Source organism: Candidatus Kinetoplastibacterium crithidii, assembly GCA_027557655.1.
In the GTDB taxonomy this organism is placed as follows: domain Bacteria; phylum Pseudomonadota; class Gammaproteobacteria; order Burkholderiales; family Burkholderiaceae_B; genus Kinetoplastidibacterium; species Kinetoplastidibacterium crithidii_C.
Genome location: CP064915.1, coordinates 461,374 through 576,716 on the forward strand (window position 1 = coordinate 461,374; position 115,343 = coordinate 576,716).

Below are 115,343 nucleotides of genomic sequence, written 5' to 3' on the forward strand. Positions count from 1 at the left end.
TAGCTAAAGAAATAGGAAATACAGGATTAAGATTAACTATTTTCCTATCCCTTATCATTGCAATCCTTATTTTTTCAAATAAAGAGAATATAATAAATATATATACTAATGATGGTTTAATAAAACATACTATCCTGAATCTCATTATGATAGTATTGCCATTATTTCATATATTTGATTCTATTCAATGCTTCAATTCGTACCTATTAAGAGCTTATAAAATAAGCACTATACCATTTATTACTCAAATAATATCTTTGGGAGTTATAGGGTTAGGTGGAGGATGGTATTTTGGTTTTGGAAAAGGAATTGGTTATTTTGAACATATTCATAAAATTATTGCACCAGAATCATATATTTCAGTAAGTAGTTTATGGATACTATCAACAATTGGAATGATTGTATCATCATTTTTTCTATATATTATATATATTAGAATTACAAACAAATATGCTAATAAAAAAAATTAACTTTTTAAATAAAAAAATTTTTTTTATAAAATTTTAACTCTTCTATAGACTCGTAAATATCGGCTAACGCCTCATGTTTATTCTGTTTAATAAATTTATATTTTGAATTAGGATACCATCTATGAATAACTTCTTTTATAGAACTAACATCTAAATTACGATAATGAAAAAAATTTTCTAAATTAGGCATATATAATTTCATAAAACTACGATCTTGATGCACAGTATTACCGCATAAAGGAGATGTATTTGCAACTACATATTTTTTTAGAAAATCCAATATAATTATTTCAGCATCATTCTCATTTAATTCAGATTTCTTAACCTTTTCAACTAAACCACTTCTGTTATGAATAGAAGTATTCCATTTATCCATATAATCTAGTATGTCGCTATTCTGCTTTATAACCAATACCGGACCTTCAGAAATTATATCTAAATTATGATCAGTAATTAAAACTGCAATTTCTAGTATACGTTCTTTAGATATATCTAAACCACTCATTTCCATATCAACCCAAACCAATCTATCATCTTTTAAATTTTTCATATATCATCTATGTAATTAGTTGTAATTTTATATTAAAATACTTACTCTAATAGTAAGTTTACTATAAAAATAAACAAAATATTAATATATGGAAAATAACATTATTGGTCGAGTTGTTGAGTTTCATAAACAGTATTACATAGTAGAATCAGATAATTGTTTGTATAAGTGTTATTTAAAAGGCAAAAAAAATGATGCAACAATCGGTGACTGGGTAAAAATAATTCAAGAATCATATGATCAAAACCGCATAGTAAATATCTTAGAAAGAAAAAATATTTTTTATCGTTCTGATAAAAATAAGATAAAAAAATTAGCAGCAAATATAGATCATGTCATTATTATAGTTGCCACTAAACCGGAATTTTCTGTAGAAACTATAGCTAACATAATATTAGAATCATTTAGATCAAAAATAGAAGTAACGATAATTTTAAATAAAGATGATTTAAAAGAAAACCTATCAAAAAGTATAGCAAAAATTAATGATATCAAACCAGAAGAAACAAAATTAATTACCTTAAGTGCAAAATGCTTAAATAATCAGGATGTAAATAATAAACTAAGTCCTATTCTAAATAACAGAACTACATTATTAGTTGGACAAAGCGGTATGGGTAAATCCACTATCATTAATAGATTAGTAGCATCTGCAAATGCAGCTACAAATGAATACTCTAGATACCTAGGGACAGGAAAACATACTACAAGTTATACAAAATTATACAAGTTAGCTATTGAAAATAGCTTCATTATAGATTCTCCTGGAATTCAAGAATTTTCAATTAGACATATTCAGTTAAAAGAAATTGATAAAGGATTCCCTGAATTTAAAGATTTCATTCATGAATGTCAATTTTATAACTGCACACATTGTCATGAACCATTTTGCGGAATAATACAAGCAGTAATAGACGATAAAATAAGAAAAACAAGATATTCTTTATATAAAAAAATTATTAAAGAATATCAAGAAAACAAAAAAAACTCATAATACTATTTTTTCTTAAATACTAACTTTTCTTTAATTCTGGCTGAACGTCCAAATCTAGATCTAAGATAGTATAATTTAGCTCTTCGAACACTACCTAATCTTTTTACCTCTATAGCTTCTATTTGAGGAGAATAAAATTGGAAAGTTCTTTCAACAGCCTCACCTGAAGAAATTTTTCTCACAATGAAAGAAGAATTAAGACCTTTGCTTCTTTTAGCTATTACAACACCTTCATATATCTGAATCCTTTTGCGTGATCCTTCTACTACGTTGACACTAACAGAAACAGTATCTCCAGGAAAAAAATCAAAATTTTTCTTAGGATTACTTAAACGAGAAATTTCTTCTTTTTCTAAAACGGCAATTAAATTCATAAATACTCCAAAATCATCATTTATTCTATTTTTATAAAATATATTTTTAGCCTAGAATTAGAGGATGATATTATTAAATAATAAAAGATTATAATTTACTTTATTCAATAAATCCAGTGTCATTATAGTAATTTTATTAACTTTGGCACAATATCAAAAAGATTCCCTACTATTCCATAGTCAGAAAATTGAAAAATAGGTGCATCCCTATCATTATTTATTGATATGATCACGCCAGCATTACAAATACCAGCAATATGTTGTGCCGCACCTGATATCCCTATAGCAAAGTACAACTTCGGTGAAATACTTTTGCCAGTTTGACCTATCTGCAAATCATTAGAAATATAACCTGCGTCAACAGCAGCACGAGATCCACCAATGGCAGCTCCTAATTTATCAGCTAAACCACCTATTAAATTATCAAAATTTTCCTTGCTACCTAATGCACGACCACCAGCTACTACGATATTTGCTTTCAATAAATCAGGACGACTTGTAAAATTTATTTTTTCATCTATTAAAATAGATAACCCAAGATTATCTATTGGAGTAACATTCTCTACTAGAATATTAGAATTTACAGTATAACAATTTTTAGTAGCAAAAAATGATACTTTTATTGTCAGAATTTTCGTATTTTCATTACATAAAATAGTTTCTATAAAATTTCCTGTGTATATAAAACGCTTGAAAACATCCTTTGAAATAATATCGGAAATTTCAGATATCGGAGCAACATCTAAAATACCTGCTAACCTGGGAGCGACACTTTTTGAAAATGAAGAATTAGAGAAAATAATATAAGAATAATTGCTAGCCAATTTAGAAATTTGCAAAGCATGATTCTCTGCTAAAAAATCTCCGAAATGAAATGCATCAACTACCAATATCTTAGTTATATGATTAGATATTTTAGAGGCTTCTCTTACAACATTTTCTAAGTTATATCCAATTATCAATATATGTATCTCTTCTTTTAGACCTAATCTTAGAGCAGCTTCTAGAAGATTTAGAATTGAACTATTAAGAGAATAATTATTATGATCAGGAACTATTAATATCATATTAATTCATTTTTAAGTTTATCTATTAAAATATCTATATCACTGAAAAATAAAGTTTTTTTATTTTTTTTAGCTTCTTCTATATTTAAAACAACTATTCTTGATGTGATTTCATTTGAAATTTCTTCTAAATCGATTAATTCAATCTTTTTCTTTTTTGATTTAATTAAATTTTGTAAAGAAATATACCTAGGTTCATTAAGATTAAGGTCTGCTGTAATAACAGTTGGTAATTTTACAGAAACTAATTTTGAGCCAAAATCAACTTCAGTATTTACTAATAATCTATTATCTATAAAATCTATACAACTAGCAAATGTTGCTTGAGACCAATTTAATAATCCAGCTAGTATTTGCCCAGTTTGACAAGAATCCTTATCTATAGACTGCTTGCCTAAAAATACAATTTGAGGTTTTTCTTTCTGAACTATTTTTTTTATAATTTTAGCAACAGGTAATGGTTCTAAATCAATATTCGAATAAACAAAAATTGCCCTATCAGCTCCCATTGCTAATGCATTTTGTAAAATTGCTTTACAATTAAAACCACAAGAAATCACAATAATTTCAGAAATAATACCTTTTTCTTTTAATTGAATTGCTGCCTCCAATGCAATTTCATCAAAAGGATTAGCAGAAATTTTCACATTATCTGTTTTAATACCTAGATTATCATCCCTAATTTGAACGGTAATATTATGATCTATAACACTTTTTATAGCTACTAAAACCTTCATTAATAGAATCCCAAACTATTTTAACTATATATTAGCCAAAGCACGAATATGTAAAACTACACTTCTACTTAGAGAAGACAAATTATATCCACCTTCCAATATGCTAACTATGCGTCCATTTGAATATTGTTCAGACAAATCAACAATAACATTAGTTATCCAGGCATAATCATATTCTGTCAAACAAATTTGACTCATATCATCTTCTTTATGAGCATCAAAACCAGCAGAAATTAATATAATTTCAGGTTTATGTTTGTGTATAGCTGGAACCCAATGGTTATTAACAAGATCTTTAATTCTATTGATTCTTGTATAAGCATTTATTGGAATATTACACATATTATTTTTTTTTAAAGAATCTTTTCCCAAATAAGGATAAAATGGATGTTGAAAAAAACTACACATTAAAACACGATCATCATCATAAAATATTTCTTCAGTACCATTACCGTGATGAGCATCAAAATCAATGATTGCTAATCTACGTATATTATACTTATCAAAAGCATATTTAGCTGCTATAGCAACATTATTAAAAAAACAAGATCCCATAGCATTATTACGACTCGCATGATGCCCAGGAGGTCTGATAGCACAAAAAGCATTTTTTATGTTATCACTAAATATAGTATCTATAGCAAATAGACCAGAACCAGCTGCATATAATGCAGATTTAAATGTATAAGAATTCATTATAGTATCATTATCTATATAATAATATTCCCCATTAGCTGGAATATTATTATATAGATAATCCCAATAAGTAGAAGAATGAACTCTCAATATATCTTTCTTTAAAGCTTTAAAAGAATAACCATGTTTTACAACAGACATTAAACCACTCGCTAACATTTGATCAGAGATAGAATGTATTCTCTCAGGAGAATCAGGATGAAAATAACCCATTTCATGCTTTAAACTACTAGGATGAGTAACATACATAGTCTTCATAAAAGCCTATAGTTATAAATCAAGATTTCTAGACAAATTATATTATCTTATCAAATCTACAAAAATATTTAGAACTAATATTGATAAATTTTTGTTGATTTTATTAGAAATAAAACATATAAATAATTTACATAAAAATAAAAACATAGAATATTATTATAAATAATTCTATGTTTTTATTAAGAATATCATTTTATACAGAATTATATTATTTTGATAACTTAATTCTATCTTTCAATTCTTTTCCAGCTTTAAAAATTGGCACTTTTCTTTCTTCTAATAGAACAAAACTTCCAGACTTTGGATTACGAGCCATTCTAGAAGGTCTTATTACAATTGAAAAACTTCCAAATCCACGTACTTCTATTCTTTTACCTAACTTCATTGCATCTTCTAGCGAAGAAAGAATTGTTTTTACTACATGTTCAACATCCTTCAATGATAAATCAGGATATTTAGCTAATAAATTATCAATTAAATCTAATCTAGTCACATTAATTAACCATCATTACGCTGTTGATCTAATTTTTCCTTTAGTAAAGCACCAAGATTTGTTGTTCCTGAAGAAGCACTAGCATCAGACATGCGTTGTATTGTATCTACTGTCTCCACAACATCACGAGCCTTAACGGATAATTGAATTGACCTAGCCTTCTTATCTATATTTAGAATCATAGCATCAATCTTATTACCAACTTTAAGTATACTAGTAGCATCCTCAACTTTACCAGAAGATATTTCTGATGATCTTAGATAAGCATCAACTTCTTGAGCTAATGTAACTACAGCACCTTTAGGTTCTACTGATTTTATAACACCAGAAACAACTGAACCTTTATCATGAGCAGCTACAAAATCTTGGAAAGGATCATTTACTAATTGTTTTACTCCTAAAGAAATTCTTTCTTTAGATGTATCTATTCCTAGAACGACAGCTTCAATTTCGTCACCTTTTTTCAAGGATCGAACTATTTCTTCGCCACTATCTGTCCAAGATAAATCTGACAAATGAACCAATCCATCAATTCCTCCAGGAAGGCCAACAAATATACCAAAATCAGTAATTGATTTAATAGCTCCTTTAACCTTATCACCTTTTTTAAAGTTAATAGCAAATTCTTCCCATGGATTAACAAGACATTGCTTCATTCCCAAAGAAATACGACGACGCTCCTCATCTATTTCAAGAACCATTATCTCGACTTCATCACCTAAAGTTACGACTTTGCGAGGATCAACATTTTTATTAGTCCAATCCATCTCTGAAACATGAACTAAACCTTCAATACCAGATTCCACTTCAACAAATGCACCATAATCAGTTAGATTAGTAACCTTTCCAAATAACCTAGTACCTTGTGGATAACGTCGAGATAAATCAACCCATGGATCCTCTCCTAGTTGTTTAACACCAAGAGAAACTCTGTTTTTTTCTTGATCAAATTTTAAAACTTTAGCTTCTATTTCCTGACAAACTTGTAGAACTTCAGATGGATGTCTAACACGACGCCAAGCCATATCTGTTATATGCAATAGACCATCTACACCACCTAGATCTATAAAAGCTCCATAATCTGTAATATTTTTTACTACCCCTTTTACTACAGCGCCTTCATATAAATTTTCTAATAACTTTTGACGCTCTTCCCCTACACTAGCTTCAAGAACCTGTCTTCTAGATAAGACTACATTATTTCTTTTCCTGTCAAGCTTAATAACTTTAAACTCCATAGTTTTACCTTCATATGGAGTAGTATCTTTTACAGGACGTAAATCTACTAATGATCCAGGAAGAAAAGCACGAATACCATTAGTCATCACAGTAAGACCACCTTTAACCTTACCTGTAATCGTTCCAGTAATTAATTCCCCACTTTCTAGAGCTTGTTCTAATTTCAGCCATGCTGATAATCTTTTTGCCCTATCTCGAGATAAAATAGTATCACCATAACCATTTTCTAAAGAATCGATAGCTACTGATACAAAATCTCCTGTATTTACTTCTATATTGCCTTGATCATCTAAAAATTCTTCTAAAGGTATTAATGCTTCTGATTTTAGTCCAGCATTCACAACTACAAAGTTATGATCTATTCTTACAACTTCAGCACTAATTACTTCACCAGACTTCATGTCTTGTTTTTTTAAACTTTCTGCAAATAACTCAGCAAAACTCTCTCCGCTACTAGCGTTTGATGAAAATAATGACATAGGAGTATTAAACCATTCGGTACAAAGACCATAAAAATACACACCAAAAATTGGTGGAGTTAAAAAACTACTAATATTTTACATAAAAATATTAGTAGAGCCTATTCTTCCATAAATCTAATATTATACTTACTGTCTCATCATTTGTAAGATAGGAAGAATCTAATAAATGAGCATCAGAAGCAGGTATTAAAGGGGATGCTACACGTTTAGTATCCCTTAAATCTCTATCTATTATAGCACTTCTAAGGTTGCTAATGTTAACAGAGACTTTACTAGTTATCAACTGTTTATAGCGTCTCTCTACTCTTACATCAATATTTGCAGTTAAAAAAATTTTTAAACTAGCGAAAGGAAAAACTACTGTACCCATATCTCTACCATCAGCTACTAAACCAGGCTCTTGAATACAGAGACGCTGCACATATAACAAAGAATCACGAATATTACTATTCTCTGAAATAATAGAAGCTACTTTACCAACATCTTCATTTCTAATTTTCTCAGTAATATTTAAATTATTAACATATATATTGTTACCATGGAAGGAAAATATTAATGTTTTTAACAAATTCAAAATTGAATTAATATCATTATATGAAATACTATTTTCAATAATAAAAAAAGCTAAAGATCTATATATAGCACCAGAATCTAAAATTGACCAACCTCCTAATCTTTTTGCTAAAGAAGATGCTATAGTTCCTTTACCAGCAGCGGTAGGGCCATCAATTGTAATAACTGGAATATTATATTTTATATACACAAATATTATCTTTTTTGTATTAACATCTTGTTATATACATCAAAGTATTCTGGAAATGTCTTATTAACACAAGAAGGGTCCATAATTCTAACATTGGTTTTACCAAAAGCTGTCAAAGAAAAACACATGGCCATTCTATGATCATCCCAAGTATTTATAACAACTTGTGACGGCCATTTATCCATATCAATTGGATCAATAGATAACCAGTCATCACCAGATTCTACCTTAACACCAAATTTACTCAACTCAACTTGCATAGCATTTATTCTATCTGTTTCTTTCACGCGCCAACTACCTATGTTACGCAAAAAACATTTACCATCAGCATATAATGCTAATACAGCAGCAGTCATAGCAGCATCAGGTATCATATTAAAATCGACATCAAAAGATTTTAATTTTTCCCCATTACATACTAAAATACCACTGGATTCAATAGAATTTTCAAAAAATTTAATATTAGCTCCTATAGATGATAGAAACTTTGTAAACTCTATATCACCTTGAATACTATTACTTCCTACACCACCTATAATAATAGGCCCTCCAGCAATAGCTCCCAGAGCTAGGAAATAAGAAGCAGCAGAAGCATCACCCTCAACAGATATTTTCCCAGGAGTAACATAAGAATTCTCACGATGTATAAAAAAACTATCGTTTGATATTCTATTAACAATAACTCCAAATTTTTCCATTAAGTTCAAAGTTATATCTATATATGGTTTTGAAATTAATTCTCCATCCAAATGAATTGTAAGGTTAGTTTTATTTTTATTTGTAAATACAGGAGCTGCTAATAACAAAGCAGTCAAAAATTGACTAGATACAGAGCCTTTTATAAAAACACTATCCTTATTAGATTTTATAAAAGGATTAACTATTAAAGGGGGATATCCTTCTTTACCATAATATTCAATATTACACCCTAATTGACTTAAAGCATTCACTAAATCTCTAATTGGACGTTCATGCATTCTTGGAACACCATGCAGTTTATAATATCCATCCATAAAAGAAAGGACAGCTAGCAATGGACGCAATGCAGTACCAGCATTACCTAAAAACAAATCAAAGGTTCCACTATTAAAACTACCGTTGCTTATTAATTCTATATTATTTATATCTTTATTTAAGATGATAGAGCCTAATTTGGAGAGAGCATCTATCATAACTTTGGTATCATCAGAATTTAATAAACCATAAATTTCTGTAACTCCTTTGGATAAAGCTGCTAATAACAATACTCTATTAGATATACTTTTTGAACCTGGCAAAATAAAACTACCCTTGGCTTTACAATATTTATCTAAATCTAAATAAGATATTTTTTGATCCATATATTTATTCCTTAAACCATTTGCGGCGAACAACAGAGGCTGTTTCTAGGATTGAATACAATAACTTTCTATCTTTCGTATCTAAGGCTTTTCTAGCCGTTAAAATTAAAGAAAGCACCTTATCTAACTCTATTTCTATGAATTTCTTGTTAGAAAAAAATATATCACACCACATGTCTGGAGAACTAGCAGATATTCTACTGAAATCTCTAAATCCAGAACCAGCCAATGATAATCTTCTATCACAATTTTCAGAAGATGCTACCTGAGACATATACATGTAAGATAGGAAATGAGGCAAATGACTAACAGAAGCAAAAATACTATCATGTTCTTCTGGATTCATATACATAATATTTGCACCACAAGATAACCAAAAATTATTAACGATATCTAAATCTCTTTTCCTATTTTCTATCAATGGAGTAATAATAATATTCTGTCGCTTAAAAAGCTCTGCAATAGCAGCATCTGGACCTGTTTTCTCAATTCCTGCTATAGGATGACCTGGAATAAATTGACCAATACAAACACCTAATACATCGTAAGCTGCACTAATTATACCCATTTTTGTACTGCCAACATCTGTTATTATTGCATCTGGTAATAAATGAGGTTTTATTTTCAATAATAAATCTTTTACATGACCAACTGGTACAGCTAACATTATGAAGTTAGATTTTGAAACAGCAAACTCTATACTAGCATAATCATCTATAATATTTAATTCTTTAGCACGTATCAAAGACTCGTTATTATTATCAACACCAATGATATGACCATTATAACCAGCTCTCTTCAAAGCCAAAGCAAAAGAAGAACCTATTAAACCAACACCAATAATAGATAATACTGATATATTGCAATTTTCAAAGAAAATATTATTTTTATTACTCATATCTTCTTAAGAATATCCTCTAGTGCATTTAAAAACAAAGTATTTTCTACTTTCTTACCAATACTAACTCTAAGCCACTCTGACAAACCGTAATTATCAACTGGACGAACAATAATTCCTCTTTTTAACAATTCAAAATTTATATTTCTAGCATCCCCTACTTTAACCAATATAAAATTGCCAAAACTAGGAATATATTCTAGATTTAAAGAATCGAACGACCTATACAAATGATATTTTTCTTCCTTATTTAGAATACAACTTTTATGTAAAAAATCTTGATCTTCTAAGGCTGTAATAGCTGCTAATTGAGCTAATGAATTTACATTGAATGGTTGTCTAACTCTATTTATAAAATCAGCTACATCTGGATGAGAGACTGAAAAACCAACACGTAATCCAGCAAGGCCATAAGCTTTTGAAAAAGTTCTTATTACTATCAAATTTGGATATTTTTCTATTAGAGAAAAACTATCAAATCTATCAATTTCATCTAAATATTCAGTATAAGCTTCATCTAAAACAACTAAGACTTTGGTATTATATTTTTTATACACATGGTCTAAGAAATCAATAATATCATTCTTAGGTATAAATGTACCGGTTGGATTATTTGGGTTAGCAATAAATATTAATCTAGTGTCATCATCTATTGCGTTATAAAATTTTTTTAAATCATACTGATATTCAATAGATGGTATTTGTATATGTCTAGCACCTCTAGCTTGAGTAGCTATCTTATAAACAGCAAATGAATACTCAGAATATATCGCAGAAGATCTATTATCCAAAAAAGCCAATGAAATGAGTTCTAATATATCATTTGAACCATTGCCCAAAACAATATTCTCTATTGAAATTGAATATTTCTCTGATAAAGCATATTTTAGATCAAAACCATTAGCATCTGGATATCTAGATATAGTCCTAAAGGAGTCATTTATAATATTTATAACACTATCAGAAACACCAAGAGGATTCTCATTAGAAGCAAGTTTTACAATGCTTTTTGGGTCTATATTAAACTCTCTAGCTAATTCCTCTATTGGTTTACCCGCCTGATAAGGATTAATTTTCTTTATATAATCTGGCAAAAAAAATCTATTTTCAATAACCATAATTTACTCACTGTGCTGGATAAGAACCTAATATTTTAAAAAATGCTACTTGTGATTTTATTAACTTTAAAGCATTGGAAACATTTTCATCATGCTGATGACCTTCTATATCTATATAAAAATAATATTCCCATTGGCCAGTACGAGCTGGCCTAGACTCAAAGCGAGTCATGGAAACATGATTAGTAGCAAATGGCTTTATCATTTCATAAACAGCACAAGAACGATTTGGAACAGCCAGAATCAAACTAGTTTTATCTTTACCGCTAGGCATTGACTCTGAATTACCTATAGCAACAAAACGAGTGCGATTATTAATGTCATCCTGTATCTTAGAATAAACAGCCTTTAAACCCCAAGAATCTGCCGCTATCATTCCAGCTATGGCAGCACAATTAGGATTAAATGAAGCATGACGAGCAGCTTCAGAATTACTAGAAGCTGGAAGTCTTTCTATATTAGGAAAATTTTTATTTAACCAAATTTGACATTGAGCTAATGCTTGAGGATGTGCCATTATTTTATTAATACCATCCATTGTTCCATCCTTAGTAAGCAAACAATGCTCTATTATTAATGAACGCTCTCCCAATATTTTTACATTAGTATTAAGAAAAAGATCTAGGCTTCTATTAACAGCTCCTTCAAGAGAATTTTCAATAGGAACAATACCAATATCAGCTTTACCATTTTCTACTGAATAGAAAACTTCATCAAAAGAAGCACATGACAGTTTATCTACTGAGTGTCCTAAATGCTCAAATGCTGCTTGCTCAGAAAATGAACCTGATGGTCCTAGATAAGCAACTCTTGTACGACGTTCTAAATCACGACAAGCTGACATGATCTCTTTCCAAATGTAATATATAGCATCTTTTTGAAAAGGACCGTAATTTTTATTTTGTAAAGTCTCTATAATTTGAGCCTCTCTTTCTGGCTTAAAAACTGTTGAATTAGAATTTGTATTATTTTTAATATCACCTACTTTAATAACTACTTCAGCACGTTTGTTTAATAATTCCAAAATCTGCTCATCAATATCATCTATTAAATTACGTAAAGGCAGCAAACTTGATTTTAACAATAATTCATCATCCATAATGACACTCAAAATCTCTCATATATTTGATCAAAGATAAAACACCGGACATCGACATAGCATTATAGATAGAAGCTCTTAATCCACCTACAGTTCTATGTCCATTTAAATTTATTAGACCTATTTTTTTAGCCTCAGATAAGAAAATACTAGTCAAAGAACTATCTTTTATCATAAAAGTAATATTGACCCTTGATCTTACGCCTCTTTCTACTTCATTATTATAAAAATCAGTAGAATCTAGATAATCATAAAAAACTGAAGACTTCATTCTATTCTCTTCAGCAATAACAGTTAAGCCACCCTTTTTCTTTAGCCATTTAAACATTAGACTAGCTACATAAATTTGAAATATAGGTGGAGTAGTATACAAAGAATTTGCTTCAAAAATATTAGTGTAATTAAAAGATGATGGACATAATGGCAAAAATTTTCCTAATAAATCTTTTCTAATTACAACAACCGTAAGACCAGCCACACCAATATTTTTTTGTGCACAAGCAAATACTAATCCAGTTCTTTCTATAGATAATGGCCTTGTCAAAAAATTAGAAGAGGCATCGACAACCAAAACAGAATCAACAGACATATCTGCCAAAATAGGCCAGTCAATAAACTCAATGCCATCAATAGTTTCATTGCTACACAAATGAACATAAGAAGATTCTTTTCTTAATCTCCAATTTTCTAAAAGAGGCATCCATCTACGAGGCTTATATTTAAAATTATTGTGATTTAAAACAGAATTATTATCTACTGCTATACGCACATTACCATATTTTTTTGCTTCAAGATAAGAGGTATAAGACCAATGACCTGAAACTATAAAGTCAGCATTTCTATTATGACATCTACCCATAAGATTCATAGGAACAAAGGAATTAGCACCATGACCTCCAGCATGTGTAAAAATTATTGCATAATCATGACTAAGATTTAATAAATCACGTAAATCAGATTCTGCTTCGTAACAAATATTAGAAAAATCATCACTTCTATGACTCATCTCCAATATAGAAAACCCAGTATCATTCCAACTAATTAGATCATGAGAAATCTGTTCTAATACACTTTTAGGCAAAACTGCAGGACCAGATGAAAAATTCCAAATTTGATCCACTCTCACACGAACTCCTAACTACTGATAAGCAAAAAAATATAAAAATTAATATAGGAGAGTTAATCTAGTACTTTTATATGATCAAGAACAACTTCATCATCAGACTCAATAACTTTTCTAACTTTTGATAAATAACTACCCTTAGTAACATTTATCAATGTAACACCTTGTGTAACCCTACCCATATTCCTAATTTCAGAAACTCTAGTTCTAACTAAAACACCAGCAGTAGTAATTAACATTATTTGATCATTTGGATTTACTAAAACAGCACCTATAACCTTACCATTACGTTTACTATTTTGTATCGCAATCATGCCTTTTGTACTTCTATTATGCACAGTATAGTGCTTAATAGAAGTTCTTTTTCCAAATCCATTCTCTGTAGCTATTAGAACACTCTTATCTTCATTATTAGATACTAATAACGATACTACCTGTTGGTTCTTTCCTAGAATCATACCACGTACACCACGAGCACCTCTTCCCATAGAACGAACATCTTTTTCATTAAATCTTACAGCTTTTCCTGAATCTGAAAAAAGCATAATATCATAATCACCATTTGTTAGTTCCGCTCCAATCAAATAATCTCCATCATTCAAACTTACAGCTATAATCCCATTCTTTCTTGGATTAGAAAAATCAGATAATGGTGTTTTTTTAACAGTACCTTTAGCTGTTGCCATAAATACGTATAGATTTTCACTAAAATCTTTTACTGGCAAAATAACTGTAATCTTTTCTTTGCTAGATAATGGAAATAAATTAATTACTGGTTTTCCTTTAGATCCTCTACTACCTTGAGGAGTCTCCCAAACTTTTATCCAATAAACTCTGCCCAAGTCAGAGAAAAATAGTAAATAATCGTGAGAATTTGCTATAAATAAATGTTCAATCCAGTCATCATCTTTAATAGAAGTTGCTTGCTTACCATAACCTCCTCTCTTTTGAGCATGATACTCAGACAAAGGTTGACTCTTTAAATAACCATTGTAGGACAAAGTAACAACCATATCAGTTGACACAATTAAATCTTCTGTTGCTAATTCAGTCGTATTAGGTTCTATATGAGATTTTCTTGGGTCCTTTGTCTCACTAGAAAACTCATCTTTTATTAAGTTTAACTCATCCTTAATAATATCACTTATTCTTTCATGATTAGATAGGATATCTAATAAATCAGATATTATTGACATTATTTCTCTATATTCATCAAAAACCCTATCTTGTTCTAAACCAGTTAATCGTTGTAAACGCATATTTAATATTTCTTGTGCCTGCCATTCACTCAATCTATATAAATTAGATTCGACTATTCCAAAATTGTTACCAATATTAGCTGGTTTATAATTTTCTTTGGCAACTCCACTATTTTCAAATTTACTAATCATCGCCCCTACTAGATCAGATGGCCAATCCTTATCCATTAAATTTTGACGAGCAATTAAAGGACTAGCTGCATTTTTAATTATTAATATAAACTCATCTATATTAGCCAAAGCGACTGCTAATCCTTCCAAAATATGAGCACGATTCTTAGCCTTATTTAATCTAAAAATGGTCCTCCTAGTAACCACTTCTCGACGATGTTCTAGGAAATAACTAATAATTTGCTTCAGATTTAACAATCTAGGCTGACCATGTACTAAAGCAACTAAATTCATACCTAACGTATCTTGCAATTGCGTATTCTTATATAAATTATTTAGAATAATTTCAGGAGACTCTCCCCTCTTAAGTTCTATAACTAAACGCATCCCATCTTTATCTGACTCATCCCTTATATCAGATATACCTTCGATTCTTTTAGAGTTTACTAATTCAGCAATTCTCTCTTGAAGAGTTTTCTTATTAACTTGATATGGTATTTCATCAACAATAATTGCAGATTTATGCTCTCTACCATATTCTTCAAAATGAGTTTTGGCCCTCATTATAACTTTACCACGACCTGTTCTATATCCATCTCTAACACCAGAAAGACCATATATTATCCCTCCAGTTGGAAAATCAGGAGCAGGAATAAAATCAATCAATTCATCTATAGAACAATCAGGATTATCTAGGCAAAACAAACATCCTGAAATAACTTCTCTAAGATTATGTGGTGGAATATTAGTAGCCATACCAACAGCAATACCTGAGCCACCATTGATTAATAAATTAGGTAATTTAGTAGGTAAAACCAACGGTTCTTTTTCACTACCATCATAATTAAGACCAAAATCAACTGTCTCACTATCAATATCAGCTAGTAATTCATGAGAAATTTTTGCTAATCTTATTTCTGTATAACGCATTGCGGCAGCACTATCGCCATCTACAGATCCAAAATTACCCTGACCATCTACAAGCACATACCTCATAGAAAAATCTTGTGCCATTCTTACAATAGTATCATATACAGATTGATCTCCATGTGGATGATATTTACCAATAACATCACCAACAATACGAGCTGACTTCTTATAAGCACGATTCCAATCATTGTTAAGTTCGTGCATGGCAAAAAGAACTCTTCTATGAACAGGCTTTAATCCATCGCGAACATCAGGCAAAGCACGACCAACAATGACACTCATAGCATAGTCTAGATAACTACGACGCATTTCTTCTTCCAAAGATATTGGAAGCATTTCCATAGCAAAAGAATTCATATTTACGATCACACTATTTAAAAATAATCTCTAATTCACACAACAAAAAACACAATTTCCATTATAGAAGTATATGTTCTACCATTTAACTTAAGATACAAAACACAATATTATTTACAATAAACTAACTATATTTACATAATGAACAATTCAAGATAATGTCCATCTAAAACAACATTACACTTATTATTTTATAAATAATTAGATTAACATATCAAATCATCTTATGATTACCTAAAAGATTAATATATTAACATTTAATTTACATTAAATATCAATTAATGCTGTAAAATTAAGACTATGATACGTGTGTCTTATCCTTCAATTATAAAAGAGGAGAAATATGAAGAAATCACTTAAAATGGCTTTAATCATTGCTTGTGCTGCAATTGCCACTTCCGGCAATGCTGTTACTAATGAAAAAAATTGTTGGACTGATTCATTTGGCAATCCAATTAAGAATGGAACTAATGAATTGCATTGGAAAAATAGTATTACTAGTAATAATCTAAAAAATAAAGTTGATAATGCTAGTTTAGAAAAAAAAATTAGTTTAAATAAAAATACTTTTTTCGATTTCGATAGTTATATTTTAAAGTCAGAAAGCATCAACCTTCTTGATACAATTATAGAAGATTTAAAAAATATCGATATAGATAAAGTTATTATTTCTGGTTTTACAGATGCTAAAGGAAATGCTAATTATAATAATAAGCTTTCCGAAAATCGTGCAGAATCAGTTAAAAACTATCTAATTCATAATGGAATAAAATCTAGTTTTATATCTATAAAAGCTAATGGATCAAAGGACCCTATAGCCGATAACAATAGTGAAGAAGGAAGAGCAAAGAATAGACGAGCAGAGATTAAGGTGTTTAGCAAAAACTAATATCATAATATAAAATGCTAGTAATATATTGGGTAACCCAATATATTACTAGCACAGCAAGGACATAAAACATAATATGTAGGATATTTATTCTAGTTATATGTTATTATATATAAAAAATTTTATTAATCATTCTGAATTTGTTTTATAAAGGGGCCGACAAGGTTTCGACATTAGTTGGAAAATAGATTGCAGCATGTCGAGCACCAGTAAGCTCGGTAATCCACTGGAAAAAAATATAAACGCCAACGATACGCGTTTCAAGCTAGCAGCTTAGTTCTCTAGCCGCTGCACTAATCTTTCCTTGGGTTAGGTAATGTGAGTTTTTTCTTAAGTGAAATTACTTCATTGCTGCAGTGTCATTTACAAGGAATCAGTTTATGATACTTTCACATATTGTAAACTTAATTCTAGTGAATCGTCTAATTATGGCCTGTTAGTTGGCATATTTTTAGACTAAAAAAAGTAAACTGACTACACATGTAGAAGCGACTATGGAAAACTGATGGACGGGGGTTCGATTCCCCCCGGCTCCACCATAGTTTTTTAACATTCAAACCATTTCATAAGACTTATAATCTTAATCATATCTTCAGGCAGATGACAGTTAAATTGACAAAAACTACCTTTAATATCAATAAAATTTAATAACATTGAATGCAACATATGCCTATTACCTTCAACCACATAATTACTGTTATAAATAGAATCTCCAAGTATAGGATTCCCAATACTAGATAAATGAACTCTAATTTGATGGGTTCTACCTGTTTCTAATTTGCATATAACTTGCGTTATACTTTGCCCACTTGGTGTAATACCTTTTAAAATTGGTTTAAAATGAGTTACGGCTTCTTTAGGTGCTATAATATTTTTAACCCCCATTTTTATAGGATTATTAGTATCCCTACCTATAGGTTTATTTATAGTGCCAGCTACAGATATATGACCATGCACTATTGCAAAATATTCCCTAGAAACATTTCTTAACTGTAATTGTCTTACAAGATATAACTGAGACTCTATTGTACGTGCAACAATCATAACTCCAGATGTATTTTTATCTAATCTATGAACAATACCTGCACGTGGTATATAAAATAACTCAGGATACTTATATAATAAGCCATTTAACAAAGTTCCTTTCCAATTTCCAGAACCTGGATGTGTTACTAATCCTGCTGGTTTATTGATGATAATCCAATCAGGACTTTCATCAATAACCTCAAAACTAATATTTTCTGGACTAAAAGATAAAGATTCTAATGTTGGCTGTATCCAAACAGTGATTACATCACCAGACTGAACGTTATGACGTATTTTTACTAACTTTCCATTTACTAAAACATGATTATTTTTAATCCATTGTTTGATACGTTCTCTAGAATACTCTGGCATCAAAAATGCTAATATTTTATCTAACCTATCACTAATACCTTCAGGAACAATTATACTTTTTGCTAAAGACTCATTAAAACAATTAGAATTATATTTATCAAACATAGGAATAGATCGTATAATACAAAGAATAATATTTTAACTTAATAAACAATACATACTCCATGTCTTATATATTTTTAAAAAAACTGAATCACTTTGTTAGATATACAATTTTGTTATTAACTATAATTATCTCAGTTGATGCATATGCACACAAGATAACCTGCATAAATAACAATATATACCCAGAAGATGAAATTAGCAGACAATTATACGCTCAAACAATCAAGGAAATCGATAATAAAAATTGGATAAAATCAAAAGAATTAATCCATAAAATTATCACAATAAGACCATTTGGAGAAGTTTATAAACAATCATTAATAAATTTAATATATATAAAATGGAAAAATGGTGAAATAGAAGAAGCCTTAGATGATATAGAACAATTCCAGAAAAAATATCCTGAGCATAACAATATTGATTATATACTTTATCTTAAAGGATTAATCAACTTCTCTCCTAAAAAATCATTTATTCCTTTTTTTAATACAGATCTCTTTCTGGAAAAAGATGTAAAAAAAATGCAAAAAGCCTATGAAAGTTATGATGAATTAATAAAGAATTTTCCAAATAGTGAGTATATTGAAGAAGCAAAAAAATTACTTAAATATACTAAAAATTCCATAGCAAAAAATGAATTAAATATCACAGAATATTATTTTAAGAAAGGGGCTTACTTAGCATCAATTAATCGCGCCAATAATCTTATAATGAAATTCAAAGAATCTCCTTATAGTTATAAGGCAAAACAAATACTGGAACAATCTTATAAAGAATTAAATATAAAGATATGTACAAATAACTAAATAATGTCTTACTTATTCAATAAATTTCTTCAATTCTTGAATATCAAAATCTAAATTATAATTCTCTAGTATAGGAAAATATTCAGATTCATTCATTCTTTCACTCTTGATTTTTTGCAAAAACATTTTAATATCTTTTATTAAAAAGCCTACATTATTAGCATCAGAAAAAGAACCTCTTGACTTTAGGATATCTTTTCCGGATGAAGATATTAAACGAAACTTAAAATGTCCTTTATTATCACGATAACAAACAAAGCGAGAATCTTTATTACTGCTATTATTAGAATAAACATTTTTGTTATTAACAAATCTTTTTTTATTACTGCAGATATCCACATTTAAATCACGTAATCCAACTATATCTCGTATATCTTTGATAACACTTTTAGAAAAAAAACGTGCTTTTTGAGCTCCTGATTGAAGAATATTCTCTATTAAATCTGGCTTAGAAATAAGCTTATTGTATCTTTCACGCATAGGCAATAATTCACTTTCTATTTTCTCATATAGAATATTCTTTGCTTCACCCCAAGACATACCATTATTCAGACTTAATTTGTAAGCTTCTGATTCTTCTTCTGTAGCAAATGCTCTAAAAAGAATATATAGATGAGAATCTTCTGCATTCTTAGGATCACCAGATTTGCTAGAGTCAGTTACTATACGCATAATAGAAGAACGTAAATTTTTAGCTCCTCCTTCGAATAAAGGTATAGTATTATTATAACTTTTAGACATCTTGCGGCCATCTAAACCAGGTAAAGTAGCAACATTATCTACTATAAATGCTTCAGGTAAGATAAAAAAATTAACATTATATATATGGTTAAATTTTTGAGCTATATCTCTAGCCATTTCTAAATGTTGTATCTGATCTTTCCCTACTGGAACTTTATTTGCTTTAAACATCAAAATATCTGCAGCCATCAAAATAGGATAAGAAAATAAACCCATACTGACGCCATCATCTGCATCTAAAGATTTTGACAAGTTTTGACTAACTAAAGCCTTATAAGCATGTGCCCTATTCATTAAACCTTTAGCAGTACTACATGTAAGTATCCAACATAACTCTAATATTTCAGGAATATCTGATTGTCTATAAAAAACAACTCTATCAACATCCAAACCAGCTGCTAACCAAGTAGCTGCTATTTCTAACCTAGAACGATATAATCTGATTGGATCAGAACACTTTATTAATGCATGATAATCTGCTAGAAAAAAAAATGCATGTGTATCTGAATAAAGACTAGCCTGTATAGCTGGACGAATAGCACCAGCATAATTACCGAGATGAGGAGTACCAGAAGTAGTAATACCAGTAACAATACAGGTTTTCATGAAATATATAATATAAAATTTAAATAAATACTTAAAAGAAAGCAAAACAAAAACCATAATATGATTGAATTAATTCAATCATATTATGGAATATTAATACTAGTAATTTAAAGAACGCTTATCAACTGCTAAAGCAGCTTCCTTCATTGACTCAGAAAGCGTTGGATGTGCATGACAAATACGAGCGATATCCTCTGCTGCACCTTTAAACTCCATAATCGTCACAGCTTCCGAAATTAACTCAGAAGCCATAGGTCCTATAATATGAACACCTAACACCTCATCTGTTGAGGCATCAGCTATAATTTTTACAAAACCAGTTGTATCTCCTAATGCTCTTGCTCTACCATTAGCTAAAAAAGGAAAACTACCAACTTTATACTTACGATCTTCCTGTTTTAACTGTTGTTCGTTTTTTCCAACCCAAGCAATTTCTGGTGAAGTATATATAACAGAAGGAATGGTATTAAAATTAACGTGACCATGTTGTCCAACTATACGTTCAGCAACAGCTACTCCTTCCTCTTCAGCTTTATGCGCTAACATAGGGCCTCTTACAACATCACCTATAGCCCAAATATTTGATAAATTTGTTTTACAATTATCATCAACTACTATAAAACCACGTTCATCTATATTCAAACCAACTGCTGAAGCATTCAACCCATCAGTACGAGGAATACGTCCTATAGAAATAATAATTTTATCTACTAATAAGTCTTTTACTAAAGCATCTTTATCTTTATATTTGATGGATACAGACTTACCAAGATTTTTAACCTCAATAATTTCAACACCAACTCTAATATCCAGGCCTTGTTTTGTAAATACCTTTAAAGCTTCTTTTGATATTTGAGAATCAGCTGCCATTAGAAAATCAGGCATAGCTTCAAGTATAGTGACATCAGAACCAAGTCTACGCCATACACTTCCCATTTCAAGACCTATAACACCAGCACCTATAACACCTAATTTTTTAGGAACATTTTCAATGTTTAATGCACCATCATTAGACAGAACTGTTTTTTCATCAAATTTCAAACCAGGATACTCTCTGGCAGATGAACCAGTAGCAACTATTACATTTTTTGCTAATAATTCTTCATTCGATGAAGATACTTTTATCAGTACATGATCTTTATTTTTCTCTACGAAAGAAGCAAGACCATTAAAAAAAGAAACCTTATTTTTTTTAAAAAGATATAAAATCCCTTCATTGTTTTGCTTAACTACTGAATTTTTACGGGAAATAAGTTTTTTTAGATTAAGTGATAAATTAGAAACTGCTATACCATGTTCATCAAAATGATGGTTTGCAAGATCAAAATGTTCTGAAGATTGCAACAATGCTTTAGATGGAATACAACCAACATTAGTACATGTCCCACCTGGAGCTGGAGAACCATCCGTATTTTTCCATTCATCTATACAAGCTACATTCAATCCAAGCTGAGAAGCACGAATCGCTGCTATATATCCACCTGGACCGGCACCTATCACTACAAGATCAAATTGTTTTGACATATTTTTACTATATAAATAGATTCATAAATTCTAGATATTACATTTAATAATATCTAGGTCATAAATAAGAGTATCCAATAATATAATGAACACTCTTATTTTTAGAAAACAAAATATTTTATAAATCCAATAAAAGACTTTGTGGATCTTCTAATGCATCTTTAATTGCTACTAAACCCAATACAGCTTCACGACCATCAATAATTCTATGATCATAAGATAATGCTAGATAATTCATAGGACGAATAACTATCTGACCATTTTCAACAACAGCACGTTCCTTAGTAGCATGTATTCCAAGAATAGCAGATTGAGGAGGGTTAATTATCGGAGTAGACAACATTGACCCAAAAACTCCACCATTTGATATAGAAAATGTCCCACCTGTCATTTCTTCTATACTTAATTTGCCATCTGCTGCTCTTTTACCAAAATCAGCAATAGATTTTTCTATATCTGATATAGATAATTGATCTGCATTTCTAAGTATTGGGACGACAAGACCTCTTGGACTACCAACAGCAATACCAATATCAAAATAACCATGATATATAATGTCTTTTCCATCGATAGAAGCATTAATTAATGGAAATTTCTTGAGTGCGGCAACAGCAGCTTTTACAAAAAAAGACATGAAACCTAATTTTACACCATGTTCTTTTTCAAACTTATCTTTATATTTACGTCTTATATCGATAACAGACTGCATATTAACTTCATTAAAAGTAGTTAATATAGCATTTTCTTGTTGAGACTGTATTAACCTTTCAGCAATCCTTGCTCTTAAACGACTCATAGGAACACGCTGTTCTGGTCTTCCATCAATAGAAAATGTTTTTGGCTGTGTATTATCTATTGTAGGCTTAGCAACAGCAGATAAAGGTTTTGTAGATAAAACATCAGATTTTGTTACTCTACCATCCCTTCCAGAACCAGGTATTGATGATATGTCTAAACCTTTTTCAGATAATATTTTTGAAGCTGCAGGTGAAGCTACATTTTTCATATCCTTAATATTATGGTTAGAAGTTTCATTCAATGATTCAGTAGAATTTGAAATGTTTTTAGAGACATCCTCAGATGCTGCTTTAGCAGCAGTGTCTATTTTTGCAATCAATTCGCCAGAAACAACAGTACTACTATCTCCTCTAACTATTTCTATCAGCACACCAGAAGATGGAGCTGGAACTTCTAAAACAACTTTATCAGTTTCAATTTCTATTAAAATCTCATCTGACTCTACAAAAGAACCTACACTCTTTTTCCAAGACATCATAGTAGCTTCTGAAATAGACTCAGACAACTGAGGAACAACAACATCAATAATAGCCATAATGGTAAATCCCGTAATTCATTAACAATTATAAAAATATCATTTAGCAAGTATAACCTTAAATTTTTGAGCAAAAGCCTGATCAATTAAATTCTTTTGTTGTTCTTGATGCTTAGCTAAATAACCCACTGCAGGAGATGCAGACGCATTACGTCCAGCATAACCAAGTTTTTGACCCTCTTTCATATTTTCATATAAATGATGTTGAATATAATACCAAGGACCTTGATTTTGTGGTTCATCTTGTACCCATATGATTTCAGATACATTAGGATATTTCTGTAGTTCAGCCTCAAAAGATTTATGAGCGAAAGGATATAATTGCTCAATTCTAACTATAGCAACATTATCCAATGATCTTTCTTTACGAGAATTTACTAGATCATAATATACCTTACCAGAACAGGCTAATAATCTTTTCACTGATTTTGCATTAATACTAGAATCAACTTCTGGAATTACCATTTTGAAAGATCCTTCAGATAAATCCTTTAATGGTGAACTTGCATCTTTATTACGCAACAAAGATTTAGGAGTAAAAATCACTAAAGGCTTACGGAAAGGACGGATCATCTGTCTACGCAACAAGTGAAATATTTGTGATGCAGCAGTAGGCTGAACAACCTGCATATTATTATCAGAACATAATTGCAAAAATCTTTCAATTCTTCCAGAAGAATGCTCAGGACCCTGACCTTCATATCCATGAGGTAACATCATAGTCAAACCAGAATGACGACCCCATTTGGCTTCACCAGATGATATAAATTGATCTATAACTACTTGAGCTCCATTGACAAAATCACCAAATTGAGCTTCCCATATTGTAAGAGTATTAGGCTCTGAACAAGAATAACCATATTCAAATCCCAATACAGCTTCCTCAGAGAGCACAGAATCTATGACAACAAAAGGAGCTTGAGAATCAGAAATATTTTTAAGAGGAACATATACTCCATCATCCCATTTTTCTCTATTTTGATCATGTAAAACAGCATGTCTATGTGTAAATGTACCACGACCAGAATCTTGACCAGTAATTCTTATAGCATAACCAGAATTTAGCAAAGTAGCAAAAGCTAAATGCTCAGCCATCCCATAATCCAAATTAATCTCTCCATGAGACATTTTACGACGATCGTTTAACAGTTTGGCAACTAATGGATGTGCATTAAAACCATCAGGAACTTTAGTTATCAATTCACCTATACGATTCAATTCAGAAATAGGAACAGCAGTATCTGCATGATCTGTCCATTTGGAATTTAAAAATGGTGCCCAATCTATAGCATATTTACTTTTATGATCCGTTAATATTGGCTCAATGGTACGTTGTCCGTCTTCCATAACCTGACGATATTCTTTTACAAAACTATCAGCTTCTTCAGAAGTTAAAACTTTTTGATCGACCAACTTATCAGCATACAACTTACGTGTTCCTGGATGTTGTTTAATGCGACTATACATCAAAGGTTGGGTTAAAGCAGGAGTATCTTGCTCATTATGACCAAGCTTACGGAAACAAACAATATCAATAACAACATCACGACCAAATTTCATTCTATAATCAACAGCCAATTTGCTCGCAAACACAACCGCTTCAGGATCATCTCCATTAACATGAAATACTGGAGCTTCAATCATTTTAACAACATCTGTACAGTATATCGTTGACCTAGCATCTCTAGGATCAGATGTCGTAAAACCTATTTGATTATTTATAACAATATGTATTGTACCACCAGTACCATATCCTCTAGTTAAAGCTAGATTCAATGTTTCCATAACAACGCCTTGACCAGCAAAAGCAGAATCACCATGAACAAGAACAGGAAGAACTTGTTGTTTTCCTTTATGATCTTCTCTTCTCTCTTGCCTAGCTCTAGCACTACCCTCAACAACTGGATTAACAATTTCTAAATGCGATGGATTAAAGGCTAGGGACAAATGGACAGGACCACTTCGCGTTGCTAGATCACTAGAAAAACCATTATGGTATTTAACATCACCATCACTAAGAAATTGTGAATGTTTACCTTCAAATTCTGCAAACAAATCAGCAGGCATTTTACCCATGATATTTACCAGCATGTTTAAACGGCCTCTATGAGCCATGCCGACTATAACTTCCTGAATTCCAAGATCAGCAGCATGATTAACAACTTCATCCATAGAAGCTATAAAACTTTCTCCTCCTTCAAGAGAAAAACGTTTCTGCCCAACATATTTTGTATGCAAAAATCTCTCTAAACCTTCAGCCTCAGTTAATTGTTGTAATATATGACGCTTTCCATCAACACCTAGATTAATATCTACTCCTTGAGTTGATTCCATACGCTCCTGTACCCATCTTTTTATTACAGGATTAGATATATGCATAAACTCAACGCCTATAGAGCGGCAATAGGTGTTTCTCAAGGATTTTAAGATTTCCCTCAAAGTCATAGTACTAGATTTTGAAAAATAAGTACTACTTGAAGAGTAGGCCTGATCAAGATCAGATTCTATAAATCCATAAAAAGCTGGATCTAACTCCGGAATATCAGGACGCTCTTTTCTTTTCAGAGGATCTAAATCAGCCCAATGAACTCCTAAGGATCTATAAGCAGCAATTATAGATTGTACAAACACTTGCTTTGAGGCAACTGATAAATCTGTAGAATTAGAACTATTATTAACAAAAGAATTTGTTTTAGCTCTGTAAGCAAAAGACTCTACTATAGGGGCATGAGCTTGATCTACAGTTTTCTCGCTACCATCTGTAGCTGGTGAATTCTGCAAATGATCAAAATACTCTCGCCAATGTTCAGCTACAGCAGCTGGGTTATCAAGATAAATCTCGTATAACTCTTCTACATATGGCGCATTACCGCCAAATAAATATGATGTGGACAACGATTCTTTATTAGAAGACATAATTTAGCTTCACCTTTTCGAGCATTTCACTCGACACGATGCAGGGATAAAACCTTCCGCGACACGGACTTCCCGTTCAGCGGATAGCAATGGGCAGAAGGCATGTAAATTTTAAAAGCCACTAAGGCTAAAATAACTAGCACATTAATTATAACTCATTAGTTATAACTTTATAACTACTTATTACAACAATTATTGTACACAAAAAAATGCTTAAATATCAGGAATTCAGCATTATAGGTATACTGATTAACATCATAAAACAACAAAAAACATAAAACTTATTAATAATGAATTATCAAATGACGCATCATAAATAAACAATTATAATTTTATAGTATAAGAAATGACTTTATAGCATAAGAAAACATTGTTAATATAATTGTAATTAAACAAACAAATAAAATTACTTAATTTTTAAAAGTTCTTATGAAGAAAGAATTTCTTATGAAGAAAGAATATTTATGAGATAATAAAATTTTTCGTAAAACTAAATATTAATCAAATATGTTAGCATTTATAGTCGGCTATAATTATAAAATTATAAATTAAGAGATTAATTTTTAATCAAATATTGGTAACAGTTTGTATAAAATACTAATTTGCTATTTATATAGTATCGTCAAGCTGTCTAAGAACTTTATTATAAAACTTTCAACAAAGTGTAAAAAATATGGATGAAAATTTAAATCAAAGAGCATTAGAATATCATGCTTTTCCTACTCCAGGAAAAATATCTGTCACTCCTACTAAAACATTAGCTAATCAAGATGATTTATCTTTAGCCTACTCTCCCGGAGTAGCTGCTGCTTGTATGGCGATTTTTAACTCTGGAGACAGTGCTGCTTCAATGTATACCTCCAGATCTAACTTAGTCGGAGTAATTACAAATGGCACAGCAGTTTTAGGTCTAGGTAATATAGGGCCTTTGGCATCAAAACCAGTAATGGAAGGCAAAGGATGTTTATTTAAGAAATTTGCTGGAATTGATGTTTTTGATATTGAACTAGCAGAAAATGATCCAGACAAACTTGTAGATATAATATCAGCCTTAGAACCCACATTAGGTGGTGTTAATCTCGAAGATATAAAAGCACCAGAATGTTTTTATATTGAGAAGAAACTCAGAGAAAAAATGAAAATACCAGTTTTCCATGATGATCAACATGGTACTGCAATAATATCATCTGCTGCTATTCTAAATGGCCTTAAGGTAGTAAACAAAAAAATAGAGGATGTTAAAATAGCTTGTTCTGGAGCTGGTGCTGCTGCTATTTCATGTCTAGACCTTTTAGTAAGGTTAGGAGCAAAAATTGAAAATATCTATGTAGTAGATTCTCGTGGAGTTATATGGGAAGGCAGAGATGAAAACATGGAAATTAATAAGCGTAGGTATGCTAAAAAAACTTCCTCAAGAACTCTAGCCGATGTTGTAAAAAATGCAGACGTATTCTTAGGCTGCTCTGCAGCAAAAGTTTTAACTCCTGAAATGGTTAAAACTATGGCTAATAAACCTCTTATTTTGGCTTTAGCAAACCCAGAACCAGAAATATTACCAACGCTAGCTAAAGAAGTTAGACCAGATTGCATAATAGCCACAGGAAGGTCAGATTATCCTAACCAAGTAAATAATGTTTTATGTTTCCCCTTCATCTTTAGAGGAGCCCTGGATTGCGGAGCCTCACAAATTACAGAAGAAATGAAGATGGCTACTGTTAGGGCTATAGCTGATTTAGCGCAAGCAGAACAAAATGATGAAGTAGCTTCTGCCTATTCTGGTCAAAATCTGTCTTTCGGTCCAGAATATATAATACCTAAACCGTTTGACCCTAGATTAATAGTACATATAGCACCAGCTGTTGCAAAAGCAGCTCAAGAATCAGGTGTTGCTAAAAGACCTATAAAAAATTTAGAAGCTTATAAACAAAAATTAGCATCTTACGTTTATCATTCTGGTCAACTAATGCTTCCTTTATTTGAACAAGCACAAAAAGATCTTAAGAGAGTAATTTATGCTGATGGTGAAAATGAAAGAGTATTAAGAGCGGTACAAACGATAATAGATGAAAAATTAGCATATCCTATACTAATAGGTAGGTCATCAGTAATAGAAATGCGAATAAAAAAATTGGGTTTGCGAATCAATATAAATAATGATTTAGAAATAGTTAATCCAGAAGATGATATTAGATTTAAAGATCTATGGACTAGTTATTATAAATTAAAATGTAGAGATGGAGTAACTCCAGATATTGCTAAATCTATGATCAGAAAACATAATACTCTTATAGGAGCTATGCTTCTCAAAAGAGGTGATGCTGATGCAATGCTATGTGGAGTTACAACAAAGTACAATAATCAATTAAAATACATAGATGAAGTAATCGGAAAAGAATCAAATAATACATATGCAGCCCTGAATATATTAATGTTACCAAATCAAACATTATTTATTGCAGATACTCAAGTTAATGAGGACCCTAATTCTCAAGAAATTGCTAATATAGCTATACAAGCTGTACAAAAAATGCTCAATTTTGGTTTCACTCCTAAAGTAGCATTATTGTCTCATTCTAATTTTGGTAGCCAAATCAGCAAATCCTCACAAAAAATGTCAGAGGCATTAAAAATAATAAGAAGATTAGAACCAGAATTAGAAGTAGAAGGAGAAATGCATGCTGATTCTGCTTTATCTGAAAAAATAAGAAATATTTCTTATCCAGATAACAACCTTAAGGGTGTTGCAAATCTTTTAATAATGCCTAATTTAGATGCAGGAAATATTGCTCATAACTTACTCAAAATGACCGGCAGTAACGGTATAACTGTTGGTCCTATATTATTAGGATCATCTAGACCAGTCCACATTTTGACGAATAGTTCAACCGTAAGAAGAATAATCAATATGACAGTTTTAGCTGTGATTGATGCTCAAAAAGAAAAAAATAAAACATAATTTTTCTATTATTAGGCTATGCATAAAATATAGAGATCCTTTTTTATGCATAGCCCATTTCTTTTTATATAAATAATTTAATTTAGGATAAAATATATTTATGCCATTATTTATTATTATTCACATGACAATAACAATATCATGGTTTGCAGGATTATTTTATCTGCCTCGTATATTTGTAAATATAGCACAACAAGATGAAGATAATATTAAACATTGCCTTATAGGAATGGCTAAACGTTTATATAATTTTATGTATTTTTTAAGTATTGGAGTAATAATTTCTGGAATAATACTATATATATCCAAAAATCCTATAGAACAAAATATTGAGGATCATCATAAATGGATGTATCTAAAGCTTATAATTGTATTTATGGCTTTTGTATATCAACAAATATGTAACAAAATGATCGAAAATTTTGAAAAAGGTTCAAATAAAAAAAGTCATAATTTTTATAGAGTGTTTAATGAAATACCATTAATTTTTTTAATTGCAATATTAACTTTAGTGACTATAAAACCATTCTAAATATAACAAGATATTAAAAGAAGTCAAAAATGTTAGGTACACATAACAGTAATAATTTTCAAAATAAGAAACAATATAATAATTTTTCTGATGGAAAAGTTTTTACTGTTTTTGCTGTATGTACGTATGGTCTAGAAGAAAAACTATTAGAAGAATTGAAAACAATTGGTTTCCAGAATATTGCAATTGAAAAGTCAGGATGCACCTTTGAAAGTAATTTGCGAGGTATACAATATGCTAACTTATATACAAGGATATCATCTAGAATTTTACTTCAAATTGAAAAAAATATAATTTATGCAGAGAAAGATATATTAGATATTTCCACCAAAATTAAATGGGATGAATGGTTTGACTTAAAAAGAACAATAAAAATAAAAACTATTGGATATAATACCAAATTTCAAAGTATTCAATATTGTAATCTGTTGATAAAAGATGGCATATGCGATTATTTCAGAAAAGTATATAATGCCAGGCCAAACATAGACAAACAGAATCCTGATATACAAATATATGCATATATAAGACAAAATACATTTACCTTATATATAGATTCCTCTGGAGAATCTCTATTTAAAAGAGGTTGGAGATTGGATAAAGGAACAGCTCCAATAAAGGAAAATTTAGCAGCTGGATTACTGGCACTATCAGGATGGACTCCACAATATCCTTTACTAGATCCTTTTTGTGGTAGTGGCACTATAATCATAGAAGCAGCATATATAGCCTGCTCTATTCCTCCTGGTATATCGAGAAAATTTGCTTTCGAAAAATTAAATTTCTATAATAATTCTAATTGGATTGATATCTTAAAAGAAGCAAAAGATAATATAAAAAGAAATATTCAAGTAGAATTAATTGGTTGTGACATAGATAAAACAGTCATAGAATATGCTAAGATCAATTTAGATAGATCAGGAATAAATAATAATAATAATATAAAATTTATACAAGAAGATGCTTGTAATATCAAAATATCAACTCATAATGAGGGATTTATAGTAACGAATCCTCCTTATGGAGAAAGAACTGATAATGAAGATATATGGTATTCTTGGTCTCATAATTTAAAAGAAAACTTCTTTAACTGGGACCTTAATATAATTTCTAATGATATGTCACTACCCAGCAAAATGCGTTTAAAACCTAAAAGAAAAATTCCTATTTTTAATGGAAAATTAGAATGTAGGTTATTTAAATTTGAAATAGTAAAAAATAGCTATAGAACAGCAAAATAGCAATAAGGTCAACTCTTATCATATAAATATTGAGTTGACCTTACTTTATTATTGATATTAGCTTATATTATAAAAAGCATCTCTACCAGGATAAATCGCAACACTAGATAGTTCTTCATTTATACGCAATAACTGATTATATTTAGCCATTCTATCAGATCTTGATAATGAACCAGTTTTAATCTGCATTGCATTTGAAGCTACAGCTATATCAGCAATCGTAGAATCTTCTGTTTCTCCGGATCTATGAGAAATGACTGACGTATATCCAGCTTTTTTTGCCATATCTATAGCTGCAAAAGTTTCAGTCAAGGTTCCTATCTGATTAATCTTAATCAGAATAGAATTTGCAATTCCCTTTTTTATTCCTTCTCTTAAAATTTTAGTATTAGTAACAAACAAATCATCTCCAACTAATTGAATATTCCTACCCAATTGATTTGTTAATATTTCCCAACCATCCCAATCATTTTCAGACATCCCATCCTCAATAGAAATAATAGGATATTTATCACATAAATTACCAAGGAAATCAGCAAATTCTTTAGAATTTAGAGAAATATTATTTTCTCCATAAAGACTATATTTCCCATTACGATAGAATTCAGAACTAGCACAATCTAAACCCAAACATACTTGTGTTCCTGGCTCATATCCTGCTTCACTAATTGCTTTTAATATTAATTTAATAGCTTCTTCATTATTACTAACATTAGGAGCAAAACCTCCTTCATCTCCAACTGCGATAGACATGCCATTTGCAATAATAATTTTCTTTAAAGTATGAAAAATTTCAGCACCCCAACGTAATGCATCCTGAAAACTACTAGCTCCAATCGGCAGTATCATAAATTCCTGCAAATCTAAATTATTATTGGCATGAGCTCCTCCATTAATAACATTCATCATTGGAACAGGCATACTCATTAGACCACTACCCCCAAGATAACGATATAGTGGAAGACCAGATTCGTCAGATGCTGCACGAGCGATAGCAATACTAACCGCTAAAATAGCATTAGCTCCTAATCTACTTTTATCTTCTGTTCCATCTAAATCTATCATTATTTTATCTATGAAAGATTGTTCATAAGCATCTAAACCTATTATCGCTTCGCTGATATCAGAATTTATATGCTCTATAGCTTTAAGAACTCCTTTACCCATATATCTATTTACATCATTATCTCTAAGTTCTATAGCCTCACGTGTCCCTGTAGATGCTCCAGAAGGCACAGATGCTCTACCAATAGCACCACTTTCTAAAATTACATCACATTCAACTGTAGGATTTCCACGGGAATCAAGAATCTCTCTGCTAACAATATCAATAATTGCACTCATAATACTTATTCCTAAACAATAATATAAAAATACTAAAAAACATCAAAGATCTATTAATAATAAGAATATAAATTATTAAATAAAATTGCAATTTGATCTATTTTTCTATATGCATAAATATATGCATTTGCAATAACACTAAAATACCTGACAAAAAAATAACATTATCTCTAATATTCAAATTAAAGAAAATTTAGTCTTAAAATAGTAATATATAATTCACAATAAAAAACGATTATTTCTCAATGTTTTTCATCCTAATTGCGGCATTTATAAAGCCAATAAATAAAGGATGTCCGTCTCTTGGGTTAGAATTAAATTCTGGATGAAATTGAACCCCAACAAACCAACAATGACTAGGCAGTTCTATAATTTCTTGTAATTTATCTTTAATAGTTTCCCCACTAAAGATTAAACCATTTTCTTCTAAAACTTCTATATAAGAATTATTTACCTCATATCTATGACGATGACGTTCATAAGCATCCGAACCATAAATATCAAATGCTATAGTATTCGGTCTTATTGAAATATGTTGTAATCCTTTACGCATAGTTCCCCCTAAATCAGACAAAGAATTACGTATTTCAGTGCTACCTTCACCATTAACCCACTCTTCAACTAAAGCTACTACAGGATATTGAGTATTTTTATCAAACTCTGTACTATTAGCACCTGATAAATTTGCAATATTGCGAGCATATTCTATTACAGCAACTTGCATGCCAAGACATATTCCTAAGAAAGGAATATTATTCTCTCTTGCATACTTGGTTGCTAAAATTTTACCCTCTATTCCTCTCTTACCAAAACCTCCAGGAATTAATATAGCATCTAAATTATCTAAAGCACCTATTCCATTATTTTCTAAATCTTCAGAATCAATATACCTTATTATTATTTTAGAGTTAGTATGTATTCCAGCATGTGCTATTGCTTCTATAAGAGATTTATACGACTCTGTAAAATCAACGTACTTCCCAACTAAACCAAGCGTAATATTATGCTCTAGGTTTTCTATAGTACTAATTAATTTTTTCCAAATAGTTAAATCAGCTACATTTGGTCTTAAAGATAAGACATCACAAATTATACTATCAACTCCTTGTTCATGTAACATTAATGGTATTTTATAAATAGAATCTACATTCCAAACAGAAATTACTGACTCCATAGAAACATTCGAAAACATTGAAATTTTTGCTCTTTCTTCTTCAGGTATAATTCTATCAGCCCTACATAGAAGTAAGTCAGGATGTATACCAATTTCTCTTAACTTCTGAACAGAATGTTGTGTTGGCTTAGTTTTAAGTTCTCCAGCAGGAAATACAGAAGGAACTAATGTAAGATGAACAAATGCAGAATTGTGCTTGCCCATAAGCAAACTCATTTGCCTTACAGATTCTAAAAATGGTAAGGATTCTATATCTCCAACTGTACCACCAATTTCAATAATAGCAATATCTGCCTTTCCATTAAAACTAGATTCAACTCCTTTAATAATAAACTCTTGTATTTCATTTGTAATATGAGGAATTACTTGGACCGTTTTACCTAAATAATCACCACGACGTTCCTTTTTCAAAACTGATTCGTATATTCTACCAGTAGTAAAATTATTTAGTTTTGTCATTCTTGTTGATATAAAACGTTCATAATGTCCTAAATCCAAATCAGTTTCTGCTCCATCTTCAGTAACAAAAACCTCACCATGTTGAAATGGACTCATAGTACCAGGATCAACATTTATATAAGGATCTAATTTCAGCATGGTGACATTCAAACCGCGAGATTCCAAAATAGCAGCTAGAGAAGCTGCTGCTATTCCTTTACCAAGTGAAGATACTACTCCCCCTGTTATAAAAACGTATTTAGTCATTATGTTCCCAATAGACACACGATATGCTTATAAAATTACAAAATAAAAAATAAAGCATATAATTAAAATTAACATTATACACTAGAGACTACGATCAATAACAACCAAGATAATATTAATGATACATAAAACAATAATATTAGGATAAAATGGAATGCACGAACAAACAAATATAAACTATTAGCAATAATATATTTTCTGGAGAAAATGCATATAATGTCAGAAAATGATACCATAAATTATGATGTGTTAATTGTTGGAGGCGGACCTGCAGGTATAGCTACAGCCATACACTTAAAACAATTATCTAAAAAAAAAAATAAAAAACTCAATATTTGTATAATAGAAAAATCACCTGAATTAGGTTCTCATATTATATCAGGGGCTATTGTAGATATAAGATCTTTAAAAGAATTATTGCCAGATGATAATATAGAAAATAATGATATTCTAGACCCAGTTTTAAATGAAAGTTTTTTTTATTTAACTAAAAACCGAAGTTTTAAAATATCAAACATACTTATACCAAAATGCCTAATAAACACAAATTGCTATCTAGTAAGATTAGGATATCTAGTAAAATGGCTAGGGAAAAAAGCAGAAGAATTAGATGTTGATATTTTTACAGGATTTACAGCAAAAAATATTTTATATAACAAAAATGAAGAAGTATGTGGGATAAAAACTGGTGATTTTGGAATAAATAAATATGGTCAAAAAAGCAATACTTTCCAAGAAGGCTTAAAAATACAAGCAAAATATACAATATTAGCAGAAGGATCAAGAGGACATTTAGGAAAAGAAATAATAAAAAAATTTAAATTAGATAATTTAAAAAACTCACAAACATACTCAATAGGCATAAAAGAACACTGGCAAATAGAGAGTCAAGACTATTCTCAAGGAAATGTAATACATACTATAGGATGGCCATTAAATAAAAAAGCTTCTGGAGGAGCTTTTTTATATTTTCTAAAAAAAAATATAGTCTCAATAGGAATGGTCATAGACTTGGATTATAAGAATACATGGTTTTCTCCCTTTGAAGAATTCCAAAACTATAAATCACATAAACTAATTTCTAATATATTAAAGAGCGGAAAGAGACTATCCTATGGTGCCAGAAGCATAACAAATGGTGGCCTACTTTCATTACCTAAAACATCGTTTCCTGGAGGGCTATTAGTAGGATGTGAGGCTGGGTTCTTAAATTCATCGAAATTAAAAGGAGTACATACTGCCATAAAAAGTGGAATGCTAGCTGCAGAAACAATAATGGATAATTATTTATCATCAGAACCATCAATCAATAATGATCTTATACGATATGATTATTTCTTTAAAAAATCATGGTTATACAAAGAATTATATTTATCTAGAAATTTTAAACTATGGAATAAAAAGCCAAAATTGATAGGATGTATAATGAATTTTATAGAACAAAAGATTTTGAAAGAAAAATTCAAATTTGATCTTAAAAATCATAAAGAAGATCATATGTGCCTTAATGATAAAAAATATAGCAAGTATATAAAATACCCTAAAGCTGACAATATATTAATATTTGATAAAGAAAGTTCGGTACAATTATCAAATACATATCATCAAAAAAACCAACCAGTACATTTGAAAATAATTGATATAAATATTCCAATAAAAACTAATTTAATAAAATACGGAGCACCAGAAGTTAGATATTGTCCAGCAGGAGTATATAAATTTGAAAAAGATAACAATAACAAATTTAATTTTGTGATAGAGGCAGAAAACTGCATACATTGTAAAACTTGTGATATCAAAGATCCAAATCAAAATATAATCTGGACTCCACCTCAAGGAGGTGAAGGTCCAATATATGATGGCATGTAAATATTAAATTATAATACTGTTGATAAATTTTTTAATACATGGATATTTTCTAAAGTAGATATATCCTGTGTTATCTGCTCTCCATTAGCTGTCAAACGTAATAATCTCCTCATTATTTTACCAGAACGAGTTTTTGGTAAATTATCACCAAATCTAATATCTTTTGGTTTGGCTATAGGACCTATTTCTTTGGCTACCCAATCTCGCAATTGTTTTGCTATCCTTATTGCCTCTTCTCCTTCAGGTTGTTTATCTTTTAATACAACAAAAGCCACTACTGCTTCTCCTGTTGTTATATCAGGACGCCCTACTACTGCTGCCTCAGACACTAACTCATGAGATACTAAAGCTGACTCAATTTCCATTGTTCCAAGACGATGACCTGATACATTTAAAACATCATCAATACGGCCTAAAATCCAAAAATAATTATCATTATCTTTTTGAGCTCCATCTCCAGCTAAATAATAACCTTTTAATTCTTCTGGGAAATAACTAGATTTAAATCTTTCTGGATCATTCCATATGTTTCTTATCATACCAGGCCATGGTCTTTTTATTACTAAAAATCCACCTTTACCAGGTAATACATCTTCACCTGTTTCATCTACTACTGAAGCAGATATACCTGGTAAAGGCAATGTGCAGGATCCTGGCTTTAATGGAGTAACACCAGGTATCGGTGTTATCATATGGCCACCTGTCTCAGTTTGCCACCAAGTATCAACGATAGAACATTTTTCTCTACCAACATTTTTATAGTACCACAACCAAGTTTCCGGATTAATAGCCTCTCCAACTGAACCTATTATACGCAAACTGCTTAAATCAAAATTCTTAGGATGAATTTCTTCATCACTAGAAGATGATTTTATTAATGATCTTATAGCAGTAGGAGCCGTATAAAATATGCTAACTTTATGATCAGATATCATCTTCCAAAATCTTCCAGAATCAGGATAAGTTGGAATACCTTCAAAGATAACTTGAGTCATACCTAAAGCTAAGGGAGCATACGATATATAAGTATGTCCAGTAATCCAGCCAATATCTGCAGTACACCAAAATATATCACTACCACTAGCATTAAAAGTCCAATTCATGCTCATTTTAGACCAAAGCAAATAACCAGCTGATGAATGCTGTACTCCTTTAGGTTTTCCTGTAGAACCTGATGTATATAAAATAAACAAAGGATGTTCTGAATTAACAAAAGTAGGCTCACAATAATCTAACTGCTCATCCTCAACATCAGACATCCATAAATCACGATCTATATTCCAACTAATACTATTGCCTGCACGTTTATAAACAATAATATTTCTTATGCCCTCACATCCACCCATCTCAATTGCATCATCTACTGTAACTTTCAGTGGTATAAATTTTCCACCACGTCTTTGACTATCAGCTGTTATAACTAATGAAGCACCAATATCAATAATTCTTTCATGAAGACTTTTAGAAGAAAACCCGCCAAAAACAACTGAAATTATTATGCCTAATCTCGCACATGCTTGCATAGCCACAACCACTTCTATAGACATAGGCATATATATGATGCACCTATCCCCAATACTATATCCCAATTTTTTAAGACCATTAGCAAATTTACAAACACGCCGAAACAACTCTATATAGCTGATCTTTTCTACTTTTCCATCATCTGACTCAAAAATAATAGCTGTTTTATTTTTATTTTCATCGATTAAATTAATATCAAGACAATTAAATGAGACATTTATTTCACCATCTGGAAACCATTTATAATGAGGTGCTTCTGACTCATCTAAAACATTTGTAAATAACTTATGCCAAGTTAGAAAATCTAAAGCATATTTTTTCCAAAACGACTTATAGTCATTTTCTGATTCTAAACACAAGGATTTATAAGAATCTAAATCTTTAATAAAAAAATGATTTTTTTTAATATTATCATGTTTAGGATCAAAAACCCTGTCCTCAATCAAAACAGATTCTATATGATTAGACATAACAATGTCTCCAATTATTAATTATGGCAATATTCAATATAATCCTCCATTTATGATATTAAAAAAATTAATATGAATGTTATAACGACAATAATCCAGCTCTGGCTATATCAACATCCTCATCTGATTTTGCCCCAGAAACTCCTATGCCTCCAACAACATTGCCATCTATAATAATTGGTAAGCCACCTTCTAGCATACCCTCTAAATTAGGAGCAGAAAGAAATGAATAACGACCATTATTTATAATATCTTCATATATTTTAGACTCACGTCTAGCAAGAGATGAGGTTTTTGCCTTTGCTGAAGCAATATAAGATGATATTGTTGGCGCATCATCCATTCTAGACATTCCAAGCAAATGACCTCCATCATCGACAACAGCAATTGTAACTTTCCAATTGTTTTTAACAGCGTAATCTTCTGCTGCAGATATAATTTTTTTTACATCACAACTACTTAAAATAACTTTAGTTTTCATAAAAACTCCCGATATAATGTTAAAGTTTTAATTATTAAGATAATAAAAGAAATTGTCATCAACCCATAACATGTAAAAATAGAATATTTTGCTAATAACTAATTATCTCGATTTCCTTTACCATAGCAAATTTCATTTATATAATATACATTTATTCTACTATTCTAGTTTTGATAGACTACACTATTTTGAATGTTTCTAGCATAAGAATAATAATTAAGAAAATATTCCTCTTAATTATTTGTATTAATATATCTTCTTGTTGTATACAAGAAAATCCAAGGAAGAAATGCTATCTTCCAAAAAAGATTGTTTTGCCAACTAGTGATAAAAAAAATATTATATTTGCAAAAGAAGCATTAAAACAATTAAATAAAAAATATGTTTATGGTGGATCATTGCCTCAAAAAGGTTTTGACTGTAGTGGTTTAGTATATTACTGTGCAAAAAAATCATTAAATCTAGATTTACCAAGAACCACTAAGAAACTAATTAAGGTTGGAAAATCAATCTCTAAGAAAAAAATACGAACTGGAGACTTAGTGTTTTTCAAAACAAACTACAATCAATTACATGTTGGTATTTATGTAAAAGATGATATTTTTATACACGCCCCAAGAACTGGCAAAAAAATCAAATTTGATTATATAAATAGCGAATATTGGTCAAAAAAATACATAACATCCCGTAGAATATGTTATTGAAAATTTAACTTACAATAGTATTATAGATTTTACCAATACTAAATATAAAAAACAAATCATAATATGAGGCAGAATTAAACCAGACAAAACCCCAATAACATTTCATAAAATTAGCAGTTGAAACAAACGAACAAAATTTAAATATATTAGTGTTAATAATACAAATAAAAAATTAATAGATTTTTATTACTATTGTTTATTTTACCTAATATGATAGCTAAAATTGACAAATTTAATGCAACCATAGGTATAAAAATACGACCTACTACTATATAAGACTAAGATAAATTACTATTTTCAAAAAAAGTTTTTATAGAAACGTCTTCAAATTATTTATGGAACAACTAGAAATAGTATTAATTTTATAAAACTCATCTAAACAAACTTTATATTCATCAAAATTTGAAAATATTATTTCAGAAGAATGACTCCCAATATTTATAATTTTTACATCCTTCATAATAAAAAAAATTATTACAATCTAACAATTTATCTATCTTTAAATATTTTGCAATCATTAAAATAAATCCATACTTATTAATCTTGCAAAAACATTACTGAATTTATTATTTTTATTTAAATTACCAGCAAAAAACATTGTATTATTAGCATAAATAAAATTACCAAAAGATAACTTGTATAAATTAGAATTTTCTAAATAATGATTTTGAACATGTTCTATATTCCTATAAACAATTGATGATAAAAATAATGAAAGAATCATCATTATCGGTAATGCAGTTATAATATTTATAAAGAAAATATAATATTGATCGATGAATCAATTATTATATTTAATTATACGTATTATAATTATAGAAAACCAACTAACAATTAAAATTGATAAAGTAACTATAAAATTTTTATTTATTTCATGAAAAAATGATTTTTTAAAAATTGATATTTTCTAAAAATAAAAAAGATATGTTAAATTTGTTTAATTACTATAATCTAGAGAAACATAATATGGAAATTTATATAGAAAATAAAACTACAGATATATCAAATATAGACACGGAATCATTAGGTATAGGTATATATAAAAATAATATTCTAACTTCATCTGCAAAAGAAATAAATGAAAAAAGCAATGGTTTCCTAAAACAAATATTAGATAATTTCAATGCAACACTAGGAAGTAGCATCGTTTTATACAACATACCAAATATTAAAGCAAAAAGCATTGTAATTATAGGTCTTGGCAACAATGATAAGTATTCATTAGAAGAACATAATATAGCTGAAGAGTCATTAGTTAAGACATGTATTAAGTATCAAATAAAAGAATGCTACTCAACCATTGCGTTAGAAGCTGACGCGAAAGACAGTATATTATTTATTAAAAACTCCATAATAACAGCAAAAGGATATAACTATAGATACACATCTACAATAAGAAATATTGAAAAAACTGTTGAGTTAAAAAAAATTGTATTTATGATAGATAGTAACCTAAAAGATATAGATAGGTGTCTCTTAGAAGGCACTTCAATATCTGAGGGAATATATTTAGCAAAACAACTAGGAAATCTACCTAGTAATATATGTACACCAACTTATTTAGCAAATGAAGCGAAAAAATTAGAGCAAGAATTCTCATCTATAAAAACTAATATATTAGATATTGAAGACATTAGTAAAATAGGCATGAAATCTTTTATGTCTGTTGCCAAAGGCTCTCTTGAACCATTGAAATTTATAGAGATTACATATCAATCCAATAAAACTAAAGAGCAACCAATTATAATTATAGGAAAAGGAATAACGTTCGATTCTGGAGGAATATCTCTTAAGCCTTCATCCTCAATGGAAGAAATGAAATATGATATGTGTGGAGCAGCTGCAGTTCTAGGCATAATGAAAGCAATTGCAAGACTAAAAATCAATCATAATATTATCGGATTAATACCAGCTTGTGAAAACATGCCTAGTGGAAGTGCTAATAAACCTGGTGATGTAATAGAAAGCATGTCTGGTAAAACAATAGAAATAATAAATACAGATGCAGAAGGAAGACTAGTGTTATGTGATGCACTGACTTATGCAAAAAAATATGATCCTTGTCTAGTAATAGATATGGCAACTTTAACAGGGGCCTGTGTTGTATCACTGGGGAGCGTTAGAACAGCTTTATTCTCCAATGATAAAGAAACTACAGATCTAATATTTTCATCTAGCAAAAAAGTTTTAGACTATGTATGGGAAATGCCATTAGATAATGCATACAAAGAACAATTAAAATCAGATTTTGCAGATATAAAAAATACTGGCGGTTATTCTGCTGGATGTGTAACTGCTGCCTGTTTTTTATCAGAATTTGTCGACAAATATAAGTGGGTTCATCTTGATATAGCAGGTACAGCTTGGGATAAAGCTAACAAAAAAGGGGCTACTGGAAGACCAGTTGCCTTGATTACTCAATTTTTATTAGATAAAACAAATGCAAATTGATTTTGTATTTGATATCAATAATAAATTATTATCTACTTGTCATATAATCAAAGAAATTTATATGACAAGTAGTATTATAGTATTTTGTGAAGATAAAGAAACAGCGCATACAATAGATAAATTACTATGGTCTTTTGATGATATATCATTTATACCCCACTGCATAAGCGATAACTGTAATAAAAATAATACAAAATTAATCATTACTACTAAAGATTTATTTGAATTAAAATGTATTGACAAAACCAACAAAAATTATTTATCATACATAGTGAATTTATCTAACAATTATCCACAACACTATGATCAATTTGATCATCTTATAGAAATAGTATCAAAAGATGAAGATGATCGTGCAAAAGCACGACTTAAGTGGAAATTCTATAAAAAGAATGGCCATATTGTAAAGGGAAAACCTTTTAAGATTCCTACTTAAAATAAATTAAAATAATAAACAGATTCAATTAAGATAATAACATTACAATTTTAAAAAAAATTCTACAAATAAATGACTACTACCAATTAGGAGTTGCATATGAATAATTATCAATACTCTAAATTTGATAATAACGGTAGCGTAGCTACAAAGAACAATATAATAAAGCACAATAAAGTCCTGAAGAACACTTATTTGCTACTAGCTATATCTCTAATACCTACTGTTTTAGGATCTATGTTCGGAATGCTTTCTGGACTAAATTATGGAATGCTATCTAGTCCTGGATTGTCTACTTTGATATTTTTTATAGGCTCTTTTACTCTCATGTCCTGCATAGAAAAAAATAAAAATAATTCTACTGGGATATTATTTCTACTATTATTTACTTTCTTTATGGGAATAATGCTTTCAAGACTATTAGGAGTAGTAATAGGAATGCATAATGGCTCAAAAATAGTAGCGATGGCATTCGGAGGAACTGCTGCAATATTCTGCTTTATGACTTTTATTGCACATACTGTAAAAAGAGATTTGTCCAGTTTAGAAAGATTTATGACTATAGGTGCAATAGTACTGCTGTTATCTATAATTGCAAATATTTTTCTACAGATGAGTGCTATGACATTAACAATATGTATGCTCTCAATTATAGTTTTCTCTTCTTTTATGCTAATTGATATCCACAGAATCATAAATAATGGAGAAACAAATTATATATCTGCAACCTTAGCCTTATATCTGGATATATATAATGTATTCAGTAACTTGTTAGTCATAATAGGTTTTTTCAATAATAATAATAAAGAATAAAACAAGTAATAGAGCCCACAAACAATTTTTTGTTTAAGATAATAGTGGGCTCTATTTTAAAGAAAACATTTTAGATCTTTTAAAATTTTTCTACTATACAAAGTTCTTCCATATAAATAAGTTTCTATACGATCTGATATAGATTGATTGATAAAAGAATTTTCTAAAAGATTAGAAAAATCAGGTTCTTTTTGATCAAAACCATAACCTGTTTCCTTAAGTAAAATCCATTCAAAATGCCTTAATATACTAGAAATATAACTATTATTTTTTTCATGATTATCACAGAATTTTAATAGCGAATCATGATATGCATCAAATAGAATAGGATGAGAATCTTCTTTGGGTAAAAAAGATAAAATTAACTCATTTAAATACCATGCTAATATTAAAAACTTCCCAGGCAAAGAAATTATTCCATTTAAGTCTGCCTTTACCAAAGTTTTTACCTCAGATTTTCCAGTCCATCTTAATAATAATGGAGTAAACTTAGACAAAACAGGTCTAAGCTGGGAATAAGGTCTTTTAGCTCCTTTGGCTACCATATTTATACAGCCATATTCACGAGAAAAAACCTTAATTATTAAAGATGTTTCCTTCCAAGAAATACTATGCAGTATATAGCCAATATCTTCCTTTATACGAAGATTTTTTTTATTCATAACCAAAACTTATTAAAGAATTCTTATCATTTAACCATTTTTTTTTAACTTTTATATAAACATCTAAATAAACTTTTCTATCTAAAAATTTTTCAATATCTAATCTTGCTGCAGTTGCAATTATTTTTAAATTTTCACCACGATGACCAATTAAAATAGCTCTATGATTAGTACTAGCAACTATTACACACATACTTAAATATAAAGTATTAAGTCTTTCTTCCCATTTTTCCACTAGAGTTGTACATTCATATGGAACTTCATTACCAACAAATCTAAATATTTTTTCTCTTAAAATTTCAGAAATAAAAAATGAGGTAGATCTATCAGTTAAATAGTCATCATCAAATATTTTTTCTTGTAATGGCAAATGAGAAGCGATTTCATTTAATAAAGCATCTATATTATGCTTTTTTAAAGCACTAACAGGAACAATACCACTATAAGAATAAATATTTGTTAATTTTGATATAAATGGTAGTAATTCACTCTTATTTTTAAGCAAATCAACTTTATTAAGTATCAGAATCACTTTTTTCGATTTAGGTATTATATCCAATAACCTACTATCTTCTTCTAACCACCTAACAGAATCAATAACATGGATAATAAGATCTACTTCTAATAGTTCTTGAGAAACTATTTTATTCATCATTCTATTTAATGGATTTAAATATTTCAACTGAAATCCTGGAGTATCTACAAATATAAATTGTGCATCATCTCTAGTTAGAACTCCTTTTATTCTATGTCGAGTAGTTTGTGCTTTCTTAGAAACTATAGAAAGCTTATGACCTAACAGAACATTACTTAGAGTTGATTTACCAACATTTGGACGACCAATTATACCTATAAATCCTGCACGGTAACTATTTAATTTATTGTTCATTTTTAACTAATAATTTTTCTTATTTTTTGAGCAAAAAAGATTTGATTTCATTACTATATCTAGTGCCATTCTCGCTGCCAATTGTTCTGCTGAACGTCTAGTATCACCAAATGATTTTGTTCTAATATTTAAATCTGAAATGATGCAATCTATCTCAAATATTTGATTATGGGCTAACCCATCAGTATTAACAATTACATAAGAAGGTAATGATATATGTTTAGATTGCAAAAATTCTTGTAGCAAACTTTTAGGATCTTTACCCATATTGCTTAAATCTAAATTTTCTATAAAATCAAGATATTGATATTCTATAATATTTTTACATATATCAAATCCTGAATCTTGAAAAATAGCTCCAAATATAGCTTCTATAGAATCTGCTAATATAGAAGGACGCCTAGATCCACCACTCTTTATTTCTCCATCACCCAACTTTATATACTGAGATATATTTAATTTATTAGCAATTTTTATCAGAGAATTTTGTTGAACTAAACTAGCTCTTAATCTCGATAAAACTCCTTCATCTATATTAATAAATTTATTAAATAATATAATAGTTATTGAAGCATTTAATATCGAATCACCGAGAAATTCTAGTCTTTCATTATGGTTAGAACTGTAACTACGATGTGTCAATGCTAATTCCAATAAAGATATATCATTGAAATAATATCGAAGATTCCTTTCTAAATTAGATAATGTCATGCTAGTTTAAAAAACCTATTCTTGTAATATCCTTGAAATTCATCCATATAAAAAATGCCTTGCCAACTATATTTTTTTCTGGAACAAATCCCCAATAACGACTATCAAAACTATTATCTCGATTATCACCCATCACAAAATAATGACCATTCGGAACAATACAAGTTAATCCATTATCATAATAATCACAATTATGATAATGTGGATAATGCCAAGAAGGTTTTAACAAATTAAAAACATTATCTTGCAATGCAATATAATGATAGTCTTGTTTTATAAATTCTTTGTATATGCTAGTCAATAAATTAGAATTTTGATCATAAAAAGAGTCTTCTCTTAAATTTACAATTGTTTGATCATTAATAGTCAATTTTTTATTATGATAATCAACTTTATCTCCAGGAATACCAATAACACGTTTTATATAATCTAATTTATGCAACCAGGGATCACGAAATACAATTATGTCTCCTCTGGAAGGATCGGAGATAGGTATTATCTTATAATCTATAATAGGTATCTTAATACCATATATAAATTTATTCACAAATATAAAATCACCTGATCTTAACGTTGGTAACATAGATGCAGACGGAATTCTAAAAGGCTCGAAACAAAATGATCTTAATAAAAAAACAATTAAGATCATTGGGAAAAGAGCAATAGAAAATTCTATCCATAATGGTACTTTTTTATAAACTTGATTAGTATTACGTTTAGCACTAAAAACAAAAATTTCTAACAAATAAATAAAACCTGTCAATACTAATAAAGAGAACAGAATAATAGAAAAATAACGACTCATTTGCAAAATTATCTATCTTCAACTTTTAGAATAGCTAAAAAAGCTTCCTGAGGAATTTCTATACTTCCAATATTTTTCATCCTTTTTTTACCTGTTTTTTGTTTTTCTAATAACTTTTTCTTGCGACTAATATCACCACCATAACATTTAGCTAGAACATTCTTTCTTAAAGCTTTTACATTTTCACGAGCAATAACCTCTGATCCTATTGCAGCTTGTATAGCAACATCATACATTTGTCTTGGAATAATCTCTCTCATTTTAGAAACAATTTCTCTTGCTCTATATCTTGCAACAGATCTATGAACTATCATTGATAAAGCATCTATATAATCTCCATTAATAATAATATCAACCTTAACAACATCAGCTGCTCTATAAGCCAATAACTCATAATCCATAGACGCATAACCTCGAGAAATAGATTTTAATCGATCAAAAAAATCTAGAACTATTTCTGCAAGAGGTATTTCATAAATCAAATTAACTTGACGTCCATGATAAGACATATCAATCTGAATACCTCTCTTAACATTACAAAGAGTCATTACTGCGCCAACATAGTCTTGAGGTAAAAATAAACTTACCTTAACAATAGGCTCACGAATTTCACTAATTGAATTTAATGCAGGGATTTTAGATGGAGTATCTATCAATTCTATACTACCGTCCTTTCTTTGGACTTCATATATTACAGAAGGAGCTGTAGTAATAATATTCATACTAAATTCTCTTTCTAATCTTTCTTGCACTATTTCCATATGTAATAGCCCCAAGAAACCACATCTGAATCCAAAACCTAAGGCTTGTGATACTTCTGGTTCAAAAACTAAAGAAGCATCATTCAACTTTAATTTCTCTAAAGAAATACGCAAGAACTCATACTCAGAACTTTCAACTGGATATAAACCTGCAAATACCTGTGGCTGAACAATTTTAAATCCTGGCAAAGAATTAGTAGCCTGATTATCAAATGCTGTAATAGTATCACCAACTTGAGCATGTTTTAGATCTTTTATACCAGCAATTACAAAACCAACCTCACCTGCAGATAAAGACTCTCTATATTCTGACTTAGGAGTGAAGATCCCTACTTGTTCACACATATGACTAATTTTATTAGACATAAATAAGATCTTATCTCTAGGCTTAAGTACTCCATTAACTATCCTTACTAAAACAACTACTCCTATATAACTATCAAACCAAGAGTCAATAATCAAAGCTTGTAAAGGTTTAGATATATCACCTACTGGTGGAGGAACCTTTGCAACTATTAACTCTAAAATCTCTTCTATACCAACACCATTTTTGGCACTAGCTAAAATAATATTGCTCGAATCTAATCCAATAAAATCTTCTATTTCTTGAATCACATTTTCTGGATCTGCCTGTGGCAAATCTATTTTATTTAAAATAGGCAGAACCTCTACACCTAGATCAATTGCAGTATAACAATTAGCTACAGTTTGAGCTTCGACTCCCTGTGATGCGTCAACAACTAATAATGCTCCTTCGCATGCTGACAATGATCTACTTACTTCATAAGAAAAATCAACATGTCCAGGAGTATCAATCATATTAAATTTATATAAAATACCATTTCGTGATTTATAATTTAAGGCAACTGTTTGGGCCTTAATTGTAATACCACGCTCTTTTTCTATATCCATAGAATCAAGAACCTGATTAGACATCTCACGATCTACAAGAGCTCCACATTTTTCTATTAAACGATCTGCTAAAGTTGATTTTCCATGGTCTATATGAGCTATAATAGAAAAATTACGTATTAAATTCATTTTTTAAAACTATCAAAAATTAATAAAGTCACATATATAATAACTAGTCAACCAACTTAATTGGCATCCATTGAGTCTGATCACCTCGCCGAACTAATAACAGGAAAGTTTTTTTATTAGTCTTAGCAAGAAAATTAGTAAAATGACTAACATCTTTTATATTTTCATCATTGATCGCTATTATAATATCATTAACTTTTAATCCTGCTTTTAATGATGGACCATTAATACCTTTGATTAATACGCCACCAGTTATACGTAGACTAGCCTTCATTTCTTGTGAAAGATCAACTACTTCTAATCCAAATTTATTAGAACTTGCATATTTAAGATGTAAAGGAACTGCTTCATTGGAAATCTCACCAATTTTTACTTTAACATTTATTTTTTTACCTCTTCTTAAAATCTCAATTTCAGAAATTTTTCCAGGTTTTGTTTGTCCTACAATTCTTGGCAAATCAGACCATTTTTTTATTTCTTCATTATCAAATCTTAATACCACATCACCAGCTTGAATACCAGCTTTATCTGCTGGACCAGAAATTTCAACATTAGTAACTAAAGCTCCATGAGCTTTAGGCAAACCTAACCCATCTGCAACTTGTCTGCTAATTTCAGATATTTGAACCCCAATACGACCTCTTATAACTTTACCTGAAACTCTTAAATGATGAACAACTCTCATTGCTTCATCTATAGGTATAGATAAAGAAATGCCCATAAATCCACCACTTCTAGATACTATTTGTGAATTAATCCCAATAACCTCTCCTTTCAAATTTAATAAAGGGCCACCGGAATTTCCAGGATTAACAGCAACATCAGTTTGTATAAAAGGTAAATAATCACCTGTATCACGACCTATTGCACTCACAATACCTGCAGTAACAGTAGAATCAAGACCAAATGGTGATCCTATAGCTAATACCCATTGACCTTTTTTGACTGTAGTGACGTCACCTATTGGAATAGGATTTACATTTTTTACATCAATTTTAAGTAAAGCAATATCCGTTCTATCATCTGCTCCCACCAAATTTGCGATAAATTCCCTACCATCTGCTAAGGTAACAAGAATTTCACTAGCATCTGATGTAACATGATTATTAGTTAAAATATATCCATCGTTAGAAATAAAAAATCCAGATCCTAAACCTTTAGGAGTTTTCTCATCTAAAGGCTGTTGATTATTACCATGCGGTAAAGAAGGTACATGTGGACCAAAAAACCATCTAAATACTTCATATGGATCATTACTACCATGAAAAATTTCACTCACATTAGTCATTGTACGTATATTAACCACAGAAGAGTCTAATTTTTCTACAATTTTCGTAAAATCTGGCAAAGATACTAAACTTGTATTTTCATTACTACTGTCTGCTGCAAAAATATTCGTTATGCATAACGAATATAAAAATACCATCATAAAACAAAAGCATATTCTCTTTCGAAATAAAATTATACTATTCACAATAAATCTCCAAGAGAATAAATTGTTATTAAAAAAACTGTAAAAGATTAACTAATGGAACTAATATTTATAACTATACTTTAGCAATAACTATTGTTCCATTAGTTCCACCAAATCCAAAAGAATTGGAAATAGCGAAATTAATATTTAGATCTCTTGCTTCATTAGCACAGTAATCTAGATCACAATCTGGATCTTGATTAAAAATATTTATAGTAGGAGGAGATATGCTACTATAGACAGCCATAGCTGTAAAAACAGCTTCAACTCCACCAGCAGCTCCTAATAAATGACCTGTCATAGATTTAGTGGAATTCACTACTAGCTTTTTAGCATGAGCACCAAATACATGTTTTAAAGCTTCAGTTTCATTCTTATCACCTAAAACAGTAGATGTTCCATGAGCATTGACATAATTAATAGCATCAAAGTTCAAAGAGGCATCTTTTAAAGCATTCTCAATACCTTTACTTGGACCATATTTATCTGGTGATGTAATATGAAATGCATCAGAACTCATTCCATACCCAGTTAACTCTCCATATATGCGGGCATCTCTTTTTTTAGCATGATTATACTCTTCTAATACAAGAATACCTGCCCCCTCTCCAAGCACAAATCCATCCCTATCTATATCCCATGGACGAGAGGCTGTTTCTGGAGAATTATTACGAGTAGATAAAGCTCTCATAGCAGAAAACCCTCCTACACCTAAGGGGGAAACTGTAGATTCAGCACCACCTGTCAACATAACATCTGCATCACCATAACTAATTATTCTGGCAGCATTACCTATAGAGTGTAAACCTGTAGTACAAGCAGAAACCACAGCATAACTAGGACCTTTAAATCCATATTTAATAGAAACCTGCCCAGAAATTAGATTAATTAAAGAAGCTGGAATAAAATAAGGAGATATTCTTTTTATACCTCTTTTTAAAACTTCTTTTTGAGTTTCTTCAATTTTTTGTAATCCACCTATACCTGACCCTATTAAAACTCCTATCCTCTCAGCATTTGTATCGTTAACTACCAATCCACTATCATTCCAAGCTTGACTAGATGCAGCAATGCCATAATGGATAAAAGTATCCATATGACGAGACTCTTTTAAAGAAATATATTGCCCTATATCAAAATTAGATACCTCAGCAGCTATCTGACAAGGCATTTCAGAAGAATCAAATTTAGTTATCTTACCAACTCCAGAAACACCACTAATAATATTTTTCCAGGCTGTTTCTAAATTGTTTCCTACTGGAGAAACTACACCAAGACCAGTAATAACAACACGTCGTTTCAAGCATAACTCCTTGTATTTAAAATACCAACATATGAAATCATTCATACACCACTTTAAATATTAAATATTTAATATTATCTTCAATATATGAATTTTTAATATCATATGTAAATGTTATATACTAATGCTTATAGCTACCAAGTATATAATTAACTGCTTGTTGTACCGTATTTATCTTTTCAGCTTCTTCATCAGGTATCTCAGTCTCAAACTCATCTTCAAGAGCCATAACTAATTCAACCATATCTAGTGAGTCTGCTCCTAGGTCTTCTACAAAAGATGAATTATCCTTAATATCAGACTCATTAACTCCAAGCTGCTCAGCGACAATCTTTTTGACTCGCTGTTCTATACTATTCATTAACCTATCTCCAAGTGTAAAAAATAAGCGAAACATTTAAAGTACAAAACCTAATTATATTATATGAAACACATATTTAACTATAATAGGTAAATTTGTAGATTATAATATCGTAAAACTATTTAGTATATTGTTATATACAATTCATCAAAATTTACAACAAAACAATATACTAATTCATATACATACCACCATTTACATGTAGTGTAATACCATTAATATAGTCTGCTCTTGAACTGGCCAAAAAAGATACCGTATAAGCAACATCATCAACATGACCAAAACGTCCTGTAGGAATTTGTGATAACAAAGAATCTATATGATCAGGACTTAATAATTTTGTCATATCTGTGTCTATAAAACCTGGAGCAACACAATTTACCGTAACACCTCTTCTGGCAAACTCTTTAGCTAAAACACGTGAAAAAGCCTCTGCTCCAGCCTTAGAAGCGGCATAATTAGCTTGACCAATATTACCTATTGAACCAACAACAGAAGTTATATTTATAATACGACCCCATTTGGACCTCATCATATGAGGTATAAATCTCTTAGATAAATAAAAAATACTACTAAGATTAGTATTAATTACATCATTCCAATCGGACTCTTTCATTTTAATAGATAAAGAATCTTTATTAATACCTGCATTATTAACAAGAATATCTGGAAATATTTTCTTTTCTGATAATTTCTTCATTAAAAAATCACAACTCTGAATGTTAGAAGCATCCAAAACCATCCCGCATCCGCCAAAAGAAGATAATTCTGAATTAATTACTTCTACTCCATCTACAGATCTTGAAGTGCCTACTACGAATGCATTATTATTCAATAATTCCTTAGCTATTGCCTTCCCTATTCCCCTACTTGCACCAGTAACAAGAGCAACCTTACCTTTCAAACCCATAATTGACACCACACAATATTAATAAAAAAATCTCAAACTATCATCTAAAGACCTTGAATCCTTAATTGATATAACAGATAAATTAGAATCTATTCTTTTTATGAAATTAGATAGAACATTACCAGGACCAAATTCTATAATATGAGTAATTCCTAAGGCAGACATTTTATTTATAATTTCAACCCAACGTACTGGCTTCCAAACTTGACGAATTAGAGCATCTTTAATTTCAGATGGTTTTCTACAAATAGCAACATCTACATTATTAATGATATCAATCTTTGGTGATAATAAAGTAATATCACCAATAAAACGTGACAATATTAGCGAGGCAGGCTTAAGCAAAGAAGAATGAAATGGAGCAGAAACTGGCAATAAAACAGTTTTCTTAGCACCCCTATCTTTTGCTTCATTACATACTTTCTCTACAGCCTGTTTATGACCTGCTACTACTGTCTGAACAGGAGAATTAAAGTTAACAGCTTCTACTATATAACTATCAATACTATTAGATTGGCAAATAGATATTACTGTATCAGGATTAAGACCAATGATGGCAGCCATAGCACCTAATCCAACAGGAAAAGCTGATTGCATAGCTTCAGCACGAATTCGCACCAAACGTAAAGCATCTTCAAATAACATAGACTCAGCCGCAACTAAAGCAGTATATTCTCCTAAACTATGCCCGGCCATTAAGAATGGCATTCTTCTACCAAAAGACTTCCAAACAGAGAAATATGCAAAACCTATTGCCAACATAATTGGCTGAGTATTTATCGTAAGATTTAGATTTTCAACTGGACCATTCTTTATTAAACAATTTAAATCTTGGCCTAAGATATCAGAAGCTATTGAAATGACGTCTTTAATAATCTGATTATCATTCCAACCATCTAACATTCCTACAAACTGAGAACCCTGTCCAGGAAAAACAAAAGCAATCTTCATAAATTCTATATATTTAAAAAAATATGTATATTAAACCACAGCAAGTATAGAACCACATGTAAAACCACCACCTACACCTTGCATTAGAACTATATCATGTTTTTTGATTCTACCGTCTTTCCTTGCGTAATCATAAGCAAGAGGAATGCTAGCTGCAGATGTATTTGCATGTTTATCTACAGTAATTATAAATTTATCAATCGCGATACCTAATTTATGACCTAATGCATTCATAATTCTAATATTCGCTTGATGAGGAACAAACCAATCAATATTTTCCAATAAAAAATTTGATTTTTTACAAATATTACGAGCAGAAATTTCTAAGAAATTAATTGCTTGTTTAAAAACAGCTTGCCCATCCATCCTTATAAAAGGATCTCCAGCTATAGAAGAGTTATTAAAATGACTACCTACACGAAGAATATTAGAATAATCTCCATTAGCTTGTAAATCTACTGATAATATGCCAGCATGTAAATCATTTGACTCTGATAGAACAAAGGCGCCAGCACCATCACCAAATAAAACACATGTTTTCCTATCATTCCAATCTATAATTCTAGAAAATATCTCTGATCCAATTACCATGATGTTTTTTGCAAATCCAGAACTAATAAAACTATTAGCTACTGACAATGCATAAACAAAACCACTACAAGCGGCCTGTATATCAAAAGCTGATGCTGAATATGCTTGAATATTTGCCTGCACCAAACAAGCAGTACTAGGAAAAATATTATCTGACGTAGAAGTAGCTACTATTATCATATCTAATTCAGATGATTTTAAATCAGCATCTAATAAAGCTAATTTAGCTGCTTCCCCAGCCATGTAACTATTTGTAATATTATCTGCTAAATGCCTCTGACAAATACCGGTGCGTTGTACAATCCATTCATCAGAAGTTTTTATTCCTTTTAAGTTCAAGATAGCTGCTAATTCTTCGTTAGAAACAATTTTTTCAGGCAAAAAAGAACCGGAACCTATAATCCTTGCATTCCCCATATATATCTCTGCAAAATTCTTTAATTATATAAAAAATATATTAACACCATAAAATATTATCAAATTTTCTATCTGTTAATATTTACAGAAATGTTATTTACTAAGCCGTTTAATACTGCTTCACGAGTGCGACGTAAAGCATAATGAAAAGAAACCACATCCGCAGAACCATGACTTTTAAAAACCACACCTTTTAATCCAAGCAAAGACGCACCATTGTAACGCCTATTATCCATTCTTCTTTTCAAACTATTTAATACAGGTTTTGCTACAACACTTGCGAATAAAGATAATAGATTTTTTTTAAATTCTTCCTGCATAGTAACAGAAAGCATTTTAGCTAAACCTTCTATAGACTTTAGAACTATATTTCCGACAAAGCCATCGCATACAACTATATCTACAATTCCACTAAAAATATCATTTCCTTCAATATTTCCATAAAAATTTAAATTACTTGAAGATAGAAGATCAAAAGTACTTTTAGTTAAATTATTACCTTTTATTAATTCTGAGCCAACATTTAATAAACCTATGCTTGGATTAACTACACCATCAATACTCTTTACTAAAACAGCCCCCATCATTGCAAATTGCAACAGATTATCAGGCGAGCAATCTACATTTGCTCCAAGATCTAATATTGTAGTTGACTTCCCGATCTGATTGGGTATAGATGCTGCTATAGCAGGCCTATCTATACCTTCTAATGTTTTTAAAACATATTTTGAAATAGCCATCCAAGCTCCTGTATTCCCAGCAGAAATACAAGCATCAGCTAATTTATTTTTTACACTAAAAGCTGACATATGCATGGATGATTTCTTTTTTTTTCTGAGAGCTATATCGATAGAGTCATCCATACTAATACTTTCTTCAGAAGGAATTATTTCGATTCTATTAAACGGTACATTATGGATTTTATCCAAATAACTCTTTATTAAATTATCAAAACCTACTAAAAAAATAGAAGTATCAGAATACCTCTGAACAAAAGCAACTGAAGCCGGTATAGTAACAGGTAATCCTGTATCCCCTCCCATACAGTCAATAGCTATTTTTATCACAGTATATAGAATTAATTATTTTCTTTTACTGTTAAAACTTTTCTACCTCTATAAAAACCATTTGGACTAATGTGATGACGTAAGTGTATTTCTCCAGTCTTAGAATCAACAGAAGTAGAAACAGGACTAAGAAAGTCATGAGACCTATGCATTCCTCTTTTAGAAGGCGATTTTTTATTTTGTTGAACAGCCACGACAGCTCCCTATAAAATTATGTATAATGCTATATAGTATACTATAGCATAATGTTTAATGACCTACCGGAATATTAATATATTTGTATTCAATACTTTATAGTGATTTAATTTATATATGAGACGATATAATAATAATTAATTACTATCAAATAAACATTAAAACTAACTATATGTTAGTACATAAAAATAACCATATAAGAACAATATCCCATCAAATCTATGAAAAAAAATACTCAACCATTAATTCTAGCATCAAGTTCAAAATATCGTAAAGAACTTTTATCAAAGTTAAAAATACCTTTCATTTGTATATCACCTGAGATAAATGAAACAGCTTTGGATAAAGAAACAATAAAAGAAACTTCTATGAGATTAGCTTTAAATAAAGCAAGAAAAATTTCAGAACTAAATCCTAATTGTATTGTTATTGGATCTGATCAGGTAGCAGGTTATGGTACACATCATATTGGAAAACCAGGAAACTTCTCTAATGCAAAAAAACAATTAGAGCTCATGTCGGGAAAAACTATATTTTTTAGTAACTCCATAGCCGTAACAAATGGATTGCTTACAAAGACAGCAACAACACTTGTAGAATGCAAATTTAAGAATCTAGATGAGTTAACTATAAAAAAATATCTGGAAATAGAAAAACCTTTTGATGTGGCAGGAAGCATTAAATCTGAAGGATTAGGCATAGTTTTATTAGAAAAAGTATACAGTGACGATCCTACTGCTATTTTAGGATTATCTCTTATACAGTTGACTAGTATACTAAAAGAATTTCATATAAACCCACTATTTGTAGACTATGATTCAAATGAATAGAAAATTACATTTAATACCAGTGCCTATAGGTAGCAATTTAATCAGTGCTTGTATTCCAGAAGAAACACTAAGATTATCATCTATTTTAAGAATATATATAGCAGAAAACGCGAAAACCGCTCGATCTTTTTTAAAACAAATAAATTTAAAACATCCTTTAAATGAAATAACTATCCATACAATAACAGAAAAAACACAAGATTCTGAAATAGAAAAATGGTTATCACAAGATAACATCTATGATATAGGACTAGTTTCGGAAGCTGGATGTCCTGCTATAGCAGATCCTGGATCACAAGTAGTAAAAATTGCACACAGTATGGGAATACAAATAAAACCTTATGTTGGACCTTCTTCCATAATATTAGGATTAATGTCCAGTGGTCTAAATGGACAAAATTTTGCTTTCAGAGGATATGCACCAAAAAAACAAGAAGAAAGAATTAAAACAATTGCTAATTGGGAAAAAGAATCACTTGCAAATAATCAAACACAAATTTTAATAGAAACACCATATCGTAATATTCATTTATATGAAAGTTTAGTTACTACTCTCAACCAAAATACAAAATTGTGTATTGCAAGCGAACTAAACTCAGTAAATGAAACAATTAAAACTCTCAATATTAAACAATGGAGAGCACAAGATTATCCAAATATTCATAAAAAACCTACAATATTTCTCTACATAGCAGATAACGTTTAAAAAATTATATGTTTGATTTTAATATATTTAAGATACGATCACACTCAACAGGCATACATGATTCTAATTCAATTATTTCCTTGGTTGAAGGATGCAAAAATTTTAAACCATGCGCATGTAAAAACATTCTTTTAAATCCGTTTTGAATAAAAAATAAATCATGTTCTTCTGATCCATATTTGCTATCACCTATAATTGGAAAGCCACTATGTGATAAATGAACTCTAATTTGATGTGTACGACCACTAAGTATTTTTATATTTAGCAAACTATAATCACCATAATGTCTTATTAAATCAACAATAGTATGAGCATGTTGCCCTTCTGGACTTACAACGACTCTTCTTTCACCTGATTTTGTAATATATTTTTTTAATGGAAATTTAATATGTTGTCTTTTATTCAACCATTTACCTTTAACTAGAGCAATATATCTTTTATGGCATAAAGATTCTCTAAACATCCTATGGAACTCTAATAAACAACTTCTTTTTTTTGCAACTATTAGTAAACCAGAGGTATCTCTATCTAGTCTATGCACTAATTCTAAAAATGTACCTTTTTTATAACATGCCCTCAGCTGTTCTATAACTCCGAATAAAATACCACTACCACCATGCACTGCTATTCCATATGGCTTATCTATCACAAAAAAATTATCATCTTCATAAATAATAGAAAACTTTATTTTTGGAAAAGTAACATTTGCATTTGCTTGTGGTAATCTTAAATTAGGTAATGAAACTACATCTTTAGCTAATAATTTATAATCAACTTTTGATTTTTTATTATTAATTTTAATATTTCCTTTGCGAATTATTTTATAAATATGACTTTTAGGAACCCCTTTTAAAATCTTTAATAAAAAATTATCTAATCTTTGACCTTCATTATCTACATCAATATTTATATTTTTCACAATAAAAGTAATTATAGTTATCAAAGTATCTTTGCTAGCAACAGAAAGAGACTTATAATTAGAGAAATTTACCTATAAAGATGATAATTAGAAAACTGTAATCTTAGATTAAAATATAATAAGATACAATAAATCAAATTTAATAGGTTCTATATTAATACTGATGTATTTACCAGTAAATATTTTAAATTTAAATATTTTGTGTGTACTTATAATAACATTTGTTATACACAATCCTTAGCAAATATAAGAGAATAAACTTAAGTAAAACAAACTATAAATTTATCTGAATATATTAAAGGAAAACAAAAAATAAATATTCTTATATTTAACAAAAAAAATAATATGTTAATTATAAATTATAAATAATGAATAAAAGTTAATTTGATCTTTAATATCTACATGATATGTAGCAGAAATCAAGATAGTGTTTAGTATTGTTTTTAATGGTAACGGAGAAAATACCACTCATGAAAAGAATGTTATTTAACGCAACACACCATGAAGAAATACGTGTTGCAATTGTAGATGGACAAAAATTAATAGATTTAGATGTAGAAACATCTAGCCGTGAACAACGTAAAGGTAATATATATAAAGGAGTTGTAACAAGAATTGAACCTGGTTTAGAGGCATGTTTTATAAATTATGGAGAAGACAAACATGGATTTCTACCATTTAAAGAAATAGCGAAAAGTTATTTTAAAGAAGGAATTGATTTTAGAAATACAAAAATCCAAGATGCTATAAAAGATGGTCAAGAATTAATTGTCCAAGTAGAAAAAGAAGAAAGAGGAAATAAAGGAGCTGCTCTTACCACATTCATATCATTGGCTGGTAGATATTTAGTACTAATGCCTAATAACCCTAGAGGAGGAGGTGTATCTAGGCGTATAGAAGGAGAAGAACGTCAAGAATTAAAAGATATCATGGAGAAACTAGATATTCCCAATGGGATGAGTATAATAGCAAGAACAGCTGGAATTGGTAGAACTATTGAGGAGCTTCAGTGGGATTTATCCTATCTACTCCAATTGTGGAATGCAATAGATAAAGCAGCTAAAGAGAATAATTCTCCGGTACTCATATACTTAGAATCTAGTCTAATTATAAGGGCAATAAGAGATTATTTTTCACCAGATATTAATGAAATTCTAATTGATAATCAAGAAATTGTTAAGCAAGCTCAAGCATTCATGAGTGTTGTAATGCCAGACAATGTCCAATGTGTCAAGAATTATCAAAATGAAATACCATTATTTTCAAGATTCCAAATAGAACATCAAATAGAAACAGCATATTCTAGAATGATTCAATTGCCATCCGGTGGCTCTATTGTAATTGACCATACTGAAGCATTAGTCGCAATAGATGTAAATTCCGCAAAATCAACAAGAGGTGCTGATATAGAAGAAACTGCCTTAAGGACAAATCTAGAAGCTGCTGAAGAAGTTGCAAGACAATTAAGATTAAGAGATCTTGGTGGTCTTATAGTAATTGATTTTATAGATATGGAAGATATTAAAAATCAAAAAAGTGTTGAACAAAGACTTAGAGAAGCATTAAGAGTAGATAGAGCAAGAGTGCAAATAGGCAAAAAAATATCAAAATTTGGACTAATAGAACTATCAAGACAAAGATTGCGTCCAGCTTTAAATGAAGGATCACATATAACATGTCCTAGATGTACTGGAATTGGAGTTATTAGAGATACGGAATCTAGTGCTCTACAAGTATTGAGACTAATTCAGGAAGAAGCAATGAAAGATGCTACTGCAGCGGTATATGCACAATTACCAGTAGATGTTGCTACTTATTTATTGAATGAAAAAAGAAATGATATTAATAATATAGAATTACAACTAAGTATAAAACTTATTTTAATACCAAATAAGTATTTTGAAACACCACATTATAATATAGAAAGAATAAAAAATGATGATCCAAAATTAGAAGAACAAAAAACAAGCTTTAATTTAGTAGAGATACCAAACAATAATTTAATATGGAACATACCAGAATCCGAAGAAAAACATAGGCCAGAGGCTTTGATAAAAGATAGTACACTTAGAAAACCAGCCCCAATAGTATCCAATATAAAGTATAAATCTTCAAATAATTCTAGTGATAATAGCAATATATTCAAAAAAATATTTTCCTGGATAAACTTATTCAATAAAAAAGAAACAACCCCACAAAATCAATATAATCACCATAAATCATCTCTACATGAACAACAAAACTCAAAACATAGAAATGAAAAAAAATATAATTATAGAAATAAAAACCAAAGTAAATTACTACAAGAAAAGCAACCTACAAATTCTATAGATTCATATAATGAAAATATAAATAAAATAGAAGAAGATCATATCTTATCTAAAAAAGATAAAATTAAAAATAAACGTGATAATCAAATTAATCTTGTAGAAAATAAAATAGAAGTCAATTATGAAAGAAAAATTGATCCTTTAGATCAAAATAATTTGACAACAAATAACAATGATAATGATAAAAAACCAAATATCCGTAGAAGAAATAATGGTTATAGAAAAAATCAGAAAAATTTCATATCTAAAAATTCAAAAGAATTAGCTATTTCTCATGAAGTAGAAAATATAGATACAAATCTTTCTTTTGCAGATAAAACTGATAATGATTCTACTCAGAAGAACTCTGAAAAACTGATATCTACTAATAATAAAATTGAAGATAATATGATAGAAACAGCAACTATAAATAATTCATATCCACCAAAGATAAATTATAATATTGTGGCTACTACCAATCAACCTACAAAAAACCTTCAAATAGTAGAAACTAATTCTCAACCTATTAATGAACAAACTAATGATATTAAACCAGAAAGTAATAGAAGAATTTATACTAAAAATACTACAGACCATAAAACAAAGAAACATCTAATACAGGTAGAAACTAAAGATTAAAAATCAAAACATAGCATCTGTAATTTATTCAAAAAATTACGATGCTATGTTTTTCATAATTATTTTAATAAAATTGACAATAAATCATAAATTATTTCTTTTAATTTTCTTCTATCAATAACCATATCTATGGCACCTTTATCTAGCAAAAATTCTGCTCTCTGAAATCCTTCAGGTAACTTTTCCCTAACAGTTTGCTCTATAACTCTAGGACCTGCAAATCCTATCAAGGCCTTAGGTTCAGCTATTACAACATCACCCATAAAAGCAAAACTAGCAGAAACACCACCCATAGTAGGATCTGTCAAAACACTAATAAAAGGCAGTTTTGCAGCTGATAAAGAAACCAGCATGGCATTGGTTTTAGACATTTGCATCAAGGAAAATAAACTTTCTTGCATTCTTGCTCCACCAGATGCAGATATACATATGAAAGGCATAGAATGGTCTATAGCATGCTGCACAGCTAATTTAAAACGCTCGCCAACTACCGAACCCATAGACCCACCCATAAAAGCAAATTCAAAACATGCTAAAACAACTGGCATTTTATTGATATAACCACACATCACAAGTAATGAATCTGTTTCTTTTGTCTGCTTTATAGCATCGTTTAATCTGTCAGTATATTTTTTTGTATCTTTAAATTTCAATATATCAACAGATCTTATGCTACTACCTATTTCAAAACGACCTTCTGAATCCAGTAAAGAATCTATTCTTGCTCTTGACCCCATACGCATATGATGGCTACATTTGGGGCAAACATATAAGTTAGCGATCAAATCTTCATTATATAAAACTGAATCACAAGAAATACATTTACACCATAAACCCTGTGGAACACGCCTAGCACCACTATCATTAGACTTGCTAATTCTTGGAGGTAGGATTTTTTCTAACCAACTCATATTATGATATATAACAGCAAAATAAAAAATCACATACTATCAAGAGACTTTCTTATATTAGCTATCCAATTACTAGCAGCAGATATAGCAGCACTATCTTTATTTCCAGCAATCTCATTATTAACTGACTCTTGCATTATTTCTATAATTTTACTTCCTATTACTACTGCATCAGCACAATTAGCAATCTGCTTAGCACTTTCAGCATCTCTAATACCAAAACCAACTCCAACTGGAACATTAATATGTTTTCTAATTAAATGTAATTTCTCAACTACCTCTTCAATATTAAGTTTTTTAGAACCAGTAACTCCTCGTAAGGAAACATAATATACATAACCATTTGCAATCTTAGATATCTTTTTGATACGTTCTTCTCCAGAAGTAGGAGAAAGCAAAAAAATCATGTTTATACCAGCATCACCAAGCATTTTTGAAAAATCTTCAGACTCTTCAGGAGTATAGTCAACTACTAACACCCCATCAACTCCAGCAGTTTTTGACAACTGAGCAAATTGTTTTTGGCCAATACTCTCTATTGGATTAGCATACCCCATAAGAACAACTGGTGTTACTTTATCATGAATACGGAATTCTTCTACTGCACTTAATATCTTTTTTAAATTCATACCATTTTTTATAGCACGTTCAGAAGCTTTTTGTATTACAGGACCATCTGCCATAGGATCAGAAAAAGGCATTCCAATTTCTAAAATATCAGCACCACTTTTTGCTAAGCTGTGCATCAAAGGAACAGTAGAACTAATTGAAGGGTCACCAGCAGTAACATATGTAATAAGAGCTGATTTACGACCATCACTAACCATTCTAGAAAAAAATGATTCAATACGATTTATTTTTGTATTCATAAATTTTTATAAAGAGATACCAGAACGTTCGGCAACTGTATGCATATCTTTGTCACCACGACCAGACAAATTAACAAGAATAATATTATCTTTTGGAAGAGAAGGCGCCATTTTAACTGCTTGAGCAATTGCATGAGCAGACTCTAAGGCAGGCATAATACCCTCAATACGACAACAATCATGAAAAGATTTCAATGCTTCATCATCAGTAATGCCGACATAATTAGCTCTACCTATTTCTTTTAACCAAACATGCTCTGGACCAACTCCAGGATAATCTAAACCAGCTGATATAGAATGTGTTTCTTTTATCTGACCATCCTCATTTTGTATTACATATGTTCTATTACCATGCAAAACGCCTACTTTTCCAGCTATCAAAGAAGCTGAATGTAGACCGGTATCTATACCAGATCCAGCTGCTTCTACACCTATTAATTGAACATTTTCATATGGAATATATGGATGGAATATACCTATAGCATTAGATCCCCCACCTACTGCAGCAATAACATAATCAGGTTGACGACCTGCATATTTTGGCATCTGACAAATACTTTCTTTGCCTATTATCGTCTGAAAATCTCTTACCATACGAGGATAAGGATCAGGTCCTGCTACAGTACCAATAATATAAAAAGTATCATCTACGTTAGTTACCCAATCTCTCATTGCTTCATTTAAAGCATCTTTCAATGTACATGAACCAGAATAAACTGGTACTATACTTGCTCCCAATAATTTCATTCTATATACATTGGAAGCCTGTCTCTTAACATCTTCACTACCCATATAAACTACGCATTCCATACCATAACGAGCAGCAACAGTAGCTGTGGCAACACCATGCTGTCCTGCACCAGTCTCTGCTATAACGCGTCGCTTATTCATTCTTTTAGCAAGTAATGCTTGTCCAATACAATTATTAACTTTGTGCGCTCCAGTATGATTTAGATCTTCTCTTTTAAACCATATTTGTGCTCCACCTAACATTTCTGACCATCTTTTAGCATGATATACAGGGCTAGGTCTACCGACAAAATGCTTTAATTCATTTTCAAACTCTTCAACAAAAAATGAATCATTACGATATTTATCATAATTGAAACGCAATTCAGCTATTGGATGCATCAGCGTTTCAGAAACAAAGAGCCCACCATATTGACCAAAATGGCCATTATCATCAGGGTAATTATACTTTAACAAGAAAGTTCTCCACTGTTACTAATAAAAATTATTATCACCAAATTAAATAAAACTAATAGTTACAATTCTACATTAAGTTAGCAAAAATTGTGAGTTAATAAAACATTATATATAGCATTAAACAAAAAGATTTCCATAAGTTAATATCTACAACTCAAATAATTATTTCTTTACAAACAATATATAACTATTAAATCCAGTTTGATTTATGCTATATAATCATCATGTTACAAATTTGATAACTAATTAAAATAATAGATAACCTCTTGTAAAGAATGATAAATATTCTTAATTGTGAAAACAATAACATCTCAAAAATTTGTTGCAACGTTCCCTATAAAAGAAACCTTAATACAAAGTAATATACTGTCATTAAATAATATTAAAAAGCATACATTTAGATATTATAAAAAATATCTTCTTTATGAACATCTTAAATGATTAAACTCATCAAACATCAGGTATATCAAAAACTTTTCTTAAATAGAATAAATAATCTGGATCATCACACATTATTTTTTCTGGAGCATCAGAAATCTTTGCAACGGGCTGATCATTACAACGAACCATTTTCATAACAATCTGCAAAGGCTTAAAACCAAGATCATTTGTTAGATCTGTTCCTATACCAAAAGTAAGTTTACAAGCATTGGAGAAATATCTTGCTAATTCAATAGCTTTAGGAAAAGTCAAAGAATCTGAAAAAATCAATGTCTTATTTCGAGCATCTATTCTATTCTTTCTATAATGTTCTAAAATTCTGTTACCCCAAATAAATGGGTCTCCAGAATCATGGCGAACACCATCAAATAATTTACAAAAGTACAAATCAAAATCCCTTAAAAAGGCATCTATTCCATAAACATCTGATAGTGCTATTCCTAGATCACCCCTATACTCCTTAGCCCAAATTTCAAACGCAAAAACCTGAGAATCTCGTAATCTCGGACCTAGTGATTGACAAGCTTGTAAATATTCATGACCCATTGTTCCTAATGGTGATACTCCATATTTTTGAGCTAACATAACGTTACTAGTTCCAGCAAAATTATGGAACATGTCATTTTTCATGGTATTTACAACCTCTTCATGCCAATTCTTAGAAAAACGACGTCTTGTACCATACTCCGCTACTCTAAAATCAACCAAGTTAGAACCTTTCAAAACCAAATCAATTTTTGCTTGTAGCCTCTTTCGCCCTTCATCTAAATTTAAATTATTACTATTATGACGAAAATAAACTTCATTAACTATTGCTAAAACTGGTATTTCAAATAAAATAGTATGCAACCATGGACCTTTTACACTAATATTAATTTCACCTGTATTATTACTTTCTTCAACTGAAATACATTTTTTAGGGAGGTAAAATAATCTTAGAAAATCTATAAAATCACTTTTGATAAACCTTAGACTACCTAAATAACTTAATTCATCTTCAGAAAATCTTAAGGAACAAAGATGATTAATTTCCTCTCTTATTTCATCAATGTATGGGCATAAATTAACCCCTGTATTTCTACATTTATAACGATATTCTACATAAGCAGCAGGAAAATGGTGCAAAACCACTTGCATCATACTGAACTTATATAAATCTGTATCAAGTAAAGATTCTATTATCATGGCTCTGTTATAAAAAACTTTTTTTAATATAACTAAAAGTTTACACTAACATGTTAAACATATTGCAACAATTTATTTATATCATAGGAGGTATATAAATGACACATGTGGTTACAGAAAATTGTATTAATTGCAAATATACTAATTGCGTTGATGTTTGTCCTGTTGATTGTTTTAAAGAAGGAGAAAATTTTTTAGTAATTGATCCTGATGAATGTATAGATTGTGCAGTTTGTGTACCTGAATGTCCTGCAAATGCAATATTCTCTGATGAAGATTTGCCTGAAGATCAAAAAATATTTCTTTCTATTAATCAAGAATTATCAAAAACATTCAAAAATATTACCAGATCAAAACAAGCATTAAAAGATGCAGATGAATGGAAAGATATAAAAGGAAAAATAAAATATCTAAAACGTTAAATGATCATGATAGAACAAAAAATAAGCAAAAATTATACATCTCAAACTGTTGAGAATATTAAGATATGGAAAAATGGAAGTCTATTTTCTATAAAAACGACTAAAGATAAAAATTATGATTTCCAATCAGGTCAATTTGCTCGTCTGGGATTGATAAACAAAACTAAAACTAATCACCCACTAATATGGAGAGCATACTCCATAGTTAGCGCACCTCATGAGAATTTTTTAGAATTTTACTATACTATAATTAATAAAGGAGAATTTAGTAAAATTTTATTAAACCTGGAAACAAAAGATCATATATTTATAGAAAAAAAAGCATATGGATTTTTAACTATAAATCAATTTCTTGGACCGACGATAAAAAATCAAAATAATAAACTTTGGCTTATTGCTACAGGAACAGGTTTATCAGCTTATATTTCAATATTACGAAATCATAAAACTTGGGAATATTTTGACAAAATTTTTTTATTACATAGTACTAAATTTTTTGATGAGTTATCATACAAAGAAGAATTAGAAATTCTAGCTAAAACAAATAAAAGATTTGAATATTTACCAATAACAACAAGAGAAAAATCATCAGTTTTATCAGGAACAAGAATCACGTCCTTGGTCATGAACGGCAATTTAGAAAAGATAACAAAAGAAACGATCGACCCAGAATCTTCTAAAATAATGCTGTGTGGAAATCCGACAATGGTATTGGAGATGCGTAAAATACTATATGATAGAGGATTTTATACTTCAAAACAAAATATTGTTGGTAATCTTGCTATGGAACGTTATTGGATCTAATTATTATAAGAATATGATACAGAATGACAAACAAAAAAAATTACTAGATATAATTGATGCAATACTACCTCAAACACAATGTGGCAAATGTGGATATCAAGCTTGCAGACCTTATGCAGAAGCTTTATCTAATGGAAATGCAAAAATAAACCTTTGTCCTCCAGGTGGTGATGATGTTATAAATAAACTAGCTAATGTTCTAAATAAACAAATAATACCTCTTGATACTTCAAGAGGTACATATGTTGGCTATAAAATAGCAGTTATAGATGAAAATATATGTATAGGATGTACAATATGCATAAATAAATGTCCAGTTGATGCAATAATTGGAGCTCCAAAAAAGATGCATGTTATAGTTCAAGAATGGTGTACCGGATGTGAACTTTGCATTGACCCATGCCCTGTTGATTGCATAAAAATGATTTCTACCAATAAATTATGGACGCAAAAAGATGCTAATAATTCCAGAATAAGAAGAGAGAAACATCAAAATAGAATTAAACCAAAAACTTCTATGGATATACATTTGACAGAAATTATTAATGACCAAAATAATGATAATAATATTGGTATTAATAATAACAAAAAATCTATAAAAGAAAAATTAGACTTAATAAAGCAAATTAATCTCAAAGCAAAAGAAAAAAGAAACAAATAAATTTATATCTATAATGGAAAAAGAAAAAATAATTAATATATTCAAGCGTTTTCAAAAAACAAACCCGAATCCACGAACCGAACTTGAATATAATTCTGCTTTCCAATTACTGATAGCAGTCATCTTATCAGCACAGTCAACTGATAAATCTGTAAATGCTGTAACAAAAAATCTATTTTTAAACTATGGAACACCAAAATTATTAATAAAACTAGGTATTGAGGGAATAGAATCTCATATAAAAAGCATAGGGTTATATAAATCAAAATCAAAAAATATTTTTAAAACATCTATGATTATAGATGAGTATTTTAATGGGCAAGTTCCTAAAAACAGAGAAGATTTAGAACTCTTACCTGGAGTAGGAAGAAAAACAGCAAACATAATATTAAATGTCATATTCCAACAACCAACAATTGCAGTTGATACTCATGTATTTAGAGTATCTAATAGAACTGGCTTAGCACAAGGAAAAAATGTTTTAGAAGTTGAAAATAATCTACTAAATAATATTCCAGAAGAATATTTACAAAATGCTCACCATTGGCTAATTATTCTTGGTAGATATACTTGCAAAAAAAAATCACCAAAATGTAATATATGTTTAATAAATGATATATGTGAATACGAACATAAATCAGATATAAATCATATATCTAAAAAAATTAAAAAAACAATCTTAAATTAGGATAAATAAGTGAATAAAATTCTTATAAACATATTTCCAATATCTGTTTTCTTCTTATCTTATAATTATACAAATGATATATACATTGCCACAAAAATTTTAGTTTTACTATGTATACTACAATTAATAGTATTGAAATTACAAAAAAATAAAATAGATAATGTAATGATGTTAAGCACATTATTAGTAATAATAATGGGTACTGCTACAGTAATATGCAGAGATGATTTCTTTATAAAACTAAAACCAACCATAATATATCTAGGATTTGCTATATCAATGTTAGTAGCAAATATATGTTTTAAAAAGAATTTAGTTTATATAGTCTTACATAAGAAAATTAATTTACCAATTAAAATATGGAATAATCTAAATATTTCATGGATTTGTTTTTTTTTCATGCTTAGTTTATTCAATGCATTTATTGCTTTCTCTGGTTTATTTTCCCAGAAAACATGGGTAAATTTTAGAACATTTGGAATATTAATAATATTACTTACATACGCTTTTATACAATTAATTTTAATAAAAAAACATATAAAGAATGAACCTTTAACAAATAAAGAATAAAAAATATGAAAGAACAAAATGAAAATACATTAGTTTGTCTAATAAAAAATAGGTTAGCCGTTTTACAACCAATTTTTTTAGAAGTAATTGATCTATCTGATTTGCATAAAAATCATAATAAACCAGAGAATTCAGGACATTATAAAGTCATAATAAAATCTGATAAATTTATCAACCTATCTAAAATAGAACAGCATAGAACAGTATATAAATGTCTAGATGGTTTAATACCTTCACCAATACATGCTATTATTTTAGAGATAAGAAATTAACTATAGTAAATGATAAAGGTGAAATATGAAAAAAATCATAATGTTTATAACTATACTTTTAATATCAAATGTAACTTCTGCTCAGAATATAGCATCAGTCAATGGCCATAATATTACTCAAGAAAATTTAGAAAATTTTGTTTCTCTGCTTATAAACCAAGGTGCTTCTGACTCAAAGGAACTAAGAGAGCAAATAAAAGAAGAACTAATAAATAGACAAATTCTATTACAAGAAGCTGAAAAAAATGGCACTATAAATAATCCTATAGTACAAACTGAAATACAACTTGCAAAAGAAAGTATAATAGTAAGATCTTTTCTAACAGATTTCTTAAAAAAAAATAAAATAACTGATAATGAAATAGAAAGACAATATGAGAAACTAAAGAAAGAACAATCTTCTAAAAAAGAATATAAAGTAAGTCATATACTGACAGATAATAAAAATGATGCAATTAATATAATTAAAAAACTCAACAAAGATGTATCAAAATTTACTGAAATAGCAAAAGATACCTCTAAAGATGAAAGCAGTAGAATAAATGGTGGTTTATTAGGATGGAGCAATACTGAAGAATATGTAGAAGAATTTGCAAATGCTGTCAAAAATCTTACACCTGGAACAATATCACAAAATCCAATCAAAACAAAATTTGGATGGCATATCATCAAATTAGATGACACTAGGAACCTAGAATTTCCAGAACTAAACCAAGTACGACCACAAATAGAAGAAATGTTAAAACAACAAATGCTAGCAAATTTGCAAAACGAATTACGTTTAAAATCTATTATTAAATAATTATTTAATAATTTTTATACAATAATCTAGTCTAAGTTTTTTCAACTAAACATATAAATTCTTCCTCATTAATAACTAACAAATTAGGAAATTGTTGAGCCTTGGTCACTTTACTTCCAGGCTCATCACCAACAATCAAATAATTAACTTTTGATGAAATTGTATTTACGACTTTACCACCATACTTAGTTATATATTCTATAACCTCATCCCTAGAGAATCTTCTTAGCTTTCCAGTTAATACAAAAGTATTCCCCTCTAATGAAGGTAAGATTTTTGTATTAACCCCAAAAATTTCAGGATTTAAACCATTTTTCTTCATCTTATCTAACAAATCTATATTTTGTTGTTCCGAAAAAAAAATCGCTATTGAAGAAGCTATTTTTGGACCAATATCAGGCAACTCCATAAAGTCTTCTTTACTACAATTCATAATTCTATCTAAAGAAATAAACTTACTTGCAATAGTGTGTGCAGTACTATCACCTACATGTCTTATGCCTAAAGAAAATAAAAATCTATCTAATTTTGGAGAACGAGACCTATCTATAGCTTGCATAATATTATTGGCAGACTTAGATCCTATATTTTCTATGCTTAACAAAGTTTCAATATTTAGGCTATATATGTCTGCCAAAGATTTTATTTCATTACTATCCACCAATTTATAAATTAAACTCTTGCCAAAACCAATAATATTCAAAGCTTTTCTACCTACTGCATGTAATAACCTTTGTTTCAATTGCGCAGAACAAAATAGACCACCAGTACAACGAGTTACAGACTCTCCATCTATTCTACGAAGTATAGATTTACAAATCGGACAATAAATTGGCATATTAAAACTAAAAACAGTATCTGACCTTAACTCTTTGACTGCCTCAATAACCTCTGGAATAACATCTCCTGCTCTTCTAATTCTTACAAAATCACCAATTCTTAGGTCTTTACGTATTATTTCATTTTCATTATGTAAAGTAGCACTGGATATAGTAGCTCCAGATATGAGAACAGGATCAAGTCTGGCCACTGGAGTTATAGCTCCGGTTCTACCTACTTGAACATCTATGGCAAGTAATTTGGTTATAGCCTCTTCTGGAGAAAATTTATGAGCTAAAGCAAATCTAGGAGACCTAGATGAATAACCCAGCATTTTTTGAAAAATTAAAGAATTAACTTTATATACAACACCATCTATATCATAAGGCAAAGAATTTCTGATTTTTTGAATTTTTTCATAAAAACCTAGCATACCACTAAAATTATTTACTGTTTCCTGATAATTTCTATTAACTGGAAATCCTATAGATGAAAGCCAATTTATAACTGAACTGTGATAATTATCTAATATAATTTTTTTTTCTTGAGAAAAATTTTCGATCTTTCCATAACCATATGCAAAAAATTTCAAATTACGTGAAGCAGTTATCCTAGGATCTAAATTTCTTAAACTACCAGCAGCAGCATTACGCGTATTCATGAAGAGTTTACCACCATTCATTCTTTGATAGTTGTTTAATCTTTCAAAATCATCATGCCTCATAAAAACTTCACCTCTAACTTCCAAAATATCAGGAACTATACCATGTAAAATTAATGGTACCGACCTTATAGTTCTTATATTAGAGGTAACATCCTCCCCAACACTACCATCACCTCTTGTAGAAGCACTTACTAGCAAACCTTTTTCGTAACGTATGTTTATGGCAAGGCCATCAAACTTCAAATCACAAAAATAGCAGACATCTTCTTTAAGACCAATCAAATTATTATCATATAATAGTTTTTTTACCCTAGTATCAAAAGAAACAACGTCATCAGTTTTAAATCCATTAGATAATGATAACATTGGTACTTCATGTTTAATTTGATTAAAATAAGGTAAAGGCGAAGATCCTACACGCTGTGTTGGAGAATTAGAATCTATTAACTCTGGGTATAATGACTCTAGTTTAACCAGCTTATCTACCAATGCATCATATTGAGCATCACTAATCAAAGGATCATCATAACAGTGATAATTTATATTATGAAAATCAATTTCTTTCCTTAAAGAAAGAATTATTTGCTTCAATTCACTAATACTATATTTTTTATTTAAAAACTCTTCTTGCACGATAGCTACCAGCTTTAAAACCATTATTTTCTAAAGAATTAAGAATTTTTTGAACTTGTAATTCTATTGAACTTATATCATCAAATGATAATATGAGACCATTTTTATCAACTACTCTAGCATCTATATATTCTGCAATTTCTGTTATAAAACTAAAAAAAATAGAAAACAAATTTTTATTAGGATTAGAACGCGGAATATCTAATGTAAGACTAATTACATCTCCTATGTTTACAGAATCTTCTAAAGAACAATTATCATTTCGAGATAAAATAATATAACACTCATTATTATCTAATAATAAAGCATCTTTATAATGAGATACGAAACTAAATATATCAGCAATACCTAATAACACCCCATTATCCAATTTCTTATTCATAATTAAGCTCAAGCTAATACAAGCATCTAAAGACATACAAAGCTTATCTAGATAAATAGCTTTATCAATAATAAAATCATAATCAGGACATACAATAGTAGCCTTGATATGTGAAGTTATATCTTTAGCTAATTTATATGAATTAAAAAATCTTGATTTACTTATAGGGCCTTCTCTATCTGCTAGCAAAACTAGTATTCTTAACAAACTATATGAATGATTATCATAAATATCTAATTGTTTTCTTTTATCTATTGATTCTACCAAATATCTTATATTTTCTTCATAATTCACAGGTAATATTTTCTTAATATCAACACCAAAAACTGGCAAATCAAAAATAATATCTATTGAAAATTCAATTTCATTATCAATATTAGAATAATAATTGTTATAATCTTCACTAAAAACAAAAGCAGATCCTGAAATAACTGGCTCAATACGATCAGGAATATGGATAATATCTTTTGAATTAGTAATATTAAATATTAATTTAATATTACTAATAAAATATTTTATAATTTGTAAAAAGTTACGATTCATCTCTGATTGATTAGATGTTATAAAATAAATAAACTAAGTAATTGACAAATTCAAATTTTGTATTTGAAAAATAAATGTAATATTGAACAAGTATATATTATAAGCATAAAGTTAAACTATTGTTATTACTTTAACAAAATTAAAAAATATCCCAAGTCTGAATAGCACGCACAATAGAATTTGTGAGCAACATTTCAAATAAGTATTTAAACCTATGAAATAATTATTATTAAATATATTATATAATTTAACTTTAAAAAATTAGAGGAAGATTTTTGAAAAAAGAATTCTATACTATCATGGCTGCACAGGCTCTTTCATCCTTAGCCGACAATGCTTTGTTCATAGCTGTTATATCACTAATCATTGAACTAAATGGTCCTGCTTGGGTTATTCCGCTTATGAAATGGTCATTTGCTTTATCTTATGTCGTCCTAGCTCCATTTGTTGGCATAATATCTGATAAATTTCCAAAAGGTCATGTTATGTTTTATTCAAATCTGATTAAAATACTAGGATGCTTATTAATAATTTTTATTCCAACACTAAGTTGTGATTTAGATGTAAAAATATATTTGATATCATTATCATACAGCCTAGTAGGGATAGGTGCTGCAATATATTCTCCAGCAAAATACGGCATAGTAACTGAAATACTTCCTGCAAAAATGCTTGTGCAAGGTAATAGTTGGATTGAAGGCCTAACAGTATTATCTATAATAATAGGAACCTGTCTTGGTGGGTATTTAATTACTCCTAGCACTTCAAATTTTTTAGTCAACCAATCATACTTATCCTATTTTGCTAACTCATCATCAGAAATGGCAGTGTTTATAATATTACATATATATATATCTGCTGCTATATTTAATCTAATGATAAAAAAAACAAATATTATATATACAATAAAAAATAAAAATACAATTGAAATTTTTAGAAATTTTTATCAGAGCTTATTAATAATATATAAAGACGAATTAGGCAGAGTTTCTCTATTTGTTACAACTGTTTTTTGGGGAGCAAGTGCAAGTTTACAATTAATAGTTATTAAATGGGGCCAAATACATCTTGGATATTCTATAGACCAAACTTCTATACTGATGGGTATTGTAGCAATAGGAACAATAATAGGAGCAACAGCAGTAGCAAAATATCTCAGATTAAGTCAGGCCTTATCTACTATACCTATAGGAATAACCATGGGATTATTAATGTTATTAATGCCTTTTATACAAACAGAGATGAATGCTTATTTACTATTAATTGTCACTGGAGTATTAGCTGGTTTCTTTGTAGTCCCAATGAATGCATTGCTACAGCACAGAGGTTATAAGTTGCTTTCTGCTGGTAATTCTATTGCTGTTCAAAATTTTAATGAACAGCTAAATATACTAATTATGATAAGTTTTTATACTATTCTTGTTTGGTTTAATGTAGATATAGATAATATAATTATTATATATGGAATGATAGTAAGTATATCGATGTCTTACTGCCTATTATATATACATACAAATAAAAAATTATATAGAAAATTATTAGCAATATTAGACAAAGAAACATAAAACTAGTTTCATATGCTCTTTAATAAACAAAGATCATCCCAGACCAAGGATTTTTCTTCTGGTTTGCGTAATAAATATGCAGGATGATAGCTTACAACAACTGGAATATTATTTGATTGATTGCCATGAGAAAAGTAGTGAATTTTCCCCCTAAGTTCTCTTATACTTAAACTATTGTTTAAAACAGCATTTGCAGAAAATTTTCCCAAAACAAAAATTTTATTTGGCTTCAAAAAATCAATCTGCTCTAACAAAAACGGACGACATAATTCTAATTCTTCAGGTTTTGGATTTCTATTAGCAGGAGGTCTACATTTAACTATATTTGTAATAAAAGTATCTCTATCTCTATAAATTTCAATTGCATTAAGCATTTGATCCAAAAGCTTACCTGATTTACCTACGAAGGGAATTCCTGTAGCATCTTCCTGTTCTCCAGGAGCCTCCCCTATTATTAGACACAAACCTTTAGATATATTTCCTGAACCAAAAACTACATTTTTCCTATAATGACATAAATCACATAATTTACAACTATTTACTAAATTTTTTAGTATGTCAAAATTATTAGAATTAATTTTATCTGTATGATAGTCTTGAACTCTATTTTCTACAGACCGATTAGATGTTTTCAAAAAAAAATCCTTATGCTTTTCTCTATCTAGACTATTTTTATCAGAAATAATACGCACTCCTATCTCTTTCAATAAGATACGATGTATATAACTAACTGAATTCTTATTCTTTAAATAAAAAAACATAACAATTTTATTAACATAGTTTTTTTTCCATCACAATTGCACTTTCAGTTTTAGAATTATGAAGAACATAGTATTTTTCTCTTTTACCTATTTTAGAAAAACCATATTTTTTGTAAAAATTCATAGCATTTATATTATGCTCTCCAACTTCTATTATAATACTATTCAATCTATTTTCTTTAGAAATTTGTATACACCTATCTAATAATTTAGAACCAATACCAATATTTTGAACATCCTCATGAACGGCAATACGTAATAAATGAACAACATCAGGAGCAATCATCATCACAAAGAAACCTAATATACTTTCCTTATACTTAGCTACATAAGAGATATATCCAACATTAAGACAATCTTGAAAATTACCATAAGACCAAGGAACTAATTGTACCTTAGCATCCAGCAACATAACATCATTAATATCGCTAATAGTCATTTTGCTTAAATGTATTTCTGAAAGAAAAGAACTTGTTTTAGGATTACCTCCATTATTATAGAGCAATTCATTTTTTGTAAAAGCAACTTTATTCCTTATATAAACAGGCTCAATATCGTTAAATTTTTTTTCTTTGTCAAGAAAGTAATTCTTAGATATAAGAGCTAAAATATCTGAGGATGGGTTAGTAATATCAGAATGAATAACACCTTTAGGTATTCTTAATGCTGATTCATAAATACGCCATGAATCACCAACTAATATAATATTAGTTTTTTTATAAATTGATTTCCATTGGTTAACATGAAATGTTAACCACAATGATAGATCATGAACAGAGATAAGGGCAGGTTCAAACAAAGTTTTACAATTACTACTAGTAAAAGAATCTATTAAATAGACCCCTATATATACTTCGTTCATTCTAGCATCTATAGAAGATATTATGATATTATAGGCATTTGAAGATTCTATTTGTGCTTGAAAAGCCATAGAGTATAAAGAGATTATAGGTATAATTGGGATTTTTAAAAACATACCGATAGACTTTGCAATGCTACAAGATAACCTGATTCCTGTAAATTTACCAGGACCTTGGTCAAATGAAACTGCATCCAATTCACTCTTATCTAATTTTGTTTCTGATAAAATAGATTCTATAACAGGTATTATATACTCAGAGGGTAATCTTTCTTTAGGAATTTTTGATGAAATTATATCTTTAATAACTCCATCTAAATCAAAAAATATTATAGATACACTACAAATTTCTGTAGAAGACTCTATAGCTAACAAATTAATAATCTTATTATTCATAATAATTTATTATATATATACCATTTGAAAAATTTATAAAAATTAACAGATTTAGATAAGAACTGTAATACTAAATATTATTCTATGATTTCTAGCAAATAAAATAATAATCTATCATTTATATCATTTTATATGATATAAAAAATAATTAATGCTTGTATTAAAATAATTTAAAAATTAAAATCTTTATTATTCAAAGGAGCTTTTATGAAAACAGTTGGAGAAGAGTTAGAGTCATTCAAAGTAATGGGAGTAAAACCAGGATTTACACAACATGAAGAAAACGGAGTTTCTGCATTCGAAGAAATCACAGCAAGTTCATTTCCTGGCAAATGGAAAGTTATATACTTTTATCCTAAAGATTTTACATTTGTTTGTCCTACAGAAATAATGGGATTCGACAAATTATCTAAAGAATTTGATGATAGAAATGCCGTGCTTATGGGTGGTTCTGTGGATAATGAATTCGTAAAATTAGCATGGCGTAGAGAGCATCCAGGACTTAACAAACTCAGCCATTATCAATTCGCTGATATGACTGGCTCACTAATAGATCAATTAGGAGTTAGAGATGCAAATGCTGGTGTTGCCTTACGCGCTACATTTATAGTAGATCCAGACAATGTTATACAACATGTTTCTGTAAATAACCTAAGTGTTGGACGTAATCCTGAAGAAATATTAAGACTATTAGACGGTTTTCAAACTAAAGAATTGTGTCCTTGCAATAGGGAAATAGGTGGAGACACATTGTAAAATAAAACAATCTTTGTAGTTTAGCCTTATAAACTACAAAGATTGGAACATAAAGATGCTAACAAAACTAAATAACTCTTGTAATCGAGCAGTAAATCCAATAATTAAAATTTATATGTTGCAAATAGAATACTATTTTTATAAATAGATATATGTGATATATCTATTTAACTAATACACTCAAATTAATTTATAAAAAAATCTGTATTTATTAAAATACGTACATGTTGTTTTGCTACAATATACTCTTATAAATATTGTAAGAATCTTTTCCTAAAAAGAACAACAGAATTCTAATATAGAATAAATTGGAATTCATAATTCAATCTGTTTTTAATAAATTGGTATTAATTAAGTGAATCTCCATAATACGAAAAATACTCCAAATATAATTCAAAAATTACTATCTAAATTAGATAATTATAAAAAATATCAATATGGAAAACCTTATGGTTCAGGTTTATCATTTTTATTAGGCAAGATTAAAAAATATTACAAATATCCAATTATACTAATTACACATAACTCTTTAGAAGCTCAACAAATAGCAGAAGAAGTCCACATACTCTACTCCAAATTACGCGTATTTAATATGCCAGATTGGGAAACATTACCTTATGATGCATTTTCTCCAAATCAAAGTTTAATTTCTGAAAGATTAAAAACACTTTATGAATTACTAAATAATAATATTGACATTTTAGTTATACCTATAAATGCATCTATTAATTATATCTCTCCAATTGATTTTATAGCTGCATATAGTTTTATATACAAAAAAAATGATTCCATCAATGAAGAAAACCTACTTAATCAATTAAGAATCGCTAATTATAAACAAGTTAGTCAAGTAGTAGATTTTGGTGAGTTTTGCATCAGAGGTAGTATTATAGATATCTTTCCGATGGGCTCATCAACTCCATATCGATTAGATTTATTAGATAACAAAATAGAATCTATTAGAACTTTTGATATAGAAACACAATGTAGTACTGGCTACATTAATAGCATAGAAATCCTACCAGGAAAGGAATTTCCTATCGATGAGAAATCAATTAATTACTTCCGTTCTAAATTCCGTGAATATTTTGAGGGAGATCCCTCTAAGTACTCAATATATAATGATATTAGCAAATCAAATATATTTCCAGGAATTGAATATTATTTACCATTATTTTTTGAACAAAAATCTACCATTTTTGATTATCTACAAAAAGAATCTTTATTTATAACATTGGAAAATATTAATGAAACCATAGAGCAATTCTCGAGAGATACTCAGGACCGTTATAATTTTCTAAAACATGATATAGAAAGACCTATTCTTAAACCAGAAGATCTTTTCTTAGATCAAGAAAATTTTTACAAAAAAATTAATAATTTTAAACATTTATCTATTAATTTAAAACAAAATAACGAATTCGAAAAAATCCCTAACGTTTCTATATTAGAAAATAATTTAAATATAGTAGAAAATATAAAAGAAACTACTAGAGAAAAAAAATCAAAAATTATTATATGTGTAGATTCAAATAATAGGAAAGAAATAATAACAAATACTTTAAAAACAAATTCAGAACTAAATATAGTATCCCATAAAAACATTGAATCTTTTTTTAACTCTCAAGATCAAATAGGCATAACAATTGCGCCTATAAATTATGGATTCAAATATATCTCAGAAAATTTAACTATTATTACAGAAAATGATTTGTATCCCAATACTTATAATGCAAAAAATTATAAAAAAAATAAGATCAATAAAAAAAATCAAGAAGCACACTTTCATGATATAGCTGATTTATCTATAGATGACCCTGTTGTACATTATCAATATGGTGTTGGAAGATATAAAGGATTAGTTAATATGAATGTAGGAAAAGATCAAATGGAATTCTTACATTTAGAGTATGCAAAAAAAACTAGTTTATATGTACCTATTACTAACTTAAATTTAATTTCTAGATATATAGGAATTGATCCAGAAAATGCCCCTCTACATCAATTAGGCTCAGATACATGGGAAAAGAAATATAAAAAAGCAATCAAGCAAATATATGATACAGCAGCTGAATTATTAGATATATATTCTAAAAGAGCTATGAAAAAAGGACATGCTTTATTAGCAAATACAGAAGACTATAATAAATTTGTAGAAGATTTTGAGTTTACAGAAACTATTGATCAAGAACAAGCAATCCAGGCTGTATTAAAAGATATGTCCTTAGCAAAACCAATGGATAGATTAGTATGTGGAGATGTTGGTTTTGGAAAAACAGAAGTAGCTTTGAGAGCAGCTTTCATTGCTGTTTCAAATCATAAACAGGTAATTATACTATGCCCGACAACATTATTAGCAGAACAACATACCCAAACATTTAGTAAAAGATTTGCAAATTGGCCAATAAAAATATCTGAATTATCTAGAATGAAATCACGCAAAGAAATACTTCATACTATTTCTGAAATAAACGATGGCATAGTAGACATAGTTATAGGCACACATAAAATACTATCATCAGATATTAAATTTAAAAATCTAGGTCTTGTAATAATAGATGAAGAACATAGATTTGGCGTAAGACAAAAAGAAATGTTCAAAAACATTAGATCTGAAATTGATGTATTATCACTAACTGCAACCCCTATTCCTCGTACTCTAAGTATGTCTTTAGAAGGAATAAGAGATTTTTCAATTATTACAACAGCACCACAAAAAAGACTTCCAATAAAAACTTTTATAAGATATCAAGACAATAGTATTCTTATAGAAGCTATAAGACGCGAAGTAAGACGTGGCGGACAAGTTTATTTTCTACATAATGAAATTTCTACTATAAATAACAAGAAAATTTTAATAGAACAATTATTACCAGAAATAAAAGTTGCTATTGCTCATGGTCAAATGTTGGCAAGAGATCTTGAGAATATTATGAAAAATTTTTGTCAAAAAAAATATGACGTATTACTATGTACAACCATAATAGAAAATGGTATAGATATACCAAATGCTAATACTATTATAATTAATAGAGCTAATGCTTTTGGATTAGCTCAACTACACCAATTACGAGGTAGAGTTGGACGATCTCATCATCAAGCATATGCTTATCTATTAATTTCTAATGAAGAATCAATAACTAGCCAGGCAAAAAAAAGACTTGATGCAATTCAAAATATGGAAGATCTTGGATCAGGTTTTTATTTAGCTCTTCATGATTTAGAAATTAGAGGATCTGGAGAAATTCTAGGAGAATCACAATCTGGAAATATACAAGAAATAGGATACTCACTATATAACGAAATGCTATCTGAAGCTATATCCAAAATAAAAGATGGAAAAGAAATAAACCTAACAAATTTAGTTATACCAGCATCTTGCGAAATAAATTTAGGTGTTACATCTATTTTACCATCTGAATATTGTCCTGATATATCAGCCAGATTAGACTTATATAAAAGATTATCTCATACCAATAGTGAGGATGAGATACTTAAGATTCAATATGAAATAGAAGATAGATTTGGGAAATTAATAGATCCAGCAGAAAATCTTATTATTACTCATAAACTAAGAATATTAGCTGGCCAATTACACATAAAAAAACTTATCATAGAAAACAGTCGCATTATTTTAATTTTTGAGAATAATATACATACAGATATAGAAAAAATAATCTCACTAATAAAAAATAATGCGAACATGAAGCTAGGTCTTGATAATAAAATTATCCTGTCAAACAATAAAGATTTTAAATCAAAAATCAATGAATTATTTAATATATTAAATTATTTAAACAATAACAACTATATTAAATTATAGTCATCTTAGAGCATAGATTAAATAAAATATCAGGAAAAAAACTTATAATCATAATAAATAATACATTAAAAATTAATAAATTCTTAAAAATTAGAGAATAATAAAAATTGTTTGATTTGATAATAGATAAATTATTATTACAGTTATCAAAATAAACGATTTTAATAACTCTTAAATAATAAAAAGCTCCAATCAAAGAAAATAAAATAGCATAAATAGCAATATATAAATGATTAGAATTTATTAAATTTCGTAAAATAGAAAATTTAGCGTAAAATCCTACAAAAGGAGGTAAACCAGCTAAAGATAACATACAAATTAACATAAAAAAAGCCATTACAGGATTTACCTGGTTTAGACCTTTTAAATCATCTAAGTTTTCACAATCAAAATTAGCACGTGAAAAAAACATTAATAAACCAAAAATTGCCATATTAGTTATCACATAACTAATTATGTAAAAAACAGAATCTATATATGCAACTGATCCTTCTAAAGGTTCGACTCCTATAAGCCCTAACAAAACAAATCCCATGTGAGATATAGTAGAGTAAGCGAGTACTCTTTTAAAATTAGTTTGCAATATAGCGGCTATATTGCCTATTGCTAATGATAAAATTGAGAATATTATTATTATAGATTGCCAATCTAAATAAAAAGCAACAAAAGAATTAAATAAAATTCTTATCATAATAGCAAAAGCAGCTATTTTTGGTGCTGTGCTAATCAATAACGTAATTATAGTAGGAGAACCTTGATAAACATCTGGAACCCACATATGAAAAGGAACAACACCTAACTTAAAAGAAAGACCAGCTAATATAAATATTAAAGAGAAAATAACAATTTCTATACTAATAGTACCCTGAATAAATGCAGATAGATCAACCAACTCTAAAGAATTAGAAATACCATAAACTAAGGAAAAACCATATAACAAAATTGCTGATGCAATAGAACCTAAAATAAAATATTTTAAAGCAGCTTCTATTGATTTAGAATAATCTCTACGCATAGCAATCATCGCATATAGTGGTAAAGACATTAATTCTAACCCTAAATAGATAGATAATAGATTCCCAGAAGAAACCATAATCATTTGACCAAGCAAAGAAAATAAAGTTAGATAATAAAAATCACCACCTTGTGACAGGATGTTAAAATCCTCCACATATGCTCTACTATAAATAAGAGAAATGAAAGTAATAATACAAAGCAATATTTTTAAATATTGAGAAAAATTATCAATTACTAATGACCCATTAAATATTCTATCAATAAAATCAAATTGTTGCATAACTATAAGACAAATAGTCGATATAAATAATGCTAACAAACTCATGATAAATGTAATATTATGATTTCTTTTGAAAATATCTATCAGAAGTATTATCAAAGTAGAGCAGAGCAATAAAATCTCAGGTAGGATGAGAATAAAACTATTATAGTTAATCATATTCATTTTAAAATTTTGTTATATTTTTGTTGTAGATAATTGATCTAATAAAATTTCTACTGGAAGATGAATTACATCTGTAAATATTTTTGGATAAATCCCCATAATTAAAATTAATATTGCTAATAAAGTAAATATAAAAAACTCTCTTTTATTAATATCTGATAAATCATTAGAAGCAACACTACTATTAACTTTGCCAAAAGCAATTCTTTTAACTAACCATAAAGAATAAGATGCACTAAGAACTAAAGAAAAAGCTGTTAATATACCCACTACAAAATTATATTTTATTGAGCCCATAATAACAAAAAACTCACCCACAAAACCACTAGTACCTGGCAAGCCAGAATTTGCCATAGAAAAAAATATAAAAAATGTTACAAATGTAGGCATAATATTGACTAGACCACTATAATCAGATATTAGTCTAGAATGAGCTCTATCATATAAAACCCCTATAGAAAAAAACATCGCAGTAGAAACAAAACCATGAGAAATCATTTGTAAAATAGCACCTTCCATCCCTGCTTTATTAAATAAAAATATACCTAACGTAACAAAACCCATGTGAGCAATTGAAGAATAAGCTATTAATTTCTTCATATCTTTTTGTGCTATAGCAATAAATCCTATATATATAATAGCTATTAAAGATAATGATATCATCAACATAGACATACCTTTAGATGCATCAGGTAATATAGGCAATGAAAAACGCAGAAAACCATAAGCACCCAATTTAAGCATAATAGAAGCCAGAATAATAGATCCACCAGTAGGAGCCTCTACATGAGCATCAGGCAACCATGTGTGGACTGGCCACATAGGTATTTTTACAGCGAAAGCTAACCAAAATGCCATAAAAATAAACACTTGGTCAACATAACAAATATTTGTTGAATACCAATTAGTAATTTCAGAAGAATTAGAAATATTACGTAAATAAATTAACGCAATAAACATTAACAAAGAACCTAATAAAGTATATAAAAAGAATTTAAAAGAAGCATAAAAACGATTAGGTCCTCCCCATATACCTATAATTAGATACATAGGAATTAAAGTAGTTTCAAAAAATACATAAAATAATATACCATCTAGTGAAACAAAAACTCCATTAATTAAACCTGATAAAATCAGAAATGCAGCAAAATACTGTAAGATATTATTCTTTATAGATTCCCAAGAAGATAAAATTACTATAACTGTCATAAAGGAGTTTAGTATTAGGAACCATAATGATATGCCATCTATACCTAAATGATAATTTATATTAAATGTTTCTATCCAAGAATAATTTTCCTCGAATTGAAACAAAGAGTTAGTTACTTCAAATAAATTATATATAGATAAAACAATAAAAAAACTAATTAAAGAGCCAAATAATGATATCAACTTAATATAAAGCTGATTACGTGTATCTACAACCAAAATAATAAGACCAAAAATTATTGGAGTAAAAATAGATAAAGAAAGCCAAGGAATAGATGTATAAGACATTGTAATCATCGAATAAATACAAAAAATGTTACTAAACAAACAATACCCACAGTCATGGAAAGAGAATAATAGTAGATAAAACCAGATTGTAATTTTTTGCTAATCTTTGAACAAAAACAAGCAATATTAGCACAACCATTTACAAGTAACTTATCAATTAGGATTTGATCACAAAATTGCCAAAAAAATAATCCTATATAATAAGCACTCACTGCAATTTTCTCATATAAAACATCAAAATAATATTTTTCTTGTAATATCTTATAAACTAAAGAAAATCTACTCTTAATTACAGAAGGTAGATTTGTATTAATCAAAAACAAATACCATGAAATAATAGCACCACTTACAGTTAATAAAAAAGGTATAGATGTTAGAGAATGTAAAGCAAAATTTAGACTGCCATGCCATCCCAATGAAACTTTATAAAAAGCTAAATGTTCTGGAATTATCGTAATAACATTATCAAATAAGCCATTAAACAAAAATCTATCAGCAAAAATATATCCTATAAATATAGCTGGAATAGATAATATTAATAATGGCATAGTTACAACAATAGAAGATTCTTTTGGATAACTATTATCAATCTTATGACCAGGAATTTTATGTGCATCTAAATGATTATGTTTTTGCTTAAAATGACCATGAAAAACTAGGAAATATAACCTAAAAGAATATACAGATGTAACAAAAATACCGATAAGCAAAAAATAATATGCAACAGATGATCCATAAAGATCAGAATTCTTAACCGTTTCTAATATCAGTTCTTTAGAATAAAAACCAGAGAAGAAAGGAGTGCCAACTAAAGATAAAGTCCCTATTAGAAAAGTTATCCAAGTTATAGGCATATACCTATATAACCCACCCATATATCTAATATCCTGATTATGATGCATACCTAATATAACAGAACCAGCCCCTAAAAATAAAAGAGCTTTAAAAAAGGCATGAGTCATCAAATGGAAAATTGCCAAAGAATATGAAGATACTCCTAAAGCAACTGTCATATAACCTAGTTGTGATAATGTGGAGTAAGCGATAACCTTTTTAATATCGTACTGTATAATACCTAATATACCTAAAAATAAGGCTCCAATAGATCCTACGAAAACGATAAATGACAAAACGAATGATGAATATTCAAAAACAGGAGAAAAACGAGCAACCATAAAAATACCAGCAGTAACCATAGTAGCTGCATGTATTAATGCAGAAATTGGAGTGGGACCTTCCATGGAATCTGGTAACCAGGCATGCAATGGAACTTGTGCTGACTTCCCCATTGCTCCTACAAACAAACAAAAACATGCAACTGTAATAATAGAACATCCAGAAAAAATAATATCATGATCAATAACTTTACCAACTAAACCATCTACTTTATCAAAAATCTCATGATAATTCATTGTTCCAGTATAAGAAAATAATAAACCTATACCTAATATAAAACCAAAATCACCTACTTTATTAACTAAAAAAGCCTTCATATTTGCTATAATTGCAGAATCTTTGTTATACCAAAAACCTATTAGCAAATAAGATACTAGTCCGACAGCTTCCCAACCAAAGAACAATTGCATCATATTATTAGACATAACTAACATTAACATTGCAAATGTAAATAAAGAAATATAAGAGAAAAAACGCTGATAACCCTCATCATCGGACATATAACCTATTGAGTAAATATGAACCATCAAAGAAATTGATGTTATTATCAACATCATCAATGCAGATAATATATCAATTAAAAAACCTACTTCCAACTCAACATTGTCTATAGCACTCCAAGTATACAAAACATGTTCATAACAACTACGATTATTAATAATATCAGTTATTACAATTACAGATCCGATAAAAGAAACAAAAACTGCAAATATTGTAATAATATGAGTACTCTTTTTATCTAAGATAGGCTTACCAAAAAAACTAGTTCCTAACAAACCGGATAATATTGATCCAAATAAAGGTGCTAAAGATATAATTAGGAAAATATTAGGATTTAATGGAAAAATATTCATCTTTTATTTTTCATCCTCTAAGATTGCTAATTGCATTAGAATCTACAACACCTGATTTTCTAAATAATAAGACCAACAATGCCAATCCTATAGCTGCTTCAGCAGCTGCAACTGTTAAAATAAAAAAAACAAAAACTTGACCTGATATATCATTATTAAATCTAGAAAATGCAACTAGATTAAAATCAACTGACAATAATAATAATTCTAAAGACATTAACAAAACAATTAAATTTTTTCTATTTATAAAAATTCCAACTAAACCTATAGAAAAAATAATAGAACTAACAATAAGACAATATGATAAGGTTAACATTATTCATTTCCTTCTTTAGAAGAAAGACTATTAGCATAATAATTGTTTACATTTTTAGGAAATTTTACCATAATCAGCCTGTTATTTGGGTCTGTCTTTAAAGCGACATCAACTTCATTTATTTTTCTATCTTTCCTAGTACGAAGTGTCAGAGTAATCGCAGATACCATACCTACCAATAATATTACAGCACCTATTTCAACAAAGATGTAATAATCAGAATACATAGCATAACCGATAGAAAAAGAGTTAGTTATACTAGAACAATTACTCATAGGAATATAAACATCTTGACTCCATGTCGCAAATAATATCATAGCTGTTTCTATAACTAAAATGAAGCCAACAACAAAACCAAAAATTATATATCTATTTAAAGTAAGCTTTTCGTTAAGCTTATGAAGATCTATCATCATTACGACAAATAAAAACATAACCATAACAGCACCAACATAAACCAATATTAGTATCAATGATAAAAACTCTGAGCCTAATATCATCCAGATCATGGAAACATTTATAAAAACTAGTATCAAATTAATAACAGCTAAAATAGGATTTCTAACTACTACTACACAAACTGCAGATAGGCATGCTACAACAGATAAAAAAGAAAAAAGAAAATCGATAAAACTCATTTTAAAATCCTGAAAATAATCAACGATAAAAAGCATCTTGAGCTTTTCTAGATGAAATCTCAGACTCATATTTATCGCCAATAGCTAAAAGCATCTCTTTTGTAAAATAAAGATCCCCCCTTTTTTCTCCATGATATTCATAAAAATGTGTTTCTACTATAGAATCAACAGGGCAACTTTCCTCACAAAACCCACAAAAAATACATTTAGTAAGATCAATATCATATCTAGTAGTACGTCTTGTACCATCTTCCCTTTGCTCAGAATCTATACTTATAGCCATAGCTGGGCAAACAGCCTCACATAGCTTACAAGCAATACAACGCTCTTCTCCATTTGGATAACGCCTTAAAGCGTGTAATCCTCTAAATCTTGGTGAAATAGGAGTTTTCTCATATGGATAGATCAAAGTATTTTTACCTTTAAAAAAGTATTTACCTGTTATAAACATCCCTTTCAAGAAATCAACAAGCATGAGACTACGTAAAAACCTTCCTATAGACTTCATTTAATCCCTCTTATCATATAAAAGAACTAATACCATATATTCCATGGTGTTCTAACCCAAATAGCAACTACCAAAAACCATATTCCTGTAATTGGTATAAATATTTTCCAACCAAGTCTCATTATTTGATCATACCTATATCTTGGAAAAGAAGCTCTAAACCATATAAACAAACACACTATAAAAAAAGTCTTGATCCAAAGCCAGACCCATCCAGGTACTAAATAAAAAGGAAAAAAATTAAACGGAGGATACCAACCACCCAAGAATATTACTGAAGCCATACATGATAACAAAATAATATTTGCATATTCAGCTAAAAAGAATATTGCAAATGAAACCCCTGAATATTCAACCATATGACCAGCAACAATCTCAGATTCTCCTTCTACAACATCAAAAGGATGTCTATTTGTTTCGGCAACAGATGAGATAACATATATAACAAATAAAGGTAATAGTGGCAACCAATTCCAAGATAAAAAAGGTATTCCTATATCATAAAAAAAACCTTTATTTTGAACACTAACAATATCACTCATATTCAAACTTCTGGAAACTAATAAAACAGTAACCAAGATAAATCCAATAGCTAATTCATAAGATATCATTTGAGCAGCCGCTCTTAAACCTCCTAACAAAGCATATTTTGAATTTGATGCCCAACCAGCTATAATAACACCATAAACGCCCAAGGAAGTAATAGACATAACATATAAAAGGCCAGCATTAATATCAGCTAAAACAATATCAGGCCCAAATGGTATAACAGCCCATGCAGCCAATGCTGGCATAAGAGTAATAACTGGAGCAATTAAAAAAAGAACCTTGTTAGATTCACTAGGTATAATAACTTCTTTAGTTAACAATTTAAATACATCAGCAAATGGCTGAAGAAGACCTCCATAACCAACCCTATTAGGACCAAGTCTGACATGCATTGCTGCAATCATTTTACGTTCCCAATATGTCAGATAAGCCACACAAACTATTACAGGAAGCATAATAGCGAATATTTTTAAAATGGTATATAAAACCAAAGATATATTACTATTCAAGAAATTTACAAAAATCAATTCTGATATCATAATTTTTCCACATTAATATCTTCAAAAGACCAACCTAAAGCAGCTGTTTCTTCAAACGCAGCTGGCAAATATAAACCTTGATCTGGAACGCAATCATCATTTATAGCAATTACTTTTATGCTATTACCACTACTAGATATTTTCACCATTTCACCATTAGAAATTCCTAATTGCTTTAAAGAAGAACCATTAAGTCTTAAAACTGGAGGTTGTGAATATTTTGTCTTTTGCAAAGATTGAGAATTCCTTACAATAACATCTGACCTATATATTGGAACATTAGCAATTCTTTCAAACTTATCAGAGAAATTATCTATCCCTATAAAAGAAATGTCGATGCTATTAGATAATCTAGTTTTCAAATCAAAATTTAAAATATCCTGTTTAACTTCATCGGAACTTTCATAATTAAATCCAGAAATATTTAATAATTTTCCCAAAGCACAAAAAACCTTCCATGCAGGTCTAGTTTTACCAAAAGGAACAACTACGCCTTTAAAACTTTGAATAATACCTTGAGAGTTTATATATGTTCCTGAAGTTTCACTAAAAGGAGAGATTGGAAGTATTACATTTGCCCATTTCTTAGCAAAAGAAAAATAAGGAGTTAATGCAATTGAAAACTCAGAATCTTCTATAGCTTTTAAAGCATTTAGACCATTGTCGATATCTAAATATGGATCAGAATGGAGAACTATATATGATTTCAACGAACTATTAAAAATATCATTTACTAATTTTCCTTTTTTAGGAAGAAAATTAGATATATAACCACCAATATTATTTGCTCCATTAACAAGAAAAGAAATGCCAGAATCAATAATATTAGCAATATAACCTGCATTTGCTACTAATTTTGATGAATTAGGCACCGATAAAGCCATATTACCCAATAAAATGGCTGACTTATTATTTCTATCTAATAAAGCTTCAGCAATCATAAGCAATGTTTTGTTATCAGTGAGGCACAATTCCTCGAATTCTTTTGGAATATCTTTAGACATATTTTTTGACAAAATTACACATAATTCCGCTAATAACAAATGGAGTTTTGAAGGAATAACAGTAATTCTACCTGCAATATCAATAAATTGATTTGATTGATAACTATCTAATATAAAAATCTTTGCTCCACGCTTAGCTGCTTTACGAATTCTATGTGCTATTAATGGATGATCATTCCTTAAATCAGATCCTACTATTAGTAAAATATCTAATTTTTCTAACTCTTCCAAAGAGAATCCCAACCAAGGGATGCCCTTAAAAATTTTATCTAAATTAGAATCATTTTGGCGCAATCTAAAATCTATATTATCAGACCCTAGATTATTCAATAATTTTTTAAATAAATAGAACTCTTCTAAGGTAGAATACTCAGAAGCTATACCAGCAATTTGTTGCTCACCATATTTATTTTTTATTAAATTAAGTTTTTCAGCAATTTTTTCTAATGCTTCTTCCCAAGATATTTCATTCCAATCACCATTACTATCCTTAAACATAGGGGAAGATAACCTATCAGCACTATTTAATCCTTCATAGGAAAAACGATCTCTATCTGTTATCCAACACTCATTAACATCATCATTTTCAAAAGGAACAACCCTCATAACCTGATTATTCTTAACCTGCATTATCAAGTTTGTACCTAAACTGTCATGGGGACTAATTGATTTTCTCCTAGCCAATTCCCAAGTACGGGCCTTAAATCTGAAAGGCTTAGAAGTAAGCGCTCCAACTGGACATATATCTATCATATTACCTGATAACTCAGATTCTATATAATTACCTAGAAAAGTCGATATTTCTGAATGCTCACCACGACCAAGCATACCTAACTCTTTTATTCCTGCTATCTCTTCTCCAAAACGTATACAGCGAGTACAGTGTATACAACGACTCATTTCTTCAGCAGATATTAAAGGACCAAAATTTTTATGAAAAACTACTCTTTTTTCCTGTTCAGAATAACGAGATTTTTTCTTACCATAACCAACAGCTAAATCTTGCAACTGACACTCACCTCCCTGATCACAGACAGGACAGTCAAGAGGATGGTTAATTAGCAAAAACTCCATAACAGAGTTTTGTGCTTCTTTGACTTTCCTGGAATCAGTATGCACAACCATCCCTTCACTTACTATAGTGGAACAAGCAGGCATGAGCTTAGGTGTTTTTTCTATCTCTACTAAACACATACGGCAATTTGCAGCAACTGACAATTTTTTGTGATAGCAAAAATGTGGCACATAACATCCAAGTTTTTCAGTAACCTGAATCAGGCTACTTCCCTTTGGAACTCTTATTTTTTCACCATTAACGGTTATTTCTATCATTTGCATTTTCAGACTCTACAAATATTTTTGTACTAAACAAGATTTATGTGTTATATGATACAAAAATTCATGTTTAAAATGTTTTAAAAAACTTATAACAGGCATAGCTGCTGCATCCCCTAGAGCACAAATGGTATTACCCATTATATTATGTGAAATAGAATTCAATAATTCTAGATCTTCAACATTAGCATCACCCTTTTCGATCCTAGATAAAATACGATATATCCAACCTGTCCCTTCTCTACAAGGAGTACATTGTCCACAACTTTCTTCATAATAAAAATATGATAATCTTAGAAGAGTATTTACAATGCACCTAGTTTCATCAATAACAATAACGGCACCAGAACCAAGCATAGATCCTGCTTTTGATATGGAATCATAATCCATACTACAATTCATAATTATATCAGCAGGAAGAATCGGTGAACTTGACCCTCCAGGAATTACAGCTTTCAATTTATTACCTTTAACCACACCACCAGCAAGCTCTAAAAGAACAGAAAATGGTGTGCCAAGTGGAATTTCATAGTTACCAGGAAATTCTACATCTCCACTAACAGAAAATATCTTGGTTCCAGCATTATTAATTTTCCCAGATTCTAGATACTTTTCTGAACCATTCAATATGATCCAAGGAACAGCAGCAAATGTTTCAGTATTATTAATATTTGTTGGACAATCATATAATCCAACATTAGCAGGAAATGGAGGTTTAAAACGAGGTCTTCCTTTTTTACCTTCTAGAGATTCTAATAAAGCAGTTTCTTCCCCACAAATATAAGCACCATAGCCATGCACTGCGTACAAATTAAAACTAAAATTAGAATTTAATATATTTTCACCTAAAAAACCATATGCTCTAGCTTCGTCTAAAGCTTCTTCAAAACGCTTATAAACATCAAAAATCTCACCATGAATATAATTATAACCAGTACTTATGCCCATAGCATAAGCTGCTATAAGCATACCCTCTATAACCAAATGTGGATTAAATCTTAATATATCTCTATCTTTAAATGTTCCAGGTTCACCCTCATCAGAATTGCAAACAAGATATTTTTTGGATAAATTTTTTGGCATAAAGCTCCATTTTAAACCAGTTGGAAATCCTGCTCCTCCCCTGCCTCTCAATCCAGACGATTTAATCTCCTCTATAACATCATTAGGAGACATCTTAGATTGTATAATTTTTTTTATAGAATCATAGCCATTTCTAGTTAGATAATCCTCTATTCTCCAATTGTAACCATTAATTCCAGCAAAAATTTGAGGAGAAATATGCCTACCATGGAAACATGTAGATCTGCTTTCTATCGTATCAATAGGATACGGCTTCAAACCATCATCAAATTTAATCTCAAATTCTTTTAAATTCATGTATTATTCCCCATCTTCTTTTGAAAGAATATCAATAAGAGAATTAACTTTTTCTTTAGTCATTCTGGCACACATATGTTTGTTATTAATCAACAAAACAGGAGCATCACCACAAGCTCCTAAGCATTCACTTTCAACCAAAGTAAACTGTTTGTTATCACTTGTTTCATTAAAGTTTATACCCAATTTTCTTTTTAAATATGTAGCAATTTCGTTACTACCACGAAATGAACATGAAAGATTAGTACATACGGAAATCTTATTTTTCCCCATATGTTTAACATTGAACATATTATAGAAAGTAACAACTTCTTGAGCTGTTATAGGAGAAATACCTATGTAATTAGCGACATCTTCTATAATTTCTGGAGATAACCAAGATTTATCTTCCTGTGCAATTGTTAAAGCTGCTATTAAAGCAGATTGACGTCTATCAGCAGGAAATTTTGCCAATTCCGTATCTATTTTCTGATATGATTTTTTAGAAAGCAACATACTTTGCCTGTCTTAGAGTTAAATAACCTTAATTTTTATATATAATATCAAAATAAAAAATTTACCTATCTATTTCACCAAATACAATATCTTGCGTTCCTATAATAGTTACAACATCTGATATCATATGCCCCCTTGACATTTCATCTAAAGACTGCAAATGGGCAAAACCTGGTGCACGAATCTTAATGCGATATGGTTTATTAGCACCATCAGATAATATATATATCCCAAATTCGCCTTTAGGATGTTCTACAGAAGAATATGCCTCTCCAACTGGTATGCAAAAACCTTCACTAAAAAACTTAAAATGATGAATTAGCTCTTCCATACCTGTCTTCATATCTATTCTTTTAGGAGGAACATACTTACAACTCTCTGCTATAACATCGCCTGGATTATTACGTAACCATTCTATACATTGTCTAATAATTTTATTACTTTCCCTCATTTCAGCCATACGCACCAAATATCTGTCGTAACAATCCCCATTAACCCCAATAGGAATATCAAAACAAAGATTATCATAAACTTCATAAGGTTGATTTTTACGTAAATCCCAAACAACACCTGAACCTCGTAACATAGGACCAGTAAAACCCAATGCCTTTGCCCTATCAGGACTAACGACACCGATACCAACAAGTCTCTGTTTCCAAATACGATTGTCTGTCAATAAAGACTCATACTCATCTATACATTTTGGGAATCTTTCAGTAAAATCATCGATAAAATCCAATAAAGAACCTGAACGAGCTTCATTCATTCTATCAAAATCTTTTTTATTCCTTATTTCTCTAGAAGCATCTGTATACATTGGCATAGAATTCGGTAGATCTCTATATACACCACCAGGCCTATAATAAGCAGCATGCATCCTTGCGCCAGAAACAGCTTCATAACAATCCATCAAATCTTCACGTTCACGAAATGCATATAAGAATACTGCCATGGCCCCAACATCCAGTGCATGGGAACCTAAAGACATAAGATGATTCAATATTCTCGTGATTTCATCAAACATTACTCTGATATATTGAGCTCTTAACGGTACTTGAATCCCTAAAAGTTTCTCAATGGTCATAACATAAGCATGCTCATTACACATCATAGAAACATAATCCAAACGATCCATGTAAGGTAGACCTTGTATATATGTTTTATTTTCTATTAATTTTTCCGTTGCTCTATGTAACAGACCTATATGTGGGTCTGCTTTTTGAACTACTTCACCATTTAGTTCTAATATTAAACGCAGGACACCATGAGCAGCAGGATGTTGAGGACCAAAATTCAAAGTATAAGTTTTAATATCCATGGTTATTACAATTCCAATCCATAAGAGTTTTCACGAATAACTCTTGGAGTAATTTCTCTAGTATCAATACTAATTTCTTTGTAAACAACTTTTTTAAGATCTTCATCATAATGTATTTCAACATTACCAGATAAAGGAAAATCCTTACGAAAAGGATATCCTACAAAACCATAATCAGTAATTATTCTTCTCAGATCTTTATGACCATCAAAAACTATACCAAATAAATCAAAAGCTTCTCTTTCAAACCAATTAACACTAGGCCAGCAATTTATTAAAGAAGGAAGAACTGGTAAATCATTTTTTTTCGCCCATGTTCTGACCCTAAGCCTCCAATTATTAACTATGGATAAAACATGAATTACTACAGCAAAACGCTTGCCCTCGGGCATATTAGCATTACCCTCACGAATACTAGACTTACCCCAAGACAAATAATCTACAGCACATAAATCGATACAAGTTTCAAAACATAAACTATTATCTAATTTTAAAATATTGCAAATATCTAACCATTGGTCAGAAGAAACTTCCAAAGTTAACTCATTAGTTCTACTGTGCAATAAGTTAAAATCATAATTTACAAAAACTTTTTTTAACGCATCTTTCAAAATTTCTATTTGATTCATCTACATTCATATCCTTAATAGGTAATAAAATTTTATATTTTCTAAAACATTAAAGAATTACCTTGAAATACTATTCTTCTGTAAAATTTTCTTCTGCATTTGAAAAAGACCATAAATTAACGCTTCAGATGTAGGTGGACATCCAGGAACATAAACATCAACTGGAATAATTCTATCACACCCCCTAACAACAGAATAAGAATAATGATAATAACCACCACCATTAGCACAAGACCCCATAGATAAAACCCATCTAGGCTCAGGCATTTGATCATAAACCTTTCGCAAGGCAGGAGCCATTTTATTACATAATGTACCAGCTACTATCATTAAATCGGACTGACGTGGACTTGGCCTAAAAATAATACCAAATTGATCTAAATCATAACGTGCTGCACCAGCATGCATCATTTCAACAGCACAACAAGCTAAACCAAAAGTTACTGGCCATATAGATCCTGTTCTAGCCCACTTAAGAAGTTTATCAGCACTGGTAGTTATGAAACCTTGTTTAAGAATACCATCTGTAGACATAGTTCTATTCTCTAAAAGAAAAAATAATATATTTATTAAGGCTTATTCCCATTCTATAGCACCTTTCTTCCATTCATATATAAAACCTACAACTAATATAAATATAAATATTAGCATTGAAATAAAACCCTTTAATCCTAGAGCATCTTGTGCTATTGCCCAAGGAAATAAAAATGCTATTTCCAGATCAAATAGAATAAATAATATTGCAACTAAATAGTATCTAATATCAAACTGCATATGGGAATCTCCAAATGAATCAAAGCCACACTCATATGGAGAATTTTTTGCAGAGTAAGGTGATTTATGACCAAGCAAATAACCTATTAATAGCATTCCAAAACCAATAATTATTGCTATTAATATAAAAAGAAATACAGGAAAATATTGCTGCAAATTCATAAATATTAATTCCTAATGATAACTAAATAAACTTCTTGATTATATATCATATAACAAGAATTATGATAACAAGATTAAATTAAATCAATATAAAAACTAAAAGCCACCTATCTATTGCAAGAAGGTGACTTTTAGAATTAGAAAGATTTCTAATATTATTAAGTATAGTTACGTAACATACCTTAAATTAACGAGTCATTAGGCTTAGAAGCTATGACGCATACCAAAACCAACAACTTTGCTTTTTGCACTATACAAGAAAGCATAGTCAGAAGCATAAGAGCCATAAGCATATAAATTTGTACGCTTAGACAAATCTTGTGTATAACCAACACTATATACATTCATAGAGTCATTATCACCAGTTAATCTAGCTCCTTTTGGTTTTGCATTTACAGAAACACGCTGCCAAGATCCAAAAACATTACTAGATTCATTAATTGGGGCACTTACACCAACAACATATGAATTAGAACGGAATCCATCTGCATACTCTGTTATTAACCTGCTTAAGCCTATTAGATCTCTATAGCCATCTACATTCAATGCTCCAATCCAGCCATCCATCGTTCTTGCATAGGCAACAGAAACTTTAGCCACATCAAAATCATAAGCTCCACCAACAGCATAAGAACAAGGGCTTACATCAAAGTATGCATCACGCTCTACCCTACGTTTAGAACCTTTAACATAATCAAATGACGCAGAAGCAACTAAAGGCCCATTAGAGTAACGAATACCTGTTGTAAAGGCACGATCGTTTTCATTTGTTCTCCAGTTTGCTGCTTCTTCTGCTGAAAATGCATTATTAACAGTAACATGCTCAGATTTAGCAGATTTAGTATCAACGCTGAAAGAATAACCAACTCCGATATCAATTCCACGGAAAGAAGGAGTCTGATACATAACCATATTATCATAACGAACATTTGTAGAACCAATGCTCATTCCGATAGCTGACTGTTCAAAACCACCTTTAAATGGATCTATATTTGCAAAATATTTGCTAGCAACATTAGTTTGACGGCCAATATCCAAACGACCCCAGGCATCATTTGCTACACCAATAGTAATCTGTCTACCAAAGACACGTTGAGTTTGAGCAGCATCACCATTTGCAGAATTAAAGCCACCTTCTAAAACGAATTCAGCACGCAAACCGTTTCCAATTTCTTCAGTTCCTTTAAGGCCCCAACGAGAACCACTTTGAGCTCCAGACACAGGACCAACACGACTAATCTTGTGTTTTACTCTCCGAAAATCACGCACTTCTACAGTATTTACATTAACACCTGTATCAATTAATCCATATAAATTAACAGCTGTTTCTGCCTGGGCAACACCAGCAAAACTGGTAACCAAAGCAGCTGCAAGCAGAGTTTTTTTCATTTAAAAAATCTCCAATAATTTGAATAACAAGAGCAAGATATACTCAACACAAAACTCCTTAACTCCAAAATAGAAGTTGTGAGCACTGTATTAAAATTTAGCTCAAATGACCACAATAAGTACAATAAAAAAGACAAAATACGTTGTAAAATAACAACTTGCTTAAAAAGCCAATGTTCCAACTTTTTTAAACATATTTAGCTTTTTAACAAAGTGATCTATCATATACTAAATCAATAAGGAGATATTATAATCTCCATAGAGCAAAACTCACCAATAAAAAACAACAAAAATACAAAAGTGTTACAAACTTACAATAACATAATAACTAAAAAGAAAAAACACTAAATAGTTAAAAACAACTAGCTAAGAGATATATAAAATAATTATGCTATTATTCTTGATATAAATAAAACCAATTAAGTAATTGATACCATGGTGCCGGCGGCGAGACTCGAACTCGCACAGCAATCAGCTACTACCCCCTCAAGATAGCGTGTCTACCAATTCCACCACGTCGGCTATGAATAAATAATGAAATTAATTGTACCATATAAACAAGATTATCTAATATAAATTAGATCTTATTGTTTTTTATCCAACTTTTTTTCAACAAACTCTTTATCTACATTATTATCAACATGATCAAAATTAGGAACTGAAGTATCTATTTCATGACCATCACTATACATAACACTAGATGCTGATGATTTAACAAAAGTCTTATTATTCATATAAGAAATACTAACTGTACTTAGAAAAAAAATAATAGCAAAATACTTAGTAGCTCTGGATAAAAAATTAGCAGATCCAGAAGCGCCAAAAACACTAAGAGAAGAAGCACTTCCACTAAATGCACCAATATCAGAACCTTTACCATCTTGTAACAATACCAATATGATAATAGCAAAGGCTGAAATTATTTGGAAACTTACTATGAGTAAGGACAAAGACATTTTAAATACCCTCAAATCAAGATTTTAGAGAAGATATGGCCAAAAAATCTTCTAGAATTAAAGAAGCTCCACCTACTAAAGCACCATCTATATCTGGCATTGCAAAAAAATCAAATGCATTATTTGGTTTTACACTTCCGCCATATAGTATATTTACATTAGAAATACCATTATCTGATAACATTTTACGAATCATATAATGAATATTTTGCACATAATCAGGATTTGCAGCAATTCCCGATCCTATAGCCCAAATAGGCTCATATGAAATTATGATTTTTGATAATGATGAATGTTTCAGCTGCAAGATAGAATTCACTTGTTTCTCAATTATTTTAAAAGAAATACCTGAATTATATTGATCTAGAGTTTCACCTATGCAAACTACCGGAGTTATATTATTATTTATTGCAGCTTCCATTTTTCTTAAAACATCAAGATCAGTCTCTCCATGAAACATACGCCTTTCAGAATGTCCTACTATAACCCATCTACAACCAAACTCTTTCAACATACTACCAGATACTTCCCCTGTATATGCTCCAGAAGAATGTATGCTTATATCCTGAGCACCCCATGAACAATTACTACCTTGCAAACCTAGAACTGCTTGATATAAATATGGAAAAGGAACACAAATTCCTATTTCACAATAAAGAGAATAATCTATTGACCGCAAACCTTTTAATAATCGCGCATTTTCAAAAAAACTACCAAACATTTTCCAGTTACCTAGAACAAGACGTGCAGATTTTTTATAATCCATAGCAATAGTCAAAACCCAATATATAAAATTATCATAAAATAAACCTGGCAATCTTAGAGCTATATTCTTAAAATTATCTTACCAATATGCTCTCCAGACTCCATCATAGCATGAGCTTTAGAAACTTGATCAAGTGGAAAATAAGCATAAGTAATTGGTACAATAATTCTTTTCTCTAGAAGAGGCCAAACAACTTTTCGCAAAGCACTTGCTATCCTAGACTTAAATAAATTAGATTTAGAACGCAACATGGAGCCACTAATAGTAAGATTTTTTCTTAAAATATCAACACAATACAGATTAGCACGAGAGCCACCAAGCAAAGCTATCATCACCATTCTACCACTATCAGATAAAACTTTTATGTTTCTTTGTAGATAATCACCAGCAACCATATCTAATATTAAATTTACACCTTTCATATCAGTTAAATCTAAGATCTGTTTTACAAAATCTTCGTTTTTATAATTAATACACTTCAAAGCTCCCAAAGATTCCACTGCTTTTACCTTCTTATCACTACCAGCCGTAGCATAAACTAAACAACCCATAGATTTAGCTAACTGTACAGCCATAGTTCCAATACCACTAGAACCTCCATGAACTAAAAAAGATTCACCACTTGATAAGTTCCCTATATTAATAATATTATTCCACACAGTAAAAAGAACCTCAGGAAGACCAGCAGCTTCTTCAAAAGACACATTCTTAGGGATTGGCAAACAATTATGAATATGAGCTATACAATATTCAGCATAGCCACCACCAGTTAATAAAGCACAAACCTTATCGCCTATAGAAAAATCACTATTATCTAAATCACCAGAAACAATTTCTCCAGAAACTTCTAAACCAAGAATATCTGAAGCTCCAGCAGGTGGACTATATAATCCTTTTCTTTGAAAAATATCAGGCCTATTTATACCAGCAGCTATTACTTTAATTAAAACCTCTTGTTTACCAGGATTAGGAATATTTCTACTACCAACACACAAAACATCAATATTACCATAACCATTAACCTCTATAACTTTCATATCAAAAATCCAAAAGCAAAGATAATAAAATAGTAAATAAAATTGATACAATCAAATCAATATAAAAAATAAAAACCAGGTGTTGTCTGTTATTACAGAGAAAAAGATATTATGAAATGATATAAATTGATAATTTAACAACAGTGAAAAATTCGAAATGGCGGAAGCTCAGGGATTCGAACCCTGGGATCCTCTCGGATCTCTGGTTTTCAAGACCAGTGCAATCGACCACTCTGCCAAACTTCCTATTTCTAAGCGTTACATTATATAATATATTCACATAATCATGTTGTAAAATTTGTATTTTAAAAAAAAAATTAAATTTTATAAAAATTATTCTTGGATATAAATAAAAGCAATGATATATTTGTTGTGATTAACAAATATATCATTGCACCTGTGGCGAAATTGGTAGACGCAAGGGACTTAAAATCCCTCGCCTAACGGCATGCCGGTTCGACTCCGGCCAGGTGCACCAAGACTTCTGTGCTATAAATCTTCTTGTACAGCTACTGCTTTAGCTGAAAGCCTAAACCTGCCTTTATCATCAGATTCTATCACCTTAACTTTTATTTTTTGCCCGATGGATAAAACATCACTTATGTTCTGTATCCTATTATTGGATATTTCAGATATATGCAAAAGACCATCTTTTCCAGGAAACAACTGAACAATAGCGCCAAAATCCAAAATGCGTAAAATTTTACCTTCATATATACTACCAACTTCTACATCAGCAGTTAATTCTAATATTTTCTTATAAGCATTTTGCACATTATTATTATCAATACCAGCCACAGAAACAACACCATCTTCAGAAATATCAATCTGAGTTGCTGTTTCTTCTGTTATTGCTCTGATTGTAGCTCCTCCTTTTCCGATAACATCGCGTATTTTATCTGGATTAATTTTGATTGTTATTATCTTTGGTGAATATGATGATAATTCTTCACGAGAAATATTTATAGAATTTTTCATCTTATCAAGAATAGATATTCTCCCTTCTTTAGCTTGTAATAGAGCAATCTCCATTATATCTTTGGTTATTCCCTGAATTTTGATATCCATCTGTAAAGCAGTTATACCATCAGAAGTTCCTGCTACCTTAAAATCCATATCACCAAGATGATCTTCATCCCCTAGAATATCAGTTAAAATAGCAAATTTATCATCTTCAAGTATTAAGCCCATTGCAACACCTGCAACATGTTTACTTATAGGAACACCTGCATCCATCATTGCTAGAGATCCTCCACATACAGATGCCATAGAAGAAGATCCATTAGACTCTGTTATCTCAGAAACCAGTCTCGTCGTATAATTAAAATCTTTAGAGTCAGGCAAAATTGGAGTTAATGCTCTTCTTGCTAAATAACCATGTCCCACTTCTCTTCTTTTTGGAATTCCTATGCGCCCAATTTCTCCTGTCGCAAATGGTGGCATATTATAATGAAAAATAAATTTATCCCTATATTCCCCTAATAAAGAATCTATAATTTGCTCATCATGCTTAGTCCCTAATGTAACTATAACTAATGCTTGAGTTTCACCTCTTGTAAACAAAGCACTTCCATGAGCTCTTGGCAAAACACCAAGCCTAATATCTATGGGTCTTACTGTTCTTGTATTCCTACCATCTATCCTAGGTTCTCCTGACAATATTCTGTTTCTAACAATTTTTGATTCTAAGTTAAAAATAATATCATCAATAGCACTATCCAATGAAACAACATCAGAACTACCTACTCTATCTTTCACAAAATTTTTGATTTCTAGTCTAATTTCTCTAAGAACTAAAGAACGATCTTGTTTTTCTTTAATGTTATAAGCCGATAATAATTTTTCATTAGAAAATTCATTTATGAGATCAACTAAAAACTGATCACATGGTTTTGGCTTCCAATCCCATTCTGGTTTTCCAGCTTCTTTCACTAACTCTATTATATTATCTATAACAATTTGCATCTGCTGATGACCAAAATCAATTGCATCAAGCATTATAGATTCAGTTAATTCTTTAGCTGTAGATTCAACCATCAGAACTGCTTCCGAAGAACCTGCTAAAACAAGATCTAAAGAAGATCTCTCTAGTTGACTCTTAGTAGGATTGATTACAAAATTATTTTCTATAAAACCAACCCTAATTGCACCAATAGGACCATCAAATGGAATTCCAGATAAAGCCAACGCAGCAGAAGCGCCTATTATAGAAATAATATCAGGATCAATTTCTGGGTCAACAGATAAAACATGAATAATTATTTGAACTTCATTATGAAATTGTTTAGGAAATAATGGCCTTAAAGGTCTATCAATTAAACGTGCTGTCAATATCTCTTTCTCAGATGATTTCCCTTCTCTTTTAAAAAAACCTCCAGGTATTTTACCTACAGCATATGTTTTCTCAATATAGTCTACAGTCAGTGGAAAAAATTTTTGTCCTTCTTTAACTTCTTGACTACCTACAACTGTAGCTAAAATAACTGTGTCACCCATAGATGCAAGAACTGCTCCAGAAGCTTGTCTTGCTATTTCTCCAGTTTCTAAGACCACATCATTCAAACCATATTTAAATGACTTAATTACTTTGTTAAACACAAATATTCCTTAAAAAAAAACCGCGGTCAGTACGATCAAAATAAATCGCTCTAACCACGGTACTATGCGTCATATATAATAAAATTACTTACGTAAATTTAATCTATCTATTAAAATCTTATAAGAATTAGGATTTCTACTTTTCAAATAATCTAAAAGTTTGCGGCGTCTACTAACCATTTTTAGTAAACCTCTACGAGAATGGTGATCCTTTAAATGTTTTTTAAAATGACCAGTAAGGTCATTAATTCTAGCTGTTAACAGCGCAACTTGAACCTCTGGAGAACCAGTGTCTCTATCAGAACGACAAAATGCAGAAACTATTTCGTTTTTATTTATATCGGCAACAGCCATAATCAAAATCCTCTAAAACATGCTTCAGAACTGAGGAGTTCTAAAGTGAAATAAAAATACTACTCAAATATTAATAATAAGATTATATACAATTTATAAAGTATTACAAATATAACTAATAAATACAATGAAGATATTTTAGTTTTTATGACGATTTTTTCTAATACTATAAGCTCTATAATATCTATGCATAGATATTATCCACCCAGATAACCCATATATAATAAATACACAAAAAAGTATTAAAGGGGGGTTACTAGAAACAAACACGAATATTCCTACCATCAACAGAATTACCCAAAAAGGAACGCTTTTTCTTAATGAAAAATTTTTTCCACTATAGAATGGGATATTAGTGACCATTAGAATACCAGAGTACATCGTCAATATAAAAGCGGCTACAATAACATACGAATCATTAATAAATACTTCATTATCAACAGACAACCAAATAAATCCAGAGACTAAAGCAGCAGCAGCAGGTGTAGGTAATCCTTGAAAAAACACTTTATCAATATTATTTATATTGGTATTGAATCTAGCCAACCTTAAAGCAGCACCTACAACATAAACAAAAGCAGCAATCCATCCCCAACGACCAATTTCATGCAAAATCCATTCATAAATAACTAAGGCTGGTGCTACACCAAAGGATACCATATCTGACAATGAGTCGTAATGTTCTCCAAAAGAAGATTGAGTATTTGTAAAACGAGCTATTCTACCATCTACCCCATCGAGTATCATTGCAACAAAAATAGCAATAGCAGAAATCTCAAAATTATTATTCATTGATTGAACAATTGCATAAAATCCTGCAAATAATGATGCCGTAGTAAATATATTAGGCAATAGATATATACTACGATGACAATTCTCGAGATCACCCATAGTTCATCTAACCAAAAATAAAAATATAAGCATAAAAAAACGGTATACCTTTTACAGTATACCGTTATAAATAAATATACAAAAATCTTAATTCTTAGATTTATCTACCAACTTATTAGCGGTAATCCAAGGCATCATTGATCTTAATTGCCCACCAACTTTCTCTATTAAAGAATCAGCATTAATACGACGACGAGAAGTTAATGTAGGGGCACCAGCAACATGCTCTAAAATAAAATTCTTTGCATACTCACCAGTTTGTATATCTGTCAAGCATTGACGCATAGCTTTACGTGTTTCATCAGTAACAACTCTAGGACCTGTTACATATTCACCAAATTCTGCATTATTAGAAACAGAATAGTTCATGTTTGCTATACCGCCTTCATAAATTAAATCAACTATTAATTTAAGTTCATGTAAGCATTCAAAATATGCCATTTCTGGAGCATATCCAGCCTCAACTAGAGTATCAAAACCTGCTTTAATAAGCTCGACTGTACCACCACACAAGACAGCTTGTTCTCCAAATAAATCTGTTTCTGTCTCTTCACGGAAAGAGGTTTCAATGATACCAGCACGACCACCACCATTTGCACATGCATATGACAAAGCAATATCACGAGCAAAACCAGATTTATCTTGATATACAGCAACTAGATGAGGAACACCACCACCATTTCTGTAGGTACCTCTTACTGTATGACCAGGAGCTTTAGGAGCTACCATAATAACATCAATATCATTACGTGGAACTACCTGACCATAATGCACATTAAACCCATGGGCAAAAGCCAAAACAGCACCAGATTTTATATTTTTTTGAACTTCATTATTATAGACATTGGCAATATTTTCATCTGGCAATAACATCATTACCACATCAGCAGCTTTTACAGCTTCAGCAACTTCTTTAACTTGTAAACCTGCGTTTACAGCCTTGTTCCAAGAAGCTCCATTTTTGCGCAAACCAACCACAACTTTAACACCTGATTCATGCAAATTTAAAGCATGTGCATGACCTTGAGATCCATAACCAATTATTGCAACAGTTTTACCTTTAATCAAAGATAAATCACAATCCTTATCATAAAAAACTTTCATCAAAAAGCTCCATTAATTTTAAATTTATATAACTACATAAAACAAAATACAAAACAACACTTTTAAATTTTAATAGGATCAAATCTTAAGTATCCTTTCTCCTCTACCTATACCAGAAATACCAGTACGAACAGTCTCTAAAATAGAGCTACGATCTAACCCATCTATAAAAGCCTGTATTTTACATTGTGTTCCAGTTAGTTCAATTGTATATGATTTATATGTAACATCAACAATATGACCACGAAAAATATCAGTCATACGTTTTATTTCATCCCTCTCTTTACCTATAGCCCTTACCTTAATTAGTAAAAGCTCCCTTTCAATATGAGCTCCATCATTTGAATCAACAACTTTTACAACATCTATTAATCTATTAAGATGCTTAGTAATTTGTTCTATTACCTCATCAGAACCAATAGTAACCACTGTAAGCCTAGACAAAGTTGAATCCTCTGTAGGAGCAACTGTCAATGACTCAATATTATAACCACGAGCAGAAAATAAACCAACCACTCTAGACAAGGCACCTGGCTCATTTTCCATTAACACAGAAATCACATGTTTCATAATGACAATCCTATAAGTCCTCAGAACCAAGCAACATTTCAGTCAAACCACGACCTGCTTTTACCATTGGCCATACATTTTCTGTACGATCTGTAATGAAATCCATAAAAACTAATCTTTTCTTATATTTAGAAAAACTCTCTTTCAAAGCAGGTTCAACATCAGATGGCTTTTCTATACGAATACCTACATGACCATAAGATTCTACTAATTTCACAAAATCAGGCAAAGACTCCATATATGACTGAGAATATCTTGAACCATAATCAATTTGTTGCCATTGACGTACCATCCCAAGAAAACGATTATTTAAACATATAATCTTTGGTGTTAGATTGTACTGAAAACATGTAGATAATTCTTGAATATTCATTTGTATTGAAGCTTCACCTGTAATAACAGCTATATCGGCGTCTGGATTTGCTTTTTGCACTCCCATTGCATACGGTAAACCAACACCCATAGTTCCAAGGCCACCAGAATTAATCCATCTTCTTGGTTGTTTGAAACCATAATACTGAGCAGTCCACATCTGATGTTGACCAACATCAGATGTTATATAAGCATCACCATTGGTAACTTTCCATAAAGTTTCAATAACATATTGTGGTTTTATAACCTCATCAGAATTTAAATATTTTTTGCAATTCTTCTCTTTCCATATAGCAATTTGATCCCACCATTTTTTTAGTGACGACTGTTTCAAACCACCTAATTTTAATTGTTCAATATGGTCAATCAAATCAATCAATATATCTTTTACATCCCCAACAATTGGAACATCAACCCTCACCCTTTTGGAGATAGAAGATGGATCGATATCTATATGTATTATTTTTCTAGCATTTTGAGAAAAATGTTTTACATTTCCAATAACACGATCATCAAAACGAGTGCCAATTGCTAGCATAACATCACAATGTTGCATAGCAAAGTTAGCCTCATAAGTTCCATGCATTCCTGGCATACCAAGATACTGTGAATCATCAAACGAAACAGAACCCAACCCCATTAATGTATTTACACAAGGAGCTCCTGTTATCTTTAATAAAGATCTTAAATTATCTGACGCATTAGATAAAACCACACCTCCACCAGTATAAATAATCGGACGCTCAGCAGTTAGTAGCATTTGAGCCGCTTTCTTTATCTGCCCTTGATGCCCTTTTACAACAGGCGAATAAGACCTCATAACAACTTCATTCTTAGCAGGCACATATTTATGCTTGGCAGCAGAAACATTTTTTGGTATATCTATCAATACAGGCCCAGGACGACCAGTCTGTGCTATATAAAAAGCCTTCCTAACAGTTTCTGCCAAATTCTTTACATCTCTAACCAAAAAATTATGCTTAACACATGGACGAGTAATACCTATGGTATCACATTCTTGAAAAGCATCTTCTCCAATAGCCTCAGTAGAAACTTGCCCACTTATGATAACCATAGGGATAGAATCCATATAAGCATTAGCTATACCAGTAACAGCATTAGTTGCACCTGGGCCGCTAGTCACTAGACAAACACCTATTTTCTTTGAAGACCTGGAGTATGCATCAGCTGCATGAACTGCTGCTTGTTCGTGCCTAACCAGAATATGTTCAAATTTATCCTGTTTAAAAATTGCATCATATATATACAGAACTGCACCACCTGGATATCCAAAAACATGTTCTACGCCTTGTTCAGCCAAGCAATGTACAAGTATATCTGCACCATTCATTTCCATTATTTATTTCCTTTCAATACAAGCTCTTTTTCCTCATGATTGTCATAACTATATAATAACAGAACTAATATAATTTTAAATAACTATGGTAAATGCTTAGAAACTCATAGAGTTATTCCACAAAATCACAGTAATAAAGTCTATCTTTGTTCATCATGAGCACAGAACAAACGTCTATAAAAGACGAATAAGATCGAAACGAAAGCCCTGGTAATCCGCACTTTTGATGCGACCAAAAGCAGCTATTGTTACCCCATATAAATGATATACCGATAAATATAATATTAAGAACACTGAATCAAGCATGTACAAATCAGTGTCATATGAGAACCAACGCTTTGCTACGTTCAAATGATAATTATAAACTACTTTAACAACTCAATGAAGATAGATTAACAAAAAAATAAATAAAATTATATTTTGTGTCTGAAAACCAAACAATCTTCCCTTGATTCAGAAGAAATATAGGTATAGCCACCATATGTATTTTTTTTTAATTCATCTAAATTTACAACCCTATTACTTATAATATATCTAGCTACTAAACCACGTGCCCGTTTCGCCTTCACTCCAACTACTCTCCAATGATCACCTACAAAATCTTGAAAAATACAATTAACTACTTTCGTATTCAAAATACTAGAATCTATAACCTTAAAATACTCATTTGAAGATAAGTTTAAGACAATATTAGAATTGTTTTTTTGTTGATATCTATTGATATACGAAGCAATTTCGTTTTTCCAAAATTCATATAAATCTCTACCACAACTTAATCTAAGTTTAACTCCCATATCTAACCTATAAGGCTTCATTAAATCTAATGGTCTAAGCAACCCATATAAACCACTCAGAATGATAAAATGATCTTGTGCCCAATATAGATCATCAAGCTCCAAAGAATATGGATCTAAAAATTTATAAACATCACCGCTAAAAGAAAAAAAAGCACTTGCCATGCAATTATTGCTATTTTCCCAATTCAAATAACGATCGAAATTTAGTTCAGAAAGTTTTTGACTAATCTTCATCAGGCTAGATAATTCATCTACACTTTTTCTTTTAAGTTCATTTACTAATACAGAAACTCTTTCTGTAAAAATAGGTTCTACATCAAAAGAATATTTGCTATTATTTTGATCAATTTTTTTAGATGGAGAAAGTAAAAATAACACTTCAAAATCCCAGATAGTTCAAAACAGTTAAAATATGTACGCATACAAATATAACAAAGCAAAAACAATACAAACAAATACAATAAAATTACATGTATAATTATAATTGTAGGAGAGATGACAGAGAGGCCTAATGTACCTGACTCGAAATCAGGAGTATAGAATTAACTGTACCGTGGGTTCGAATCCCACTCTCTCCGCCATCATAAAGATATCTATGGCCTTAAAATACTATCACCATCCATGTAGCAACGAAGAGCTTCTGGTATAATTAAACTACCATCTTTCTGTTGGTAATTCTCCAAAATGGCTACTAAAGTTCTACCCACTGCAAGAGCTGATCCATTTATTGTATGTACATACTGAAGCATACCTTGATCATTGCGAAAACGAGCTTTCATTCTCCTTGCTTGAAAATCTTCACAATTAGAAACAGAAGATATTTCACGCCAATTTTTCTGAGATGGTAACCAAACCTCTAAATCATAAGTTTTAGCTGAACAAAAACCCATATCACCAGAGCATAATAAAACCACCCTATAAGGTAATTCTAATAACTGCAATACTCTTTCTGCATCAGATAAAACAGAATCCAAAGCATCATACGAAGTATTAGGATGAACAATTTGAACTAATTCAACCTTATCAAATTGGTGTTGTCTAATCATCCCTTTAATATCACGACCACCACTTCCTGCTTCAGAACGAAAACATGGAGTATGAGAGGTTAATTTTATAGGTAATTCATTCATATCCAATATAGTATTAGATACCCTACCAACTAAAGTAATTTCAGAAGTAGAAATTAAATACTGCTCATCAACACTATTATTGCCATAATTCAAGGAACCCTTATTAATCGCAAACATTTCTTCTTTGAACTTAGGCAACTGACCAGTACCAAACAAAGCAGAAGCATTCACTATATAAGGGGTATAACACTCAACATAACCATGAGTAATATGTAAATCTAACATAAACTGCGTCAAAGCTCTATGCAAACGAGCTAAACCACCAGTCATAAACAAAAATCTAGAACCAGACATTTTTGCTGCAGTAGAAAAATCAAGACCAAGAGGCTCACCTATTGCCACATGATCTTTATAATCAAATTTTTCATCAATAGGCCTTTTATCAGACTTCCATTGACGAATCTCAATATTATCTTGCTCATCAGAGCCAGTAGGAACACTACTATGAGGAACATTCGGAATAGAAAATAATATTTTATTAATTTCTTCCTGGTAATAAGCAAGTTTTTGTTCTAGATCTTTTAAGTCTTCAGGTATAGATTGGGATTCCAGAATTAAATCACTTGCATCTAATCCTTGTGATTTTAAAAAACCTATCTTCTTTGCCAAAGAATTACGCTTTGCTTGCATCTCCTCAGTCTGTTTCTGCAATTTTTTACGACTAGATTCTAATTCTTCATAATAAGAAATGTTTAATTCATAACCACGAGCAGATAATCTATCCATCAATTTCCGCGGTTCTTTACGTATAATATTTATATCTAACATAATTTTAAAAGTTAAAAAATAATAAAAACTACCTTTTATTTTCCTTTTTCTGTTTATAATCCAAGTCTCTCAAAAATTCTAATTTTTGTTTTATTTTAATTTCTAAACCAAAATCAGTAGGCTTATAAAAAATAGCATTTAAACCTTCTGGAAAATAATCTTGTAGTGCAGAATATGCTTCTGGCTCATCATGAGAATATCTATATAATTTTCCATAATCTAATTTCTTATCAAGACTACTTGAAGCATTGCGTAAATGAATAGGAACAGGTTGACTGCCATGAAATTTTGAAAATTTACTGACATCCTTATATGCTTTATAAACAGCATTCGATTTAGGAGCACAAGACATGTAAATAACTGCAGTTGCTAATGCTAATTCTCCTTCTGGAGAACCTAAACGCTCATAAGTATTAGCACAATCAACAACTAGACTTATAGCCCTTGGATCAGCTAATCCTATATCTTCAGTTGCAATTCTTAAAAGCCTCCTAATTAAATAATAATGATCAACTCCTCCATCAATCATACAAAAAAACCAATATAAAGCAGCATCAGGATTAGACCCTCTTATAGATTTATGCAAAGCACTTATTTGATCATAAAAAATGTCACCAGATTTATCAAACAATCTAAGATCTCTAGAAATTATTTCCTCAAACCAATCATGTGTCACATCAAATATTCCTAAAGACACAGCAGAATCAAACAAAGTTTCTACTAAGCTAATTAATCTCCTAGCATCTCCATCAGCAAATACTATTAATTTTTCAATAACCTCCATCTCAAATTTAATAGTATTCTTCACTAATTTTTTATTTAAAAAAAATAATGTCCTCGATAGTATTTTTTTCAGGTCTTCATATGTTAAAGCATTCAAAATATGAACCTTAATCCTTGATAATAATGCAGAATTCAACTCAAATGATGGATTTTCTGTTGTTGCGCCTATGAAACAAAACACTCCTTTTTCTATATATGGTAAAAAAATATCTTGTTGAGATTTATTAAAACGATGTACTTCATCAACAAATATAATAGTGTTAATTCCAATATCTCTTGATTCTTTAGCATTATCAATGGCATTACGTATTTCTTTAACTCCACTCAAAACAGCAGATATTGATACAAAATTATATCCAGATAATCTTGCTATTAAATTAGCTAATGTAGTCTTTCCTACCCCAGGAGGTCCCCACAATACCATAGAATAAAGTTTTTTAGTTTCTAAAGATAATCTTAAAGGCTTATCTTTATTTATTAAATGACCTTGTCCTATAAAATCATCTAAACTAGTAGGTCGCATAATTTCTGAAAGAGGAGTATGACTATTATTTTTAAAACTATTATCAAAATACATTCTTTTACTCCAATATAAGAAACAAAAAACTTTTCTATATTTACATATCTTTAAAAATTAAAATCATTATACAATCAAAGATCTTAAAGAAACTCTTGATGAATTATTCACTTAACTTGTCTTTAATAACATTATTTTTTATTAAAATAAACAAGATAAAAACTTATATTTTTTGATTTATATTTTGATAAAATGAAAACAAGAGCATATATAATTTCACTCATCCTTAACATCTGTAGAAATTAGTATATCTCTGTTTCCATTCGAATGCATTTTAGAAACCATACCAGCTTTTTCCATTTGTTCTAATAGTCTTGCTGCACGATTATACCCAATTCTTAAATGACGTTGCACCAAAGATATAGAAGCTCTTTTATGTTTTATAATAATATCACAAGCACTATCATACATTGGGTCTGATTCATTATCTTCTATACCAGTTATACTACTTATAGAATCAGAATTATTCTCGTAAGACTCACCGTCAAGGATTCCTTCAACATAATTAGCTTCTCCTTGTGATTTAAAATATTCAACTACCCTATGAACTTCATTATCACTAACAAAAGCACCATGCACTCTGACTGGAAAACCCACCCCAGGAGGTAGATATAACATATCTCCTTGACCAAGTAAGTTTTCTGCTCCAGACTGATCTAAAATAGTACGTGAATCTATTTTTGAAGAAACCTGAAAAGCTATGCGTGTAGGAATATTTGCCTTAATTAATCCTGTAATAACATCAACGCTAGGTCTTTGTGTAGCAAGAATCAAGTGTATACCTGCAGCTCTAGCTTTTTGTGCCAAACGAGCTATTAATTCTTCTATTTTTTTTCCTACAACCATCATTAAATCAGCTAGTTCATCAATAACAACAACTATCGATGGCATAATCTGCAAAAATTCTGGATTATCAGCACTGATAGAAAATGGATTTTTTATACCATTTCCATTATTAAAGGAAGCTATGATTTTTTCATTATAACCATATAAATTACGAACTCCTAATTTACTCATCAATCGATATCTTCTTTCCATTTCTCCTACACACCATCTTAAAGCATTAGATGCCTTTTTCATATCTGTAACAACATTAGTCAATAAGTGAGGTATTCCTTCATACACACTCATCTCTAACATTTTAGGATCTATTAAAATTAATCTAGTTTTAGATGCATCAGATTTATATAACAAAGATATTATCATAGCATTTATACCAACTGACTTTCCTGATCCTGTCGTACCTGCAACTAACAAATGAGGCATCTTTGCCAAATCTGCTATAACGGGATTTCCAGCAATATCTTTACCAAGAGCCATGGTTAATACAGAATTACTATTTTGATATAAAGAAGATTCTAAAATTTCATGTAAACTAACAGATTGACGTTTTGGATTAGGTAATTCTAACCCCATCAAATTTTTTCCTGGTATTGTTTCTACAACCCTAATACTTGCCACACTAAGAGCACGAGCTAAATCACGCGACAAATTAACAATCTGACTTCCTTTTACGCCTGTATTAGGCTCAATCTCATACCTTGTCACAACCGGACCAGCCTTTGCATGAACTACCTTTACAGACACTCCAAAATCAGAAAGTTTTTTTTCTATTAATTCAGAAGTAAATTCTATTATCTCATCTGTGACATAACATGGGCTATTATCTGGTATATCTAATAAATTAAGATCTGGATACTTATTTTCATAAGAGCTGTTGTTCTTATAATCTTTTATAAAGTTTTCAGACTCTAGAACATTATTATCATTTACTTTTTCTCTAGAATCTTCTTCAACATATGCAATTGAATTACTATTAGCACTTAAAATGCTTTCTTTATCTCTAATAATTTCATCTTCTATAACTTCAGTTGGCCCATTAATTGAAAATTTATCTTTCTTACCAGGCTTTTTTATTTTTATATTTTTTATAAGTTTTAATAACCAATAAGAAATGTGAATAAATCTATGTTTAATATAACAAATTAAACTAAAAAATTTTGCTCCTAAGGAACAAAAAAAAAGAAACCAAGAAAAAGAAAAAAATAAGCTAAATCCTATTGATAACAAAGCAAAAAAAAATAATTTTGTAGATATTAGGCCGAATGAAAAATAAATATAATTTGTTATTAATTTACCTAATAAACAACCAGAAATACAGATATCAACAAATGTTATAGGCATATATGAACAAAAAAATGCTACATACAATGACTCAATACCCAAAGACCCTGCCAAAATAAAAATAAAACCAATAATTGTTTTTAAAGAATCTTTTTTTAATAAAAATTTTCTTTTTTCAACATTAGCTAAGTTAGAATATATTAATCTATATAAATTAATTATAAAATAAGATAATAAGAATACGAACCAATAAGAAGAAAAACCAAAAAACTTTAATAAAAAACTGGAAAAATAAAATCCTACGATGCCACCTTGATTCTTCAAAGCAAAATAAAGACTATCTGAGAGCAAATTATGATCCTCAGAACTCCAAGTAAACAAGCTTATTGATAACCAAATAGTTATAATAATCAAAGAAACAAAACAAACTTCATATATAGTGGTGGAAAATTTTATCAAAGAAATTTTTTTTCTAAAGCTATCTAGCACTTGCGAAAGTATATTAAATATTTTATATCGTCGAAACATATGTAAAATTATGATTTATATAATTATTGAAACTTAAAAAGGTAATAAAATGTCTACAACTACTAAAAGCACCAAAGTCTTAATAATTGGCTCTGGACCTGCTGGATATACAGCAGCTCTATATGCAGCAAGAGCTAATTTAGACCCAATAATTATTACAGGCTTAAATAAAGGCGGTCAATTAATGAACACATTAGAAATAGAAAACTGGCCAACGATAGAAAGAATAGATGGACCAGGACTTATGGATCTATTTTTAAAACATGTCAATAAATTTAATGTTAAAGTAATTTCCGACATTATGATAGATGTAGATTTTTCAAAAAGACCTTTTATAGTAAAAACTGATAGTGGATGTAATTATGTTTGTCAAACAATCATTATAGCGACAGGAGCTTCTGCAAAAAAACTTAATATTGAATCAGAAGAAAAATATAGTGGTTTAGGTGTATCATACTGCGCAACTTGTGACGGCCCTTTTTATAAAAATAAAAATGTGCTGGTAATAGGAGGAGGAAATACAGCAATAGAAGATGCTTTATATTTATCTAAAATATGCAATAAAGTAACCTTAATACACCGTCATGACAAATTCAAGGCTGAGCCTATAATTCTTGAAAAGCTTATACAAAAATCTCAAGAAGGCATAATAAACGTAAAAACATTTTGTAATATTACTGAAATAATTGGAGACAAATATGGTGTAACAGGAGCTAAAATAATAAATTCAAAATCAAATAAAGAAGAAAAATTAATACTAGATGGAATATTTATAGCAATAGGACATGATCCAAATACTTCAGTTTTTAAAAATAAAATTGATATGCTTAACGGATACTTAGTAACTAAAAAAGGATCTGGCAATTTTCAAACAATGACTTCAATACCAGGGGTTTTTGCTGCAGGAGATGTACAGGACAGCATATATAGGCAAGCAATAACTAGCGCAGGAACAGGTTGCATGGCAGCTTTAGATGCACAAAAATGGCTAGAAAATAATGGCTAGAATAAAATTATTAAAAATAGAAGATTTTAAAAAAAAATATCTAACAGAAACTAAAAACTCAAATAAACATGATCTAAAAAAAATCAAAAACAATAATAAATTTAGCTATATTAATAATGATATTAATATAGCTAGTTATGATATAATCGGATGCGATATTTCTGATGAGTTAGAAATGTCTCATTTGTTATCTGACGATGGAAAATCTTTTATTAGAAATAATTCAGACCCTAATATTGCGAAAAACTTGAAAAATGGTAAGTGGCCTATAAAAGCAATATTAGACTTACACGGTCTAAAGGTAGATAGCGCAAGAGAAATTTTAAATAACTTTATAAAGGAATGCTATCAAAAAAACATGAGATGTGTAAAAATCATTCATGGAAAAGGCTATGGCTCTAATAGTAATATAGGACCAATTTTAAAACAAAAAGTGCCATCATGGCTAGTTCAAATAGAAAAAGTTCAAGCATTTTCAGAAGCTTCTAAACATGAAGGTGGTACCGGAGCCGTAGTAATATTAATACAACAAAAAACAAGATCTTAAATGAAATTTATCTATTTATCTATTGCGATTATTACTGAATTAATGGCAACAATAGCACTAAAAAACTCTATTGGATTTACTAAGCTTTGGCCTTCTTTATTCAC

Annotated in this window: 101 protein-coding genes, 4 tRNA genes, 1 other RNA gene and 1 pseudogene (2 of these 107 only partly in view); 31 read left to right on the forward strand and 76 right to left on the reverse strand. The window is 29.9% G+C overall.

Annotation, left to right across the window (positions count from 1 at the left end):
* A protein-coding gene (locus I1N47_02165; protein ID WBF65249.1) for an MATE family efflux transporter crosses the window boundary here: on the forward strand, positions 1-470 show its 3' end. The gene continues 928 nt to the left of window position 1, outside the view; 470 of the gene's 1,398 nt are visible here — the last part of the coding sequence; the start codon falls outside the window, past its left edge; its stop codon occupies positions 468-470.
* 4 nt (positions 471-474) lie between these two features.
* Here the strand turns inward: I1N47_02165 and orn are convergent, their stop codons facing one another.
* Complete coding sequence (orn, locus tag I1N47_02170; protein WBF65250.1) at positions 475-1,020, reverse strand: oligoribonuclease; 546 nt, start codon at positions 1,018-1,020, stop codon at positions 475-477.
* Between the two features lie 88 nt (positions 1,021-1,108).
* On the opposite strand from orn, the gene rsgA reads away from it, so the two are divergent.
* Positions 1,109-2,014, forward strand: a complete 906-nt coding sequence (rsgA, locus tag I1N47_02175) for a ribosome small subunit-dependent GTPase A (GenBank protein ID WBF65251.1) — start codon at positions 1,109-1,111, stop codon at positions 2,012-2,014.
* Between the two features lie 2 nt (positions 2,015-2,016).
* On the opposite strand, the gene rplS is transcribed toward rsgA, so the two are convergent.
* The 13 genes from rplS to gyrA form a co-directional block, all read right to left on the reverse strand.
* Positions 2,017-2,388 carry a 50S ribosomal protein L19 gene (gene rplS / locus I1N47_02180; GenBank protein WBF65252.1) on the reverse strand — a complete coding sequence of 124 codons (372 nt, stop codon included), beginning with the start codon at positions 2,386-2,388 and terminating at the stop codon, positions 2,017-2,019.
* A 122-nt stretch (positions 2,389-2,510) separates the two neighbouring features.
* Positions 2,511-3,455: an electron transfer flavoprotein subunit alpha/FixB family protein gene (locus I1N47_02185; GenBank protein WBF65253.1), complete on the reverse strand. Its 945-nt coding sequence runs from the start codon at positions 3,453-3,455 to the stop codon at positions 2,511-2,513.
* Complete coding sequence (locus I1N47_02190) at positions 3,452-4,192, reverse strand: electron transfer flavoprotein subunit beta/FixA family protein (GenBank protein ID WBF65254.1); 741 nt, start codon at positions 4,190-4,192, stop codon at positions 3,452-3,454. Before I1N47_02190 ends, I1N47_02185 begins: the two co-directional genes overlap by 4 nt.
* Before the next feature lie 24 nt (positions 4,193-4,216).
* Positions 4,217-5,146 carry a histone deacetylase family protein gene (locus I1N47_02195; GenBank protein WBF65255.1) on the reverse strand — a complete coding sequence of 310 codons (930 nt, stop codon included), beginning with the start codon at positions 5,144-5,146 and terminating at the stop codon, positions 4,217-4,219.
* A gap of 208 nt (positions 5,147-5,354) precedes the next feature.
* Entirely contained in the window at positions 5,355-5,639 is a 285-nt protein-coding gene (locus I1N47_02200; protein WBF65256.1) for an integration host factor subunit beta, read from the reverse strand.
* Positions 5,640-5,644: 5 nt separating this feature from the next.
* Positions 5,645-7,357: a 30S ribosomal protein S1 gene (gene rpsA, locus I1N47_02205; GenBank protein WBF65257.1), complete on the reverse strand. Its 1,713-nt coding sequence runs from the start codon at positions 7,355-7,357 to the stop codon at positions 5,645-5,647.
* 91 nt (positions 7,358-7,448) lie between these two features.
* A complete protein-coding gene (locus I1N47_02210; GenBank protein ID WBF65258.1) occupies positions 7,449-8,123 on the reverse strand; it encodes a (d)CMP kinase in 675 nt (224 codons plus the stop codon).
* Between the two features lie 5 nt (positions 8,124-8,128).
* Positions 8,129-9,463 carry a 3-phosphoshikimate 1-carboxyvinyltransferase gene (gene aroA / locus I1N47_02215; GenBank protein ID WBF65259.1) on the reverse strand — a complete coding sequence of 445 codons (1,335 nt, stop codon included), beginning with the start codon at positions 9,461-9,463 and terminating at the stop codon, positions 8,129-8,131.
* A 4-nt stretch (positions 9,464-9,467) separates the two neighbouring features.
* The gene (locus tag I1N47_02220; GenBank protein WBF65260.1) at positions 9,468-10,361 is read right to left on the reverse strand and encodes a prephenate dehydrogenase/arogenate dehydrogenase family protein; all 894 of its coding nucleotides are present in this window, start codon (positions 10,359-10,361) and stop codon (positions 9,468-9,470) included.
* Complete coding sequence (locus tag I1N47_02225) at positions 10,358-11,479, reverse strand: histidinol-phosphate transaminase (protein ID WBF65261.1); 1,122 nt, start codon at positions 11,477-11,479, stop codon at positions 10,358-10,360. The genes I1N47_02220 and I1N47_02225 overlap by 4 nt, the downstream gene beginning before the upstream one ends.
* Before the next feature lie 7 nt (positions 11,480-11,486).
* Entirely contained in the window at positions 11,487-12,578 is a 1,092-nt protein-coding gene (gene pheA, locus I1N47_02230; protein ID WBF65262.1) for a prephenate dehydratase, read from the reverse strand.
* Positions 12,571-13,698 (reverse strand): 3-phosphoserine/phosphohydroxythreonine transaminase, encoded by a 1,128-nt coding sequence (gene serC, locus I1N47_02235; protein ID WBF65263.1) that lies wholly within the window; start codon positions 13,696-13,698, stop codon positions 12,571-12,573. The genes pheA and serC overlap by 8 nt, the downstream gene beginning before the upstream one ends.
* 59 nt (positions 13,699-13,757) lie before the next feature.
* Positions 13,758-16,358, reverse strand: a complete 2,601-nt coding sequence (gyrA, locus tag I1N47_02240) for a DNA gyrase subunit A (GenBank protein ID WBF65264.1) — start codon at positions 16,356-16,358, stop codon at positions 13,758-13,760.
* 343 nt (positions 16,359-16,701) lie between these two features.
* On the opposite strand from gyrA, the gene I1N47_02245 reads away from it, so the two are divergent.
* The gene (locus tag I1N47_02245; GenBank protein WBF65265.1) at positions 16,702-17,247 is read left to right on the forward strand and encodes an OmpA family protein; all 546 of its coding nucleotides are present in this window, start codon (positions 16,702-16,704) and stop codon (positions 17,245-17,247) included.
* Between the two features lie 152 nt (positions 17,248-17,399).
* Positions 17,400-17,786: a transfer-messenger RNA gene (gene ssrA, locus I1N47_02250) on the forward strand.
* A 7-nt stretch (positions 17,787-17,793) separates the two neighbouring features.
* Here the strand turns inward: ssrA and I1N47_02255 are convergent.
* On the reverse strand, positions 17,794-18,750 hold the full coding sequence (locus tag I1N47_02255) for an RluA family pseudouridine synthase (protein ID WBF65266.1): 957 nt from the start codon (positions 18,748-18,750) through the stop codon (positions 17,794-17,796).
* A gap of 59 nt (positions 18,751-18,809) precedes the next feature.
* Here I1N47_02255 and bamD point away from each other — a divergent pair, with 59 nt between their 5' ends.
* Positions 18,810-19,556: an outer membrane protein assembly factor BamD gene (bamD, locus tag I1N47_02260; protein ID WBF65267.1), complete on the forward strand. Its 747-nt coding sequence runs from the start codon at positions 18,810-18,812 to the stop codon at positions 19,554-19,556.
* A gap of 12 nt (positions 19,557-19,568) precedes the next feature.
* Here the strand turns inward: bamD and I1N47_02265 are convergent, their stop codons facing one another.
* The 4 genes from I1N47_02265 to I1N47_02280 all read right to left on the reverse strand — a co-directional run bounded on the left by I1N47_02265 (position 19,569) and on the right by I1N47_02280 (position 26,676).
* On the reverse strand, positions 19,569-20,903 hold the full coding sequence (locus tag I1N47_02265; GenBank protein ID WBF65268.1) for a tryptophan--tRNA ligase: 1,335 nt from the start codon (positions 20,901-20,903) through the stop codon (positions 19,569-19,571).
* Positions 20,904-21,002: 99 nt separating this feature from the next.
* Complete coding sequence (lpdA, locus tag I1N47_02270) at positions 21,003-22,427, reverse strand: dihydrolipoyl dehydrogenase (protein WBF65269.1); 1,425 nt, start codon at positions 22,425-22,427, stop codon at positions 21,003-21,005.
* 118 nt (positions 22,428-22,545) lie between these two features.
* Positions 22,546-23,760 carry a 2-oxoglutarate dehydrogenase complex dihydrolipoyllysine-residue succinyltransferase gene (gene odhB / locus I1N47_02275; protein WBF65270.1) on the reverse strand — a complete coding sequence of 405 codons (1,215 nt, stop codon included), beginning with the start codon at positions 23,758-23,760 and terminating at the stop codon, positions 22,546-22,548.
* 39 nt (positions 23,761-23,799) lie between these two features.
* A complete protein-coding gene (locus I1N47_02280; protein ID WBF65271.1) occupies positions 23,800-26,676 on the reverse strand; it encodes a 2-oxoglutarate dehydrogenase E1 component in 2,877 nt (958 codons plus the stop codon).
* Between the two features lie 673 nt (positions 26,677-27,349).
* Between I1N47_02280 and I1N47_02285 the strand changes: the two genes are divergently transcribed.
* The 3 genes from I1N47_02285 (at position 27,350) to I1N47_02295 (ending at position 31,405) form a co-directional block, all read left to right on the forward strand.
* Complete coding sequence (locus I1N47_02285; GenBank protein WBF65272.1) at positions 27,350-29,632, forward strand: NADP-dependent malic enzyme; 2,283 nt, start codon at positions 27,350-27,352, stop codon at positions 29,630-29,632.
* A gap of 100 nt (positions 29,633-29,732) precedes the next feature.
* On the forward strand, positions 29,733-30,164 hold the full coding sequence (locus I1N47_02290) for a CopD family protein (GenBank protein WBF65273.1): 432 nt from the start codon (positions 29,733-29,735) through the stop codon (positions 30,162-30,164).
* A gap of 29 nt (positions 30,165-30,193) precedes the next feature.
* On the forward strand, positions 30,194-31,405 hold the full coding sequence (locus I1N47_02295; GenBank protein ID WBF65274.1) for a class I SAM-dependent RNA methyltransferase: 1,212 nt from the start codon (positions 30,194-30,196) through the stop codon (positions 31,403-31,405).
* Positions 31,406-31,462: 57 nt separating this feature from the next.
* Here the strand turns inward: I1N47_02295 and eno are convergent, their stop codons facing one another.
* A complete protein-coding gene (eno, locus tag I1N47_02300) occupies positions 31,463-32,749 on the reverse strand; it encodes a phosphopyruvate hydratase (GenBank protein ID WBF65275.1) in 1,287 nt (428 codons plus the stop codon).
* Between the two features lie 235 nt (positions 32,750-32,984).
* Positions 32,985-34,628, reverse strand: coding sequence for a CTP synthase (locus I1N47_02305; GenBank protein WBF65276.1), 1,644 nt, complete (start codon positions 34,626-34,628; stop codon positions 32,985-32,987).
* Between the two features lie 216 nt (positions 34,629-34,844).
* Here I1N47_02305 and I1N47_02310 point away from each other — a divergent pair, with 216 nt between their 5' ends.
* Positions 34,845-36,497 (forward strand): electron transfer flavoprotein-ubiquinone oxidoreductase, encoded by a 1,653-nt coding sequence (locus I1N47_02310; protein WBF65277.1) that lies wholly within the window; start codon positions 34,845-34,847, stop codon positions 36,495-36,497.
* Positions 36,498-36,505: 8 nt separating this feature from the next.
* Here the strand turns inward: I1N47_02310 and acs are convergent, their stop codons facing one another.
* On the reverse strand, positions 36,506-38,491 hold the full coding sequence (gene acs / locus I1N47_02315) for an acetate--CoA ligase (GenBank protein WBF65278.1): 1,986 nt from the start codon (positions 38,489-38,491) through the stop codon (positions 36,506-36,508).
* A 79-nt stretch (positions 38,492-38,570) separates the two neighbouring features.
* On the reverse strand, positions 38,571-38,972 hold the full coding sequence (locus I1N47_02320; GenBank protein ID WBF65279.1) for a heme-binding protein: 402 nt from the start codon (positions 38,970-38,972) through the stop codon (positions 38,571-38,573).
* A gap of 170 nt (positions 38,973-39,142) precedes the next feature.
* On the opposite strand from I1N47_02320, the gene I1N47_02325 reads away from it, so the two are divergent.
* Positions 39,143-39,676 carry a C40 family peptidase gene (locus tag I1N47_02325; GenBank protein WBF65280.1) on the forward strand — a complete coding sequence of 178 codons (534 nt, stop codon included), beginning with the start codon at positions 39,143-39,145 and terminating at the stop codon, positions 39,674-39,676.
* A 9-nt stretch (positions 39,677-39,685) separates the two neighbouring features.
* On the opposite strand, the pseudogene I1N47_02330 reads toward I1N47_02325, so the two are convergent.
* A pseudogene (locus I1N47_02330) lies at positions 39,686-40,580 on the reverse strand (hypothetical protein).
* Between the two features lie 62 nt (positions 40,581-40,642).
* On the opposite strand from I1N47_02330, the gene I1N47_02335 reads away from it, so the two are divergent.
* The 3 genes from I1N47_02335 to I1N47_02345 all read left to right on the forward strand — a co-directional run bounded on the left by I1N47_02335 (position 40,643) and on the right by I1N47_02345 (position 43,376).
* Positions 40,643-42,127: a leucyl aminopeptidase gene (locus I1N47_02335; GenBank protein WBF65281.1), complete on the forward strand. Its 1,485-nt coding sequence runs from the start codon at positions 40,643-40,645 to the stop codon at positions 42,125-42,127.
* Positions 42,117-42,563, forward strand: coding sequence for a DNA polymerase III subunit chi (locus I1N47_02340; protein WBF65282.1), 447 nt, complete (start codon positions 42,117-42,119; stop codon positions 42,561-42,563). Before I1N47_02335 ends, I1N47_02340 begins: the two co-directional genes overlap by 11 nt.
* 99 nt (positions 42,564-42,662) lie before the next feature.
* The gene (locus I1N47_02345; protein ID WBF65283.1) at positions 42,663-43,376 is read left to right on the forward strand and encodes a Bax inhibitor-1 family protein; all 714 of its coding nucleotides are present in this window, start codon (positions 42,663-42,665) and stop codon (positions 43,374-43,376) included.
* A gap of 56 nt (positions 43,377-43,432) precedes the next feature.
* On the opposite strand, the gene recO is transcribed toward I1N47_02345, so the two are convergent.
* The 13 genes from recO to rpmF form a co-directional block, all read right to left on the reverse strand.
* Positions 43,433-44,038: a DNA repair protein RecO gene (gene recO, locus I1N47_02350; GenBank protein WBF65284.1), complete on the reverse strand. Its 606-nt coding sequence runs from the start codon at positions 44,036-44,038 to the stop codon at positions 43,433-43,435.
* Positions 44,031-44,927 (reverse strand): GTPase Era, encoded by an 897-nt coding sequence (gene era, locus I1N47_02355; GenBank protein WBF65285.1) that lies wholly within the window; start codon positions 44,925-44,927, stop codon positions 44,031-44,033. Before era ends, recO begins: the two co-directional genes overlap by 8 nt.
* Before the next feature lie 6 nt (positions 44,928-44,933).
* Complete coding sequence (gene rnc, locus I1N47_02360) at positions 44,934-45,638, reverse strand: ribonuclease III (protein ID WBF65286.1); 705 nt, start codon at positions 45,636-45,638, stop codon at positions 44,934-44,936.
* A 1-nt stretch (position 45,639) separates the two neighbouring features.
* On the reverse strand, positions 45,640-46,443 hold the full coding sequence (lepB, locus tag I1N47_02365; GenBank protein WBF65287.1) for a signal peptidase I: 804 nt from the start codon (positions 46,441-46,443) through the stop codon (positions 45,640-45,642).
* 8 nt (positions 46,444-46,451) lie between these two features.
* Complete coding sequence (lepA, locus tag I1N47_02370; protein ID WBF65288.1) at positions 46,452-48,245, reverse strand: elongation factor 4; 1,794 nt, start codon at positions 48,243-48,245, stop codon at positions 46,452-46,454.
* A 43-nt stretch (positions 48,246-48,288) separates the two neighbouring features.
* Positions 48,289-49,719 carry a Do family serine endopeptidase gene (locus tag I1N47_02375; protein WBF65289.1) on the reverse strand — a complete coding sequence of 477 codons (1,431 nt, stop codon included), beginning with the start codon at positions 49,717-49,719 and terminating at the stop codon, positions 48,289-48,291.
* Between the two features lie 73 nt (positions 49,720-49,792).
* Positions 49,793-51,022, reverse strand: a complete 1,230-nt coding sequence (gene fabF / locus I1N47_02380) for a beta-ketoacyl-ACP synthase II (GenBank protein WBF65290.1) — start codon at positions 51,020-51,022, stop codon at positions 49,793-49,795.
* Positions 51,023-51,143: 121 nt separating this feature from the next.
* A complete protein-coding gene (acpP, locus tag I1N47_02385; protein WBF65906.1) occupies positions 51,144-51,383 on the reverse strand; it encodes an acyl carrier protein in 240 nt (79 codons plus the stop codon).
* Between the two features lie 172 nt (positions 51,384-51,555).
* The gene (locus I1N47_02390; protein ID WBF65291.1) at positions 51,556-52,293 is read right to left on the reverse strand and encodes a beta-ketoacyl-ACP reductase; all 738 of its coding nucleotides are present in this window, start codon (positions 52,291-52,293) and stop codon (positions 51,556-51,558) included.
* 18 nt (positions 52,294-52,311) lie between these two features.
* Positions 52,312-53,244, reverse strand: a complete 933-nt coding sequence (fabD, locus tag I1N47_02395) for an ACP S-malonyltransferase (GenBank protein ID WBF65292.1) — start codon at positions 53,242-53,244, stop codon at positions 52,312-52,314.
* Positions 53,245-53,274: 30 nt separating this feature from the next.
* Complete coding sequence (locus I1N47_02400; protein ID WBF65293.1) at positions 53,275-54,252, reverse strand: ketoacyl-ACP synthase III; 978 nt, start codon at positions 54,250-54,252, stop codon at positions 53,275-53,277.
* 68 nt (positions 54,253-54,320) lie between these two features.
* Entirely contained in the window at positions 54,321-55,319 is a 999-nt protein-coding gene (gene plsX, locus I1N47_02405; GenBank protein ID WBF65294.1) for a phosphate acyltransferase PlsX, read from the reverse strand.
* An 11-nt stretch (positions 55,320-55,330) separates the two neighbouring features.
* Positions 55,331-55,513, reverse strand: coding sequence for a 50S ribosomal protein L32 (gene rpmF / locus I1N47_02410; GenBank protein WBF65295.1), 183 nt, complete (start codon positions 55,511-55,513; stop codon positions 55,331-55,333).
* A gap of 222 nt (positions 55,514-55,735) precedes the next feature.
* Between rpmF and maf the strand changes: the two genes are divergently transcribed.
* The gene (maf, locus tag I1N47_02415; protein WBF65296.1) at positions 55,736-56,344 is read left to right on the forward strand and encodes a septum formation protein Maf; all 609 of its coding nucleotides are present in this window, start codon (positions 55,736-55,738) and stop codon (positions 56,342-56,344) included.
* The gene (locus tag I1N47_02420; GenBank protein WBF65297.1) at positions 56,337-57,050 is read left to right on the forward strand and encodes an SAM-dependent methyltransferase; all 714 of its coding nucleotides are present in this window, start codon (positions 56,337-56,339) and stop codon (positions 57,048-57,050) included. Before maf ends, I1N47_02420 begins: the two co-directional genes overlap by 8 nt.
* 4 nt (positions 57,051-57,054) lie before the next feature.
* Here the strand turns inward: I1N47_02420 and I1N47_02425 are convergent, their stop codons facing one another.
* Positions 57,055-57,969 (reverse strand): RluA family pseudouridine synthase, encoded by a 915-nt coding sequence (locus I1N47_02425; protein WBF65298.1) that lies wholly within the window; start codon positions 57,967-57,969, stop codon positions 57,055-57,057.
* Positions 57,970-58,439: 470 nt separating this feature from the next.
* Between I1N47_02425 and I1N47_02430 the strand changes: the two genes are divergently transcribed.
* Positions 58,440-60,917 (forward strand): Rne/Rng family ribonuclease, encoded by a 2,478-nt coding sequence (locus I1N47_02430; GenBank protein ID WBF65299.1) that lies wholly within the window; start codon positions 58,440-58,442, stop codon positions 60,915-60,917.
* Positions 60,918-60,976: 59 nt separating this feature from the next.
* On the opposite strand, the gene I1N47_02435 is transcribed toward I1N47_02430, so the two are convergent.
* From I1N47_02435 to pncB, 4 genes are all read right to left on the reverse strand, one after another.
* Positions 60,977-61,828: an acetyl-CoA carboxylase carboxyltransferase subunit beta gene (locus tag I1N47_02435; GenBank protein ID WBF65907.1), complete on the reverse strand. Its 852-nt coding sequence runs from the start codon at positions 61,826-61,828 to the stop codon at positions 60,977-60,979.
* A 29-nt stretch (positions 61,829-61,857) separates the two neighbouring features.
* Positions 61,858-62,697, reverse strand: coding sequence for a tryptophan synthase subunit alpha (locus I1N47_02440; GenBank protein WBF65300.1), 840 nt, complete (start codon positions 62,695-62,697; stop codon positions 61,858-61,860).
* A gap of 6 nt (positions 62,698-62,703) precedes the next feature.
* Positions 62,704-63,903: a tryptophan synthase subunit beta gene (gene trpB, locus I1N47_02445; GenBank protein ID WBF65301.1), complete on the reverse strand. Its 1,200-nt coding sequence runs from the start codon at positions 63,901-63,903 to the stop codon at positions 62,704-62,706.
* A 450-nt stretch (positions 63,904-64,353) separates the two neighbouring features.
* Entirely contained in the window at positions 64,354-65,529 is a 1,176-nt protein-coding gene (pncB, locus tag I1N47_02450) for a nicotinate phosphoribosyltransferase (GenBank protein ID WBF65302.1), read from the reverse strand.
* Positions 65,530-65,627: 98 nt separating this feature from the next.
* Between pncB and I1N47_02455 the strand changes: the two genes are divergently transcribed.
* Genes I1N47_02455 through I1N47_02485 form a run of 7 tightly spaced genes read left to right on the forward strand, consistent with a single transcriptional unit; the run spans position 65,628 to position 69,748 of the window.
* On the forward strand, positions 65,628-65,951 hold the full coding sequence (locus tag I1N47_02455) for a ferredoxin family protein (GenBank protein ID WBF65303.1): 324 nt from the start codon (positions 65,628-65,630) through the stop codon (positions 65,949-65,951).
* A 6-nt stretch (positions 65,952-65,957) separates the two neighbouring features.
* Positions 65,958-66,755, forward strand: a complete 798-nt coding sequence (locus I1N47_02460) for a ferredoxin--NADP reductase (protein WBF65304.1) — start codon at positions 65,958-65,960, stop codon at positions 66,753-66,755.
* 13 nt (positions 66,756-66,768) lie between these two features.
* The gene (locus I1N47_02465; GenBank protein ID WBF65305.1) at positions 66,769-67,416 is read left to right on the forward strand and encodes an RnfABCDGE type electron transport complex subunit B; all 648 of its coding nucleotides are present in this window, start codon (positions 66,769-66,771) and stop codon (positions 67,414-67,416) included.
* 13 nt (positions 67,417-67,429) lie between these two features.
* Positions 67,430-68,104, forward strand: coding sequence for an endonuclease III (gene nth / locus I1N47_02470; protein ID WBF65306.1), 675 nt, complete (start codon positions 67,430-67,432; stop codon positions 68,102-68,104).
* A 9-nt stretch (positions 68,105-68,113) separates the two neighbouring features.
* On the forward strand, positions 68,114-68,674 hold the full coding sequence (locus tag I1N47_02475) for a septation protein IspZ (GenBank protein WBF65307.1): 561 nt from the start codon (positions 68,114-68,116) through the stop codon (positions 68,672-68,674).
* 5 nt (positions 68,675-68,679) lie between these two features.
* Positions 68,680-68,946 carry a BolA family transcriptional regulator gene (locus I1N47_02480; protein WBF65308.1) on the forward strand — a complete coding sequence of 89 codons (267 nt, stop codon included), beginning with the start codon at positions 68,680-68,682 and terminating at the stop codon, positions 68,944-68,946.
* A gap of 25 nt (positions 68,947-68,971) precedes the next feature.
* Complete coding sequence (locus I1N47_02485; protein WBF65309.1) at positions 68,972-69,748, forward strand: peptidylprolyl isomerase; 777 nt, start codon at positions 68,972-68,974, stop codon at positions 69,746-69,748.
* Positions 69,749-69,779: 31 nt separating this feature from the next.
* Here I1N47_02485 and ligA read toward each other — a convergent pair whose 3' ends face one another.
* Together ligA and I1N47_02495 are read right to left on the reverse strand one after the other, a co-directional pair.
* Positions 69,780-71,888, reverse strand: coding sequence for an NAD-dependent DNA ligase LigA (gene ligA / locus I1N47_02490; protein ID WBF65310.1), 2,109 nt, complete (start codon positions 71,886-71,888; stop codon positions 69,780-69,782).
* Positions 71,842-72,789 (reverse strand): hypothetical protein, encoded by a 948-nt coding sequence (locus I1N47_02495; GenBank protein WBF65311.1) that lies wholly within the window; start codon positions 72,787-72,789, stop codon positions 71,842-71,844. The genes ligA and I1N47_02495 overlap by 47 nt, the downstream gene beginning before the upstream one ends.
* Positions 72,790-73,064: 275 nt before the next feature.
* Between I1N47_02495 and lplT the strand changes: the two genes are divergently transcribed.
* Positions 73,065-74,354, forward strand: a complete 1,290-nt coding sequence (lplT, locus tag I1N47_02500) for a lysophospholipid transporter LplT (GenBank protein ID WBF65312.1) — start codon at positions 73,065-73,067, stop codon at positions 74,352-74,354.
* 8 nt (positions 74,355-74,362) lie between these two features.
* Here the strand turns inward: lplT and I1N47_02505 are convergent, their stop codons facing one another.
* Positions 74,363-75,115 (reverse strand): uracil-DNA glycosylase, encoded by a 753-nt coding sequence (locus tag I1N47_02505; GenBank protein ID WBF65313.1) that lies wholly within the window; start codon positions 75,113-75,115, stop codon positions 74,363-74,365.
* Positions 75,116-75,125: 10 nt separating this feature from the next.
* Positions 75,126-76,370, reverse strand: a complete 1,245-nt coding sequence (gene tsaB, locus I1N47_02510; GenBank protein ID WBF65314.1) for a tRNA (adenosine(37)-N6)-threonylcarbamoyltransferase complex dimerization subunit type 1 TsaB — start codon at positions 76,368-76,370, stop codon at positions 75,126-75,128.
* A 207-nt stretch (positions 76,371-76,577) separates the two neighbouring features.
* Here tsaB and I1N47_02515 point away from each other — a divergent pair, with 207 nt between their 5' ends.
* Together I1N47_02515 and mfd are read left to right on the forward strand one after the other, a co-directional pair.
* The gene (locus I1N47_02515; protein WBF65315.1) at positions 76,578-77,126 is read left to right on the forward strand and encodes a peroxiredoxin; all 549 of its coding nucleotides are present in this window, start codon (positions 76,578-76,580) and stop codon (positions 77,124-77,126) included.
* A gap of 355 nt (positions 77,127-77,481) precedes the next feature.
* Positions 77,482-80,949, forward strand: coding sequence for a transcription-repair coupling factor (gene mfd / locus I1N47_02520; protein ID WBF65316.1), 3,468 nt, complete (start codon positions 77,482-77,484; stop codon positions 80,947-80,949).
* Here the strand turns inward: mfd and nuoN are convergent.
* The 20 genes from nuoN to I1N47_02620 all read right to left on the reverse strand — a co-directional run bounded on the left by nuoN (position 80,939) and on the right by I1N47_02620 (position 99,979).
* Positions 80,939-82,405 (reverse strand): NADH-quinone oxidoreductase subunit NuoN, encoded by a 1,467-nt coding sequence (nuoN, locus tag I1N47_02525; protein ID WBF65908.1) that lies wholly within the window; start codon positions 82,403-82,405, stop codon positions 80,939-80,941. The genes mfd and nuoN overlap by 11 nt on opposite strands.
* Before the next feature lie 18 nt (positions 82,406-82,423).
* Positions 82,424-83,908, reverse strand: coding sequence for an NADH-quinone oxidoreductase subunit M (locus tag I1N47_02530; protein WBF65317.1), 1,485 nt, complete (start codon positions 83,906-83,908; stop codon positions 82,424-82,426).
* Positions 83,909-83,913: 5 nt separating this feature from the next.
* On the reverse strand, positions 83,914-85,938 hold the full coding sequence (gene nuoL / locus I1N47_02535; protein ID WBF65318.1) for an NADH-quinone oxidoreductase subunit L: 2,025 nt from the start codon (positions 85,936-85,938) through the stop codon (positions 83,914-83,916).
* Positions 85,939-85,948: 10 nt separating this feature from the next.
* Positions 85,949-86,254, reverse strand: a complete 306-nt coding sequence (gene nuoK, locus I1N47_02540) for an NADH-quinone oxidoreductase subunit NuoK (GenBank protein ID WBF65319.1) — start codon at positions 86,252-86,254, stop codon at positions 85,949-85,951.
* Entirely contained in the window at positions 86,254-86,892 is a 639-nt protein-coding gene (locus I1N47_02545) for an NADH-quinone oxidoreductase subunit J (protein WBF65320.1), read from the reverse strand. The genes nuoK and I1N47_02545 overlap by 1 nt, the downstream gene beginning before the upstream one ends.
* Positions 86,893-86,911: 19 nt before the next feature.
* Positions 86,912-87,400, reverse strand: coding sequence for an NADH-quinone oxidoreductase subunit NuoI (nuoI, locus tag I1N47_02550; GenBank protein ID WBF65321.1), 489 nt, complete (start codon positions 87,398-87,400; stop codon positions 86,912-86,914).
* A 26-nt stretch (positions 87,401-87,426) separates the two neighbouring features.
* Positions 87,427-88,488, reverse strand: a complete 1,062-nt coding sequence (nuoH, locus tag I1N47_02555) for an NADH-quinone oxidoreductase subunit NuoH (protein WBF65322.1) — start codon at positions 88,486-88,488, stop codon at positions 87,427-87,429.
* On the reverse strand, positions 88,485-90,824 hold the full coding sequence (locus tag I1N47_02560) for an NADH-quinone oxidoreductase subunit G (GenBank protein ID WBF65323.1): 2,340 nt from the start codon (positions 90,822-90,824) through the stop codon (positions 88,485-88,487). The genes nuoH and I1N47_02560 overlap by 4 nt, the downstream gene beginning before the upstream one ends.
* 15 nt (positions 90,825-90,839) lie before the next feature.
* Positions 90,840-92,207, reverse strand: a complete 1,368-nt coding sequence (nuoF, locus tag I1N47_02565) for an NADH-quinone oxidoreductase subunit NuoF (GenBank protein ID WBF65324.1) — start codon at positions 92,205-92,207, stop codon at positions 90,840-90,842.
* Positions 92,208-92,210: 3 nt separating this feature from the next.
* A complete protein-coding gene (nuoE, locus tag I1N47_02570; protein ID WBF65325.1) occupies positions 92,211-92,702 on the reverse strand; it encodes an NADH-quinone oxidoreductase subunit NuoE in 492 nt (163 codons plus the stop codon).
* A 61-nt stretch (positions 92,703-92,763) separates the two neighbouring features.
* The gene (locus I1N47_02575) at positions 92,764-94,020 is read right to left on the reverse strand and encodes an NADH-quinone oxidoreductase subunit D (GenBank protein WBF65326.1); all 1,257 of its coding nucleotides are present in this window, start codon (positions 94,018-94,020) and stop codon (positions 92,764-92,766) included.
* Positions 94,021-94,025: 5 nt separating this feature from the next.
* Positions 94,026-94,649 (reverse strand): NADH-quinone oxidoreductase subunit C, encoded by a 624-nt coding sequence (locus I1N47_02580; protein ID WBF65327.1) that lies wholly within the window; start codon positions 94,647-94,649, stop codon positions 94,026-94,028.
* A 57-nt stretch (positions 94,650-94,706) separates the two neighbouring features.
* Positions 94,707-95,183 (reverse strand): NADH-quinone oxidoreductase subunit B, encoded by a 477-nt coding sequence (locus I1N47_02585; GenBank protein WBF65328.1) that lies wholly within the window; start codon positions 95,181-95,183, stop codon positions 94,707-94,709.
* A 42-nt stretch (positions 95,184-95,225) separates the two neighbouring features.
* On the reverse strand, positions 95,226-95,585 hold the full coding sequence (gene ndhC / locus I1N47_02590; protein WBF65329.1) for an NADH-quinone oxidoreductase subunit A: 360 nt from the start codon (positions 95,583-95,585) through the stop codon (positions 95,226-95,228).
* Between the two features lie 204 nt (positions 95,586-95,789).
* The gene (locus I1N47_02595; protein ID WBF65330.1) at positions 95,790-96,974 is read right to left on the reverse strand and encodes a porin; all 1,185 of its coding nucleotides are present in this window, start codon (positions 96,972-96,974) and stop codon (positions 95,790-95,792) included.
* A gap of 436 nt (positions 96,975-97,410) precedes the next feature.
* Positions 97,411-97,496 (reverse strand) — tRNA-Leu (locus I1N47_02600).
* A gap of 62 nt (positions 97,497-97,558) precedes the next feature.
* Positions 97,559-97,930: a preprotein translocase subunit SecG gene (gene secG / locus I1N47_02605; GenBank protein ID WBF65331.1), complete on the reverse strand. Its 372-nt coding sequence runs from the start codon at positions 97,928-97,930 to the stop codon at positions 97,559-97,561.
* Between the two features lie 16 nt (positions 97,931-97,946).
* Entirely contained in the window at positions 97,947-98,696 is a 750-nt protein-coding gene (locus I1N47_02610) for a triose-phosphate isomerase (protein ID WBF65332.1), read from the reverse strand.
* Between the two features lie 59 nt (positions 98,697-98,755).
* Positions 98,756-99,733, reverse strand: coding sequence for an NAD(P)H-quinone oxidoreductase (locus tag I1N47_02615; GenBank protein WBF65333.1), 978 nt, complete (start codon positions 99,731-99,733; stop codon positions 98,756-98,758).
* Positions 99,734-99,891: 158 nt separating this feature from the next.
* Positions 99,892-99,979: transfer RNA gene (locus I1N47_02620), tRNA-Ser, on the reverse strand.
* Positions 99,980-100,126: 147 nt separating this feature from the next.
* Here I1N47_02620 and I1N47_02625 point away from each other — a divergent pair.
* Positions 100,127-100,211, forward strand: a tRNA-Leu gene (locus I1N47_02625).
* Between the two features lie 11 nt (positions 100,212-100,222).
* On the opposite strand, the gene pnp is transcribed toward I1N47_02625, so the two are convergent.
* The 7 genes from pnp to yaaA form a co-directional block, all read right to left on the reverse strand.
* Positions 100,223-102,331: a polyribonucleotide nucleotidyltransferase gene (pnp, locus tag I1N47_02630; protein ID WBF65334.1), complete on the reverse strand. Its 2,109-nt coding sequence runs from the start codon at positions 102,329-102,331 to the stop codon at positions 100,223-100,225.
* Positions 102,332-102,415: 84 nt separating this feature from the next.
* On the reverse strand, positions 102,416-102,685 hold the full coding sequence (gene rpsO, locus I1N47_02635; GenBank protein WBF65335.1) for a 30S ribosomal protein S15: 270 nt from the start codon (positions 102,683-102,685) through the stop codon (positions 102,416-102,418).
* 138 nt (positions 102,686-102,823) lie between these two features.
* Positions 102,824-103,576 (reverse strand): CDP-diacylglycerol--serine O-phosphatidyltransferase, encoded by a 753-nt coding sequence (gene pssA, locus I1N47_02640; GenBank protein WBF65336.1) that lies wholly within the window; start codon positions 103,574-103,576, stop codon positions 102,824-102,826.
* Positions 103,577-103,663: 87 nt separating this feature from the next.
* Positions 103,664-104,680 (reverse strand): ketol-acid reductoisomerase, encoded by a 1,017-nt coding sequence (ilvC, locus tag I1N47_02645; GenBank protein WBF65337.1) that lies wholly within the window; start codon positions 104,678-104,680, stop codon positions 103,664-103,666.
* A 78-nt stretch (positions 104,681-104,758) separates the two neighbouring features.
* Positions 104,759-105,250: an acetolactate synthase small subunit gene (gene ilvN, locus I1N47_02650; protein WBF65338.1), complete on the reverse strand. Its 492-nt coding sequence runs from the start codon at positions 105,248-105,250 to the stop codon at positions 104,759-104,761.
* Positions 105,251-105,260: 10 nt separating this feature from the next.
* Entirely contained in the window at positions 105,261-106,979 is a 1,719-nt protein-coding gene (gene ilvB, locus I1N47_02655; protein ID WBF65339.1) for a biosynthetic-type acetolactate synthase large subunit, read from the reverse strand.
* Between the two features lie 413 nt (positions 106,980-107,392).
* The gene (gene yaaA / locus I1N47_02660; GenBank protein WBF65340.1) at positions 107,393-108,154 is read right to left on the reverse strand and encodes a peroxide stress protein YaaA; all 762 of its coding nucleotides are present in this window, start codon (positions 108,152-108,154) and stop codon (positions 107,393-107,395) included.
* 111 nt (positions 108,155-108,265) lie between these two features.
* Between yaaA and I1N47_02665 the strand changes: the two genes are divergently transcribed.
* Positions 108,266-108,357 (forward strand) — tRNA-Ser (locus tag I1N47_02665).
* A gap of 12 nt (positions 108,358-108,369) precedes the next feature.
* On the opposite strand, the gene serS is transcribed toward I1N47_02665, so the two are convergent.
* The 3 genes from serS to I1N47_02680 all read right to left on the reverse strand — a co-directional run bounded on the left by serS (position 108,370) and on the right by I1N47_02680 (position 113,686).
* Positions 108,370-109,674, reverse strand: a complete 1,305-nt coding sequence (serS, locus tag I1N47_02670; protein WBF65341.1) for a serine--tRNA ligase — start codon at positions 109,672-109,674, stop codon at positions 108,370-108,372.
* Positions 109,675-109,702: 28 nt separating this feature from the next.
* The gene (locus tag I1N47_02675) at positions 109,703-111,034 is read right to left on the reverse strand and encodes a replication-associated recombination protein A (protein ID WBF65342.1); all 1,332 of its coding nucleotides are present in this window, start codon (positions 111,032-111,034) and stop codon (positions 109,703-109,705) included.
* Positions 111,035-111,250: 216 nt separating this feature from the next.
* A complete protein-coding gene (locus tag I1N47_02680; GenBank protein WBF65343.1) occupies positions 111,251-113,686 on the reverse strand; it encodes a DNA translocase FtsK 4TM domain-containing protein in 2,436 nt (811 codons plus the stop codon).
* Positions 113,687-113,735: 49 nt separating this feature from the next.
* Between I1N47_02680 and trxB the strand changes: the two genes are divergently transcribed.
* The 3 genes in view from trxB to I1N47_02695 are tightly spaced (each overlapping or abutting the next) and all read left to right on the forward strand, a layout consistent with a single transcriptional unit that may run on beyond the window.
* Positions 113,736-114,692, forward strand: coding sequence for a thioredoxin-disulfide reductase (gene trxB / locus I1N47_02685; protein ID WBF65344.1), 957 nt, complete (start codon positions 113,736-113,738; stop codon positions 114,690-114,692).
* Positions 114,685-115,239, forward strand: coding sequence for a Smr/MutS family protein (locus I1N47_02690; GenBank protein WBF65345.1), 555 nt, complete (start codon positions 114,685-114,687; stop codon positions 115,237-115,239). Before trxB ends, I1N47_02690 begins: the two co-directional genes overlap by 8 nt.
* Positions 115,240-115,343, forward strand: the beginning of a protein-coding gene (locus I1N47_02695) for a QacE family quaternary ammonium compound efflux SMR transporter (protein ID WBF65346.1). Its footprint extends 223 nt past the window's final position; the window shows 104 of its 327 coding nt (coding positions 1-104); the start codon lies at positions 115,240-115,242; its stop codon lies off the right edge, out of view. It begins immediately after the preceding gene.

Coding starts and splice junctions, on each gene's coding strand:
- I1N47_02610 (WBF65332.1), bottom strand. CDS start 98,696: ATGGATTATAAAAAATCTGCACGTCTTGTTCTAGGTAACTGGAAAATG.
- I1N47_02580 (WBF65327.1), bottom strand. CDS start 94,649: ATGAATCAAATAGAAATTTTGAAAGATGCGTTAAAAAAAGTTTTTGTA.
- era (WBF65285.1), bottom strand. CDS start 44,927: ATGAACAATAAATTAAATAGTTACCGTGCAGGATTTATAGGTATAATT.
- I1N47_02245 (WBF65265.1), top strand. CDS start 16,702: ATGAAGAAATCACTTAAAATGGCTTTAATCATTGCTTGTGCTGCAATT.
- I1N47_02225 (WBF65261.1), bottom strand. CDS start 11,479: ATGGTTATTGAAAATAGATTTTTTTTGCCAGATTATATAAAGAAAATT.
- acpP (WBF65906.1), bottom strand. CDS start 51,383: ATGAATAGTATAGAACAGCGAGTCAAAAAGATTGTCGCTGAGCAGCTT.
- ilvB (WBF65339.1), bottom strand. CDS start 106,979: ATGGAAATGAATGGTGCAGATATACTTGTACATTGCTTGGCTGAACAA.
- nuoL (WBF65318.1), bottom strand. CDS start 85,938: ATGAATATTTTTCCATTAAATCCTAATATTTTCCTAATTATATCTTTA.
- I1N47_02265 (WBF65268.1), bottom strand. CDS start 20,903: ATGAAAACCTGTATTGTTACTGGTATTACTACTTCTGGTACTCCTCAT.
- I1N47_02285 (WBF65272.1), top strand. CDS start 27,350: ATGGATGAAAATTTAAATCAAAGAGCATTAGAATATCATGCTTTTCCT.
- ilvC (WBF65337.1), bottom strand. CDS start 104,680: ATGAAAGTTTTTTATGATAAGGATTGTGATTTATCTTTGATTAAAGGT.
- I1N47_02460 (WBF65304.1), top strand. CDS start 65,958: ATGATAGAACAAAAAATAAGCAAAAATTATACATCTCAAACTGTTGAG.
- I1N47_02675 (WBF65342.1), bottom strand. CDS start 111,034: ATGTATTTTGATAATAGTTTTAAAAATAATAGTCATACTCCTCTTTCA.
- nth (WBF65306.1), top strand. CDS start 67,430: ATGGAAAAAGAAAAAATAATTAATATATTCAAGCGTTTTCAAAAAACA.
- I1N47_02515 (WBF65315.1), top strand. CDS start 76,578: ATGAAAACAGTTGGAGAAGAGTTAGAGTCATTCAAAGTAATGGGAGTA.
- I1N47_02485 (WBF65309.1), top strand. CDS start 68,972: ATGAAAAAAATCATAATGTTTATAACTATACTTTTAATATCAAATGTA.
- serS (WBF65341.1), bottom strand. CDS start 109,674: ATGTTAGATATAAATATTATACGTAAAGAACCGCGGAAATTGATGGAT.
- I1N47_02465 (WBF65305.1), top strand. CDS start 66,769: ATGATACAGAATGACAAACAAAAAAAATTACTAGATATAATTGATGCA.
- maf (WBF65296.1), top strand. CDS start 55,736: ATGAAAAAAAATACTCAACCATTAATTCTAGCATCAAGTTCAAAATAT.
- I1N47_02480 (WBF65308.1), top strand. CDS start 68,680: ATGAAAGAACAAAATGAAAATACATTAGTTTGTCTAATAAAAAATAGG.
- tsaB (WBF65314.1), bottom strand. CDS start 76,370: ATGAATAATAAGATTATTAATTTGTTAGCTATAGAGTCTTCTACAGAA.
- I1N47_02340 (WBF65282.1), top strand. CDS start 42,117: ATGCAAATTGATTTTGTATTTGATATCAATAATAAATTATTATCTACT.
- aroA (WBF65259.1), bottom strand. CDS start 9,463: ATGGATCAAAAAATATCTTATTTAGATTTAGATAAATATTGTAAAGCC.
- I1N47_02545 (WBF65320.1), bottom strand. CDS start 86,892: ATGAGTTTTATCGATTTTCTTTTTTCTTTTTTATCTGTTGTAGCATGC.
- nuoF (WBF65324.1), bottom strand. CDS start 92,207: ATGAATTTAAAAGAATTTGAGATTAAATTTGATGATGGTTTGAAGCCG.
- I1N47_02400 (WBF65293.1), bottom strand. CDS start 54,252: ATGGGGAATGCAAGGATTATAGGTTCCGGTTCTTTTTTGCCTGAAAAA.
- I1N47_02310 (WBF65277.1), top strand. CDS start 34,845: ATGTCAGAAAATGATACCATAAATTATGATGTGTTAATTGTTGGAGGC.
- I1N47_02615 (WBF65333.1), bottom strand. CDS start 99,733: ATGAAAGTTATAGAGGTTAATGGTTATGGTAATATTGATGTTTTGTGT.
- I1N47_02680 (WBF65343.1), bottom strand. CDS start 113,686: ATGTTTCGACGATATAAAATATTTAATATACTTTCGCAAGTGCTAGAT.
- I1N47_02290 (WBF65273.1), top strand. CDS start 29,733: ATGCCATTATTTATTATTATTCACATGACAATAACAATATCATGGTTT.
- gyrA (WBF65264.1), bottom strand. CDS start 16,358: ATGAATTCTTTTGCTATGGAAATGCTTCCAATATCTTTGGAAGAAGAA.
- I1N47_02345 (WBF65283.1), top strand. CDS start 42,663: ATGAATAATTATCAATACTCTAAATTTGATAATAACGGTAGCGTAGCT.
- I1N47_02185 (WBF65253.1), bottom strand. CDS start 3,455: ATGATATTAATAGTTCCTGATCATAATAATTATTCTCTTAATAGTTCA.
- I1N47_02190 (WBF65254.1), bottom strand. CDS start 4,192: ATGAAGGTTTTAGTAGCTATAAAAAGTGTTATAGATCATAATATTACC.
- I1N47_02280 (WBF65271.1), bottom strand. CDS start 26,676: ATGTCTTCTAATAAAGAATCGTTGTCCACATCATATTTATTTGGCGGT.
- odhB (WBF65270.1), bottom strand. CDS start 23,760: ATGGCTATTATTGATGTTGTTGTTCCTCAGTTGTCTGAGTCTATTTCA.
- recO (WBF65284.1), bottom strand. CDS start 44,038: ATGAATAAAAAAAATCTTCGTATAAAGGAAGATATTGGCTATATACTG.
- orn (WBF65250.1), bottom strand. CDS start 1,020: ATGAAAAATTTAAAAGATGATAGATTGGTTTGGGTTGATATGGAAATG.
- nuoH (WBF65322.1), bottom strand. CDS start 88,488: ATGATATCAGAATTGATTTTTGTAAATTTCTTGAATAGTAATATATCT.
- I1N47_02195 (WBF65255.1), bottom strand. CDS start 5,146: ATGAAGACTATGTATGTTACTCATCCTAGTAGTTTAAAGCATGAAATG.
- fabD (WBF65292.1), bottom strand. CDS start 53,244: ATGAAGATTGCTTTTGTTTTTCCTGGACAGGGTTCTCAGTTTGTAGGA.
- lpdA (WBF65269.1), bottom strand. CDS start 22,427: ATGTCAAAACAATTTGATCTTGTAGTGATAGGTGCCGGTCCAGGTGGA.
- pheA (WBF65262.1), bottom strand. CDS start 12,578: ATGGATGATGAATTATTGTTAAAATCAAGTTTGCTGCCTTTACGTAAT.
- I1N47_02690 (WBF65345.1), top strand. CDS start 114,685: ATGGCTAGAATAAAATTATTAAAAATAGAAGATTTTAAAAAAAAATAT.
- I1N47_02295 (WBF65274.1), top strand. CDS start 30,194: ATGTTAGGTACACATAACAGTAATAATTTTCAAAATAAGAAACAATAT.
- I1N47_02585 (WBF65328.1), bottom strand. CDS start 95,183: ATGTCTACAGATGGTATTCTTAAACAAGGTTTCATAACTACCAGTGCT.
- I1N47_02390 (WBF65291.1), bottom strand. CDS start 52,293: ATGGGTTTGAAAGGTAAGGTTGCTCTTGTTACTGGTGCAAGTAGGGGA.
- nuoI (WBF65321.1), bottom strand. CDS start 87,400: ATGAAGTCTATAGGAAGGTTTTTACGTAGTCTCATGCTTGTTGATTTC.
- rsgA (WBF65251.1), top strand. CDS start 1,109: ATGGAAAATAACATTATTGGTCGAGTTGTTGAGTTTCATAAACAGTAT.
- I1N47_02440 (WBF65300.1), bottom strand. CDS start 62,697: ATGAATACAAAAATAAATCGTATTGAATCATTTTTTTCTAGAATGGTT.
- I1N47_02530 (WBF65317.1), bottom strand. CDS start 83,908: ATGTCTTATACATCTATTCCTTGGCTTTCTTTATCTATTTTTACTCCA.
- trxB (WBF65344.1), top strand. CDS start 113,736: ATGTCTACAACTACTAAAAGCACCAAAGTCTTAATAATTGGCTCTGGA.
- ndhC (WBF65329.1), bottom strand. CDS start 95,585: ATGAATTTGCAGCAATATTTTCCTGTATTTCTTTTTATATTAATAGCA.
- I1N47_02560 (WBF65323.1), bottom strand. CDS start 90,824: ATGATAGAAATAACCGTTAATGGTGAAAAAATAAGAGTTCCAAAGGGA.
- rnc (WBF65286.1), bottom strand. CDS start 45,638: ATGACATTATCTAATTTAGAAAGGAATCTTCGATATTATTTCAATGAT.
- acs (WBF65278.1), bottom strand. CDS start 38,491: ATGTCTAATCATATAGAATCTGTTTTGATTGAGGACAGGGTTTTTGAT.
- I1N47_02505 (WBF65313.1), bottom strand. CDS start 75,115: ATGTTTTTTTATTTAAAGAATAAGAATTCAGTTAGTTATATACATCGT.
- nuoK (WBF65319.1), bottom strand. CDS start 86,254: ATGTTAACCTTATCATATTGTCTTATTGTTAGTTCTATTATTTTTTCT.
- secG (WBF65331.1), bottom strand. CDS start 97,930: ATGTCTTTGTCCTTACTCATAGTAAGTTTCCAAATAATTTCAGCCTTT.
- I1N47_02320 (WBF65279.1), bottom strand. CDS start 38,972: ATGAAAACTAAAGTTATTTTAAGTAGTTGTGATGTAAAAAAAATTATA.
- I1N47_02335 (WBF65281.1), top strand. CDS start 40,643: ATGGAAATTTATATAGAAAATAAAACTACAGATATATCAAATATAGAC.
- pssA (WBF65336.1), bottom strand. CDS start 103,576: ATGGGTGATCTCGAGAATTGTCATCGTAGTATATATCTATTGCCTAAT.
- I1N47_02435 (WBF65907.1), bottom strand. CDS start 61,828: ATGAGTTGGTTAGAAAAAATCCTACCTCCAAGAATTAGCAAGTCTAAT.
- bamD (WBF65267.1), top strand. CDS start 18,810: ATGTCTTATATATTTTTAAAAAAACTGAATCACTTTGTTAGATATACA.
- rpsA (WBF65257.1), bottom strand. CDS start 7,357: ATGTCATTATTTTCATCAAACGCTAGTAGCGGAGAGAGTTTTGCTGAG.
- I1N47_02575 (WBF65326.1), bottom strand. CDS start 94,020: ATGGATATTAAAACTTATACTTTGAATTTTGGTCCTCAACATCCTGCT.
- I1N47_02420 (WBF65297.1), top strand. CDS start 56,337: ATGAATAGAAAATTACATTTAATACCAGTGCCTATAGGTAGCAATTTA.
- eno (WBF65275.1), bottom strand. CDS start 32,749: ATGAGTGCAATTATTGATATTGTTAGCAGAGAGATTCTTGATTCCCGT.
- I1N47_02430 (WBF65299.1), top strand. CDS start 58,440: ATGAAAAGAATGTTATTTAACGCAACACACCATGAAGAAATACGTGTT.
- ligA (WBF65310.1), bottom strand. CDS start 71,888: ATGGTTTTAAAGCTGGTAGCTATCGTGCAAGAAGAGTTTTTAAATAAA.
- pncB (WBF65302.1), bottom strand. CDS start 65,529: ATGATAATAGAATCTTTACTTGATACAGATTTATATAAGTTCAGTATG.
- lepB (WBF65287.1), bottom strand. CDS start 46,443: ATGAGTCGTTATTTTTCTATTATTCTGTTCTCTTTATTAGTATTGACA.
- lepA (WBF65288.1), bottom strand. CDS start 48,245: ATGAATTTAATACGTAATTTTTCTATTATAGCTCATATAGACCATGGA.
- I1N47_02455 (WBF65303.1), top strand. CDS start 65,628: ATGACACATGTGGTTACAGAAAATTGTATTAATTGCAAATATACTAAT.
- rplS (WBF65252.1), bottom strand. CDS start 2,388: ATGAATTTAATTGCCGTTTTAGAAAAAGAAGAAATTTCTCGTTTAAGT.
- ilvN (WBF65338.1), bottom strand. CDS start 105,250: ATGAAACATGTGATTTCTGTGTTAATGGAAAATGAGCCAGGTGCCTTG.
- I1N47_02495 (WBF65311.1), bottom strand. CDS start 72,789: ATGAATCGTAACTTTTTACAAATTATAAAATATTTTATTAGTAATATT.
- I1N47_02220 (WBF65260.1), bottom strand. CDS start 10,361: ATGAGTAATAAAAATAATATTTTCTTTGAAAATTGCAATATATCAGTA.
- I1N47_02305 (WBF65276.1), bottom strand. CDS start 34,628: ATGACTAAATACGTTTTTATAACAGGGGGAGTAGTATCTTCACTTGGT.
- rpsO (WBF65335.1), bottom strand. CDS start 102,685: ATGGCTGTTGCCGATATAAATAAAAACGAAATAGTTTCTGCATTTTGT.
- I1N47_02255 (WBF65266.1), bottom strand. CDS start 18,750: ATGTTTGATAAATATAATTCTAATTGTTTTAATGAGTCTTTAGCAAAA.
- nuoN (WBF65908.1), bottom strand. CDS start 82,405: ATGATTAACTATAATAGTTTTATTCTCATCCTACCTGAGATTTTATTG.
- I1N47_02595 (WBF65330.1), bottom strand. CDS start 96,974: ATGAAAAAAACTCTGCTTGCAGCTGCTTTGGTTACCAGTTTTGCTGGT.
- nuoE (WBF65325.1), bottom strand. CDS start 92,702: ATGTTGCTTTCTAAAAAATCATATCAGAAAATAGATACGGAATTGGCA.